Source organism: Pedobacter sp., assembly GCF_031119335.1.
In the GTDB taxonomy this organism is placed as follows: Bacteria; Bacteroidota; Bacteroidia; order Sphingobacteriales; family Sphingobacteriaceae; genus Pedobacter.
Genome location: NZ_JAVHXT010000005.1, coordinates 115344 through 230686 on the forward strand (window position 1 = coordinate 115344; position 115343 = coordinate 230686).

Here is a 115343-nt window from a genome sequence, read left to right on the forward strand (position 1 = left end):
TTTTACTTGCTTGCTGTCTGACATCCACTCTGTGGGCGCAAGACAATGTAGATGAAGCTTTGGCCTATCAATATTACCAGCAGGCAGATTATGAAAAAGCAGCTGTTTTATTAGAAAAACTCTTTAACCGTAATCGTAACGATGGCTATTTCGATTTGTATTATACCTCACTGCTTAAAATAAAAAAATACGACGAGGCGGAAACTTTGGTCAAAAGGCTTATGAAGCAATCGCCACAAAAAGTAAATTATCAAATTGCTTTAGGAAGGATTTACCAAGAAAGTGGGAAGACTGCCGAAGCGAACAAAATCTACTACGGCGCTATTCAAAACGTTTCTAAAAATGAATTTCAATTTAGGGATTTGGCCAATGCTTTTTACAGATTTGAAGCTTATGATATGGCTGTAAATACTTTTTTACAAGGCAGAAAAGTACTGGAAGACGAGCAGTTGTTCACTTTTGAACTTTTGAGTATCTATCGCTTTAAAAAAGACAAGCAAGCTCTGGTTAACGAATATTTGAACGCTTTACCTACAAATCCGCAGTTGATGCCACAAGCGCAAAGTATATTAGCCAATCTTTTCGAGAGCAATAACGATTATCAATTATTACAATCAGCTTTGCTAAAAAAAATACAGAAAGATCCACAAAATGAGGTTTTTACAGAGCTACTAATTTGGCAGTTTATTCAGCAGCAAGAGTACGAGATGGCACTTAGACAACTGATTGCGCAAGATAGGCGCACTAAGAATTCGTCTAGCTTATTGTTTAATACAGCAAATACATTTGTGGCTAATAAGGCCTTTACCACCGCCATTAAAGCTTATGAATATCTTTTAACAAAAGGAACTGAAAACGAACTGTATTTGCCTGCAAAAATACAGCTGATTAATACCAAATACGAACTAGCGGTACAAGGCAAGATTGATCAAGTAGCCATTAAAGCCTTGGCAGATGAGTTTTCGCAGGTAATTATGCAATACGGCATCAGTAACCAAACCATATTTGCGCTCAAAAAACTGTCGTATTTACAAGCTTACTACCTCAACAATTTATCGGAAGCAGAAAAAACATTAGAACAGGCATTAAAAGTTCCTGGCTTACCAGCAACAGAAATTGGTCAGTTGAAGATTGATTTAGGCGATATATATGTATTGAACAAGCAGCCTTGGGAAGCAGTGCTAGTTTACGAACAAGTAGCCAAACAGTATGATAATTTGTCTGTAGCTAGTGATGCCCGCTTTCGTTCGGCGAGGGTTTCGTTTTATCAGGGCAACTTCAAGTTTGCCAAATCACAAGCCGATGTATTAAAAGCTTCTACCTCTCAATTAATTGCCAATGATGCTTTAAACCTGAGTTTGCTGATCTCAGACAACCTACAAAGTAAAAATGATAGCTTGGCGCTGATTATGTATGCAGATGCAGAAATGCTTCAATTTACCAACAACACCGCAGCTGCTTTAAAAAAACTAGACAGTATCGATGTCGCTTTTCCGAAAAATAGTTTGGCAGATGATATTTTAATGGCCAAAGCCCGCATCTTTATCAAGAGCAACGAATTTGTGCAAGCAGAAAGTCATCTTAAACTATTAATCGCTTCACATTTCACGAGCATTTGGATTGATGATGCAATATTTACGCTTGCCGATCTTTACGAGCATCAATTGAACAATGTTGAAGAAGCTAAAAAACTTTACCAGCAGCTAATTACAGATTTTCCTGGCAGTATTCTCAATACCGAAGCACGAAAGAGATATCGTAACTTACGTGGAGAAACCGTTTAGCAATTTAGGATCGGCACTCTGGCCCTTAATGCTTTCAATCCTTTCAGCTTTAGTCTTTAGTCTTTAGTCTTCGTCCCCTTCCACCTTCCACCTTAATCCCGTATCTTTGCGCCATGTTGTTATTTAACGTCACCGTAATTATAGAAGAGGCCTCAGCTACAGAATGGTTAGCCTGGATGAAAGAAACCCACATTCCGCAGTTGATGGAAAAAGATTGTTTTGTATCTCACCGCTTTTTGAAGATCGTAGATTCTCCAAATGAAGGTATAAGCTACTGTGTTCAGTTTATTGCTGAAGACGAAACCAAGTATCAAATCTTTTTAGACTTACACGAACAAGAATTTACAGCAGAAATGTATATCAAGTATCCAAATAAGTTGGTTACTTTTAGCACCTTAATGGAATTTGTAGGATAAACACATTACCTTATAAAAAAAACATGAATATTATAGCAACCCCAATACAAGACCTTTTTGTATTTGAACCTAAAATTTGGAAAGACACCAGAGGTTACTTTTATGAAAGTTTTAGCCAGAGAGTATTTGAACAAGCAGGCATTAATGTAAATTTTGTGCAAGACAATCAGTCATTCTCGCAAAGAGGCACACTTAGAGGAATGCATGCACAAGCAAATCCGTTTGCCCAAGGTAAATTAGTTAGAGTAATACAAGGTAAGGTGGTAGATGTTGCAGTTGATATCAGGAAAAACTCGCCCACTTACGGACAGCATTTTGCAGTTGAACTAAGTAGCGAAAACCATAAGCAATTGTGGGTTCCTCCTGGCTTTTTGCACGGATTCTTAACTTTAGAGAACGATACTATTTTCGCTTATAAAGTAACTAATTATTATGATAAAGATTCGGAAATTGGTGTAATGTGGAACGATCCAACTTTAAACATTGATTGGGCCGCCTATTTAGATCCTAGCGAGTTTTTATTATCTGATAAAGATTTAGTCTTAAGCGATTTTGCATCCTTAAAATCACCATTTTAAATAAGAAAGCCACAGATACACAAATTTAATCTGTGCATCTGTGGCTTTTATAATCCCCTTCAGAGAATTAGGGCTTACTGTTTGATCAAATTGTAAAGTTCATCCAATTTCGGAGAAAGCACAATTTCAATTCTACGGTTTTTACTTCTGCCTTCAGCTGTAGTATTCTCTGCCAAAGGCTGGAACTGACCTTTTCCAGTAGCCGTCATTCTTACGCTTTCTACCTTTTGCTCATCTGTTAAAAACCTAACTACAGAAGTAGAACGTAGTACGCTTAAATCCCAGTTATCTTTTATCTGACCTAGATTACTGATACGCTGCGAATCGGTATGACCTTCTACAGCAATGTTGATATCTGGTTGTTGTTTTAATACCTCAGCCAACTGGGTTAAAGCCTTTTTACCGTTTTCATCTATCACAATACTTGCAGAAGGGAACAACAATTTATCTGTTAAGGATACATATACTTTGCCATCTTTTACTTCAACAGTTAAACCACTCTTGGTAAAGCCCAGCAAAGCCGATTGTAATTTTGCCCTCAACTGATTGGTAGCTTCATCGCGTTTACGCAAAACCTCTTCTACTTCCTTCAACCTTGCTTCACGCTTAGCTAAATCTCCAGTCAGTTTATTAATTTCCGACGAACTATTCGACCTCAACTTTGCATAATTCGCATCTAAATCGGTATATCTTTCGTTAAGTGTTGCTAATTGGCTATTTAAAGCTGCGGTGTCTGCTTGTAAACGTTTGATGCGCTGCTCTAAACTTTCGTTATTTAATTGAGCGTCGTTCCATCCGGTATTTAATGAATCTTGTTTAGCTAAAAGCGATTTGTATTTCTTGGTGGATAGTACCACACAAGAGCTCAAAGTAGCGGCAACTAAAAAGAGAGCAATAAAGGGAGCGAAGAAGAGTTTCAGTTGTTTCATCTGTATATGTTGTTTATTGATGTATTGTTAATGGTTGTGATGGTTAATAGTTATAGCTATGAACTATTAATCATTGACTATTCGCCTACAGCTTTGCGCAAAAATAAGACAAATGGCTGAATCGTTTTAAAAGCATTTATCAACTTATTAACGATATCCTTTTGGTAAAAATCCTCTTCTTTTAAAGGATAAATAGAAATGAAGCTTTTTAATCTCAAGTATTCAATCATTGGATGATCTATCTCGTATCCCTTTGGTGCCTTTTTAAGACTGTCTTCCTTACTTATTGAAAATATCGACTGATATGCCTTATCGTTAATTATCTCCAAAAATTCATCGCTGCTGTAGTCAATCTCCTCTCTAATCTTTTTTACGATGGAACTTTCGGGCATCCAAAAGCCCACACCAAAAAAGCAACTTCCAGGTTCTAAATGTAAATAGTATGCCGGAGTATTAGGTCCATAACCTTTTACATCAAAAGCAATTCCGTAGTTCTTTTTGTAGGGAGCCTTATTTGCACTGAAGCGAACATCACGATAAATCCTCAATAAGCATTTTTTTGGCTCTGTATCTGCAGAAAATTGTGGATCTACTACCGCAAATTCTTTAATTAGGGGTGTAATCAGGGCAAATAGGTCTAACTTAGCCTCTTCATAAAGATGCTTGTTTTTAGCAAACCATTCGCGATTGTTGTTATCTGCTAATTCACGAAGAAAATTGAAAGTTGATTTTTTTAACATATGATTATCTCATTAGCAATTGCCACCAATGTAGTAAATTAATATGTGTTTAAGGAAATTTTAAAGGTATTTAAATAGAATTTAGGCTAGGTTTCCCGTATCTTTTTTACGATAACTAGTGTACCAAAGTACGCCAACCCCGCCAGCTAGCAAAAATGGGATAGCCAATAAATACAACACCCCAGAATTTAAGCCTTTACTCTGTGTATTTCCATTCTTCACACCTTGCTCAGCATTAACAGTGCACATTGCACATTGCGCATTAGCGTTAGGCTGTGCAACAATAAGCATTAAAAAGAAAAGTAAAATGGCCAGTACTTTTTTCATGACGTAAAGGTAAGGGAAAATTGGAAAATATTAGTTCATCATTAAGTAATTAAAATAAAAAAGGAGCCGAAGCTCCTTTTTCATAACTAACTCTAAATTATTATAGTTTAACAAATTTAGCTTGTCCAATTTTTTGAGCACATCTGATTTCTATCACATAGTTTCCAGATATCAAATCAGTTGCATCAATGTTTTTACCACTTAAAAGTTCTTTCCCAGCAACACTAAGTTCTTTTGCTTTCTTACCCAAAACATCGGATATGGTAATAGTATATAATTCATCTCTTCTCACATCACTTGCTTTAACCGTAAAATTAGTCTTCACCGGGTTTGCATAAAGTTGTATGCTAACAGTAGCGACATCAAAGTTTACAACTTTTGGCCCAAATGTTTCTGTTTTCCCATCTCTATCTACTTGAACTATCCTATAATAGTTGATACCCCAATTTGGAAATTTATCTACAAAAGAATATTGCTTAGAGGTATTCGGTTCTACGGTACCGATTTCATTAAAAGCATTTCCCTCAACAGAGCGTTCTACCACAAAATGCTTATGATTAATTTCGCTTAAAGTTGTCCATTTTAAATGTACGCCATTAGCTTGTTTACTTGCCGTAAAACTGTTTATTGTAACCGGCAAGGTGTTGACTACAAAAGCTTGCGAAGTAATGGTTACTCCTCCAGAAAGCGTTACTTTAACAGTATAACTTCCCGTTGCATTTACTTGATGAGTTGCCGACGTCGCTCCATTAATTAAGCTTCCATTTAAGTACCATTGGTTACCGTTTGCTATGGGCGATGTTAGCAAATCTCCCTGCCTAGTAACCGTCAAATTAGTTAAAGGTACAGCGACCTTTGTTTCAACCTTTTCTCCAATTGGCTTTGCTTTGATATTGTAGAAAAAATAATAGTAATAGTTCATATCAGTACCGCTTTGTCCAGTATGAGAAACCAAGGACAATAGGCCCGTACTCTCGGTGAGCGGATACACAAAAGATGTACTGCTCAGTGCATTTCTAAATAAAGTAGCTCCATTATTATATTCGGCAGTAACATAAAAAGAACCTGCATAAGGAAAATTGATATTTAGCGTATGCAAACGCCCTCCATCACTAATTACATCTGCTGAACCTACAGTAGCACTAGCCGGACTGCGAGTGTTGGCAACACTAATAGTAGAACTTGACACCTTCATTCCCGTGTTCGCGTCAAAAACATTAAATGTTACCGCACCACGATAACCAATATATAATCGGGCGGTTTCTATCACCATAGGAGCGGTAGTGTTAAAGTACAGTCTAAAGCCTGCCTGTCCATAGCTACCTCCGTTGCCAAACGTATTTTTTGCCACAGGACCAAGATTGCCCGCATAAGCATTTAAATTTGCATAATAAGTATTGGCCGATGTTGGCATAGTTGTAGTAACTACCCCATTTCCATTAGTAAAAGGGTTGGTAGCGGCGGCAGACTGGTACCAAAATGAAACTCCGTCATTTTGAGGTGCATATAAATAATGAGTACCTGCAATGTCTGTATAATAGGCTTTGGCACTTGTTAATACTGGTGGTGCAACAAAACCAACCGACTTGACAACTAAATTATCTCCAGGAATTAAGTCTGTACTTAAATTAGTTCTTGCCTCAATGGTATACGTTTTACCTTGTACAGCAGTAAAGCCCGTTTGCACTATATAGGTTACTTCTCCCGATGCCGGAATGCTTCCATTATAGGTTTCACTGATGTTAGCGATGGTAGTAGCGCCATCTTTAACCAATACATTTACCGGAATTCCTGATACTGTAGCTGCGCCATAATTTTTTAGTTTAAGCACTATCGTTCTTGTGTCGCCCGCTGCATCTCCATTAATAGGGTTCACGATTTCCGCAACCCCTACGTTAATGGCCGCCTCCGTAAATTTAACTCTGTAATCTTGAGTTTCGCCTTTGGCATAGCTACCGCAAGCAGATACATTGCTTGCTGTTGATGTTTCTGTTAATACCACCCGCAAACGCGAATAAGTATCGGCCAGCACCGTAGAAGGAACGGTTATAGCTTGTGTAAATGTTCCATTTGTCGCAATTACAGCCGAAGTGGCTACCAATTCTCCTATGTCATCAAAATCTCCATCGCTATTCCAATCTATAAAAACTTTAGCTATTTTATTCTGATTGATACCACAAGTACCAGCGGTTAAACTTAACGTATAAGTTTTACTTTTTTCCAGTTCTGCAGTTTGTGAAGTATAATCTCCGTAGATTGTGCAATCTGTAGCCGGACTGTGGTTTATGTTAGACAGCTGAAAATTTGTAATTTTTGAATCTACATTTGAAGTTGGTGTAGATGCACAGTAGGCCGTACCACCTATACCAGTAACAATCAAGGAAAAAAATTGACTACCGTCCGTAAGTGTGCTTTTATGATTTATGGTGATGGTATAGCTTTTTCCTGGTACTGCATTGGCAATGTAAACTTGTTCCACATTATCTCTAAAATTATCTCCCGTGGTTGCTGCAAATGATGGATTTTCGGGGTCTAATATCCATGGTGAAAAAGTGCTTGTCCCATCGCTTATCCTCATATCCAAATCATTTACTAATCTTAATGTGCTATTATTTAGCGCTGCCGATGAAGAAGACGAAGTTACAGACCCGGCTCTATCTGTCCAACTTATGGTTGCCATTAAAGGGCCATTGCCAGAGGCTACCACATTGATAGTCTGCGTTTGTCCCTGAGTTAAGTTAAGTTCGGAAATTAAACTTTTAGTATTGTTATCCAAAATGGCCTTGGCTGCTTTTTCGGCATTCAAGAGCCCCCATCCATATTGATAATCAGGCCCCGGGCTTGCACCCGCCTCGCTAGTGGTAGCTATGGCCAGACCTTTCAATGTAGCTGACCTCATGAATGCAGCATTTTGCTGATAGTAAAGCTCTTGTAACAAAGTCAAGGTACCAGTGGCATTTGGTGCCGCCATAGAAGTACCTGAAGAAGTGTAATAATGATCATTACCTGTATGATTGGTAGATGTTACGCCTACACCATCTGCAACCAGATCTGGTTTAATACGACCATCGTCTGTTGGGCCCCAAGCTGTAAAGGCCGAATACACAATATCACTAGGTGATGAAGCCCCAAACTTTAAGCCGTTAATAGCACCAACAGTTAAAATATTTTTTGCTGTGCCGTAATTAGCCACAATTCCATAGCCATCGTTACTGCTAATGCCTGCAGGTCTGGCTCCAGCATTAATCATTGAATTACTAGCATTATACCTGTAATAAGTTTCTCCTACCGCCGGGCCATTTTCGTTTCTATAATTCCCAGCAGATTTTACCGGCAAATAATAGGGAGCATTGAAGCATATATTGTCCCAATCTCTTGCTTTGGTATCATAATATCCAAATCTATAATCTTCATTTTCTCCCCATCTACCTCTAAATTCCCATCTATTACCTTGATCGCTATTTCTTACCCAACCCGCAACTACGCCATAAGAGTGGTTAGACAATAATAAACCTGTTGCCGCCCTAGCCGACATTTCCGCATTATCGCTATTCGTATCAAAAGACAACAAATTCGGCAGGCCATACGCCATACCCCTTGCCTGCCCATAAACTCCCGAAGCAGCTATGGTACCACCAACATGTGTGGCATGCGAAGTAGTTGTGGTTGAAGCATCTCCCAACTGTATCCGCCCACCCGCAAACTCTTGGTGGCTGGCTAAAATAATTCCTCCAGCCTCCCAAACAGCTACCGAATTGTTGGGCATGGTACTTCCATTTAGGTTAAGACCCAAGCCGCCGCCTGCATATAGCTTATTAGCTCTTGTTGTACCAGCTGCGGTTTCGTTATCTGTTGCCTCATACAATGGCAAACCCGATTCATCAACTCCTACTAACTGAATAATTTTACCTTGTCTGGTAATTTGAAAAGTTGACCACCCCTTCTTCTTTGCCATATCAAAAGCACGTTGCTTATCTCTTTTCATAGATTTAGCCAAATCAGATGCGTTTTTCTCTAGAAACGCAACATCTGTTTTTGCCTCTTTACTTTCTTGTGCAAAAAGCAAGGTACTTGAGGTTAAAAGAAACAAGCACAGCAATAGAATAGATTTTAGTCTGTTCATTTTAAAAGATAGTTTAGGGATGTAAAAAGCCGCCAACCCTAAAGGCTATACCTTTATTGATATGGCGGCTTTTATCTTATTTATTCAATTATTGCTTGATAAGCTTAGATTGGATGGTTTCTGAACCATTAATTATATGTAGCACATAAATACCTTTGGTTAAGGTATTTGCAACAGTAATCACACTACTTTCCGAACCATTGTTTTCAAAACTACCTTGCTGAATTAATCTACCTGATGCATCAACCAATTTGTAAGTGTAAGTACCTTTGGTATAGTTAGACAAGGTTACATTAATGGTATTACCTACTAAAGGATTTGGATAAACCGATACCACTTTAGCTTCTAAACTATTTACTTTTATACTTCTTACCTCATTAAATGGACTTAAAGTGCCATCGTTATCTACACCTTTTAAACGATAGTAGTTAATACCCAATTCAGGCTTAGCATCTACCGTAGCATAGCTAGATGAGCCATTTGCTACAACTTCGGCCACTTTTATAAAATCTACTCCATTTGTTGAGCGCTCTACCTCGTAACGGTTTACGTTTGTTTCTGTGCCAACTGTCCAGTTTAAAGCTACTTTGTTGTTGTTTAGTTTAGCAGTGAAGGTGCTGATGGTTACTGGGAGTACCTCATCTTCGGTAACAGCAGAAGCCATATAACGACCTGCACCTGCACCTAATGTAAAACCAGCATCAGCAGTAGTTCTTGTAAAGTAAAGTCCTGCTCTTAGTGGTGTTTCAATCTGGGTAGCTGCTGGGAAAAATCCAGTATTACTTAAATCCATAGCTATACCCACCATAAAGTCTGCGTTTGTAATTGTTGTAGGAGTTTGCAGTAAAAAATCTTTTACTTGCCCTCTATCACCATCTAAAATGGTATAGTTATTTGAACGGGCGAGTATATTACCTGCTGCATCTGTTAAAACGGCAAAGATGATTTTACCTGTGTTGCCAGAACTATTACCGACAGTTTGTCTAACCGCTTTTATTTTTCTTGACCCTGTCATATGGTACTTGGCCAAAAATATTAAGTTACCTGTATTAGATCCGTAATTTGTGCTAATCGTGTTGCCTACTACATGTGAAAAAACGCCATCTGTAATTTCTTGTGATACACTCAGTGCTTTAGTTACATTTCCATTAGGTGTTACTGTGATGGTGTTTGTACCTTTAGCAGTTGCAGTAAAACCATCAAAAGTTACAGTAGCCGATGCACCTGCTGGCAGTTTGGCTATTACCTTATTGTTAGCAAAAGTATTACCTCCTGTAACGTTAAGGGCTACTGGTACATTTACCATTGGGGTTTCGCCATTGTTGGTAACAATTGCCTGAATGGTTTCCGGAGCGCCATAGGTAAGCGGGTTTTTGTTAAGGGCATAAATAGTTGAAGTTGATGCATCATCTTCGTTAAGCACTGCATTAGTGGTAAATGCTTCGATAGAGTATTTTGAAGTACTATAACCACCAAATGCTACGGTAGGGCCACCATCATACTCGTTTAGAAAATAATATGTAGCCGGTCTTGTTGTGCCTTCCAATTGTGTGGTCATAGGATAGTATGCCGCCCCGTCCGTATTGCCCAACAGTGCAACGCCCACAAAAAAGTAATCATCGGTAATGCCCTGGTCTGTAGCGGTAAAAGTAAGTGTAAGCCAGGTGCCATAGTCAATAGCCTCTATATTATAAGGGGCAGACTCGGCTATTACATTCCCATTTCTATTAATTAAAACCGCCTTTACCGGTCTTTCTTTATCTGCACTGGTAGTATTTTGCGACACCTTAAACCTGATACCTTTTGGATATACCGTACTATTGGCATAATACCTTGCCGCCAAAACTGCTTTTCCCACGTTTGAGCCAGACGAAGTTGAAGTATTATCCGTACCGTCTATATTGTGCGAAAACCTACCATCACCTACTATTTGCGTAACGGCAAGGCTGTTGTTGTTGGCATTGCCATCGGTTACATTTAGGGTTACTGTAATGGTATTAGTACCCTTATTTGCAGGTATAAAATCATCAAATTGTACTATTGCTTCCCCTTCTGAATTTATTGTGGCAATGGTTTTGGTATCGGTAAAAGTATTTGCACCGGTAACAGTTAACGTAGCTTCTACGTTATTTTGTACAGCAGCACCATTATTTAATACACGAGCAGTTATTTTTTGCAAACCTTCGTTTACTGGTGCAGTACTCATAGCGTATACATTGGATACACCTAAATCACTAGCTGGCACCTCGTAGCTAAAATGGGTGTTAGGTCTAAAAGCGCTAGAAGCTATGGTATTATTTGCCCCCGTAGCACTAGAAGTTGAAGAAGACTGGTACAAACCGTTAGCATTACCTGTGGCTGCAGTCGAGCCGTTACATACTGCTATATTGGCACCACCAACAGTACCAGTATTGCTCCACTCGAAAGCTACATACAGCCCCCCACCCGTGTAGGTAAACGGATCTCCGTTTTTAAACTCTATATCATTAGGTATAGATTCCGAATCGGCGGTGGCATCTATAGTTTCGGTACCATCACTTACCTTTGTCATACCGGTTAAGGCAGCACTAAAGCTGGTTCCCTTACCATAGGCAGTGTGGGTAGTATTTTGCAGATATACCTTTAAGGTTCCGCTAGCAACGGCAGTAGTTCGAACTGCTGCCAGAACAGGGGGAGTCGCCGTTGGATTCGCACGTTGCTTGGTGTAGTAAAAACCGATAGATTTTAAATCTACTCCATTACCCATACCAACAGCTGCCATTTCTGCTGCTGTAATCAGATAAACCACTTTGGTATTTCTGTGTGACGTTTGCGGGGCACGAGCATTACCATCTGAAGTGCTGTTTGCATTGATTGGTTTTTTATAAACCAAGGTTTGCGCATTTATTGTGGCTATGCCCAACAAGAGGGACCACATAAGTAGTAAAACTTTTTTCATAATTTTTAGATTTAGTGGTTAAAGATTAATTAATTACGTATTGAGAGCTGCATACTGCAAATTGTCTTATTGTCTTTAAAAACAACTTGGTATAAAACCAAGCTGTTTTTATGTTATCTGATAAAAAAATTATTCTCCCAATCTGCCGTACAGCATGTTATTGAGATTAGTTGCCAATTTAATGGCTCCAATTGGAAATTTAACCGAAGCATTAGAGCTTGTAGCCCAAGCTAATACAAACTCTCTTTCTGACCCAGTACCAAAAAAGTTATTTACCGGAGCAACCTGCGTGGCACGTGTATTAAAGTTAGCATCAATAGCTGTGCGTTTTAACCATATCCTGTCGCCAGTACGCTTGGTTATTTCATAAGTAGCAGAGGCGGTAAAGCTAGAGTGGTCTGGAGGAGTTCCAGAGTAATATGCAATGTAGAAAACCGCAGTAGTATTATTTCTTATCTGAAAATATTGGCTGGTAATAGTACGCCCAGAAGTAGTAAATAGACTTTTAACCTGATCAAATATGTGCACTGTAGCTGTTACGCCAGGTATTGCATCGCCATCAACTATTCTCGAAAATGGTTTATTATAATCAAACGCCAAATCAAATTTATACACAGGCGTAGTTTGCGAGGCTAATTTTCCTGTTGTACCGTCTGTAAACATCAACAAGATGCCATTGTCTTCATATTTAAGTGCCTTTATTGCTTTGCCTTTATAAGAAGCATAGTATTTCCTTACCAAACTCAACTCACTAGCAGTATAATAAAACGGTGATGCAAAAATAGCCGTGGCTTCGCCGGTACTATTCACAGTTATAAATCTTACCCTTTTGCCAGTCCAATCTATTTCTACAGCCAAATTCTCATTTGAGCCATCATTATAATAAGCATAAGAGTAATTATTATTGAAAACGTTAGCAAAATTAGTTTGGTACAAGTTAATTCCCCCCGATAGATAAGCATCTTTCTCTATCTGACTTGTCTTTACTAGCGTAAACGGATGTTCATACTTTTTTCCTTTGAAGAACAACGAATCTCCGCGATGCCCCGTGTAGATAAATTCTACATCACTCCTATAGCCCTGTCCTGAAGTACCACCTGCTACACCCGGAACTGGGTCTTGCAGCAAAGAGATATAATTATAAGTATCAAAAAGTAATGCGGCAGTGTTAGTTGCCGAAACCCTATATGTGGATTTCTTAACATCGTTACCAGAAGCGGTAGAATAGTCACTTAGCATATCCACATTTTGATCGGCATCAAAATTAAAATAAAACCCAAAGCCACCCTTTAATCCCGTAGTGAGCCCCCCCTTCCATCCATGTGGAGCGCTAGTGAGTTGCTTTCTAATAAATTCTAGAGTATCCTGCATCCTTTTTTCTGACGAAGCATAAAAGGCTTCCTCTACTTCTGTTTTACGGCAAGCTGTAAAACCCAACAACAGTATTACAGCATATATTAAATTCTTCTTCATGTTATTTTAATACTATTGGTCCATAGAAATAATTAGCTGCTGTTCCTTTTTCATAAAACCCGGCATAGGTACGATATAGCGGATTAGTATTTGTTATACCAGCAGGTAACCAACTGGCTACAAACACACGATTAGTAAAATAAGGCAATAGATATTGCTCAAAATAAGGTTGAAACTGGACACCTTTACCCGTTGTATGTGCCGCAGTGGTTCCTTCTGGAAGTACTTTAGTAAACACTACCTCTGCGGTAACCGGGTCTATTTTCATTCTAAAATCATAATCTGTAGCCACTACGTCTGCAAATTGGGTACTATTTATCCTTAATGTCATAGTGGTGTCTGACGTGAAAGTAAGTAACATGTTCTGCGGATTTCTTCTGTTACCAGAAGGATTTTGTGTATTTACGGCATTTTTAAAGTTGGTCCACATGGTATTAAAAGTTGTAGAAATGCCATAAGTTGTGTAGTGCGCAGCAGTTGGTACGTAAGCCAAAGTATTTACTTTATTTCCCATTAGCCATGCCTGGAAAGTCTGGGTCAAATCTGCAGGGTCTTGCGCACCGTAAATATTTTTTAATTGACTTTGTATTTCGGCCTGTAGAGTTCTAAAATTAATACCGAATGCATCCTGAAAATATTGTACCACCAACTCTTCTTTTCTACGTAACTTCTTTTGTGCACTTAGAGGAGCAGAAATCACATAATTATCAAACCATACTTGCCCAGGCACAAGTAAATGTGCTACCATCTCCGCAAAATCTTCGGTATATACACTACGAGAATAACGGCTTATAAAACCCAATGATTTTGCAATTTCAGCAGTATTATCAGTATTGTTAGTCCAGTCTGAGTAATAATCGGCTTGTGTAACTGCTGCAAACTCTGGAGGAATAATCACATTTTGATTTAAAATATGAGTAAACTCGTGATGTATAGTTCTCACTTTACGCCTTACTCCGGCTTCGCCCTCTACATCAGCAACGTTAAAGTTGTTTACATCGTAAAGCACTACGGTTCTACCTCCTTCTGCAGTTGCCAGAGTTACCGATCCGTTGCTATTGTAAGATACGGAGCCATATAGTACATATTGTTTAGGACAAAACTTTTTAATGAATGCCTTACCGGCTACTTTTTCGTAGGGCTTTAAATATAAATTCAAAACTGCTTCCATTACTGGCTGCACCTTATTAATATCGGCAGGAGATATATCTTTAGATACATCGGTAAGATTTCTGTTGAACCGATAGATTACGTCCATATTATATGGCACTGTAAGATTATTTGAAAGCCACCTATCTAAATCGTTTTGTACATTTTGGTCTGTATTATACTTGTTCATGTCTACTTCAAGGTTTTCTTCTTTTGTACACGAAGAAAAAATAAGCAGAGCAATAGAGATGTATAGTAAAATCTTTTTCATATCCATTTTTTTAGATTTAGTTTATCTCGGATTTGGGGTTACACCTGCATCAATTGCATCTTGTGGAATTTGAAAAACCCTTCTTTTATCGCCGGGTTCCAATGTTTGGAAAGTTTGTGTTCCGTCTGCAGCTATGAAGTTATGCCTTACCGGTAGTTTAAACCTCAAAATATCCATCCATCTTATGCCTTCTTGCATAAATGCAATTCGTTTGGTCTGTAGCAAAGCTTGTATCATAGCCTGATAATCTTCAGTCACTCCAAAGTAACTTCTAGCCTTGGCTATAGTTAAGCCGTGTGTAGTTGGATTATAGCTAACTATTCTAGTACTTGCAAAATCATTAAGATCGTTTATTGCTAGGGCATATTGTCCCTTATGTATATAAGCCTCTGCCCTGTTCAGCAAAACTTCATCAGCAGTTAAAATAGGTGCCATAATGTATGGATAACCCGTTCCGGCCTGTACATTGGTATAATAGAAATATTCATTAAATTTATTAGTAGTGTAATTTGGGGCAGTATATATACCGTATCGGTTTCTAAATGCGGCACCATACACTGTACTTGCCACAAAATAATTCTTTACTGACTCCCCGAAACTATATCTGGCATTACCTGCACCAGAGCTACGTTGAAATACAGAATAAGTATTCGCCAATAATAAATTCCATGTTTTTTCTGCCTTGGTATATTCAACTCTATGTTCAGCATAAGAAAGTGCATACAGATCTCCTACGTATTGACGGATTTTATTTTTGAAATTACCATCGGTATATATTTCGCCTGCGTTTTGGATTACCTTATCCCATTCGCCAGTAAATAAATAGAATCTAGCAGCAAATGCTTTTGCAGCCTGTTCTGTAAAATGATAGCGTGGTACTTTATAAATAGCACCCCTTAACAGTGGAAGACCTTCTTCCAAATCCTTTTTAATTTGAGCATAGGTTGAAGCTACTGTACCCCTTTCATAGGTTGGTCTAGCGGTAGTTTCTGGTTCTAAAGGATAAGGAACACCCAAACCACTATTTGCCCCATTAATTTCATATGCTTCGGAGAAAAAAGTAACTAGCATAAATTGCGCATAAGCTCTAGCTACAAGCGCTTCTCCTTTATACTGGTTTGCAGCTATACCAAAGTTGTTGTCTTCAATTGATTGTAAAGCTTGGTTGGCAACAGCTATAGCTCTGTAACACGCGTTCCAATATTCAGTGGGTGTGCCATTACCAGTACCCTCGGCAACATTCCAATGATAGATACTCACAAAAGGTTCATTGTTATGTCCGGCAAGTGCCGCACTCTTATCTTCCGCATTATCTGATGCCGTCTCGGCAAATGTGAAATAATTCCTATCCGGATAAGCACTTACCAGTAATTGTGCTAATTTATCAACGGTATTAATTTCAGTCCTCCTATCTGGATTTTCATCTAGAAATTTTTTACAGCCATTACTTAAAAACAATGCTGTTAAGCCCAAGCTTAATACTCCAACTTTTATTATTCTATTTTTCATATTCTCGGGTTAATTCATTAAAAACTTGCTTTAATTGATAAAGTATACTGCCTAGGTATTGGCATAGCTACACCTCCATTGTTAAAGAATTCTGGATCGGCGCCATTTAATTTACTATCCGCATACAGCAATGCTACGTTATTACCCACCAATGAAATTTGCGCATTAGACATTTTAAGCTTAGAAGCTATCTTCTGTGGTATTTGATAAGATAACGAGACATTTTTGAGCCTTACAAAATCTCCCTTTGCTACTCGTTGGTCGGAATAGTTATAAGCATTATAGGCATAACGGGCATCAGTAGTATTTCCATTAACCCTATATATACGATTTGTAAGTGTAAAGGCATCAAGTACGGCCGGGATATTTGTATATTTTTCATCGCCGGGGAATACCCATCTATTAACTAATTCTTTAGACATAGAGTTTAAATCAGTATAAGAAACAGAATAAGTGGGTTGTAAACGCACATAGTTACCAGTAGCAAAAGTGAATAGCGTAGAAAGCGTAAAACCCTTGTATGAAAATTGATTATAAAATCCACCTGTAAACGTTGGATCTACTGGTCCATGATATTTTAGATATTGTATATCTGTTGTATTCTGAAAATAGATATAAGGCTCATTTCTTGAGCCATCTGTCCCTATAAATGTTGGATAACCATTTTGAGGGTCTAGCCCGTCGAAAATTACAGAAAACAGACCACGTTGAGCATAACCTTTCATAGGCGCTCCTTCTGCACGTACCAACGACCAAATGTTGGGATTTACTTCCAATTCAGTTACTTCATTAGTATTACGGGCAAAATTTAATTGGGTCCTCCATTTAAAACCTTTTGGAACATTAACTGGGTTGCCTGCAATGGTAAACTCAAAACCTTGGGCTCTCATTTTACCATAGTTAGCGTATTTGGTGTTTTGTCCTCCAACACCAGAGGTTTTCATGTTGCCTAACAAATCGAAAATATCACGCTTATAGTAATCCATAGTAATATTTATCTTGTCGTTAAACATACCCAAGTCTGTACCTATGTTCAGTTCATAAAGTTTCTCCCATGTTAGTTCTCTGTTGGCCAAACTTGAGATGTAGGTTGCTGTTTCTTTCTCGTTCTCATACGGACGATAGGTAATACGGTTATAGTATAGTGTGGTTGAGTTAGAGGCATTCCCCATGTTAGCCACAAGCCCATAAGTCCCCCTAAAACGTGCAGAGCTTAGGTATTTATTTTTTGGATAAAATTTCTCTTGATCCAAATTCCATGCTCCTGATACGTTCCAGGTAGGCAACCATCTTACGTTACTTGTTGCCCCCATTCTGTTAGAGCCGTCATACCTAAAAGTAGTATTTAAAGAGTATCTACCATCATAACTATAGGCAAGTCTGCTCATAAAAGCCACATTTCTTTCTTTAGTATAGAACATGCTAAAATATGGGTCACCAGCTTCGATCATTTTTTTGAAATACCTGTAATTAGGGTTCACCAAACCACCATTATCAAACTGATAGCCTATACCATCATACTCCGCATTTTGCCTGTCTGTATAGCGTACTTCCATAGAGCCAAAGGCATTAAATCGATGCTTATCAGTAAATGCCTTGTCATACTCCAAGTTTTGTCTGAAATAATAGTTTTTGATATTATTTATGGTAGTATTATAAAAGCCACCTTCAGGAAGAATCACAAAATTAGGTTCATTTGGAAAATCGGGATCGTTATATAAGTAATTATTATTGTCATTAATTACACTGGTTCCATTTGCACGAAACGCAGAAACCATGTTAGAGTTTTCCAAAGCATAATGATTTCTTTCTGAGGCAGCATAGCGATATGCTCCATCTACCGAATATGTTAGTCTTGGCAAAAGCTCATACTTTATACCTCCTTGAACTTTAATATCCAATAATCCAAGCTGCATATAATTACTATTTAGCTCATTAAGAATATTAAAAGGAGCGTAATTACGCATAAAATACTCCAAGTTTCCGTTCTCATCATAAGGAGTAATCAACCTACTGGTATTTAAGGCATAAGAGTATGGATTGATATCAAAATCTCTAGAATAACTTCCAAAAACTGGGTCTGATTGACGAGTTAAAGTACCCGGAGCACGTTGATCACGGATAGAACCGTTCATTAACAATTCCATGCTCAATCTGTCGCTAAACTTTACAGTATGTCTTACGTTTCCCGTAAAACGTTTAACATTGTCACCAAGGGTTTGACCATTATCTGATGTATAACTAGTTGAAAAGTAGGATTGTGATTTTGCAGTACCAGAGGTAGCACTTATAGAATGTTCCTGCAACAGCGAATTTTTAAAGAGTACATCAAACCAATTGGTATTAGCTTTAGCATATCTTTCTAAAAAATTGAGTCTATCTTGAGTCGTATTTTTTAATGCGAAAGAATCGCTCGCCTCATCATAATCGTACATCAAGTTGTACATTTTCGAAAATATCCCACCAGTAGAAGCATTTGCCATCGCTGCATGGTTTAAATAACCTTTATTTTCCATTTCTAACAAAACAGACATTTGCTCTGCTGAGTTCATAATATCGAAGTTGCTGTAAGATGGTCTTAAATAGGTTGTAAAAGTTCCAGAATAATTTACACTAGCCCTACCTTCCGTATTTTTACCTTTTTTAGTAGTCACAACAATAACACCATTCATTGCACGTGCACCATACATGGCAGTAGCCGCGGCATCTTTCAAAATATTAAAAGATTCTATATCATCTGGATTTAAACCTGCAACAGAAGAACCCAATAGCGTATTCGCATCACCAGTAGAAAGTGCTTCGTTAGAAATATTCACGACATCTTCTAAAATAATACCGTCAACTACCCAAAGGGGTTTATTATCTCCCGATAGTGATGTTGCCCCCCTTACCCTAATTTTGGGTGCAGCACCAAATGTACCAGATACGTTTTGTACAGATACTCCAGCCGCCTGACCTTCAAGCATTCTTGAAATATCTGGGACACCACTTCGCTCAGCATCTTTAGCACTAATTTTTGTGGTGGCTCCAGTAAATAGCTTTCTATCTAAATTTTGGTAACCAGTAGAAACGATATTTACTTCTTTCAATTGAGATGCGTCTTCCTCGATTGACACATCAATTCTAGTTCTGCCATTAACAGCAATCTCTACTGTCTTATGTCCAATATATCTAAACAGCAAAACAGCATCCTCAGGTGCTGTAATTTGGTATTCTCCTTTTTCATTGGTTACGACAGTAGTAGTAGTTCCCTTTATAGTAATGCTAACACCCGGCATCGGTTGTCCATCGCCCTTACTCTTTACTACACCGGTTACTTTAACTGCAACGAAATAATCAACAATTCTTTCGATAAAAGATTTCTCCTTTGGCTTAATCAAGATGGTTTTGTCTTCGATCGCATAGGTAAGATCCTTTCCAGAAAGAATTTTCTCCATTACCTGCTCTACTTGAGCGTTGGTAAAACCTGCATTTACAATGGTATTGCTCTGCATCTTGTTTGTAGATAGCAATACATCATAACCTGCCTGTCTTTTTATTTCCTTAATGACTTTTTCGAGGGTTACCTTCTTTTCCTTGATAGTTACGAGCTGAGCAAAAGACGCAGCACTTACTTGAACGAGGGAAACAAGCAATATTACTGTAACTAATTTCATGATGAGTAATAATTTTGGTAGGTAGCCAAAATGCCTACATAGAATTTTGGTATAATTTCTATACATTTGATAGTCTGTTTTTTATGCGCAAACTTTTAACTGAGTATAAACAGTTAAATTTTGCTGTTAAAATCCAATAAATTGATTCCTAGAGATATGCCAATATTTTAGGAATTTGATGAAACAGATACATAAAAAAGGGGGTGTTGCGAGCACCTCTTTTTTTGTATTCAAATAAAGCGAGGGAATTAAGTTTGTTGATTTCTTTTCATAATAAATAAGTTTGTTGGTTTTTGTTGTTTTTATTTTTTTGAGAGTTTGGTCAGAACCCTAATTGTTATCTTCTTTATAAACAGTGATTTTATTTTTATCCACTTCAAATCTTACTTCTCCAGTTTGTTCAAATTTTCTTAAAACTCTCGAAACGTTTTCAAAACGACTGATACTTCCGTAGTAAGTAACTTCTCTAGCATCGGCATTAGCATAGACTATTTGTACATTGTACCATCTGGCTATTTTTCTCATGATACTTTCTTGTTTTTCATTATTGAACATAAAGTATCCATTCTTCCAAGCAATAGCTTCGTCTACATCAACCTCTTTGACATTAAAGGCATCGGCCAATAATATCGATTGTTGTCCTGGTTTTAGGAATTCGCTAGTACCAGGATCTTTTCGCCATGTACTCACTTTAACACTTCCCTCTAACAACGTAGTCTTAACAGTACTTTCATCTGAGTAGGCATTAATATTAAATTGTGTGCCTAGAACTTCTACCTCTTGTTTTACTGTTTTAACAACAAAAGGATGAAGTTCATCTTTTGCTACTTCAAAATAAGCCTCTCCTTTCAGCTCAACTATTCGCTTTTGTCCTTCGCTAAAAGCAAGCGGATAGGTTAGAGAAGATGCGGCATTTAACCACACCAAAGAACCATCTGGCAATTTTACCTGCCACATACCCCCTTTGGGGGTTTCTATAGTATTAAAAGCATTATTTAAACTCTTGCCAGCTTTGCCAATAGCAACCTCAGACACTGTATAGATTAACTGGCCATCTGATGTTTTAGTAATCGACAAACCTGCCTCTTTTGCTATAGCCCCATTATTTACATCCGTTAAGGAAATTTTACGGCCATCTGCCAGTACCAATACAGCTTTATTACCGCCGGGATTAGCATCAGAAGCGTAAGGTTTATTTAAACTACCAACTTGTCCTTTACTAGCAAAAAAATAGGTAATACTTGCAACACCAAGCAATACAATTGATGCAGCTGCCCAGCGAATTATAGTTCTTCTAAATTGAAGCATTTTAATAGGTGAAGATTTTGCTAATAAACGGCTTTCGAAATGTGCAATTGTAGATTTTTCATCAATGCGTTCTAGCACGGCAGACTTGGCAGAAAGAACCCACAACCTCTCCATCTCCATAAAGAAGTTATTATTTTCTTTCGACTGATTTCGGTATTTTTCAATCTGTGCTTTACAATCCAAATCTTCAGGATTGTTCAAATACCTTGAAATTAGCGACAATATTTCTGGGTTGTCGGCCATTGTGTTTGTTTAGTTGTAATGCTAAGACAAACATCCCCTAAAAAACCCCTAATATTTTTTGCACTTTTTTTAAAAAAGAAATAAAATACTCAAAATACGAGAATTAGTCAATCCCGAAACATTAGCTTTTTTGGCGAGCATAGCCTCTTTTAAGATTTTAAGAGCATTTGCAATATGATTTTCTACCGTTTTTTCAGAAATATCTAGTGCGACAGCTATTTCCCTATATTTTAATCGTTCAAATCTATTCAATTTAAATACTTCTCTACATTTTGTAGGTAGTTTTTCTATTTCACTAAACAATAATACGATTAATTCATTTTCCTCATCTAACTGTTCTAGATCTTGTTCTGAAAATGCTGTAGCCATTTTCTGATGGTGATGTTCCAAATTCTTCTGCCTATTTACGTAATTAATAGACGAATTTATTACCGAACGATACAGGTATGATTTTAGCGACTGAATTTGATCTAGGTCAACTGAACGCTCCCAAATTTTCACGAAAACATCCTGTACAATCTCTTCGGCTACCTGAATATCCTTTACATATTTGTCACTTTCTAAAAGCAGCTTCTTAAAATATAGGGTATAGAAATTGGTAAAGGCCTCAGTATGGCCCTTATCAATCATATTTTTAATGTTTTCTACTGTCCCTTTTCCCTTCACTGCTAAATGTTTCTTGTGTTGTTAATTCTAAGATAAGAATTAGTAGGAATTACAGCACAGTTTTTTATACGAAAGCAGCAGAGATAGGAAAAATGTAGTGAAACCTAATGTACGTAATATGGCGAAATCATTACATAAACAATCACTCCAGTAACAGCCACGTACAACCACATTGGAAATGCAATTTTAGCAATTTTCTTATGCTTATCGAAACGCTTTGAAAGTGCTTTCACGTAGGTAATTAATACAAAAGGTATAATTATAATAGAAAGTAAGATATGAGTAACTAGAATAAAATAGTATACATACTTAATTGTTCCTTCACCGCCGAACTTAGTAGAATCAGAAGTCATGTGGTAGGCTACATACATTCCTAAAAACAGTACAGATAATGTGATAGCAAACTTCATCAAGTTCTCGTGCAAAGTACGTTTGCCGTTTTTGATAGCCCAAACTGCAACCACCAAAACAACAGCTGTTAAACCGTTTATAGTAGCATATATCGGGGGCAAGAAACTCAAGGGCTGTACATCATAACCCAATTTTCTTAAATTAACGCCAAAAAGCGCAGCTACAGCCAATGGAATTGCGATAGACAATATCCAAATCCATTTATTGTATTTTTGCTCTGTAGTATTTGTTAATTGTTGCATTGTTTTATTGTTAAATTGTTGGATAATGTAAGTCAACTGTATACTGCCAACTATCTACCGTCTCTAATGTTTCTCAATTCTTCGGCAATTAATACCTTAATCTCATCGTCGAGCTTAGATAATGCCTCTTTACTTGCGGCGTCGTAAAAACCTCTGATCCGATGCTTACTATCTAACAATACAATCTTATTACTGTAAATAAATTTGCGCTCGCTAGCTGTGCTTTGGTCAACAGCGTCTAACAACAACGATTGCTTAACCAATTGATTGATTGTACTGGTATCTCCGCCTAAGATATTCCACTTTGGGCATACCGCTTTCCAATTTTCGGCAAATGCTTTTAACGCCATTACATCATCTTTTGCATCTATACTGATACTAACTAAATGCAACATTTGGTTCTTATGGTATTGCTTATCGAAACCTTGCATTGCTTTGAACGTTGCTGTAGCGCTACCAGAATTTACATTGCTGTAGAACAGATTAGCAACAATAACTTTTCCTTTCCAACTATCTATAGTTAAACTGTCACCATGTTGATTAACAAGCTTAAAATCTTGCACTACATGATAAATGGTATCTGGCACCTGCTTGCCTCTTACCGAATGAAAGGTAGATGCTACTTGCTTGGGACCAAAAATAGCCAAAGGCTTATATCTATTCTTGCCTTGATCCTGAAGTAAATAATATAAAAATCCTGGCATCACTAATATGGCTGCCAGGATTAATATGGTTGAAATCTTCTTTTTATTAGAACTTGCGTTCATTATTATTTATTTGGATATACCGGATGTTGCTGAAAGTGATCTAGTAAATAACCGCCTTCAATAAGCATTAATACGATGAAATAAATAATGAATATAAAAACTACTGAGCAACTAATAATAAAGCTCTTCTTTTCAAATTTTAAGTGCATGAAAAACGCAACGATGTAATAAGCTTTAATAAGCGTTAGTACAATGTAAAACGCGTATAAAGCAGCGCCTTTTTCAACGATATTCCAGTGGTGTACAAAACCCAGAGCTACCAAAAACTCTACGGCTGTAATAGCTAAAAGGATACCAAATACTTGCCAAATGCGCTTTACTCCCATGCCTTCGCCGTGAGCGTGTGCATCGTGAGAATCTAATGTATGATCGTGATGTGCCATTATCTTAATAAATTTTATCTGTCTGAAATTATATTAGGTAGAAGAAGGTAAATACGAATACCCATACTAAATCTACAAAGTGCCAATAAAGACCAACTTTTTCAATCATTAAATATGATCCTCTCTTTTCGAAAGTATTATTTAATACCATACATAAAATGATGATATTTAAAATGATACCAACCGTTACGTGGAAACCGTGGAAACCCGTAATAGTAAAGAACAAGTTAGAAAACTGCAATGCCGCCGTGTAAGAAATATCATTAGTAAAATATGGTTGCAAAGCAGCAGAAATGGCAGCTGGGTCTGTTAAACCTGTAGCAGGGTTTTGACCAAACCAAAAACCTAAATGGTGTAAGTGGGTCCATTCTAAAGCCTGACAGCCAACGAAAGCGATACCGCCTAAGATTGTCCAAACCATCCATTTAACAACTTCTTTCTTAGCATTACGATGACCGGCTTCTACGGCTAATACCATGGTAACAGAAGACATAATTAAAATGAAGGTCATGATACCTACGAACACTAAAGGTTGTCCGTGATCTGCAATACCAGGAATTGATTGGAATATTTTATCTGCGTCGATCCATGTAGGCTGTGCAAATTTCTGAGCTCCGTAATAGATCAAAAATGATGAAAACGTAAATGCGTCTGACACCAAGAAAAACCACATCATTATTTTGCCATACTCTATTGACCATGGTTCGCGACCACCAGCCCAACGTGTGGTTTTAACTTCGTCTAATTTCGATAATGAATCCATTTAATAATTAGTATAATAGTTTGTTAAAAAATTAACTGTTCAAAAGTAAAAAAACATATAGATAAATCCATAAGATATCTATAAAATGCCAAAAAATAGAGGCAATATCTTGTTTAAACTCCGCTACTTCTTGCGAAACTTGTTTATAGCTACCAGCTATACTGTTGATTATGAAACCTAAACCTCCAACAATGTGCAATAAGTGAAATCCAGAAACTACATAGATCATAGAAATAGCGGCATTATTATTTACCAAATTGGCACGTGTTTGCACCAAACTATCCCAACCTAAATACTGTAAAACACCAAAAGCAACACCTAAAATAAAGGTTATCCATAAAAACTGTCGTTGTCTACTTCTATTACCTTGCTTTAGCGACCTAGCTGCTAGAAATAAAAAAACACTACTAGCTATTAAAACTATGGTACTGTAGGTAAAATACTGAGGCAATACTAAACCGTGCCCTTTACCTTTAGATGCCATAAAAACCAGGTAATAACTGGTCCAACCACCAAACATGATTGTCGATGAAACCACAAAAAGCCAAACTAAAAACTTTTTGGATTTAAAGCCTATTGTAATTTCCTCTTGTTGTTGTATTGTACTCACCATCTTTAAACTACTAAATCAAACAATAAAATTAACTGCACCAAAGGGATGTAGAAAAATGAACAGAACATCACCTTTCTGGCACTTGGCAAATCCATCTTTACCATTAACTGATAGGCATACCAAGCGAATATCAAACCTAATACTACAGATACAGCCCCTATATAATATCCACCAAAACCATAAAAGTTAGGTAGTAAACTTACTGGAATTAAAACTAGCGTACTTACGAAAGTAATTACTGCACTTGTTTTATCTCTTTTCTTTGTAGGTAACAACCTGAAACCCGCTTTGCTGTAATCATCGTCCAAAACCCAAGCAATTGACCAAAAATGTGGGAATTGCCATACAAATTGGATTAAGAACAAGATCAATGCAATCTGCAAATCTATCTGCGGACTATCCTTCGGTAACACGAATTGGATACCTTCGTTTCCTAAACCAGCAAAATAACCAATTAGTGGTGGTAAAGCCCCCGGAATTGCACCCACAAAAACTGCAATCGGCGATTTTCTCTTCAGCGGTGTATAAGCAAATGCATACAATAAGATAGAGAAAACTGAAAGCAAACCCGTTTCCAAGTTTAACTTGCCTAATAACCAAGTACCAATAATCCCCATCACTAAACCAGAAACTAAACCTTGTCCTGTAGTCATTCTACCAGCTGGCATAGGTCTATCCTTGGTTCTAGTCATCAACTTATCTAAATCGACTTCAATAATTTCGTTGAAGCAATTTGCAGCACCAGTAACTAAGAAACCTCCAACAATCAAAATCAACCAGTTCTGCCAGTTAATTCCATCAATCATATCTCTGGAAATTTGGATTTTCTGAGCCATCAAAAATGTAACAGATGCAGAAAATACAACCAAAAATGTTAGTCGGAATTTAATAAGTTTAGAAAAATCTGAAAAAAACTGTTTCAATTTTTAATATTTAAGCGGTTTTATAGGTTTTGGTTCTATAAACCAACAAGTACAAATAATATTGCAGGCTAAACATAATTGTAGAGAACAAAATATGTATGGCTTGCGCATAAGGTGGTAAACCTAGGTATGATAACAAAAAGCCCGATGCTATCTGAACAATTAGTACAACCATTAAATAATTGGCAGTAACTAAAGGCATCGCCTTTCCGCTAAACCTGTCTATCACCATTTTGTAAACGATAAAATTGCTAATGCCTACCAAAATAGCCAGATCTCTATGGTAAGAAAACACGTCTCCTACTTTTCCAACCCACGTATTACGTCCGTTATATGATAGCGATTTCGCAATGCTATCTATTGCTTCCCTAACTTCAGTGCCTAAAACAATCTGAAAAATGGATATCGCTATTGTAAAAAACAAAAATCCCTTTAACCAAGCTATGCGATACATAATTACTGTAGGCTCTTTGTGCAGCTGCTTCGCATAATTATAGGTGTAAATAGCTATGCCTAAAATTACCAGCGCCAAAAGCATGTGTATGGTAATTACCCATTGCGTTAAGTTGGTAGAAACTACTATTGAACCTAACCAAGCTTGGTAACCTACTACAATAATATTAAGCCAACTCAGTACTATAATTCGTTTCGCACTTTTTTTGTATGCAAAAGAAAAAATAGCTGTTAATAGTAAGAAAACACCAAGAATAGCTCCTGTAAGTCTATTTACATATTCGGTCCAAGTTTTTGCAGCGTTAAACTCTTCATGCACTAAAATAGACTTATCCTTTCTCAGGCTATCAGCCAATTTTTGCCTGCCCATACTTTCCAAGTACTTAGCAAACTTCTCATTTTTCTTCTTTCTACCTTCTATGTATTTCGTTTCATAATCGGCAGGAAGTTGACTAGCGGAAGTTGGTGGAATGTACTGATCGAAACACTTAGGCCAATCTGGGCATCCCATACCTGAACCTGTACTACGAACAATACCTCCGGCCAAAATAACCACCAAAGTGGCAATAATGGTTATTAAATTAATTCTAATAAATCTATTTGCAGATTTAGCAATCATTGATATGTGATAGATTTATAAAAATAAGGTACCTGTAAGTGTTTAAACAATTGCAGGTACCTTATTACATATTTTAGACAAAGTCTGTTACAGTACCTTATTCTTGTACTGGCTTGTTAGCTGCCTCCCACTCCTTCTGTATACGCTCAGCTTCTTCGTTACCTTCAAAATCGTGAGGTAAGTTAGAGCTCATTGTTTCAGAGAAAGGCACAGTTTGCGGAATAAAATCTTCTGCCGCACCTGGCTTACTATAATCGTAAGGCCAACGATACACAGTTGGAATTTCACCTGGCCAGTTACCATGTAAACGCTCAACTGGTGTAGTCCATTCTAAAGTGTTAGCTCCCCAAGGGTTTTGAGTTGCTTTTTTACCTCTAAAAATAGAATAGAAGAAGTTGAACAAGAATGCAATTTGAGCCAAACCAGCAACAATTGCTGCCCAAGTTACAAATACGTTAACGGTTAACCATTTGTTCATAAACTCGAACTCCGTAAATGCATAGTAACGACGAGGTACGCCATCTAAACCTAAGAAGTGTAGCGGGAAGAATACCAAGTACGCACAAATGAAAGTTAACCAGAAGTGCAAATAAGCTAACTTAGGGTTCATCATTCTACCGAACATTTTCGGGAACCAGTGATAAACACCTGCCAACATACCAAAGATAGCAGCAGAACCCATTACCAAGTGGAAGTGAGCAACTACGAAATAAGTATCGTGCAAGTTAATATCTAATGATGCATTACCTAAGAAGATACCAGTTAAACCACCAGAGATAAAGAAAGATACTAAACCAATTGCAAATAACATTGCTGGTGTAAAACGGATATTACCTCTCCAAAGCGTAGCTAAATAGTTAAATGTTTTTACAGCTGATGGTACCGCAATAATCAACGTGGTAATCATAAATACACCACCTAATAACGGGTTCATACCTGTTACGAACATATGGTGACCCCATACGATAAATGATAATACTGTGATACCGATTAGAGAGTAAACCATTGCATGGTAACCGAAAATTGGTTTTCTTGAGTTTACAGAAATAATCTCTGAAGAGATACCCAATGCCGGCATAATTACGATATATACCTCTGGGTGACCTAAGAACCAGAATAAGTGTTGCCACAAAATTGGAGAACCACCTTCGTTTGGTAAAATTTCGGTACCAAACACTAAATCTGATAAGTAAAAACTTGTACCAAAACTACGATCGAATATTAACAGAACCACACCAGCAACTAAAACTGGAAAAGATAGAATACCTAAAACAGCAGTTAAGAATATTGCCCAGATAGTTAAAGGCATTTTCCAAAGATCCATACCTTTTGTACGCATATTCAAAATAGTAGCTACATAGTTCAAACTACCCATTAATGAAGAGGCTACGAAAATTACCATACTGATTAACCACAAAGTCATACCGATTTGAGAACCAGGCATTGCTTTTGGCACAGCCGATAACGGAGGATAGATGGTCCAACCACCACTTGCTGGGCCTGTTTGCGTAAAGAAAGAAGCCATCATGATGATACAAGCTACTAGGAAGAACCAGTAAGAAAGCATGTTCATGAAAGGTGAAGCCATATCTCTGGCACCAAGTTGCAATGGTATTAATAAGTTACTGAAAGTACCACTTAAACCAGCTGTTAGTACAAAGAATACCATAATGGTACCGTGAATTGTTACCAATGCTAAGAAAAAGTCTGGTTTAATTCTTCCTCCCTCTGCCCATTTACCTAAAAATGTTTCTAATAAAGGAAAAGTTTTATCTGGCCATGCAAGCTGTAACCTAAATAAAATAGATAGGATCATTGCTATAACTGCCATAATGATACCAGTTATTAAAAACTGCTTGGCAATCATTTTATGATCTTGACTAAACACGTATTTAGTTAAGAACGTTTCATGGTGATGGCCATGTCCATGATCGTCGTGGTGTGTATCGTGTAATGATATTGTTGACATAATAAGGTTTTTCCAGTATTATTATTTTTTTAAAGCTAATTGGTTTTTCACATCTAATTCTACCTTCGCAGCAGTAGCTGTAGTATCAGCTGGTGCCTCGGTTGCTGCCGGAGCCGCTTCCTCTGCCACCACTGGCAAATTAAATGCTTTTCTTAAATCGTTGGTTAAATAAGGAGCTTGTTGGCTCAACCACTCTTTATATTCTGCTTCACTAACAACTCTTACATTTTTCTGCATGTTAAAGTGGTTAGCACCGCAAATTTTAGCACATAATAAAATGTAGTTAAATTTCGGATCGTTCAATTTTGTTCTCATCTCTTCGGTAGTAACCGTTGGAGTGAACTCAAAATAAGTTTGCATACCTGGTACAGTATTTAATTGCACTCTAAAATGAGGCATATAAAAACTGTGGATTACGTCTTTACTCGCCAAAGTGAAACGCACTGGTTTGTTAACCGGAAGTACAATTTCATCAGCTAATAAATCATCTAAACTGTTTTTATCGTTAAAATCGATACCTAAACCGTTGATAGCTGTTGTTAATTTATAGTTTCTTTTACCTACAATAGCATCAGCTCCCGGATAACGGATATCCCATAAGAACTGAGAAGAAACCACTTCAATATTTAAAGGTCTGTTGTTTGGATCTTCTGCTTTATAGAAAATAGATCTCCAAGTTAAAAAGCCTTTCAATACCAATAAAGTCAATACTAAAGCTGGAACGATAGTCCAAATTTTCTCGATAGTATTGTTATGTGGGTAGTAATATGCTTTTCTCTTCGCAGAATATCTGTAGATGTAAGCAAATACAAATAATACAATGTGAGTAAGGATAAATACAATAGTCGTAATGATTAATGTTAGCTTAAACATTTCATCAATACGTTTACCATGCTCAGATGCAGCTTCTTGCATATGAGAGATCATGCTACCATGTACCGAGTATTCCCAATAAACACCATATAATCCCACTACCAAGAATAGTGCAAAAATTATTGCGTTTACGGTATCCCAGTTTATTCCTTCTGGCTTGCCTTGTGTTTCGCGAGTAAGTTCATATACTTTTAAAGCCTTACCTACAATTGCAATGAATAAACATAGCAGCAAGAACAACAACACATAAAATAATGCAGATTTATGTATTGGTCCCATATCTACAGGTTTAGCCGTAGCGGCTGCTGCTGCTTCTTGAGCAAAGGCATTAGCGCTAGAGAATACGGTAAATATTACCGCTAGGGCTGCCATTGTTTTATTAACTATTAATTTTCTTAAACTCATTTTCTTTAAAAGTAGTACGATGTACTGTTTTATATTATTTGTTTAATTGGTACTGATTATAAGTGGTGGTTTAAACTCTCTTGTAAGAAAGGGTGATTTTTCGCCACCATTGGTTTTTTGCTTAATGCACTTAACACGGTAAAGGTAAATAAACCTATAAAACCTGCTGCTATGCCTAGCTCCAAAATTCCGAAACCACTACCATCTTTAGCGCCAAATTCGAATATACCTGGCATAATCATTTGGTAGTAATCTACCCAGTGACCACATACTACGATGATAGAAACTGTTAACAAGAGATTCTCACTTCTTTTGTTATCACGATCCATTAATAATAATAATGGAGTTAAGAAGTTTAACACAATGTTAAGATAGAACCAGAACTCGTAGCTGTTAAAACGTTTGTGGAAATACACAGTCTCTTCAGACATGTTGGCATAGTAGATCAATAAGAATTGAGCAAACCATACGTAAGTCCAGAAGATAGAGAAACCAAAAATAAACTGTCCTAAATTGTGTAGGTGACTATTGTTAACCCAGCTCATGTAACCTGCTTTTCTCAATAAGATAATGATGATAGCAATGATAGCTAACGTACTTACCCACATTGAAGCAAAGTTATACCAACCAAACATAGTTGAAAACCAGTGTGCCTCTAATGACATGATGTTATCAAAAGCGAAGATTGGTGTAGTAAAACCGTAGATTACTAAGAAGATACAAGAGTACTTGAAGCTTTTATTGTATGATGTCAATCCGCCAGTTAAGTCTTCGTTATACGACCATTTAGTTACGAAATGAGCGAATAAAGCATATGAACCCATAAACACTACCTGTCTGATCATGAAGAAAGGTACGTTCAAAAATACAGCTTTACCAGCAATAATTTTATCGTAGTTGGGCGAGCTAGGGTCTGTTAAACCTTCTGCGTGCCAGTGGTGATACAAGTTATGAGTGTATAAACCTAATCCAGTAATAACGATTAAGATTAAAGCTGCTATTGGCAAATTTTTAGCCATAGCTTGCGGTACACGTAAAATAGACGCCGACCATCCAGCTTGTGCTACAAACTGAATTGCTAAAAAGAAAGTAGCCGACATACATACGCAAGCGAAATAATAGCCCATCAACAATAGATTGGCATAAGTACGCTCGTGCATTTGATGTGCATGTTCGTGATTAAAAAACAAGCCATAAGCTATTGTTAAAATACCAACTGCGATACCAACAATACTCAGGATTTTTGCTTTTCCAGTAAACTCAAACTGTTCACTTAAATTATAATGATGAGTTCCCATTTATATCTGCTTTTCTTATTTTTTTTGTAATTGTTGAACATACATCACCACTTTCCATCTTTCATCTGGGCTAAGTTGCGAAGCATGAGATCCCATTGCATTTAAACCATACATAATTGTGTGGTAAATTTTTCCTGCAGGCATATCTTGCATTAACCCACCACGAGATGAGTTTGCATCAGCACCGTGATATGAAGGCACACCTGAGATACCTTTATCCAACTTAACGATATGACCTTGACCGTCACCAGCATCACCGTGGCAAGGCGCACAGAAAACTGTGTAAAAGTGCTTACCTTCTGTTAAATTTTGTTCTGTTAATGCCAATGGATTTACCAAAGCTACAGATGCTTCATAACCTTCTTTAGTGTTAGGATATTCGTATCTGATATAATCAACAGGAGTTGTATTTGGTGGCGGTGTTTGTGAAGTTGCACCGTTAGCAAAATTCTTGTTTGGCTGATCCTGATTGTAAGCAATAGGATCGTACATATTTCTTGCGAACTCTAAGCCTGTGCTTTTGTTATCTCTACAAGCCGAAAGCATTGCTACAGAAGCCAATAAGCCGAATGCTCCTAAAACAATTTTATTCTTATTCATAGCTAATATACTTCCTTTCATTATGCTTCACTTCTAGAGCTCCTGCACTTTTTAAAAGTTCATCAATTTTATCATGTTCTGCATTTTGTTTTGCATCAATTGCAATTACAAAACGGTCGTCAGTAGCACGTAAATCCATTACTCTTGGCGCTCTACCCGGGAATAAGTGAGTAGATGCATAGTAAGATCCAACTAGACCAAACGCACAGAACAAAATAGTTAATTCGAAAGTAATAGGCACAAAGTCTGGAAATGCAAAGTGCGTTTTACCCCCAATATTTACTGGCCAATCTACCACCGTAGCTAAATAAACTCCAGTAAGCATGGTAATTGTACCTGTAATTCCGAAAAAGAAAGCGGCAATATCTAATCTAGATCTTTTAACGCCTAATTTCGCTTCGATACCGTGAATAGGCATTGGTGTATAAACATCATAAATGGAGATGTTATTTTCCTGCAATTTCTTGATGCCTGTTAGCATCTCATCAGGATCGCCAAAGCTGCCTAAAATATATTTGATATTACTCATTGTTATATTTTTGCGTATTCTTCTTGTTTAACACTATCAAATTTCTCTAAAGATTCGATGTACTCTTGTACATGCTCTTTATCTAGGTTTCCTTCTTTAATCAATTTCATCTTAGATTGCTCACTTGAGCTCTTCAAGATCATTTTAACCTCTGCAATTGCAATAGAAGGTAATACTCTTAGGAATAATAGGAACAAGGTGAAGAATACACCAATTGAACCTACGAACACGCCCACATCTACCCAAGTTGGAGAGAACATTGTCCAGCTTGATGGTAAGTAATCGCGGTGTAATGAAGTTACAATAATTACAAAACGCTCAAACCACATACCGATGTTTACCACAATAGATAGTACCCAAGTAGCTGCGATATTAGTACGAATTTTCTTGAACCATAACAACTGTGGAGAGATTACGTTACAAGTCATCATTAACCAATATGACCAAGCGAATGGACCAGAGATACGGTTTTGAAACGCGTACATCTCATATTGTGAACCTGAATACCAAGCGATAAATAACTCAGTTAAGTAAGCCACACCTACAATTGAACCTGTTAAGATGATGATTTTGTTCATCGATTCGATGTGGAACATAGTGATGTAGTTCTCTAAACCTAATACTTTACGTACTACCAATAATAAAGTCAATACCATTGCGAAACCTGAGAAAATCGCACCTGCCACGAAGTATGGAGGGAAGATGGTAGTGTGCCATCCTGGGATTACCGAAGTTGCAAAGTCCATTGATACAATGGTGTGTACCGAAAGTACTAGTGGTGTAGAAATACCTGCTAAGATTAATGATACTGCCTCAAAACGTTGCCAAGTTTTTACGCTACCTGTCCAACCGAATGAGAAGATAGTATATACTTTTTTACGAACGCCTGTTGCTCTATCTCTAATAGTTGCGATATCTGGCAATAAACCTGTGTACCAGAATAATAATGATACAGAGAAATAAGTTGAGATCGCAAACATATCCCACACCAATGGTGAGTTAAAGTTTACCCAAAGTGAACCGAATTGATTTGGCAAAGGTAATACCCAATATGCTAACCAAGGACGACCCATGTGTGATACAACGTATGTAGCGGCACAAATAACGGCGAAAATTGTCATCGCCTCTGCCGAACGGTTGATAGAGTTACGCCAGTTCTGACGGAAAAGTAATAATACTGCTGAGATTAGTGTTCCAGCGTGACCAATACCTACCCACCATACGAAACCGGTGATATCCCAAGCCCAACCAACTGTTTTATTTAATCCCCAAGCACCAATACCAAACCAGAACGTATAGCCTACAGAAACTACCCAAAGTGTAGCTCCGCAAAGTGCAAGGATAAATCCAATCCACCAAGCCTTGTTAGGTTTGTTTTCTACCGGAGATAAGATCTCTTCCGTAATTCGGGCATACGTGATGTCCTTTCCGGTAATTAATGGTTCTCTTAAAATTGATTCGTTATGTCCTGCCATAATCTATATTACTGTAAGTAGTAGCTTACGCGTGTACTTCTTTTGTTTCTGAATCTATGTTTCTAATTTTTGTCATGTAACCAATACCTGGCTCAACGTTGATTTCCTCTAGTACGTAGTAAGTACGCTCGCTACGTAATGCTTTAGAAACTTCCGAATTCGGATCGTTTTTATCACCGAAGATGATTGCGTTGGCAGAACAAGCCTCTTGACAAGCCATTTTGATATCGCCATCTTTCAATGCACGTTTTTCTAATTTGGCAGTTAATTTACCAGCTTGGATACGTTGGATACACATTGAGCATTTCTCCATTACACCACGAGAACGGGTAGTAACATCTGGATTTAATACTAATTGAGTAAACTCGTTGTTCAAGTAGTTATCGAAACGTGAATCGTTCCAGTAGTTAAACCAGTTGAAACGACGTACTTTGTATGGACAGTTGTTTGCACAGTAACGAGTACCTACACAACGGTTATAAGCCATGTGGTTTAAGCCGTCTGAAGAGTGTACCGTTGCCAATACCGGACATACAGTTTCGCAAGGTGCGTGATCACAATGTTGACATAACATTGGTTGGTGCACTACAGAAACGTTCTCTAGATTATCTAAGTGAGCAATTTCTTTCTCTTCTGTTACAGAACCGTGTTGCTCATCATTAAAGCTATAGTAACGATCGATACGTAACCAGTGCATTTCACGACGACGTCGAACCTCATCCTTACCTACTACTGGAATATTGTTTTCTACGTTACAAGCAACGATACATGAACCACAACCTGTACAAGCATTCAAATCGATTGCCATTACCCAGTTGTTGCCCAACATTTCGTGCTTATCTGTAGTCCACAAATCGTACACTTTATGTTTATGGTGGTTACCAGAACCAGCCATTGGATCTTTCAAGAAATCTTTGAAAGTAGCTTCGCGAACAATATTTCTACCTTCGAAAGAGTAGTGAGTTTGAGTTTGTGCTAACTCAGACCATACACCAGTACCAGTTAAAGTTGCAGTAGTTGCATACTTCATTGTACCGTTAGCATAAGTTACGAATGGGAAAGCATTTTTACCTACGTTGTTACCTGCTTTACCAGCTTTAGTACGTCCGTAACCTAAAGCTACAGATGCTGTACCCATTGCTTGTCCTGGTTGGAACAATACTGGTAAATCGATAGCATATCCGTTTTCAGCTTTAATGCTTACTACATCAAATTCTTTGTAACCTAATTTCTCTGCTTGTTTAGGATTTAGAGCAACATAGTTATCCCAAGTTACTTTAGTTACCGGACAAGGAAACTCTTGCAAGAATGCGTTGTTTGCTTGTTTACCATCACGCATCGGCACACTTTCAAAAATTTGAAGCTCGATATCTTTTTTCAATGCTTTGCTGCTCGCTACAATAGCTGCTGCAACTGCATCTAATGATAAAGTGAAGCCATAGCTACCAGCTGCTCTTGGAGCTGAAGTTACTACCCCAGTTTGCAATACATCTTTCCAAGTTTTACCTGCTGCTGGTAAAATATTTTTCTCCCAGTAGTTACGTACGTATTGGTAGTAATCTTGTACCGGAGCATCTGCCCAAGTTAACAAGCTTTGCTCTGCCTGACGAGAGTTGAAAACTGGATTGATAGTAGGTTGAACGATTGAATAGAAACCTTCGTAAGTGTTTGCATCACCCCATGACTCTAAATAGTTAGGTGTAATTGCAACAACATCAGAAAGATCTGCTGTCTCGTCTTCTCTATCAGAGAAAGAAACTTTCAAAGCAACTTTAGCTAAACCATCAGTGAAAGCCTTAGCGTTAATTGCATCGTAAGCAGGGTTTGAATTCAAGAAGAAAACAGCACCTACATCACCTTTGTTCATTTCGTCAACTAACAATGCAAATTCTGCATCATTACCTTCGTAACGTTTACAAGGGTTATCTAAATCGATAGTAGTACCGTAGCTACCGATAGCCACGTTAATTGCATTTACCAAAGTTTGTACAGAAACATCATTAGAACCAGCTACTAATAACGCTTTTCCTTTGTTCTGTAATAATTCTTTCGCTACTAATTTAATTGCTTTATCAGCGTTAGCATTATCTGGCAAGCCAGCGCCTGGTAAACTAGCACCAGTAATTGCATTGTATAAAGCGATTAATGCAGGTCCTTCTTCAGATAATTTTAAAGCAATACGAGTATCGGCGTTTGTACCTGTTAAACTCATACCAGCTTCAAACTGGAAGTGACGAGACATTTTCTTTTTCTCTAACGATTTGTAATCTCTGTTAGAAGTATATTGAGCAGTAAATTCTTCGCCGCTAATCCAAGTTCCTAAGAAATCGGCTGCAAAGCTTACAATTAAATCTGCTTTTTCGAAGTTGTATTTAGGTAACACTGCTTTACCGAAGCTGTTCTCATTAGCTTTGATGATACCTGTGTAAGAAATTGGATCATACTGAACCAATTTAGCTGTAGGGTATTTAGCCGTAAATTCTGTTACTACCGCTTTAGCCGATGGGCTATTTAAAGAGCTAGCAACAATACGGATTTGCTTACCTGAAGCTTGTACTTTGTTTAATTCGCCTTTTACGAATTTATCCAAATCAGCCCAAGTAGTTTCATCCTTCTTTAACAAAGGATTTTTTAGTTTAGAAACATCATACAAATCTAATACCGAAGCTTGTGCCTGTGCATCTGTACCACAGTTAAACGTTCCTGCATTAGGGTTAGCCTCAATTTTAATTGGACGACCTACTACAGTTTTAACCATTACGCTGTTTCCTTTAAAACTAGAAACGTAAAAGTTAGGAATACCTGGAGTTACCTCTTCTGGTCTAACTAAGTAAGGAATTGATTTGTGTACCGGTGCTTTTTGACACGCAGCTAAAGTTACAGCTCCTAAACCAAAACCTAATGCCTTTAAAAAGTCACGGCGTGGGGTAACTGTACTTAGTCCTGCTTCACTTAAAACATCTTCTATTGGAAGCGGCTCGGCAAATTCGCTTTTGTTGTTTTCAACAAACTCGGGAGTTTTATTTAACTCCTCCAAACCTTTCCAGTATTTTTTGTTGCTTTCCATTTAAGCTATATTACTGTTTATCGAACGTTCTTAAAAAACTCTATTTATTAATAATGGCACTTACCACACTCTAAACCACCCAGCAACGCTGGTGTAATTTTCTCACCTTTTTTGATTTTCTCGTGAGCTGCAATTACGTTAGCATAAAAAGCATCGTTTTTCTTGCCAGAGATATCAGCATCTTTGTGACAGTTCACACACCATTTCATGGTTAGCGGAGAATATTGATAAACTTCCTCCATTGTGTTAACCGGACCGTGACAAGCGAAACAAACTGGATCTTTAGGGTTCAAACCTGCTTCTTTACGAATAGCTTCTTCACCTACTACTACGTGCTGAGAGTGGTTAAAGTAAGCGAAATCTGGCAAGTTATGTACACGTACCCACTCAATTGGCTGCTCTTTAGTCTTATCGTAAGTTTGAGTATCTGGGTTATAGCCTAAAGCGTTATAGATTTTTTGAATTTCTGGAGAAATCAAACCATCATCTGTTCTTGCTTGTACGTTTTTATGACAGTTCATACAAACGTTTAACGAAGGAATAGTTGAGTTTTTAGATTTGAAAGCACCGGTGTGACAGTACTGACAATCGATTTGATTGATACCAGCGTGTAATTCGTGAGAGAATTTAATTGGCTGCGTTGGTTGATATCCAGTGTGAACACCAGTTTCCCACATACCCATCCAACCGAAAGAACCTAACACCATTACTAAACACAATACGGTAAAGAATACAAATTTCTTGTTTTTGAACAAGCCTTTTACGCCAGTAACTAAAGAAACATTTTCTTCTTCTGCTATAACAATACCTTGTTTTTCAAGGATTAGGCGCTCAAGCATTTTAACCGCTCTACCTAAAACTACCAATACAATGATAGAAAGAACGATGATGGCAATTACACCCGCGATTGAAAGGCTAGAAACACCTTCATCTACAGCTACCGGACCATCTACCTTTGCTTTTTTCGGCTCGCCTTCTTTACCATAAGCAATGATACTTTTGATTTGATCATCAGTTAAAGTAGGGAAAGCCGTCATCTCTGATGGAGAGAATTTAGCTGCTTCGATAGCTTGTTTGTTACCCGAAGCAATTAAAGCTTGGTTGTTTTTAATCCATGGAATTAAATACGATTCTTCCAAAGTCTGCATTTTTGGAGTTAATGCAGGCCCAGTACCATCGTGATCCAACGCGTGACAAGAAGCACACTTAGACTTAAATAAAGTCCTTCCTTCTACAACATCTTGCGCTTTCGATACATTTACAATTAAAAAAGATAGACCAGCTAAAACAAATGCAGCTTTTCTAAGTTTTTTAAGTCCGAATGAGATATTCCTCATAATGAGTATTTTATGCTTTATATTGAAATAAAATTGTTAATCTAAGTGATGAATGATGATTTACCTCTCAGAAATAATTGGACAAAAGTAAGCTTTATTAGCATACCAATGACATATTAATGACAGTGAAATACAATTTATAATCATTCTAAACTATTGCGTTTTTATAGGCTAGCGTTAAATAAATCGGCGATTTTTATCAAATCGCCGACATTGATCAGGTTATTTTCTGACCTAGATATTTTGATTTTTAATTATTGCTTTAAAATCCAAGCAAACATTAATGGCGCTACGATTGTTGCGTCACTTTCTACGATGAATTTTGGCGTATGAATATCTAACTTACCCCAGGTAATCTTCTCATTTGGAACAGCTCCAGAGTAAGAACCATACGAAGTAGTAGAGTCTGAAATTTGGCAAAAATAACTCCAGAAAGGAATGTTTTCCATCTCCATATCTTGATAAAGCATTGGCACTACACAAATAGGGAAATCGCCCGCAATACCACCGCCAATTTGGAAGAAACCTATCCCCTTTCCTTCAGAGTTTTTCACATACCAATCTGCTAACCAGCCCATGTACTCGATACCGCTTTTCATGGTTGTAGCTTTAAATTCGTTTTTAATTACATAAGAAGCGAAGATGTTGCCCATGGTGCTATCTTCCCATCCTGGCACTACAATAGGCAAGTTTTTCTCAGCCGCTGCTAACATCCACGAGTTTTTAGAGTCAATTTCATAGTATTGCTCCAATACGCCGCTTAATAACATTTTGTACATGAACTCGTGTGGGAAATAACGCTCACCTTTGTCATCAGCATCTTTCCAAATGGCGTGGATATGTTTTTGCAAACGACGGAAAGCCTCCTCTTCCGGAATACAAGTATCTGTAACACGGTTATAGTGATTTTCCAACAAATCCCACTCGTCTTGCGGACTTAAATCGCGGTAATTAGGTACCCTTTTATAGTGCGAATGAGCAACCAGGTTCATGATATCCTCTTCTAAGTTAGCTCCGGTACAAGAAATTATAGACACTTTGTCTTGTCTAATCATCTCTGCCAACGATATGCCCAATTCGGCGGTACTCATCGCTCCAGCTAGGGTAATCATCATTTTACCACCTTCGTCTAAATGCGTTTCGTAACCTTTAGCCGCATCCATCATAGCTGCAGCATTAAAATGGAGGTAGTTAGTCTCCATGAATTTCGATATTGGTCCTCTGTTAGTACTCATTTTATATTCATTTTGTTTTCGCCGCAAAAATACAAATGATTTACGATTTTAGGTTACGATTTACGATTTGATATGAAAGGCGCTTATATGAACCATATAGACACATAGCTTTTAGAAAAAAACATTTCAACTAGCACTACATAAACAAATGCCCCAGCTTTCTACAAATTCATCTTCCATTATTGGTAAATCCAGCGAGCCTATGTTTCTATGTGTTGTCTTTTTCATCAAACGCTTCTTTTCGAACTGCAACAATAATAAAATACCTAGCTTTGTATAAATCCCTTTCGTTAACATGAATACAAATTCTTCAGATACTAGCAAAACCAACGCAACTGTGTTTCCAATTTTGTTTGCTTTGAGTTTTTCGCACCTCCTTAATGATACGATACAATCTTTAATACCTGCAATTTATCCGCTAGTAAAAAATTCTTATCAACTTACATTTTCGCAAATTGGTTTAATTACGCTTACTTTTCAATTAGCAGCCTCATTATTCCAACCGTTTGTTGGTTTATATACTGATAAAAAACCTCAACCCTATTCTTTAGCTATAGGAATGGGATTTACCTTAATAGGTTTGATTACGCTATCACTTTCAAATAGCTTTTACCTGATCTTATTTTCAGTAGCTTTAGTAGGAACAGGCTCATCGATCTTTCATCCGGAGGCATCGAGAATGGCACATGCCGCATCTGGCGGAAAAAAGGGCTTGGCGCAGTCGGTATTTCAATTGGGTGGAAATTTCGGCAGTTCTATAGGCCCGCTATTGGCGGCTTGGATCATTGTTCCAAAAGGACAATTTAGTGTGATTTGGTTTTCGGTAATTGCGCTATTGGCGATAATGGTACTAAGTTATGTTGGCAAGTGGTATAAAGGATATATTACTAATCGCGAAGCAAAGAAAGGAAGTTTGGTTTCAGATGGGCATCAGCTATCTAAAAGAACAGTAGCCTCTGCAATAGTCATATTACTTGTTTTAATTTTCTCGAAATACTTTTACATGGCGAGCTTAACCAGCTATTTCACGTTTTATCTGATCGACAAATTTCACGTTTCGGTGCAAACTTCACAGATTTATTTGTTCGTGTTTTTGTTCTCGGTTGCCGCAGGAACTTTATTAGGCGGCCCAATTGGCGATAAGATTGGTCGTAAATATGTGATTTGGGTATCTATTTTAGGCGCCGCTCCTTTTGCCTTGTTGTTACCTCATGCTAATCTATTTTGGACTGGTATTTTAATTGTTCCTATCGGGATGATTTTGGCTTCTGCTTTTTCTGCAATTTTGGTTTACGCACAAGAATTAATCCCAGGAAAGGTTGGTTTAGTTGCAGGACTATTCTTTGGTTTCGCCTTTGGCATGGGTGGTTTAGGCTCTGCCTTAATTGGAAATTTGGCCGATAAAACAAGCATCAACTATGTTTTTCATGTTTGTGCTTACTTGCCATTAATTGGATTGATAACGATGTTTTTACCAAATATTAGCACCACGAGGAAAAAGAAATAATTTAACCGTAAAGTGATGGTAAAGTTGGAAATGTAAATTCTTGTAGCATCTTTAGCCTTGCCTAATCCGAATTTTGTTTTCATGCGTTCTTAGCAATTTTGTTTCATTCAGCCCTACGGCTTTCAGTGCCAAATTGCATAGACTAGCTTCTTATTTTAACGTGAGTTTTGGGTCTTGATTCGTCATTGCGAGGTACGAAGCAATCCTACTACTATCGCTAGGCAACAAAACTACCGCTTTAAGATTGCTTCGTACCTCGCAATGACGATACTTTTTTAGGCTACAAAAAAGATAACACATTGACATCCAGCTAAAAATATCCAAAACTCACGTTATTTTAACACCATATAATCGGATGATGTACGTGAATTCTAAAAGCGTTACTAATTAAGTTACCGTATGTAACTGCTTCAGGGCTGCGTTCCTCGTAATTATGATGGATTATTTTTCGACACTTTTATTAAACAATCTAATTATCTCCTTATTAAACCTTTGTGGCTCTTCAAAAACAGGACTATGACCAGACCTTTCAAACTTAATAAACTCCTTATTGGGCGCCTTTAAAATATTCACATATTTTTCAACCAATTCCCAAGGGGTGTTATAGTCATATGCTCCTGAGATAAAAAAACAAGGAACTATCTGTTTAAAAAAATCAAAATTGTTAAAATCAGGGTCGTAAATAATATTTCCAGCAGAAAAACCTGATGCTTTACCATATTTCAGCAAATCAAAGAAAGAGTATTCCCTCGATATCCAAATGGCCAAGATCCAGTCCAAATAATTCCTTTTTTTGTACCTCTCCCCACCAAGTTTCAAAAGCCACTCTTTTTGTTTAACTATTCCCCAAAAGCCCATCTTATACATCTTAGAGTAATCTCCAGATTGGGGTTCCCCAATCCCTTGCAATTCTTTTATAGCCTTTATATTATTCGTCTCTAATGCCCTACCCAAAGTATAACGATAAGAAGCTAGCTCACCTTCATAAGCGGCTAGTTCCTGTCCAATCCCAACGTAAGCAATAAAGTTTTCAGGATTCTTCTGAACTGCGTATAAACCTAGCCTTGAGCCCCAAGAATGGCCAACAAGAAATATTTTTTCAACCTTAAACCGAACCTTCAAATAACTAACCAAAGTATCTACATCTTGTTGATATTTAGCAACCTTTATTTCTTCTCTCGATGTCCGCTTGTCATAGGATTTTCCCGCATTCCTCTGGTCCCAATACACCACCGTGAAATAATCCTCCAGCTCACTATTAAACTTCCTTAACAAAGCCGTAGCAGATGCACCTGGTCCACCATGCAAAAACAGCAAAATAGGATTATTTATATTCTTTCCTCTGATCAAAACATATTGCTTGGTCTTATTAATATTTAGATACTTTATTTCTGAAATACCACTCGGAGTTTTGATACTCCTTGTCGAAGTACATGATGTCAGCGAACACATTAAAGCAGCAGTCAAAAAACAAAGAAAAAAACCAAGATAGCTCCAACAGCCTAATTTCAAGACATTCATTTTAGCAATTATCATTAAGCATTTAAAAAAGGGCTGAGATTAACCACTCTATTTTTCATTCCCCTTAAAAATTCAAACCTAATACAGTTGATTAATATAAAGTATGCTAACGACACTTATTTCGAACATTCTTTTATTCTAACGAAACTCACATCTTGCTAAACTGTCAAAAAATCTGAAGGGGAACCAATCTAATATTTGTTGCGAGAAGGGGAATAAAGAATATAGGCAGTAATGACCTTAGTAAGATTCTCAGTAAAAATAAAAGCCTCGCTAGTAGAACTAACAAGGCTCCTATGTAAATGAGGGATTCGAACCCCCGACCCCCTCGGTGTAAACGAGGTGCTCTGAACCAGCTGAGCTAATCAACTTTTCTATTGCAATTCTACTCTTCCAAGATTTGATTTGCCTTTCCCGTTTTAATGCAAGCTCCCTTGATTGAAAATGTTCAGAATACACAATCATCCAGTCGCCAGTTTTACCGGTAAAGCCTTTGTGGTTAGTATTATGTTTAGCTAAACGTTTTTCAAGATTTGACGTAGAGCCGATATAATATTTTTTCCGAGAAGGAGAATAAAGAATATAGGTAGTAAACATAAGATATTCTCAAAAAACAAAAAAGCCTCGCTAGTAGAACTAACAAGGCTTTATGTGGAAAATGAGGGATTCGAACCCCCGACCCCCTCGGTGTAAACGAGGTGCTCTGAACCAGCTGAGCTAATTTTCCAGTGTTTTATTTATTATCATTTACAATCCAGTAAACTTATTATGTGGAAAATGAGGGATTCGAACCCCCGACCCCCTCGGTGTAAACGAGGTGCTCTGAACCAGCTGAGCTAATTTTCCAGTATTTCAATTTCCCTAAGTATTTCGGATAACCACCGATTTCGTTTGGGAATGCAAATATAGTGTTATAATATTTCTTTACAATTCTTTTTTTATTTTTTTTAAGAAAGCACCTCTTCTAATATCTGATGTGATTTCACCTGCCCAAAAGACGCTGTATGCAACTGATAGTAAATCAATATTTTATCGAGCAACAATCGTCTATAAGCATTCGTAAATCGTACCTCATTAATTTTCTTAATCGATGTATTTAACAATAACAATAATGAATTTCCCTGCTCATCATCGGTAAAATATGGATGCATTGGCGATAATGAAGTGAAATTACCTTCCTGCAAATCGAAATACTTTTGGTCTGGCCTAGTCTGTGGTTGTGGAGCAAAACCTAAAAACCGCGTTAGCTTCATCAAAAACGACAAATGAAAGTTAACGCTGAGTTCTTCGCTTTCATCGAACCAACTAATCGCATTATAAAGATACTCAAACAATTGCTCATCCACATGTTGCTGCCTAATGCTTTTATACAATACTTCATTTAAAAACTGAACAATTGTGTTTTTGATTACATTGTAAGGAATACTTTTGAACATAGGCATCGGCCTAGCTTCCGACACCCTTTGTATCTGTGTGTTCTGCTTATGATATACCACCATATCTAACAAATGTAACGGCTGCAAAAAATTGATCGGAATTTTCGCCTTTGCCTTTTTAACACCATTAACAAGATACGATTGAATGCCAAACTTTTCAGTAAAAACCTGCACAACTACACTGCTTTCATTGTAGTTTATAGTTTTTAAAACAATTCCTCTGGTTTTATACAGCATCTAAAAATCTTTGGCACAAAAATAATCAAAGCAACAACTAAACTGATTACAACTTACAACAATTACCTTAAAACCTTGTTTATAATGGCAAGATTAACGCATATTTAAACTGTCACATTTGGCAATCCGTCAATTTTATGCGTTCTTTACACTTTCTTAAAGATTTATATGTGGGTTAAACTATCTAATGCTATATTAAAAAATCGCGTTCTCCTTATCGTCCTATTTGTTACCATTACCATATTCATGGGATGGCAGGCCAAAAATATCAAGCTTTCTTATTCAGGCGCAAAGATTTTACCTTTAACAGATTCTGTTTTTGTAAAGTATAATGCCTTTAAAAAGCAATTTGGTGAAGATGGAAGTATTGTTGTGATTGGCGTGAAGAGTGACAAAATCTTCCAAAAAGACACCTATAACAAATGGGCTCAGCTATCTAACGAATTACAACAGCTTAACGGCATCAAAGGCGTTTTATCGATCGGAAAGTTTTTTGAGCTGCAGAAAGATACCACCAATCAGAAATTTACGGTAAAACCATTACCAGAAAAAGTTTTAGCAAGCGATGCAGAGATGGACTCGCTTAAAAGTAAGCTTAATCAGTTACCATTTTATAAAGGTTTACTCTACAATACCGAAAGTAACGCCACTTTAATGGCTGTAACCTTCGACCAGAAGATTTTAAATTCGGCAGCTAGAAACCCAATCCTTAAAGAAATTGAAGAAAAGGCTTTAGCATTTGGAAAAAGCGAGGGCGTTGACATTCATTTATCAGGCTTACCTTATATAAGAACCGCTACCAGCAAGTTAGTTTCTAACGAATTTATCCTATTTTTAGGTCTATCTATTTTGGTTTCCGCTTTAATTCTAGTGATATTCTTCCGTAGTTTTTCGGCGGTATTCTACCCAGTTTTAGTGGTAATTATGGGGGTTGTTTGGAGTATTGGAACTTTGGTATTGTTTGGCTACGAAATCACCATCTTAACAGGATTAATTCCACCGTTAATTGTAATTATTGGTATTCCAAACAGCATTTTACTACTCAATAAATACCACAACGAGCTTAAAAAGCATGGCGATAAAGATAAAGCTTGGCAAATTACAGTAGAACGTATTTCTGTAACTACTTTAATTGCCAACATTACCGCAGCTATTGGTTTTGGTGTCCTGTACTTTACTGGCAGCGAATTGTTAATGCAGTTTGGTAGCGTAGCTGCGCTAAATGTGATGTTTACGTGGCTAATGAGCTTATGTTTAATCCCTGCAATTTTCAGTTACCTACCTGCGCCAAAAAATAAAATCAACGGTGTACATGAACCGAATTTCTTAGACAGGTTGTTGGCGAAAACAGATCATCTGGTTCAACACAAAAGCGCTACCATCTACACTGTAACCATAATTCTGACAGTAATTTCCTTAATTGGCGTTTACCGTATTAATGTAAATGGCTACGTGGTAGATGATTTACCCAAAAGTTCTAAAATATTAACCGATTTAAAGTTTTTCGAAAAGAATTTCGAAGGAATTTTACCATTAGAGATTAGCGTTGATACCAAGCGAAAGAATGGTGTCCTGAGTATATCTACCTTAAATAAGATTGATAAAATGGAGGAAATGGTTTCGGCCTACCCCGAGTTTTCTCGCTCCATTTCTTTAAACACTGGCTTAAAATATGCTACTCAAGTTTTCTACAATAGCGATACCAATTTTTACCGTTTACCAACAGATTTTGAGAAGAATTTCATCTTGATCTATGCTGCTAATTCTGGCAAGGGCAATGGCAATATGCTCACAAATTTTGTAGACAAAGACAAGCAAACTGCCCGTGTTAGTTTTCAAATGGCTGATATTGGTTCGAAGCGTTTAGACCAAGTTTTGGAAGAGCTGAAACCGAAAATCGACTCTATTCTTTCTCCGAAACGCTTTGATGTAAGTTTAACAGGTTCTAGCATCATTTTCGCTAAAGGAACGGATTATCTTTTAGAGCATTTGTTTGAAAGCATAGGTTTAGCTATCGTATTGATTTCTTTGCTTCGTTTAGCGCAATTCAGGAGTTTGGGTATCATGTTCATTTCTCTATTGCCAAACATTGTTCCTTTGGTAATTACCGCAGGACTGATGGGTTTCTTCGGTATTCCGTTAAAGCCTTCAACAATTTTGATATTCACTATCGCTTTTGGATTAGCATCTGACCAAACGATTTATTTTTTAACGAGATATCAACAAGAACTAACGCTAACCAATTATAGCGTAAGCAAAGTAATTACCGACACCATTACCGAAACAGGCGTAAGCATGACGCACATTGCCCTGATCTTATTCTTTGGCTTCGGGATATTTACAGCTTCTACTTTTGGTGGAACGGTAATTTTAGGCTTCTTACTTTCTATTACATTAATTGTGGCCTTAGTGTTTAACCTTACCTTATTGCCTGCTTTAATGTTATGGTTAGATAAGAACAAAAAACGCAAGAAATTATCGGAAGCGGAGGTAGCGAAGAACTTGGAAAATTTGGACGATCATTAATCAATGGACTTCCTAACTATCGAATATTTAAAAAACGGCAACGAACGGCAAAAGTCAGCTTATCAAACGCTAGTTACACATCAGCTATTTGAAAAACTAAAACCGTACAATCCTATTCTTACGGGCACGATTCCAATTCATATTGATATTGAAACGAGTGATCTTGATATTATTTGCTACTGGGAAGATAAGCAGGAATTTGTGGGCACTTTAAAAAGGTTGTTTAAGCTAGAAAAGGATTTTCAAATCCGAGACATGAAAATTAGCGACCAAGATAGCGTGGTTTGTAGTTTTAAAGTCGATGATATAGAAGTGGAGGTCTTTGGACAAAATATCCCTACACAACAACAAAATGCCTATCGGCACATGCTCATCGAACATCAAATCCTCCAAGAAAAAGGAGAAGATTTTCGTCTTAAAATAATTGAGCTTAAACAGAAGGGCTTTAAAACCGAGCCCGCGTTTGCTGAGTTACTCGAACTAAAAGGCAACCCCTATAAAGCCTTACTCAAACTACCTGCAATTGGCAACTAACAGCTTTTCAGCATCAGGATAATTACCTGCTTGCTTAAAATACTTACATGCATTTTCTTTATCCCCAACATTTAAATAACATAGGCCCAAAAAGAACTCTGTTTTACCATTGTTCAATCCTGGCAAATCTAAAGCTTTTTTAAAGTACGGGATAGCCAAATTCGGTTTACTCAGATTAAAGTAATAAAACCCGATATTCTGATTTACATAAATATTAGTTGGATCTAACTTTAACCCTTGTTGATAGCTATCTAAAGCTTCTATATGCTTACCAGTCGCAAAAAGACTTTGTCCTTTTACAATGTAATCGGTAATAGCAATTTGATTGATAGACTTTTGAACAATAGTATCTGCCGGAAAACTTTTCAGAGCCAAATCCTTAAATTTATCCAAACCATTTTTACTATAACCTGCCGCATTTAGCGATAAATATGCTTTTGACCAGCTTGCTGGCTTTGTAAGAATTGCAGGAAAAGTCTCGTACATTTTCAAGATCTCTGCGGTATCTCTTCGAGCCGCTGCAAGCGTTGTAGCAGTTTCGAAAAAATTATCGTTAACTGGCCTCTTGTAAAAAGCAGATTTTGCGTAGAAATATGCACTATCTGGTAAGCCCCGCTCGTTAGCAATTAAATATTTGTAGAAATCTGGGCGACCTAAATACGGATTGATTTTATTTGCACTGTCCAGTAATTTTATCGCCTCAGTGTATTTCTTTTCCCTGAAATAATATATGCCAGCGTATTCCACAAACGATTCGGATGATTGAAAAACATTTGGAAATTTAGGATTTCTACCTACTACATCATCTCCTTTTAAAACACCCGAACTTGCAAAGTTGATATTATCTGTTTGAATTAGATACTCCAGGTTAGAAGTTTTGGAGGCGTGATAAGTAAAATATAATGGTAAAGCGCATAACGCAATTAAGCCGACTAGAATTTTCTTATTGACCAATGTAGCGTGTTTTCCAATATCACCAATATTTACAAAAGTAAACGCCATCAAAAAAGAAAAGCACACTTGCATGGTTGGCCGGTAAAATGGGAAGTTAAATAGGGCATCAATCCCATAAATTACCAGCAGAAGCAGTGCTAACAAAGAAGTTTTGCTGATTAAAACGTCTCGACTTTTAAATAATCTTTTGACGTTTACTACCAGCAGCACTACAAATATTGAAAAATACAGCAATCCGTTCAAAAAACCTGTTTCAGCTGTTAACTCCAAAAAATCGTTGTGCGCATGCAAAGGCACGCTCGAATTTGTGCTTAAGTCGAGAGGGATAGATTCGATCCTATAGTTACCCAAACCAATTCCCACAATAGGTTTTTCCTTTGCAAGACCAAGAGCCGCTCGATAAAAGACAAGACGGCGGTTAATAGACCCGTCTTCTGCGTTAAGCTGAGCGAGTCTTTCCGCAGTAGAAACAAACCTTGGATCTAATTTTGATTGTTCAAAAGTGAGATTAGCCCATGCAAATGAAACAACTACCGGGAATACAATGTACAGAAGTTGTAAAGCTGCCTTGCCTTTAAACTCACTGGTTTTGACGTAGTAAACCGCGAAAATCGCAGTCACTATAATTAACGAAAGCAAGGCAGCTCTTGCGCTAATTAAGAAGATGACAGTAGTAGCAAAAACGAGTGCTACTGCAAGAAACCACTTTTTCCAATTGCTAAAGTTGGTTATTCCAACGTAGATAAACGGCACTTTAAACAATAGGCTAGCGGCAAGAATATTAATGTTGCCAGCATTACCTTTCATCACGTTAGAATTTAAAACCTCATAAATGGGCTTTAGATTCGTCTCCAAATTAAAATTATATAACACCTTACCCGCTTGCAAAAAAGCACTGAAACCCACTAAAAACGCAACTTTAACAATTAAATGTAATCTATTGTAAAATAGCGTAGTGAAGTTAATCACCATCGTAAAAGCAACTATTATTTCAGCTAAACTTACAATGCCCAACGAAATGTTTTTGGCAAAAAAAATGGAAACACTACATAACAGGATAAAAACAATATAAGATACAAAAACATAACTGCTCTTAAATATATTTACCAGTGCGGTTTGGTGCAACGCAGGGTTTGAATAAATATAAAGACTAACAAATATGTTCAGAATCGTTAGGTAAAGAAATTGAGGCGCTATAATTTCAAATGTTTTGAAATAGGGCAAAAAATCTATCACTAGAAATGCGCCAACAAAAAACAGCACCATGAAATCCTCATACGAAGATTTGGAACCTGCCTTCTCATTCACCTGAACATCAGATAATTTAGTTTTATTATTTTTACTCATTTTGCATTAGGTAGGTGCATATTACACTGTAACATACAATGTGATAGCGTCTTGCAAGCAAAAGTAAAAATTTTTTAATCTCTTTGGATATTCAGTAGATAAGTTTTAATTGACAGAATTAATTAAAACTTAACTTGCTAGAGTTTCAGGTTCTACGGGCTCTTTTGCTGCTGGTTTCAGTTCTACGCTTTTACCATCCTTATCTGCCTTTTTTGCAAATAATATGGGATACAAAAAGATAAGTGCACTAGCGATAAACAAAAACCCAGCAATACCTAGCACAACCTGATTGCCATCCATCCTATTCGACTCCATGATTTTTGCAGCTATAAGTGCTACAATACCTAAAGCCATTGCTACAATAGCTTTAGTTAGCTTCAGATGCTTTATCATAATTATTGGTTTCCTTTCTTCGCTTTAATATACTTATAATAACAAAGACAAGTCCAATAAGTTCTAAGATCATACACAAAATAAGCACAGCCAACGTCAAATTTTCGCTTACTCCTCTAAGCAACAATGCAGCGGGCATCAACAAAACCGCTGCCGCCATACAAAAAACCCCTCTTTTTAGAAATTTACCCATAAAACTATTTCAGCCTCAAAACTACCATTATTCATTCTAAAACCTTAACTTTGCAACCTTTAATTTTTGAGATACTTGATTGATGTATAGGGAATTTAAACAATTAGAACTAGCTAAAATAGGAGAAGAAATACTGGCATTTTGGAAAGCACAAAATATCTTTGATAAAAGTATTGACAGCCGTCCAAAATCGAAACCTTTTACTTTTTACGAGGGACCGCCATCGGCAAACGGAATGCCTGGTATTCACCACGTAATGGCTCGTGCTATTAAAGATATTTTCTGTCGTTATAAAACCCTAAAAGGATATCAAGTTAAGCGTAAGGGCGGATGGGACACCCACGGTTTACCTATCGAACTTGCTGTGGAGAAAAAATTAGGTATCGTTAAGGAAGATATCGGCAAGAAAATCTCGGTAGATGAATACAATGCAGCCTGTAAAGAAGAGGTAATGCGTTACACCGATGTTTGGAACGACCTTACCGAAAAAATGGGCTACTGGGTTGATTTGAAAAACCCTTACGTAACCTACGAAAATGAATACATCGAAACCCTTTGGTGGATTTTACAGCAACTGTACAACAAAGGACTTTTATACAAAGGCTATACTATCCAACCTTACTCGCCAGCTGCTGGTACGGGTTTAAGTTCGCACGAATTGAACCAACCAGGCACTTACCGCGATGTAAGTGATACAACTATTGTAGCGCAATTTAAAGCAATTGCCGAAACTCTACCTTTGTTTTTACAAGGTTTTGGAGAAGTGAATTTCCTAGCTTGGACAACCACACCTTGGACTTTACCAAGTAACACCGCTTTAACTGTCGGCCCTAAAATCGACTATGTATTGGTAAAAACTTTTAACCAGTACACTTTTGAACCAGCTAACGTAATTTTAGCAAAAGCCTTGGTTGGCAAACAATTTGGCGGTAAGTTTTTCTTAGCGGAAGATGAGGAAGCTTTTGCTAATTATAAAGCCGAAGACAAGAAAATTCCTTACCAGATATTAGCAGAATGTAAAGGCGAAAATTTAGTTGGTATCAAATACGAGCAACTTTTACCGTTAGCATTACCTTACCAAAATGCGGAGAATGCTTTCCGTGTAATTAGTGGCGATTTCGTAACTACTGAAGATGGTACCGGTATAGTTCACACTGCCCCTACTTTTGGTGCAGATGATGCTCGTGTAGCTAAATTGGCAACACCAGAAGTGCCACCTTTGTTGATTTTAGATGATAAAGGCAATACTGTTCCTCTGGTTGATTTGCAAGGTAAATTTGTAGCATCGTTAGGAGAATTTGGTGGCAAATACGTTAAAAACGAATACTACGCCGAAGGGCAAGCACCAGAAAAATCGGTAGATGTAGAAATTGCTATCCGTTTAAAAGAAGAGAACAAAGCCTTTAAAGTAGAAAAATATGTACACAGCTATCCACACTGTTGGAGAACTGACAAACCTGTTTTATATTACCCGTTAGATAGTTGGTTCATTAAAACTACAGCTGTTAAAGAAAAAATGGCTGATTTAAATAAAACTATCAACTGGAAACCTGAAGCAACCGGAACTGGCCGCTTTGGTAACTGGTTAGAAAACTTGGTAGATTGGAACCTTTCGCGTTCTCGCTATTGGGGCACACCATTGCCTATTTGGCGTACTGCCGATGGCTTGGAAGAAAAATGTATAGGTTCTATTGCAGAATTGAATGCAGAAATTGCAAAAGCTATTGAAGCTGGTTTCATGCCCGCAGGTTTCGAACTAAAAGATATGCACCGTCCTTATGTGGATGATGTATTTTTAGTATCAGCCAAAGGCGAGAAAATGACCCGCGAGACTGACCTAATTGACGTTTGGTTTGATAGCGGTGCCATGCCTTATGCACAATGGCACTTCCCTTTTGAGAACAAGGAAGAATTTGAAAATGCCTACCCTGCAGATTTCATTGCAGAAGGTGTTGACCAAACTCGTGGTTGGTTCTTTACTTTACATGCCATTGCGGTAATGTTGAGCGAAAGCAGTGATGAAATCAAAGCGATTAATGAGCGTGTAAATAATCCTGGTGTTGCTTTTAAAAATGTGGTATCAAATGGATTGGTATTGGATAAAAACGGCAACAAAATGTCTAAACGTTTAGGCAATGCTGTTGATCCATTTAGCACTATCGATACTTACAGTGCCGATGCTACGCGTTGGTACATGATTTCAAACGCATCTCCTTGGGATAACCTGAAATTTAGTTTAGATGGATTAGATGAAGTACGCCGTAAATTTTTCGGAACTTTGTACAACACCTACTCTTTCTTCGCATTATATGCTAACATCGATAAGTTTGAGATTGACTTGAATAACCAAACGCCTGTTGCGCAACGCAGCGAATTAGACCGTTGGATTTTATCGCTATTGCAAAACTTAATTGCAGAGGTTGATGAGGCGTACAATACTTACGAGCCAACAAAAGCGGCAAGAGCTATCCAAAACTTTGTTGACGAGCATTTAAGTAACTGGTATATCCGTTTATCTCGTCGTCGTTTCTGGAAAGGCGAAATGACTGAAGATAAAAAAGCGGCTTACGAAACTTTGTATACTTGTTTGGTAAATATCGCACAGCTGATGTCGCCAATTGCACCGTTCTTTTCAGATTGGTTGTATCAAAACCTAACCGAGATATTGCCAGCTGAGGCGAAATCAGAATCGGTACACTTAACAATATTGCCAGATGCAGATCAGTCGTTAGTTGATAATGAACTGAACGAGCGCATGGAGTTGGCGCAAAACATTTCTTCGATGGTACTGTCACTTCGTAAGAAAATGGGCATCAATGTTCGTCAACCATTGGCAAAAGTATTGATCCCTATTTTAGATGATAACTTTAAAGATAAGGTAGAATTAGTGAAGGATTTGATCCTTTCTGAAACCAATATTAAAGAAATTTCTTACATTACAGACACTGCTGGTTTCATCAAGAAAAAGGTAAAACCTAACTTTAAAGCTTTGGGTGCCAAAGTTGGAAAAGATATGAAGTTGGTAACGGAAGTGATCAATAAAATGAGCCAAGAAGAATTAGCTCAGTTTGAAAAAGAAGGCAACTTCTCAATAGCTGATACTCCATACTCTATACTTTTGAGCGATGTAGAAATTATTGCAGAAGACATCCCTGGATGGCAAGTAACCAACATGGGCAACTTAACGGTAGCCTTGGATATCAACATCACTACCGAGCTTAAACAAGAAGGTTTATCTCGTGAGTTGATTAATCGTATCCAAAACCTAAGAAAAGAGTTGAATTTTGAAGTTACCGATAGGATAACGGTAAGTTTACAGCAACATAATTTAATTGCAGATGCAGTAGCACAAAACAAAGCTTACATTTGCAACGAAATTTTAGCTAATGATATTTTGTTAACAGAAAGCGCATTGAGCGGAAACAAAATCATCATAGAAGATGTTGAATTGGAAATTTTGATTGCCAAATTATAAACTGTGTGGAAAAATCGTGGTTTTAACATCAGATTAAACCATGCATGGCTTCATCACCACTAAATTAATATAGAAGATGGAAAAGACTGAAAAAACACGTTACTCAGACAGCGAATTACAAGAGTTCAAAGAACTTATTCAAGAGAAGTTAAAAAGCTCAAGAGAAGAATTACAATCGTTAACATCTTCATTGAGCAATCCGAATTCTAACGGTACAGAAGATACTTCTGGTGCTTATAAAACCTTGGAAGATGGTTCTGCTACTTTAGAAAAAGAGCAAATCAATCAGCTAGCAGCCCGTCAGAAGAAATTTATAGATAACCTTGAAGCTGCCTTAGTGCGTATCGAGAATAAAACTTACGGTATTTGCAGAGAAACTGGCAAATTGATCCAAAAGGAGCGTTTACGTGCGGTACCTCACGCTACTTTAAGTATGGAAGCTAAATTGAAACAAGGTTAATGAAGGGCTATACAAAACCTTTACTTTTAATATTCTTTGTACTGCTGGCAGATCAGGTTTCTAAAACCTGGGTAAAAACCAATATGTACCTAGGTCAAGAATTTAAAATTCTGGGCGATTGGTTCATTATCCATTTTACCGAGAATAATGGAATGGCTTTCGGTCTAGAGTTTGGTGGCGAATTTGGTAAGCTAGCCTTATCTTTATTTAGGATATTGGCAGTTGGAGGAATTGGCTACGCCTTGCACTACATGATCCAACGTAAATATCACCGAGGTCTAATTTTAAATGTAGCCTTGATATTTGCAGGAGCTTTGGGGAACATTATCGACTCTGTTTTTTACGGATTAATCTACAAATATGAGACTTTATTTCACGGTCGTGTAGTAGATATGCTGTACTTCCCAATTGTAAAAGGCACCTTCCCTACCTGGTTTCCTTTTTGGGGAGGAGAACCTTTTGAATTCTTTAGGCCTGTATTTAACTTAGCTGATGCTGCAATTTCTGTTGGTGTAATTACCATTCTAATCTTCCAAAAAACTTATTTTAAGGAAGAGGTAAAAGATGAAATTGGCATTAACAACGAAAGTGTAGAAGACTAGGAATTTTAAATGTACGAATTACGATTTTAGATTTAACCTACAATATTATTAAACACCTCGCAGCAATAGTTGTGAGGTGTTTTTGTTTTTAGCTATATCGCTAGGCGTTACGTCATTGCGAACTGAAGCGTGGGCAGAGCCAAGAGTGAAGCCATCTTTATGACACGAAGAACACCATGATAGATTGCTTCGTCATTCTTCCTCGCAATGACGGAAAAGCTGCATCTTTGCGAAGCAAGCTTAATGCAAAATAATAAAAGCAATTACTTACATTTGATAAAAGACCAAATGTTATGCTCAGCAAAAAATTCCTTTCCGTATCTATAGTTTTAATTGTTTTAAACCTAACAGCACTTGCTCAAAAAAGCATCAGCTTATTTAATGGCAAAGATTTAACAGGGTGGCATGCTGATGTTCCCGGAAAAGATAAAAACCCCGATACTGCCGCTTCTTTTATAGTGAGAGATGGAAAACTGGTAAGCATGGGCGACCCACGTGGGCATTTAATTACAGATGCAAGCTATGCAGATTACCGCCTTGATGTAGAATATCGCTTTGCCGGAAAACCTGGTAATTGTGGCGTATTGGTTCATGCTTCCACACCTAGAGTGCTTTACAAAATGTTCCCAAAATCTTTAGAAGTACAAATGCAGCATCAAGATGCTGGTGATTTCTGGTGCATTGAAGAAGATATCACCGTGCCCAATATGGAAGAAAGACGCGGACCAAAGGAAGAATGGAGCATTAACAAAAAAAATGGCAGACGTATTAAAAACCTAACTGATGGCTCTGAAAAACCATTAGGTGAATGGAATACTATGCGTATAGAATGCCTGAAAGACAAGGTAAGAGTTTGGGTGAACGGCACTTTGGTAAACGATGGCTACAACTGTAGTGCAACCAAAGGTCAGATTGCTTTACAAGCAGAAGGTAGCGAAGTAGAATTTAGGAAACTGGAGCTAAAACCTATTAAGAAACTGAGTAAATAAACATAACAAGCATTTACAGGCAATTATTTTAGGGATTGATATTTAGCTCCAATTTTTGTATCTTTGCATATCTTAAAAATAACCACCCATAATATTTCGCTCGGTTACTGTATCCAGATTAATTTCCCGATACTTTTATTGGTATGCTGGCAATATTGCCATTCACAACCTGCATTAACGTGCAGACAAAAAACATTTTATTAAAATATGGCTAAATCTCAAGCAACTTTTAGCAAAAAAGAAAACGAGAAAAAAAGATTAAAAAAGAGAAACGACAAGCAAGAAAAACGCGAAGAGCGTCAGGCTAACAAGAAAAGCATGTCATTAGAGGACATGATGGCTTATGTAGATGAAAATGGAAATATTACCACTACGCCACCAGATCCAAAAAAGAAAAAAGTAATTAATACTGACGATATTCAAATTTCTACAACCAGACAAGAAGATATGGTTGACGAAGATCCGATCAAAAAAGGTGTTGTTACATTCTTTAACGATAGCAAAGGCTATGGCTTCATTAGAAATACAGAGACACAAGAAAGTGTTTTTGTACACGTTAATGGCTTAAAAACTCAAATTAAAGAAGGTGATAAAGTTACTTTCGAAGTTGAGAAAGGCCAGAAAGGTCCAACTGCCGTTAGAGTTTCTGCAGTTAAATAAACTCCCTATCCTGAAATAAATCCGATAGCTATCGGAGCGATGCCCAAATTGGATTTATTTCAGATCTTTATTTTAGAGAAGTTCTTTCTCTTTTGTAATAGCAGCATTTACTTTGTTGATAAACCCGATTGAAGTGGCTATACTTTTTGTTTTACTTGTTGTCATCCTGAACGCTAGTGAAGGATCTGTTCGTTTAAGCATGTCAGAAATAGGTTCCTCGTTCCTCGGAATGACAAGATGCCTAAACAAAAACATAATAACGGAAAGCGGGACTACATTTACATTCTAGTACTACCATTGCTTTTCAAAAAATAAAAAATAATCTGCTCATTATTTGATGTTTGGCTCAGTTTTCGCATAACGGATGAAAATTGTTTATGGATTTAGTATGATATTTACATCTGATTTATAAACACACAAAAATTGAAACATATGAAACGTTTATTTGCAACCACATTCTTAGCTCTAGTAGCTTTATTTAGTTTAAATGCTTCGGCACAACAAGTGGATTTAAGAAAGAAAATTAGTGTAACAGGTACCGCCGAAACGGAAGTTACACCAGACATTATTTACATTAGTATCTCGTTGAAAGAGTACTTAAAAGACGGCAACAGCAAGAAAAAGGTAGACATTACTACATTGGAAACCCAGTTGTACAACGCGATACAAAAAGCGGGCTTACCAAAAGAGAACCTGACAATTGACAACTTGAGCAGCTGGAACTATCAAACCACTAAAAAGAAAGACCCAGACTTTTTAGCTAGCAAGCAATACCGCTTAAAAGTTACCGATTTAAATAAATTTAACTTGGTTTTAGAGGGAATTGACGCCAAGGGAATTGCTAGTACCAATATTGCAAGCTATGATTACAGCAAAATTGAAAGCTTGAAAAAGGAATTAAAAATTAAAGCTTTGTTAGCTGCGAAAGAAAAAGCTACTTACATGGTTGAGGCTTTAGGAGATAAATTGGGAAGCGTTTTGGATATCCAAGACCATGGCGATAACATAATGCAACCACAACCTGTTTTTTACAGAAACACGATGATGAAAACCGAAATGGCAATGGATGCAGCCCAAGCACCAGAAATTGACTTTAAAAAGATTAAATTGAGCTTTACAGTTAACACTGTTTTCGAGATTAAATAATTTATTTTGATAATTTTGTGAACCTATCAGCGTATATGTTGATAGGTTTTTTTATTTAATAAATATTCACATGAAGAGATTACTTTACACACTGATTTTAATTTTTACGCTATCTACCGCTGCAAACGCTAATACAGTTTCATCTGAAACCCCAAAAACAGAAATTACTGCAGAACAGAGGGCAGAATTGGAAAGCATTACCAAACGTGTTGAAGAAATTAAATCGATGGATAAATCTTCGCTTAGCAAAGCAGAAAGAAAAGCTTTGCGTAAAGAAGTGAAGGAGCTAAAAAAACGTACTGATTTCTTAAATCAAAACGTAACGCTTTCTTTGGGCGCTATTATCATTATATTATTGTTGTTGATTATTATTCTTTAATTTTTAGTTTCTGGTTTTACGGCAGAACAATTATTATGCGCCGTTGTTATAGATGGGAACTAACATTTTATGTTGGTTTCTTAAGCATTAAACAACAAATCTTATACGCATGAAAAAATTTATTTTTCCTTTATTGTTATTGGTAACATTAACCTTTAACATGAACTTTGCTGTTGCAGCAAACGACAAACCTAAAACTGAGCTTACCGCAGAACAACGTGCCGAGTTAACCAGAATTATGTCTAGGGTTGATGAAATTAAAGCCATGGACAAATCTAAACTGAGCAAAGAAGAGCGTAAGGAATTAAGAAAAGAACTTAAAGAGATGAAGAAAAAGGCCAACGCTGTAGGCGGCGGTGTTTATTTATCTGTTGGTGCAATTATCATTATTATATTGTTATTGATACTTATTTTATAAGATACATCTCTTACCAAAGTTTATTAGGAGCCAGACATATATGTCTGGCTTTTTTTATGCGTTTAATCATGCTCATTTATAAGCTACGTCAATTTATGAAATGAGCGCAATCACGCTCATGCTGTTCAATTAGGCAGACCTTTATAGTATAAAAATTAAATGCTATGAAGACTTTAAAATCATTTTGGATTGTCTTAGCCGTCCTTCCATTTTTTGCCCTAACTGGCAACGCACAAACTGCTAAATTAAGCTTAAAAGAAAGCTCTATTATTGTTAAAGGTACATCTTCGCTACATGACTGGCGGTGCAAGACTGAACAATTTAGTGGAGACATTTCTTACTCGGCCAATGCCCTTACTTTAAAAGATATTACCACTGTTAATTTAGAATTAGTAGTAAAATCGCTGAGAAGTATTAAAGAAAATGGCAATTACTACGAAACTGGCATGGACAAGAATACTTACAAAGCCTTAAATGCAGATAAGTTTCCAAAAATCACTTTTGTACTTACAGATATTAGCAATTTAAAAGCCAGTGCAGGCAAAGCCGATTTTGTTGCCAAAGGAAACTTAACTATTGCTGGCAGCCAAAAAGCAATTAGCTTTCCTGTAAATGCTACGCTAACTGCTAATGGCATTATAGTTAAAGGAAGTACTACTTTCAAAATGACAACTTTCGGAATAACACCTCCAAAAGCTCTTTTAGGCACCATTAAAACTGGCGACGAAATCACCATTGTGTTTAATGCATCTTTTAAAAATGATTAATCTGTTCACCATCTAAACAAAATAATAATGAAAACACATTTACTAGCCGCAGTTTTTGTTACAGTAGCCGGGACTGCGTTTGCCCAACAGCCAAAAATCCAAAACCTAAGACCTTACGATAAATCTGGAATTAACGTTTTTGAAACTCCTAAAACAGACACCGTACCTTTTGACGATGTGAAAGTGAGAATTGGCGCCGGCTTTACCCAACAGTTTCAAGCTTTGAAACACCGCAACAATTCTACCGGAGCTGCCCAACTTTACAATTTACGTAGTGGTTTTAACTTGGCTACCGCTAACTTAAATATCGATGCACAATTAGCTAAAGGCATTAGACTGAATTTGATTTCTTACCTATCTGCTCGTCACCACCAAGAAACTTGGGTAAAAGGAGGCTTTGCGCAAATTGACGCTTCGCCAATTAATTCAGCTTTGCTTGATGAAGTATTTAAATACGTAACTGTGAAAATTGGGCACTATGAAGTGAACTATGGTGATGCCCACTTCCGCAGAACGGATAATGGTCACTCGTTGTACAATCCATTTATAGGAAACTACATTTTAGATGGCTTCACTACAGAAATTGGTGCTGAAATTGATTTCCAAAAAGATGGTTTCTTAGCTGTTGCCGCTATCCATAATGGAGAAATTCAAGGAAACATCAATAGAACACCTACCCGTAATCCATCATTTATAGGAAAATTAGGTTACGATAAACAGCTAAATACTGATTTAAGATTCCGCTTAACAGGTTCTGTTTACCACAGTAATGGCAATGCTTCTAATACCTTATACACTGGCGACAGAGGTGGTTCTAGATACTATTTAGTGATGGAACCAGTAGGCTCTACCGCAATTGCACAGGCTTGGTCTGGTAATATACGTCCAGGTTTTAGTCGTCAAGTAACTGCATTTATGATTAACCCATTCGTTAAATATCAAGGTTTGGAATTATTTGGAACTTATGAAGTTTCAAAAGGTAAAGCAATTACCGAAGCGAACAAAAGAGACGTTAGTCAAATGGCGGTAGAAGGTGTTTATCGTTTCTGTAAAAATGAAGACCTTTTTGTAGGCTTACGTTACAATACGGTAAAAGCAGAACTTGCAGGTATCCCTCAAGATGTAAAAGTTAACCGTATACAAGCAAGTGCTGGTTGGTTTGTAACTAAAAATATGGTACTAAAAGCAGAGTACGTAAATCAAAAATACAACGACTACCCAGCTGCAAACTTATTGTCTGAAGGTAAATTCAAAGGCATGATGTTCGAAGCGAGCGTAGGTTTCTAAAGAGAAAGTTAGTAATAGTTGAATAGTTTAGTTTGTTAGCCGCTCTTTAATCTCTTAAGGAGCGGCTTTTTTGATAAAAACCATTAAGAAGTTAAGATGAATTAAGTCTTCATTTTTCTTAATCCCTTAATGTTTCACTTTTTAAAAAAATGAACACATTTCCCCATCAGTTACTAGGTATTTTTTTCTTGCTATTCATTAAAATAGTTGATGCACAAGAATATCAATTGAATATTCTTCCAGAAAGCAGCATTTTGCTTAAAGGAAATTCTAACGTGAATAAGTTTACTTTTACTTATGAAAAATCACTTAAGCTAGGAAACAGTTTGGTAAAAACTACTTCCAATAAAAATACACTTTATGTTAAAAATGCGAAGCTTGATGCAGAGGTAACTGCTTTTAGTTCTGGCAGTAATTTAATGGACAGAGATTATCGCAATATGATGAATTATCGGGTCCATCCAAACATCAGCATTGCGTTAAATCAAATCAATTTTATTAAAAACTATAGTGATGATAACGGAACGGCTTTGGCTACGGTAGAAATTACTATTGCTGGCGAGAAACGCACTGATACGCTACAGTTCAACTACACCAAATCAAAAGGAATTTACCGTTGCAGCAGTTCACATCAAATTTCGCTGAGGGATTACAAAATAAAGCCCCTCAAAAAAATGATGGGGCTTATATCATTGAAAGACCAATTAACCGTAGATATGATTATCTACATCAAAGTCGATTAATCCTCTTCTAAATCATCATGCTGAATTTATTTTAGTCGATGATATCGAAACCTGTGTATTTCACTAAAGCTTCTGGAATTTTAATTCCTTTATCTGTTTGGTAATTTTCTAAGATTGAAGCCACAATACGAGGCAATGCCAAAGCACTTCCATTTAAGGTATGTGCCAATTGTGTCTTTCCTTCTTTACCTTTAAATCTCAATTTTAAGCGGTTACTTTGGTAAGTTTCGAAGTTAGATACAGAAGAAACTTCTAACCAGCGTTGTTGTGCCCCACTCCAAACTTCCATATCGTAAGTCATGGCAGAGGTAAAGCCCATATCGCCACCGCAAAGACGCAACACACGATAATGCAAGCCTAATTCCTTTAACAAAGATTGAACGTACTCGCTCATGTCTTCCAAAGTTTCGTAAGATTGATCAGGATGTGTAATTTGCACTACCTCTACTTTATCAAATTGATGCAGGCGGTTTAAACCACGTACGTGAGCACCATAAGAACCTGCTTCTCTACGGAAACAAGGTGTGTAGCCTGTATTTTTAATCGGAAGGTCTTCTTCCTTCAAAATCACATCACGATATAAGTTGGTTACCGGCACTTCGGCAGTAGGAATTAAGTATAAATCGTCTACGCCAACATGGTACATCTGTCCTTCTTTATCTGGCAACTGTCCGGTACCAAAACCCGAAGCTGCATTTACCAAATGTGGCACCTGCATTTCTTTATAACCCGCCGCAGTAGCATGGTCTAAAAAGAAATTGATTAAAGCACGTTGTAACCTCGCTCCTTTTCCTTTGTAAACAGGAAAACCAGCACCAGTAATTTTCACACCTAGTTCAAAATCGATGATGTCATATTTTGCAGCTAATTCCCAATGTGGCAAAGCACCTTCTGGCAAAGCCGATGGCTCACCGTGGGTGTAAACCACTTCATTTTCATCAGCTGTGCTACCTGTTTTTACCAAATGATAGGGCAAGTTTGGCAACTGTACAATTAAGGCTTGTTGCTTTTCTTCCAAAGCGGTTAATTGCTCATTTTGCTCCTTAATTTTCTCTTTGTGAGATGCTGTATTCGCTTTAATGGCTTCGGCCTCTTCCTTTTTACCATTGCGCATCAACTCGCCAATTTGTTTGGCCGCTGCATTGGCTTCCGCTTGCAAATTATCCAAAGAGGACTGCGTAGAGCGGCGTTCTTCATCTACAGCGATGATCTCATCTACCAATTCTACCTGTTTAAAGTTACGAACACTCAGTCGCTCTAAAACTTTCTCTCTATTTTCACGGATATAGTTAACTTGCAGCATTATTTATAATTTTTGACAAAGATAATAAGAGTTTTCAGTTTTCAGTTGGCAGTTTTCAATAGTGATTTTCCAATCTCAATACTCAATACTCAATACTAGATACTATGATTGGTAAACTTTACATCGTACCTACACCTATCGGTAACTTGGAAGACATGACTTTTAGGGCTATTCGTATTTTAAAAGAGGTGGATTTGATTTTGGCAGAAGATACACGTACCAGTGCACCTTTGTTGAAGCATTTCGGTATTGATAAAAGGGTTTTTGCTCATCATCAGCATAACGAACATAAGGCAACAGCCGAGATTATCAAGTTTTTAAAGGAAGGCCAAAATATCGCTCTAATTTCTGATGCAGGCACGCCAGCCATTTCCGACCCAGGTTTTTTCTTGGTACGTGAAGCGATTAAGCATGAAATTGAAATCACTTGCTTGCCCGGAGCTACTGCCTTTGTACCTGCTTTGGTTAACTCGGGCCTACCTAACGACCAATTTGTTTTTGAAGGATTTCTGCCAGTGAAGAAAGGTCGCCAAACGAGATTAAAGCAACTTGTGGAAGAAGAAAGAACAATGATTTTTTACGAAAGTCCGCACCGTTTATTGAAAACATTAACCGAGTTTGCTGAGTTTTTTGGCGAGGATAGACAGGTTTGCGTGAGTAGGGAATTAAGTAAAATGTACGAAGAAAATGTTCGTGGCACAGTTATAGAAGTAAAATCACATTTTGAAAACAATATTTTAAAAGGAGAATTCGTAATTTGTGTTGGTGGTTTAGTTGAAGATAAAACCGCGAAGAAAAAAGATAAGTATGGAAAGCTTGATAGTTAATCATTTAACAGAAATCAAAAAACTATTTAAAAGATATGGCGTAAAAAAGGCATATCTTTTTGGCAGTGCCGCTAAAAAGCAGCTATCAGCAAATAGCGATATTGATTTCTTAGTAGATTTTTCCGATAAGTCGGATTTTGAAGGTTACTCAAACAACTATTTCAATTTACTTTATGCATTACAAGATTTATTGAAAAAAGATGTTGATTTAATTGCTGAAGAGACGTTGAGCAATCCATATTTGATTGAAAGTATTAATCAAAGCAAAATTCAATTGTTATGATTTCTTTAGAAGAGAAAAAATTGCTTAAAGATATTGAAATAGCAATTCTGTCTATACACGACCATCTTAATCATACACTCGATTTTAACTTATATCAGCAAAATAAAACCATTCGAAGAGCAGTAGAAAGAGAGTTAGAAATTATTGGAGAAGCTATAAATAAGCTTTTAAAAATTAACACAGAAGTAAAAATTTCTTATGCAAGACAAATTGTTGATTTACGAAATAAAGTAATTCATGCTTACGATAATGTTAACAACATTATTATTTGGAAAATAGTCACAAAAGACCTTCCAATTTTATTATCAGAAGTAAATACATATTTAAACCCAGACCATGATTAACATAGATAGATTTTTGGCCGACGAGCAAGACCCGAAAGCCGTAGAAAAAGTAGCAGGTAAATTAAATGATTTACTAACCAGCGGTGAAGAAATTTTATACCTAGCTGTACAGAAAAAACCTGCGGTAAACTTGTTGCCAGATTGCATAGCGATTAGCAACAAAAGAATTTTTTACTGCTCGCCTAGCAATTTAGGCTTAACTATGAATTTCAAGGATATTTCTTGGAAGAACATTAAAGAAGTTTCTTTTAAGGAAGGTTTGTTAGGTTCTAAGTTTATTTGCGTGCCACAATCTGGCGAAAACATCGTAACTGATTTCATTCCAAAAGTGCAGGTTCGTAAACTGCACCAAGCGGCCAACCAACAATTGGAAGAGTACAAAGAGTTGCTGAGACAACAAAAGTTGGAAGAGAACCGAGCAACAGCATCTACATTTAATGTTCCAGCAACACCCCAAGTCATTGATTTACCCATTGAGGAAGCTGTGGTTATCCCAGAAATTGCACCTGTTGTTGAAGTAAATAAGGAAGACGAGATTGAGCAAAAACTGATTAAGCTAAAAACTTTATACGATAAGCAGTTGATTACCCGTGAGGAGTATGAGCATAAAAAAGCCGCGATTTTAGATAGTATGTAGGCATTTTAGCCGTCATTTCGACGAAGAATGAGGAGAAATCTGTTTGTATAACGAGACTAACTTGGAGATTTCTCACTACGTTCGAAATGACGGAGTTATTAATGCGCTGTGATAAACACGAATGAAACTCAAACAAAATTACCTCCTAGCGCTACTTAGTGCTTTTACCATGTGGTTGGCTTGGCCACCGCACAATTGGCTGGCACCTCTGCTTTTTGTAGGTTTAGTGCCTTTACTAATCGCATTAAAGCAAATCACAAGCAGTTCCGATAAAAAAACGGGCAAAAAGGTTTTCCTTATCGCTGGTTTAACTTTCTTGGTTTGGAATACTGCTTCGATTTACTGGGTTTTTAACTCTATCAATGCCGTTAATACAGGTGTTGTGGGTACAATTATTTCTTTATTGGTTTCGCTTATTCCTTACGGATTAGGAGCGCTGTTAATGACTTTTGCTTTTTGGCTATATTACAGGCTAAGCACATACACCAATAAAAAATGGGCTGGCTATGCTTCGCTAATCGCCTTTTACATCAGCATGGAATATTTACACCAAGACTGGGATTTAGCCTTTCCTTGGATGACTTTAGGCAATGGCTTTGCAGGTATGCACCAAATTGTACAGTGGTATGAGTTTACTGGAGTTTACGGTGGTTCACTTTGGATTTTACTAAGCAACATTTTAGCCTTCGAAGCTTATCAGCAAATCAAATCTCAAAAGCAATACAAATTGACAGGCATTTGGGCTTTGCTTGTTCTTTTACCTATCGGGATTTCTATTTACCAATACAAAAACTACGAAGAGAAAAGCGTTCCTGTAAATGTGGTTACGGTACAACCCAATATAGATCCTTATGAGAAATATGGCAATACGTCTGCAAACGAACAGTTAAACATCTTAATCAAACTTTCTGATTCTGTAGGCCAACCAAACACCGAATATTTCATTTGGCCAGAAACTGCCATCCCGAACTATGCAGATGAAGATAGGATTAGAAGCAATGCTGATTTTTTACAGGCACAACAGTTTTTATCAAAATATAAAAATGGCACACTTATTACAGGAATTGAAAGTGTAAGGTTTTATAACGATAAAAAAACATTGTCTGCTAAAGAAAATCCGAACGGTGGATATTATGATAATTACAATGCGGCCATGCAGGTAGAAAATTCTGCCAGTGTAGCATTTTATCATAAATCGAAACTAGTACCTGGCGTAGAGAAAATGCCTTTCCCTAAAGTGTTTTCTTTTTTAGCACCCGTATTTGCACAATTAGGTGGTAGCGTATCTGGCTGGGGCTGGCAAGAAGAACCGGGTGTTTTTTACGCCCGCAGCGGTATTGGCGTTGCCCCCATAATTTGCTACGAATCTATTTGGGGCGATTGGGTTGCAGGCTCAGTAAAACAAGGTGCACAATTTATAGCAGTTATCACTAACGATGGTTGGTGGGGCAATACCTCTGGAAAGGACCAACATTTACTGTATGCTAAGTTACGGTCTATCGAAACACGGAGGTATGTAGTTCGCTCTGCAAACACTGGCATTTCGGGTTTTATTAACCAACGTGGTGATGTAGTGCAGCAGTCTAAATGGTGGACACGAACTGCTCTCAAAGCAGACATTAACCTGAATGATGAAATTACTTTTTACGTAGATTACGGAGATATCATTGCAAAAATAAGTATTGTACTAGGATTGATAGCCGCAGCGTTTATCCTGGTAAAGAAATGGATACTTAAATAGTTGCTCGCCCACTCCTACTATGCGATACACAAATCAGTTAACCGTTTCAACGATTAAACAATTAACCAATGCCTAATAAAACCTCTATAAAATTTGCTTTCCTGCTAATTATCGTTGCCCTAAATCTAGGTTGCGACCAATTTTCGAAGGTAATTGCACGTAAAAACATTGAGACTTATGAGCAAATCACCATCATTAAGGATCGGTTTATTTTAACCAAAGTTGAAAATACTGGTGCATTTCTGAGCGCTGGAAGCAACCTACCCGAGTTTGTACGTATCGCAGTTTTAACAGTGCTTCCAATTTTAGTTCTGAGCTACGGATTGTGGTTTCTTTACTCCAACAAACATTTGCCTCGTCTAATGCAAATTGGCATCTGTTTCTTAATTGGTGGAGGTATTGGAAACATCTATGATCGGATTGTTTACGGCTCCGTAACCGATTTCCTATTTATGGATTTTGTGCTGTTTAGAACAGGTATTTTTAACTTGGCAGATGTTTCTATTATGATTGGAATTGGGTTATTGCTGTTGCAGAACTTAATGGCTAGCAGAATAAAAAAACAAGAAGCCGAACAAGAAGAGGCTTCGATTTAAGATGCGAGTATAGCCCTGATTGAAATGGAAATACTTTTTGTTTTTACAACTAGGAAGTTTTTAATCTTGGCTTACGTAATAGATCCCTCGGAACTCGGGATGACAGGTCGCCCAAACAAAAAGATTGCAATGAAAAGCAGGACTTTCAGAAGATAGTAGCACTGCATTTGCGCTTCTAAAAGCCTAAAATTAAACTCAATTTGTATATTCGTCAATCTAAACTCGTAACTCGTTTAATCCATATACTTGCCTACAATTGGCATACGGCGACCCATTCCAAATGCTTTGGGTGATACCCTTAGAATTGGCGGAGTTTGGTAACGTTTAAATTCTGCCAGGTTAACCATTCGTAGAATTCGTTTCACCAAAGCTTCGTCAAAACCTTGTGCAATAATTTCTTTTGAGCCTTTTTTAAGTTCGATATGCTGATAAAGAATAGCATCTAAAACATCATATTCTGGCAACGAATCTGAGTCTTTTTGGTCTGGTCGCAGCTCTGCTGATGGCGGTTTAACGATGGTATTTATTGGGATAATTTCTTTGTCTTTGTTGATGTACTCGGCCAATTTGAAAACTTGTGTTTTGTAGACATCGCCAATAACGCTGATAGCACCACACATATCTCCATAAAGAGTGCCGTAACCTACGGCGCACTCACTTTTGTTGGATGTGTTAAGCAAAATGTAGCCAAATTTATTGGACATGGCCATTACCACAATACCGCGAGAGCGAGCTTGGATATTTTCTTCAGTTAGATTAAAAGCTAAGCCTTCGAATGGTTTTGCCAACATACTGTCGAAAGCGTCGGCAGCTTCCTTAATTGGTATAATTTCGTGCTTGCAGCCAATGCTTTCGACCAAATCAAGCGCATCTTGCACAGAGTGGTCTGACGAATATTTTGACGGCATTAGCACCGCCATTACGTTTTCTGCACCTAAAGCTCGACAAGCCAAAGCGCAAACTACTGCAGAGTCAATACCACCAGACAAGCCTAAAACTGCTTTTTTGAACCCCGATTTTGCGAAGTAATCTTTAATGCCCAAAACCAAAGCGTCGTGGATTTGCTCTATATCTGATGTTCTTTCTGCCGCCGGATATTTGTTCTTCACGTTCTGCACTTCATCTAGATCAAAAACCTGTAGATCTTCTTCAAAGTACTTCATTTCGGCTTTCAACGAACCTTCTTCATCAAACACCAAAGAGCCTCCATCAAAAATAATTTCGGTTTGTGCACCAACTTGGTTCACATAGAACAGCGGCAACTGATATTTCTTCGCATTATCTGACAATACTTTAATCCTATCTTCATCATGTCCGTAATCAAACGGCGAAGCCGCAATATTGATCATCAAATCTGGCTGCTGTTTTACCAGTTCATCCATCGGACAAGAAACATACAAAGGGTTATCATTGATGTTCCAAAGATCTTCGCAGATGGTTAGCGCTATCTTTTTGCCCTTGTAATCTACACAGTCAAAAACAGTATTGGGCTCAAAATAGCGGTATTCATCAAACACATCGTAAGTTGGCAGCAAAGCTTTTTTAACTATCTGTTTAACTTCGCCATTGGCGATAAAATACGCAGCGTTAAACAAATCCTTACCTTCTAAAACTGGATTTTTGATGGGCAAACCAACAATGCAGGCAATGTCTGTACAGTGCAGAGCAATTTCTTGAGCTGCCTTATCGCAAAGCGAAATAAAATCTTCGAACTCCAGAAAATCACGTGGCGGATAACCACAGATAGCCAACTCGGCAAATACTACAATATCTGCACCTTTAGCCTTTGCCAAAGCCACGTTTGAAATAATTTTTTGCGTATTACTTTCGAAATTACCAATGTGGTAGTTGAGTTGTGCTAATGCTATCTTCATGATTTTTTCTGAGCTATAAATATAAAAAAACAAGCCTTGATGAAGGCTTGTTTAGTTAAAATTGAAATATTTTTTGGCTGTTAGAAGAACACGCCAATGTTTAATGCCACAAAGTGATTTTTAACCGAATGTGGCTTTTTAGCAATGTTTGTTAAACCGTTGTTATAGGTAATACCACCCAATAAGCTAGTTTTTCCGCTTAAGCGATATTCTACACCACCGCCGATAATCATTCCAGCACGTAGAAACTTAGTGTTATCCGTAGCTTTAATATCATCAGCTAAAGGTGTGTTGCCTTGCTCTACATCTTGGCGTGCTCCAATTCTAAAATCGGTAGTTAAGCCAAACTGGCCGTACCATTTCATATCATCCTTTTCATCAGTTTTCAACTTAATAGAAAGTGGAATTTGCAAGTATTGCATCTTATATTTCACGTTATATGCAGTATTTGCTCCAGCAGCAGCAGTATGGTAAGGTGAAAAATTAATGATTTCTCCTTCGCCGTTAATGGTAGTAACAGTTAAACCTGTTGCAAAGCAATAGTTTTCAGCAAATTCAAAATCGCTCATTAAGCCGTACGTAAAGCCAGTGCTTAAACCGTTGCCTTTTCCATTTTCTACTTTTAGGAAACCAAAGTTTGGATGAGCCGTTAATCCGAGTCTAATTTGAGATGCATCTTGAGCAAATAAACTTGCCGATGCAAAAGTGAATAGCAATGCAAATAGTGTTTTTTTCATAGTCATAAATTATTAATACTGTTTTTAAATTCTAGAGCTGTCATATTAACGACAGTTCACATTCGTTTTATATATTTGTTAGCAATGATACATAAATCGAAATTTCGCCAAAGTTATCTATTTTTTTTATGTGCTGTTGCTTTTTTTTCGTGCAACAAAAGTACTAAACCCGATGTAGGCAATATCAAAGTCGATATTAAAATTGAAAGATTTGACAAGGACTTGTATAATGGAAGAGAAAAGAGCATTGCTTTAACAGACAGCTTGTTGCATAAAAAGTATGGCGCTTTTTACGAAGACTTTATTTTCAAAATGGTTGGCAACGAAAGTTATAGCCGTCAAGAAGTACTGCAAGGCTTGTATGAAGACAGAAACAACGCTTTTGCTGATTTAAATAAAGAAGTAGATAGTGTTTTCCCGAGCCTTACGCAAGTTGAAAACGAACTAACCCAAAGCTTCAAGTACATTAAATACTACTACCCTAAGGCTCAAATTCCACGTTTTATTGGTTTCCTTTCGGGTTTTTCTTACCAAACGCCAATAGGCGATGATTATGTGGGTATCGGATTGGATATGTTTTTGGGAAAAGACAGTAAATTTTATGGTGCATTAGTTCATAGCATACCACTTTATCTTTCTAGGAGATTTACACCAGATTATATTGTGCCTCGGGTAAGTGAGTATTACGCTAGAGAAAATCTCTTTAGAGAACGTGATGAAGATCGTTCGCTCTTATCTAAAATGATATACAATGGTAAGATTTTGTATTTTATGGATCAGATTATGCCAGATAATTTACCTGACAGTATAAAGATTGGCTACACTGGCCAACAATTAGATTGGTGCAAAACATACGAAGCAGAAATTTGGGCATATTACTTAGAAAACAATTTTCTCTACGAAACAGACTATCCAAAAATACAGGTTTTCTTAAGTGAAGGACCATTTACGCCAGGTTTGGGAGAAAATAGGTTATCGGCACCAAAATTGGGAGTTTGGTCTGGCTGGCAAATTGTGAGGAAGTACATGCAGGAAAATCCGAAGGTTACTTTACAAAAACTCATGGCAGAAACCGATGCACAAAAAATATTAACCAATTCGAAGTATAAACCTAAACTTTCGAATTAAGTGAAAGTAAAAAACTAGTCGCATCTACAAGCTTACCAAGCTGTAACAATTTTCATATTGGTAAGTCCGATGATAGTTTTAAAAATTGTAATTCGTAAATCTACAATCTAAATTATGAAGGTTGGTCTTGTTTTAAGCGGCGGCGGCATTAGGGGCATTGCACATTTGGGTGTTCTAAAGGCGCTAAAGAAAACTGGAATACAAATTAGCCAGATTACCGGCACAAGCGCTGGCTCTATCGCAGGTTCATTTTATGCTGCGGGTGTAGATCCAGAAGATGCTTTCGATATTTTCATGAAAACAAAGTTGATGAAGTTTGTTAGACCAGCTTTGGGCTCACTCGGCTTAATTAACATTGAGCGCACTGGAGATATTTTCAGAGATTATCTACCTGCCCACATTGAGGATTTGAAAACTCCGATGACAATTTGTACCACCAATTTTAGCGAGGGCACGGTTGCTTATTTTACAAAAGGTCCGTTAATTAGGGCTATTCATGCTTCGTCTTGCATTCCTGGTGTTTTTAAACCAATTATGATCCACGACCAAATGTATGTAGATGGTGGCGTTCTGAACAACTTCCCTGTTGAACCGCTTTTAAATAATTGTGATTACATCATTGGTTCTACCTGCAATCATTTAAAACCAGTAGATAAAATTATTGGTATTACTAGATTAATGCAAAGAGCGGCAATTATGTCCATTAATCATGATATGGAAAGGAAATCGAAGTTCTGCAACTTGATCATTGAACCTAAAGGCATGGGCGAAATCAATACATTTGATACTAAAAAGGCTGAAATTATCTATTGGCTGGCCTATGAAGAAGCCTTGAAAACGATTAAAAGTAGCGAGAGTTTTAAGGAGATATTGAAAGCGCAAGCAGCTACATAAATTTTATTTTGAATTTGGTATTTTAGGAAACATCTTAATGGAAAACCTATGCCTAATAAATTTGATAGACGAAGTATCAGACTGAAAGGTTATGATTATTCGAAGGAAGGATTATATTTTGTAACTGTCTGTTGTCAAAATATAGCTCATAGGTTTGGCAAAGTGGTTAATGGGCAAATGGTGCTAAATGCAGCAGGGCTGATGGTTGACAGATGGATTAAAGAACTCGAAAATAAATTTCCTGATATTCAAATTGATGAATATGTGATTATGCCAAATCATATACATCTTATTATTGAAAATATTGGATTGAATAATGCCTCCGCGGTACGGGTCGACCTATGTGTCGACCCTCATGATAATATTATGCGCCCAGCAGAGGGCGAACACAAAGGTTCGCCCCTACACAACGTCGTTCGATGGCTCAAAACCATGACCACAAATTACTATATACAGGGCGTGAAAACTTTGGGATGGGAACCTTTCGACAAAAAAATCTGGCACCGCAATTACTACGAACACATTATCCGTGATGAAAGAGCGTATAACAACATTGCCCAATACATCAAAAACAATCCGCTAAAGTGGAATGAGGATAAATTTTATGGATAACCAGATAATTAGATGGACAGTTTCAGCAGCAGCTCCCCTTCCAAAACAGGAATAGTTGTGCAAATGTCCAGCTTCAAGCAAAACTGCACATCTTCTTCGATATTCAACTTGATTAAACGGTGACTGTGTGACGACTTTTTCAGATACTCACGTAAATCGCCTTTGGCCAATTGATACATATCTAAAGCTGCTACACTGGCATCATCGCCTATGGTAAAATCGTTTTGAAGCTGCTCTACCACAGCACCAGCAAACAAAGTATCTTCTAAGTTGAAGTTATCTTTCCAACCTGCACAAAGCAAGAGCACATCTTTATTTTGCTGCTTCAAATAATCGCTAACTGAAGTTAGGTTGAGAAACGAGCCCACAATTACCTGATGCGCCCTTTCTTGCGCCAAGTGCATTGCTTTTGTACCGTTGGTGGTGGTTAACACGATGGTTTTTCCAGCAACTTTTTCGGCAGTGTAAGAGAATGGCGAATTACCAAAATCGTAACCTTCTACCACTTCGCCGTTACGTTCTGCCGCTAACAAATAACCTTTATCAGCGTAGTTAAGGCAATCTTCTACGTTCATTACCGGTATAATTGCTTCGGCGCCATTTTCAATACCGTAAGTGATAGAAGAAGTTGCTCTCAAAATATCAATTACGACAACAATGCTACTTTCGATGGCGTATAAATCTAATAAGGCAGGCGTTAAACAAACTTCTATTTTAGGCATCTTCTGGAGGTATTGCGTATTGCGTATTGCGTATTGAGATATACTTATCGTCTCATTACGCAATACGCAAATCTCATATCTATTTCTTAAGAAAAGGAAACTTAACTATTTTAGCTTTTACTTTATTATTTCTAATGTCGATGAAGATTTCTGTGCCTTCTTTGGCAAATTCTTTAGCTACATAAGCGATACCGATAGCTTTTTGTAACGATGGAGACTGCGTTCCAGAGGTTACTTTACCGATTTGATTTCCGTCAGCATCAACTACCACATAATCATGACGTGGAATACCTCTGTCAATCATTTCAAAACCTACTAATTTGCGAGCAACACCTGCTTCTTTCTGCGCTAACAAAGCAGCAGAATTGGTAAAATCTTTGGTGAATTTAGTCACCCAACCTAAACCAGCTTCAATTGGGGAAGTGGTATCATCAATATCATTTCCGTATAAACAGAAACCCATTTCCAAACGTAAGGTATCACGGGCACCTAAACCAATTGGCTTAATTCCGAATTCAGCGCCTGCTTTAAAAATGGCATCCCAAATTTGGTCGGCGTATTGATTTTCGAAATAAACCTCGAAACCGCCTGCGCCAGTATAACCTGTAGCGGAAACCAACACGTTATCTACGCCAGCAAACTTGCCTTTCTTGAATGTATAATATTCCATCGAAGCCAAATCCATATCCGTTAAAGATTGTAATGCATCTGCAGCTTTCGGTCCTTGAACTGCCAATAAAGAAGTTTTATCAGAAATGTTGTGCATTTCCACATCTCTGTCGTTGAACTTTTGTATCCAATTCCAATCTTTTTCAATGTTAGATGCATTTACTACCAACATATAAGTTTTCTCGTCGATACGATAAACCAATAAATCGTCTACAATACCGCCAGTTTCGTTTGGCAAGCACGAATATTGGATTTTACCATCGTAAAGTTTCGAAGCATCATTACTGGTTACTCGTTGAATTAAATCTAAAGCATTTTCACCTTTAAGGATAAACTCGCCCATGTGGCTTACATCAAAAACACCCACCGCATTACGTACAGTTGCATGTTCTGCATTAATTCCTTCGTATTGTACCGGCATGTTATAACCAGCAAAAGGAACCATTTTAGCTCCAAGTGATATATGTTTTTCTGTTAACGCTGTGTTTTTCATCTTCTTTATTATTTGTTTTTCAATTGTGATGAAGCTATTATGATATAGTTTTTTTGTAAATCATAATGGTTTCTTTTTCAAATATTATTTATCAGGGTTATTTTGGTTTTATGTGCCGCAAAAGTACTAAGAAAAAGCCAATTTATCGCTAACCAAACCCTTTTAAACCTATCTTTGAATTATAAATTTTGAATATGACTTTTTCCCTCAAAAGAACCAACTCTACTGATGCAGATTTTGTTGAATTAGTAAGCCATTTAGATACTGAACTTGCCAAATTAAACGGCAATGAAGATGCATTCTATTCGCAATTCAATAAAATTGATAAAATTAACCATGTAGTTTTGGTTTACGAAAACGATATGCCAATAGCTTGTGGTGCCATTAAGCAATTTTCTACAGAGGCTATGGAAGTAAAACGAATGTTTACTTTACCAAATTACAGAGGAAAAGGAGCAGCCAGTATTCTTCTAGCAGAATTAGAAAAATGGGCTAAAGAAATGAATTATGAACAATGCGTATTAGAAACTAGCAAACGCCAACCAGATGCGTTGGCACTTTACAGCAAAAATGGTTACGAGATTATTCCAAACTACGGGCAATACGTAGGGATTGAAAATAGTGTTTGTTTTGAAAAAACACTATGCGCATAGTTTTGCTTTTATGCGTATATTTGAAATTATGAAAGCGAGAGTAAACTTAACAATTGAGCAGGATTTGCTAGCTAAAATTAAAGAATACGCAAATAAGGAAGGCAAAAGCATATCAGAACTTGTCGAAAGATTTTTTGAGCAAATGATCAAGAAAAAAAAAGAGAATGAGCCTGATCTTTTCGAACTTATGAAAAACCTGCCCCCTATTGAGCTGCCAGAAAATTTTGATTACAAAGAAGAATACTATAAAGCCAAAATGAAGAAATATGGTTTTTAATGTTTTTATTGATGTAAATGTATTTTTAGACTATTTCTTAAATAGAAACGATTTTACAAATGCTACGGCAATTTTAAAAGCTGCAAAGGAAAAAAGGATATGTGCTTTTACAAGTATTTCAGCCTTTCAGTCTGTCAGTTATTTCCTTCAAAAGTACAGAGGCACGCAAATTTCAAAACAATTACTCAACGCACTATTATCACCGATAACACTTATCGAAAGTGATACGAAAATCGTAGTTCAATCTTTAAACTCGCCAATTAATGATATAGAGGATGCTATCCATTATTTTACCGCTTTGAAGCATAAAATGGATTATTTAATCACCAACGACATGGATTTTCTAAAACTCAATGGAACTGCACTAAACATTAAAACGCCAGCCGATTTTTTACAATTATTACAACCTTAAGCTTATTTTAAAACCAACTTGGCAAACATTTCCTTAAATAATTGAAAAATTTTAACACAAACGTTTGCATTTATAAAAAATAATATCCTTCTTTGCAGTGTACAAAATACACCAACAATTATTAAACATGATTTTTAACTCTTCAATTATTACCACAATTATTATTACCGGCGGCGAAGCTATCGGGAGCAACCTTGTGTAAATTGAAAAACATAAAAAAACACAGAAAGCGTCCCGATGTAAGTCGGGACGCTTTTTTTTTAAACCGTAAAACAGAAAATAAACAATAAACGATGAAACCGTCTTGATTGACAAAATCAAAAAAATAGCAAAATCAAGACGGCTTCATCACCATTAAAAACAAATAAATTCAAACGATGAAAGTCCTAAAATTTGGTGGTACATCCGTAGGTACGACCGAAAACATTAAAACACTTCTAAAGCTAGTACAAGAAGAAAGAAAAAACGCCAATCCGGTAGTTGTATTATCGGCGATGAGCGGAGTAACCAACCTTCTTCTAGAAATGGCGGAACTAGCTGAAAGAGGTGAAAGCTACACTGAGCAATTAAAAAGCATCGAGCAAAAACATTTCGATGTGGTAAAAGCACTATTACCAGCCGCAGCACAAAATCCAATTTTAACCAAATTGAAAATTCATTTCAATGAATTGGAAGATGCTTTACAAGCAGTTTCGAGTTTAAAAGAATTGAGCTTACGTACCAAAGATTTCATTGTAAGCTTTGGCGAAAGATGCTCTAACAGCATGGTGGCGCATATTGCAACTCAGTATTTCGATAATTCATTGTACGTTGATGGTTCTAAATTAATTAAGACCGATAGCGAATTTGGCAATGCCCGTGTAGATTTTGAATTGACTGATGCTTTAATCAAAGAATTTCACGAAGAAAATAGCGACAAAGTTCTATTTGTAACTGGTTTCATCGCTAGCAACAAAGACAACCAAATCACTACGCTTGGTCGTGGTGGTTCTGATTATACCGCAGCTATTTGGGGTGCAGCTTTAGATGTAGAAGAAATTGAAATTTGGACAGACGTGAACGGTATGATGACTGCCGACCCACGCATCGTTAAAAAAGCTTTCTCATTAGATGAATTAAGTTACATCGAAGCCATGGAATTGAGTTATTTCGGCGCCAAAGTAATTTATCCACCAACCATGGTTCCTGCTTTTGCGAAAAAAATTCCATTGGTAATTAAAAATACTTTCGAACCAGAATTTCCTGGAACTTTCATCCGCAGCAATATCAAACCTTCTGAATTGCCGATTAAAGGTATTTCATCTATCAACCAAATCAGTATTATTAATTTGAGCGGCAGTGGCATGGTTGGTAAAGCAGGTTTTAGTGGTCGTTTGTTCTCGCTACTCTCACGAGAGCAAATCAATGTGATTTTGATTACCCAATCATCATCTGAGCACAGCATTACGTTTGCTGTTAATCCAGCAGATGCGGCTAGGGCAGTAACCATCATCAATAAAGAATTTGAACTAGAATTAGCGGCAGGAAAATTAGCTTACCCAGAAGTAGAGGGCGATTTGGCGGTACTTGCTGTGGTGGGAGAAAACATGAAACGCACTCCAGGCATGAGCGGTCGTTTGTTCAATGCGTTGGGCAGAAACGGTATCAACGTTAGGGCTATCGCACAAGGTTCATCGGAATATAACATCTCGGTAATTATTAGTAAAGATGATTTAGGGAAGTCTTTGAATGCCGTTCACGATGCTTTCTACACCGACCTAAAACGCACCCTAAATGTGTATTGTTTAGGCACTGGAAACATTGGCAAAACGATGTTCAAGCAGATTAAAGAACAAACTCAGTTCTTGGCAGAGAAAAACGATTTACAAGTGAAAGTTGTCGGCATTGCCAATACACGAAAAATGCATTTTGATGCTAACGGAATTGATTTAGACACTTGGGAAAATACGCTAGAAGCAAGTGGAGAACAAGCTAACTTGTCAGAGTTTGTAGCTAAAATGCAGTCGTTAAATTTAGCAAACAGTGTTTTTGTAGACAACACCGCTAGCGAAGCGCCAATTCCTTTTTACAAGCAGGTTTTTGAAAGCAGCGTTTCTATTGTTGCTTGTAACAAAAAAAGTAATTCTGCCGAGTTTTCACAATATAAATTATTTAAGGATACCGCTAAAAAGCACGGTGTAGATTTCTATTACGAAACCAACGTAGGTGCAGGTTTGCCTATCATCGGTACTTTAAAAAACCTGATGATGAGTGGTGATAGAATTGACAGAATTGAAGCTATCCTTTCGGGAACAATTTCATTCATCTTCAATAGTTTTAAGGGCGATAAGGAGTTCTATGACATTGTAAAAGAAGCACAAGATTTAGGTTACACCGAACCAGACCCTCGTGATGATTTGAACGGAAAAGATTTCATGCGTAAAATGTTGATTTTAGCTAGGGATGCAGGTTATCCTTTAGAGGCATCGGATGTGAAAATTGATAACATTTTACCAGATGCATGCTTAAAAGCGGCTAGTGTAGAAGAGTTTTATACAGAATTGAAGAATAATTCAGCTTATTTTGAGAACTTGAAAAACACAGCAGCAAGCGAGAAAAAAGTGTTACGTTATATCGGAAAACTAGAAGCCGGCAAGGTAGAAATTACTTTAGAAATGGTTGGCGAAGACCATCCGTTCTATGCACTTTCTGGCGCTGATAATATTATTTCTTTCGTGACTGATAGATATAAATTCCGTCCGATGGTTGTGAAAGGTCCAGGTGCTGGAGCTGAAGTTACTGCAGCAGGTGTGTTTGCAGATATTATTAATGTAGCTACAAAAACCCCCTAGCCCCCTAAAGGGGGAACTCAAAACATGATGGAAATACAAAATTTAAAACAAGAGAGTTTACAATATATGAGCGATAGAAAGTCAAAGTCCCCTTTAGGGGATTTAGGGGTTGAAATTCGTGTGTTTGCACCAGCAACCGTTGCCAACGTAGTATGCGGTTTCGATGTACTAGGTTTTGCAGTAAACGCTCCCGGCGACGAAGTAGTGATGCGCTTGGTTGAAGAACCAGGTGTTCGCTTGCTAAAAATCACTGGTGACGATGGCAAGCTTCCGTTGAATAGCGATAAAAATACCGTGAGTGCTTCGGTAAAGCATTACCTAAGCCATATCAAACGTGAGGATGTTGGAGTAGAAATTGAGCTGCACAAAAAAATGCCAATTGGCAGTGGTTTGGGTTCTAGTTCGGCAAGTACCGTAGCGGGCTTGTACGCTATCAACCAACTGATGGGAAACCTGCTAACCGCTAAAGAACTCGTTCCTTTTGCCATGAAAGGCGAAGAAATTGCTTGTGGTTACGGTCATGCAGATAACGTTGCTCCGGCAATTATGGGTGGGTTTGTGTTAGTTCGTAGTTACGAGCCTTTGGACGTGATTTCACTTCCAGTTCCTGATGGTATGTTTGCGGCAATTGTTTATCCAGAGGTTGATGTACCTACCAAAGATGCCCGCCAAATGATACGTGCTAAAGTAGCTTTAAAAGATGCAGTTACCCAATGGGGAAACGTGGCTGGCTTGGTAAGCGGATTGTTTTTGAACGATATGGATTTAGTTGGTCGTAGCATGAAAGATGTGCTGGTAGAACCAACTCGTTCTATCCTCATTCCAGATTTTGAAGTGCTGCGTAAGCTAGCGATGGACAATGGCGCAGTGGGCTTCGGTATTTCTGGTTCTGGCCCATCGGTTTTTGCCTTAACTAAGGATGAAGAAAGCGCCAAGAAAATCACCAAAGCACAGCAAATGCACTTGCATCAAATTAATATTAAAAGTCAAGCTTACGTTTCTGAAGTAAATACTGAAGGACCTAGAACGTTATAAAAGGTTGATGGTAGAAGGCAACAAGGTAGAGGCTATGAAACCCAACCTTCCAACCTTCCAACCTTCCAACCTTCCAACCCTAACAAAATGAAATTCTACTCAACCAACAATAAAGATTTACGCGTTTCCTTTAAAGAAGCCGTTTTTAACAGCATGCCTTTAGATAAAGGTTTGTATATGCCCGAGGTAATCCCTCAATTACCTGCTGATTTTATCAATAATATTGAGAAATACTCTTTAACAGAAATTGCTTATGAAGTAGCATCAGCATTGCTGAAAGATGAAATACCTGCCGAAGATTTAAAGGCTTTGGTAGAAGAAGCCGCTAATTTCGATGCGCCTGCCGTTCCACTAGATAACAACACTTTCGTTTTAGAGCTTTTTCACGGCCCATCACTCGCATTTAAAGATTTTGGTGCTCGTTTCATGAGCCGTGTAATGGGTTATTATCTAAAAGATGGCGAACAATTATTAGATGTTTTAGTAGCTACTTCGGGCGATACTGGAGGTGCTGTAGCACTTGGCTTTTTAGGTGTGGCGAATACCCGAGTAACTATTCTTTATCCAAAAGGAAAAGTAAGCCCAATACAAGAACAACAGTTAACCACTTTGGGGCAAAACATCAGAGCTATAGAAATTGATGGTACTTTTGATGATTGCCAAGCGCTAGTAAAACAAGCCTTCGCTGATGAAGAACTGAACAAAAAATTCCGTCTAACTTCGGCTAACTCTATTAATATTTCACGCTTAATTCCACAGACTTTTTACTATTTTAATGCTTATGCGCAACTGAAAAGAAAAGGATTTAAAAAAGTGGTTTTTTCTGTACCTAGCGGAAACTTTGGCAATATTGGCGCTGGTTTGCTAGCCTATAAAATGGGCTTACCAGTAAAGCAGTTTATTGCGGCAACGAATGTGAATGATACTGTTCCTCGTTTCTTGGAAACAGGTGTTTACGAAACCAAACCTTCAGTGCAAACTTATGCCAATGCGATGGATGTTGGTGCGCCGAGTAATTGGGTGCGTATCATGGACTTATTTAATCAAGATACGAATGCACTGAAAGAAAAAGTAAGCGCCACCCGTTTCACAGATGAAGAAACCTTAGCAGCAATAAAAGAAATCGATGCTAAATACAACTATATTGCTTGTCCACATACAGCAATTGCGTATTTAGCCGTAGAAAAGTACAGAAGTGAAACAGGTTATGATGGTGCTGCAGCATTCTTATCTACTGCTCATGCTTGTAAGTTTCCAGATATTTTCCCTGCGGAATTAGCTGCTAAAATTGAAATTCCAGCTTCTGTGAAAGAACTAGAAGGTAGAGCTAAACAAGCTGATGAATTAGGTGTAGATTTTGAAGATTTTAAAAGTTGGTTAGAGAAAAAGAACTAATTTAAAAATATTACCGTCATTTCGACCGAAGCAGAAAATTGAAAATCAGTGGGCTGAATTTTCAATTTAAAAGTCCCAATATTGTTCCCCCGAAAAATTAGGGACTTCACTCCTGTCGAAATGACGGTATATTTTTAAAGAGAAATTACCTCTCCTTCACTCTCGTTACCCGTTCTATCAACCGCAGTAACTTTAATAGCTTTTAGGTTCGCTGCTGCTCTAGTTTTCGGATTTACTTCAGCTACTTTTGAAACTTGAAAAAAGGTACTCTTTGCATTTAAAGTTCTATAAGTCCATTTTTCCCCATATTGTGTATACACGATATACTTAAAAATATCCTTTTCATCTTTTGCAGTCCATTTTATATAAAGGTCTGCCTCTCTATCTTCCTTAGTAACTGATAATGCCGATGGCGCTTTTTTATCCAACCAAGGTGAAACAGGCACCAAGGCTTCTTCTTTGTAAGGGCCAGCCAATAAATCGTTTCGCAAGCTTTCGTGCTTAGTTAAAGCACCAATACTCCAGTGCGCCACACCTGGCGATTTAGGAACAACTCCCCTAGCAATCATAATCTGATTGATAATTTCATCACTATTCTTTTCACCGCCACCAATGCCGCTATTTAAACCTGGCCACAAGTGTCTTCCTTTGGTATTTTCGCTTTCCCACCATCCCAGTAAAACTGGAAAACTTAATGGGATATTATTGATTTGCCAATATAATTGCGGCATAAAATAGTCTATCCAACCTTTATTTAACCAAAGTTTAGCATCTGCATATAACTTTTCATATTGGTCCATCCCTCTAATAGATTCAGGATAACCCGGCCTCCAAATTCCAAACGGACTGATACCGAACTTCACATGCTTCTTCTCTTTTTTAATCTCTTTGTAAATTCGTTCTACAAACTTATTTACATGGTCTCTACGCCAATCGCCTCTTGATAATTTACCCCCTTTTGATTGATAAGCTGCATAACTTTCATCATCTGGAAAGTCAGCACCGCCATTATATTCTGCATAAGGATAGAAATAATCATCGAAGTGTACACCATCAATATCATAGCGTTTTACAATATCTTTAATTACAGAAGAAGTTAAATCTTGCGTTCCTTTTTTCGATGGGTCGAACCACCAATAACCTTGTTTTAATTTAACTACTAAATCAGGATGCTTTTTCACTACAGAAAAATCACTCACCTCGCCACCAGCAGTATGATGTGCACGATAAGGATTTAACCAAACGTGTAGCTCCATACCCCTTTCGTGTGCAGCGTTCACCCAAAATTCTAAAGGATCATAATAAGGATTTGGAGCTTCACCTTGAACCCCTGTTAAATAATACGACCAAGGCTCAATGTCACTTTTATAAAAAGCATCTGCCTGTGGCCTAATCTGAAAAATTACTGCATTGAAATTATTCTTTTGCAACATATCCAACAAAGCTATCGCTTCTTCCTGTTGCTGTAGTGTGGTTAAGCCTCGTTTACTTGGCCAATTAATGTTAGCCACACTGGCAACCCAAGCTGCCCTAAATTCGCGTTGTATTTTCGGGCCATTGTTAATTTGTGCTCGTAGTTGTAAGGAGAAACAAATAAATAGTGCAAGAAGTAATCTTTTAAGCATAACTGTACGATGAGTTTACCCCAATATTAAAAAAATATTCATTAATACGCAAATTTCCGCAAAAAACATCATTTTAACGCAACCAGACTAAATGGCATAAAAAATCCCGATTAAATCGGGATTTCCTCACATTATTTAGATTTTCTCAACGTGTTGATTTCTTTTTTCAGTGCCTCAATCTGTAATTGTTGCTCCTTAATACTACCTACTAAAAGCGGTATTAATGTTTCGTAATCTACCATTGGTACTGTTGCAGTCTTAGTACTGTTTTTACCAGCAGTATATGTTTTTTGTTGATTAACCACCAACTCAGGAGCTACTTTAGCTACTTCTTCTACAGCAAATCCACTTTGCTTTTGAGTGTTTAATTTCAATTTGCCTGCCCAATCTTTATCGTAACTAAAATTAACAGGTGTTAATTTTAACACCGTATTTAAAGAGTTATTGATAGACGTAATTTCTGTTTGCTTAACAGTTTGAGCATTTGTGTTAAGGGCAAAGCCAACTATGGCGATAGCACCTATTAAAAGTGATTTTTTCATTTTGTAAGATTTGTTCATTAATGGAATGAAACAATTATGAATTTGGGTCATAACAGTTCATCTTGTACATTTATTAAATAGAAATTTTGTGATAATTCGAGAAAAATCAAATTAATCAAAATCTGGAGGAGGCGTGTTTAATTGTAGATAAGCTTCTGGTAGTATTTTAGAGATGTAAGCAGTTAAATTAACTGTTACAAGTGCTGTAGGTTTTAAACGATAGAGCGACCTTTCTTGTAAGAAAAGATGATGAGAAGTCTCATTTACTTTCTCTTCACTATTCTCTGTGCCGTCATCACTAGTATCAGTCAGTACGGTTTGCGCAACTACCTTACTGTGACTTACAAAAACTTGCGCACCATAAACTATACCCAATGCAAAAAGCAGGCTAAGTATAAAGAGGTTACCGAGTTTTTGTTTGTTCATACAGTACAAATATAAAAGTTATGATTTATTATGCTAACATATCTTTGTAAGATAACTGTCTAATTTTAAAAAGGTTTGTATTTTTCGTATTACCTAAAAAGCAAGAAAGCCATCTTTCGATGGCTTTTAATTCTCTTATTGTTGGTTTTGTCACAAACTACAAAAATGTAAGATGATATTAATTAATGAGATCTGACAGATTGCTTCACTCCCTTACTTAACCTAACGCTTCAGTTCGCAATGACGCTCCTTTTTTCATTGCGAGGAGGAGCGACAGTCAGTCCCGACAATTCGGGAAAGCAATCTATCATGCTAAACCTGCAATTCCTTAAAATTAAAACACTGCTTTCGCAATTTCTTTAGTTTGGTCTGGTTTGCCCATTGTATAAAAATGCAATACAGGTGCTCCAAATTCAATTAACTCTTTACATTGCTTAATCATGGCTTCGGTGCCAATAGCTTTAGCTTCTGCATTATTTTTTGCAGTCGATAAAGCTTCTGTTAATTCATCTGGTAAATCGATGTGGAATATCTTTGGTAGCACATTCAACTGCGACAAAGTACTGATGGGTTTTAAACCTGGGATAATTGGTACATTGATGTCGTTATCTCTGCATTTTTTAACAAAGTCGAAGTATTTCTGATTATCGAAAAACATCTGCGTAACGATAAAACCAGCACCCATATCTACTTTCTTTTTCAAGTATTTGAAATCAGTATTTAAGTTCGGAGCCTCAAAATGTTTCTCGGGATATCCGGCAACGCCAATACAGAAATCACTTTTAAAGGTCTCTACATCTTCATGCAAAAACTTACCAGCATTATGGTTTTTGATGTGTTGAATTAAATCGGTAGCATAGCAATGTCCACCTGGAGTTGGTACAAAAGAACTATCCGCTTTGCGGGCATCGCCTCTTAAAGCCAGCACATTATCAATTCCTAAAAACTGTAAATCAATTAGTGCATTTTCCGTTTCTTCCTTTGTAAAACCACCACAAATTAGATGTGGTACAGCATCAATTTTATATTTATGGATGATAGCGGCGCAAATGGCAATAGTACCAGGTCTTTTACGATAAGAAACCTTTTGCAATAAACCATTCTCCTGCTCTTTGTAGATATAGTCTTCTCTAAGCGAAGTAACATCGATAAAAGGTGGTTCAAATTCCAATAAAGGCTCAATGCCCTTGTAAATCCAATCGATACTTTGACCTTTTACAGGTGGCAATAATTCGAATGAGAATAAGGTTTTACCCTTTGCGTTTTTAATGTGTTCTGTAATTTTCATACCCCAAACCCCTAAAGGGGCTTTTTAATTTTATAATGTTCATGCCCTCCCCCTTTAGCGGGGCGGGGGGTTAATATGCTAAGTTAGGTGCCAACCACCTTTCTACTTCTTCTACCTCTAAACTCTTTCTTACTGCATAATCTTCTATTTGCTCTTTGGTAATTTTCCCTAAACCAAAATATCTTGATTCTGGATGTGAGAAATAAAAGCCACTTACCGCAGCAGTTGGATACATGGCATAACTTTCGGTAATGCGTAATCCAATTTTTTCTTCCGCTTCTAGCAAGGCAAATAAAGTTCCTTTTTCGGTATGCTCCGGACAAGCTGGGTAACCTGGCGCTGGACGAATACCAACATATTGTTCCTTAATCAAATCTTCGTTAGAGAAATGCTCGTCTTTGGCGTAGCCCCAGTAATCCTTACGTACCAATTCATGCAGTTTTTCAGCAAAGGCTTCTGCTAAACGATCGGCCAAGGCTTTCACCATGATACTGTTGTAATCGTCGAAGTTCTTTTCGTATTCAGCAACTAAATCATCGCAGCCAATACCAGCTGTTAAAGCAAAACCACCAAAGTAATCTTGTTTACCACTGCCTTCGGGTGAAATAAAATCAGACAAAGCATAGTAAGGTTGTCCGTCCACTTTCTCTGCCTGTTGGCGCAAAGTATGGATGGTTACCCACTCAGAATTCCCATTTTTCAGTTCTGCGGTTTTTGTTAACTGAGCACTTGGAACTGCCAACTGGATGTCATCGCCTATGGCTTGTGCTGGCCAAAAACCGAACACTGCTTTTGCTTTTAGCAACTTTTCATCCACAATTCGTTTTAACAAGGTCTGCGCATCATCATAAAGCTTTTTCGCTTCATCACCTACATTCTTATCTTCAAAAATACGAGGGTAACTGCCACGCAACTCCCAAGTATGGAAAAAAGGTGTCCAATCGATATAAGGAACCAGTTCTTCCAAAGGAAAATCTTCTAACACTTTGGTTCCTGTAAAGGTTGGAGCAGGTGCTACTTGTGCTAAATCTATGTGGAATTTATTTTCTCTAGCCTCTTCCAAAGTTTTGAAGCGTTTATCCGAACGTTTGTTCAAATGTGCTTCACGTGCTTTATCGTATTCTGTTTTGATTTGCGAGATGTATCCCTCACGTAATTCGCCATTCATTAAGGTGCTACAAACGGTTACACTTCTTGAGGCATCTAACACGTGAATTGCCGGACCAGAGTAATTTGGTGCAATTTTCACTGCCGCATGTATCCTCGAAGTAGTTGCCCCACCCACAATTAACGGAATGGTAAAACCTTCACGTTCCATTTCTTTGGCAAAATGCACCATTTCATCTAGTGAAGGTGTAATCAACCCACTTAAACCGATAATATCGGCATTAATTTCTTTAGCTTTTTTGATGATTTCTTGTGCAGGAACCATCACGCCCATATCTACAATTTCGAAGTTATTACAAGCTAAAACTACCCCGACAATATTCTTTCCAATATCATGAACATCGCCTTTTACAGTGGCAAGTAATATTCTACCAGCAGCCCCTCCCGGCCTCCCCTGAGGGGAGGAGTTTTGGCTAGTGCTAGCTAATTCTTTTTGTGCTTTTATTGATGGCCTGCTTTGTAATGCGAAGACTAACTTGTTTAATGTATTATCAGTATCAAATAGAACTTCTTCATTAGTAAACCTGATTACTTCGTAACCTTCTTCCTGTAGCCAAGTTGTTCTTTCTTCATCAGATATCTTATTTTCTGGTAATTGGTGAATTAGACCGTCTATTTCTACTACTAACTTCCGATCTAAACAGACCAAATCAGCTATATATTGCCCAATGATGTGTTGTCTTCTAAACTTGTATCCTTCTAGTTGTTTACTTCTTACCAACTGCCACATCACATTTTCAGCTTCTGTTGGGGTAGACCTATGTTTCAAAGAAAATTCCTTTAAAATTGGATAAAGCATAGGATCGGCAGTGTGGTAGTTCGGCGATTTGCTCTCCTCTCCCTCAGGGAGAGGTTGGGAGAGGGCTTTTTTCTCTTCCTCAATGAACGGTAACAAATAAGCCACCGCTTTTTTCATCACCCTAGCAGATTTTACCACCTGAGGTAAGAACATTTTTCCAGCACCAAACAAATCGCCTACGATGTTCATTCCGTCCATCAAAGGGCCTTCTATCACTTGAATTGGTCTTGGATATTTCTGACGGGCTTCCTCTACATCATCATCCAAAAACTCAACAATTCCTTTTACTAAGGAATGTGATAATCTTTCTTCTACAGTACCTTGTCGCCAAGCTTCGTCTTTAACGATAACTTTACCTTTATTTTTTACCGTTTCGGCAAATTCTACTAGCCTTTCAGTGGCATCATCTCTACGGTTTAACAGTACGTCCTCTACTCGTTCTAAAAGCTCGGGCTCAATTTCTTGATAAACCTCCAACATCCCGGCATTCACAATTCCCATATCCAAACCGGCGTGAATGGCATGGTACAAAAATGCCGAGTGCATGGCTTCACGCACTACATTGTTTCCCCTAAAAGAGAAAGAAATATTAGACACCCCACCGCTAACTTTGGCATGGGGTAAATTTTGTTTAATCCAACGGGTAGCTTCGATAAAATCTACCGCATAATTGTTATGTTCTTCTAAACCTGTCGCTACTGTTAAAATATTCGGGTCGAAGATGATATCCTGTGGAGGGAAACCAATTTCATCGACCAAAATGCGATAACTGCGGCTACAGATTTCTACCCTACGTTCGTAATTATCTGCCTGACCTTGTTCATCAAACGCCATTACCACTACCGCGGCACCGTAACGCATAATTTTACGGGCATTGGCTCTGAAAATTTCCTCTCCTTCTTTTAAGGATATGGAGTTAACAATACCTTTTCCTTGCAAACATTTCAATCCCGCTTCGATTACCGTCCATTTTGAAGAATCGACCATGATGGGCAGTTTGGCAATATCAGGTTCCGAAGCAATTAAATTCAGGAACTTGGTCATCGCCGCTTCACTGTCAATCATCCCTTCATCCATATTTACATCGATGATTTGTGCACCACCTTCTACTTGTTGTAAAGCAACCGCTAAGGCAGCTTCGTAATCGCCTCCTAAAATCAGTTTAGAAAACTTTGGCGAACCTGTGATGTTGGTACGCTCACCTACGTTTACGAAAATACTTTCTGGTGTGATGGTTACTGGTTCTAATCCGCTTAAGCGCAAATAAGGTGCAACCGTTGGTATTTTTCTTGGGCTCGATTTAGCAGCTTTTTTAGCGATACAGCCAATATGGTCTGGTGTAGTGCCACAACATCCGCCAACAATATTTACAAAACCCGAAATGATAAAATCATCTACCAAATGCGCAGTTTCATGAGGCTGTTCGTCGTAAGCACCAAATTCGTTAGGCAAACCTGCATTTGGATAAGCAGAAACATAACAATTAGCTTTAGCCGCCAATTCCTCAATATGTGGACGCATTTCTTTCGCTCCCAAAGCACAGTTAAAACCAATACTTAAGGGGTTTGCATGTGCAATAGAATTCAAAAATGCTTCTGCTGTTTGACCAGATAAAGTTCTACCGGAAGCATCGGTAATGGTACCCGAAATCATGATTTCAAGCTTTTTGCCCACCACTTCTTCATATTCTTTGATGGCAGCAATGGCCACTTTTGCATTTAAGGTGTCAAAGATGGTTTCTATCAACAGAACATCCGAACCGCCATCTACTAAACCTCTAATTTGTTCGTAGTAGGCATCGTAAAGTTCTTCGTAAGAAATAGCTCTAAAACCTGGGTCGTTTACATCTGGAGAAAGTGAAAGCGTACGGTTTGTTGGACCAATTGCACCAGCTACAAAACATTTCCTATCAGGATTTTTAGTCATGAACTCCAAAGCAGCTTCTTTGGCAATTTTAGCACCTTCGTAACTCAATTCGTAGCTCAATTCTTCCATTCCATAATCTGCCATGGATATGCGTTGCGTACTAAAGGTATTGGTTTCAATAATATCAGCCCCTGCTGCCAAATATTCGGTATGGATGGCCTTGATAATATCTGGGCGTGTGAGGTTCAACAAATCGTTATTACCTTTTACATCAGAAGTATGATTTGCAAAGCGTTCGCCTCTAAAATCTTCTTCGGTTAGGGTATAACGTTGTATCATGGTACCCATGGCACCATCTATAATTAAAATACGTTTTTCTAGTTCTTCTCTAATGCTACTCATTCAGTATTGCGTATTGCGATTTGCGTATAGAGACATATCGCAATACGCAATACGCTTTACTCAAATCTATTAGCTTACTCTAAAAGTATTGGAATTGGTTGTTCCCTTAAACTTATCTTCTCCCGATAAAATCGGGATAGAAATTAGCACCTTGTTGGCACAGGTTGCTAAGACTTCGTTGGGTCTAATCCCTCCGTCTTTCTTAATAAGCAATGCAAAGGTGCAACATCCGCTTATCATTTCCAAAAATATCAGTAACACAACCAAATAAAATTACAAAGGCCACGCAAAATTGCACGGCCTTCGATATAAAATTTTGTTTTGGAGCTTATCTTCTGTCTCCGAAAATCCTTAACAACGATAAGAATAAGTTAATAAATGTGATGTAAAGCGATAAAGCGCCCATCAAAGCTAGCTTTTTACTATCAGCTAATGCGATTTCATTTCCATTCTCATCCAATCCTTCTCCAATCCTTTTAATTTCTTGCACTTTGTAAGCGGTTAAAGCAGTAAACACAGCCACACCAATAAAGCCTAAGATATAGCCTAAAGTATCGCTACCAATAAAGAAGTTGATTACGCTTACTACAACTAATCCAATTACAGCAGCCATTAAAATAGGTCCAAATCTACTTAAGTCAACATCTGTAGTGTAGCCCATAACCGCCATTACTGCAAAAATGATGGCCGCAGCCACAAAACAAATCGCAATAGATGCAGCGGTGTAGATCAACAACACGAAGCCTAGCATCACCCCTGTTAAAATAGAATATAACAGAAAAATACCTATCAAAGCTGGATAAGACAATCTTTGCATTGCAGCTCCCATGATCATTACTAAGCCTAGCGGAGCAAATATTGCGATATAACCTAAAGCAGTAAACCCTCTGTCGCCTACTAACATTGATAGAATACCTGGAGAATTAACTAATACAAATGCAGAAACACTAGATACAGCTAGTGCTACAAACATCCACATGAAAACGTTAGCAAAGAATTTTTTAGAAACAGAACGCTGTTGTACAAAAACCGAGTCGTTCTGATATTGATAATTTTGTTGTTCCATAGTTAATTTAAATTGGTTAACGGATAAAAATACAATTTTAGTTTAATCTTTTTGTCAGCAATTCCTCAACTTTTTTGTAAAACTGTAGTGGCTTAAGCTTTCTCCACTGCAATTCGTCGAGCTCGCCGCCAAAATTAATATAATAATCTATATTGTTTTCTCGAAATTCTCGAATAACATGCTCATTAAAATTAATGCCTGCTATCCAACCATCTTCTACATCTTGGAACCACTCTTCGTAATAGCTATCATCAGAAGCATGAAAGTTCAAAACATTTTCTCCTATAAGGATAAATTTATTGATGCCTTCGTCAACCATCAATTCTAAAATTTCCCTTTTCAAAATCATGATATCATTGGTAATGGCATCATTCCATTCGCCAATAAATTCGATAATGGCATATTGCCTATCATAATCTACATACAGTACTTTAATGTAAAGCGTATTAGAACCGAAGGTATCCCATTGTGGATGAATAAGAAAATTATAGAGTTGTTTATCGTAGTAAAACTCCGAGTATTCGGTTTCGTAAAAAGGAGAACGCTCATCTTCAGCAGCAATATAATCGTCTCTCCACTGATAAAATGGTTCTATCTCGTGCATGAAACAAAATTACGATTTTAGAATTACGAAATTAGCTTAAAAAAACAAGCCACAGATACACAGATATTTCAATTAAAATCCATGTATCTGTGGCTAGATATTTGAAATTAGGCTTAAGCCGAACTCGTAAATCTATTTGCTTGCTTCTACGGCTTTACGAACGCTTCCGTATTTAATTAAAAGTTCAGCGGCCTGTGCTTCGTCGATGTTTAATTCTTCCATCACCATGTGGGTGCCTCTATCTACCAACTTGTGGTTAGTTAATTGCATATCCACCATCTTATTTCCCTTAACACGACCTAATTGGATCATTACAGTTGTACTTAGCATATTTAATACTAATTTTTGTGCAGTGCCAGATTTCATACGGGTAGAACCTGTCAAAAACTCTGGACCTACCACTACTTCAACCGGAAAATCAGACTCGGCAACAACCGGACCGCCTTCGTTACAAATGATACAACCGGTAAGCACGCCCTGCTGACGAGCAGTATTTAAACCACCCACCACATAAGGCGTAGTACCCGATGCAGCCAAACCCACCAAACAGTCTTTCTCGTTAATATCGTACTCTTGTAAATCTTTCCAAGCTTGTACGGCATCATCTTCTGCAAACTCTACTGCTTTGCGAATGGCTGTATCTCCACCAGCAATAATACCTACTACCCAGTCAAATGGTACACCAAAAGTTGGTGGACACTCAGAAGCATCTACTACACCTAAACGGCCACTAGTGCCAGCACCAATGTAAAATAACCTACCACCCTTTTTCATCCGTTCAGCTACCGCTGTAGCTAATTTCTCGATTTGGGGTAAAGCTTTTTCAACAGCTAGAGGAACTAATTTATCCTCGTTGTTAATGCCTTCTAAAACTTCCATTACAGACATTTTATCGATGTCTTTATATTTCGATTCCTGCTCGGTTACTCTTTTCATTTAAATGATTTGATTCGTTATACTCCTACAAATTTGCAAAAAACCGCAATTTATTGCAAGAGTTTTCAAATATCGGCATAAATTATTAAAAAACTAAATTGTAATTTATTCGTTCTTTTATATATAGAAGCTAATTTTTAGTAACTTTGCCTTAACAAAACTAATGAAAAAAAGTACCCGTCTTAACTTATTGATTGCGTTAGCCTATTGCATAACGTTAATTGGGGGTATGTTTTTGGGCTACAAATTCTTAAAAGACCAAGGTTTTCAGGTTCAAAAAGATGTTAAATACGCTAATACCGAAGAAGAAAAGGTAGAAGATATTATCCATCTAATTAAAAAAAAATATGTTGATGATATTAATGCGGACAACTTAAAACACTTGCCCATTGATAGTCTTTTGCATCAACTAGATCCACATAGTGCATACCTGCCACCTACCGAAGCCTTCGAACTTTCTGAAGCTTTAGAAGGCAATTTTGAGGGGGTGGGTGTTGAATATTATATCCTTAACGATACTTTACTGGTTACCAATGTAGTAAAAGATGGCCCCGCATTTTTAAGCGGCCTTAAGCAAGGCGATAAAATTCTTAAAGTAGATACCACCGTAGTAAGCGGACGTATGTTGCCTCGATCGCAGATGATGGGCAGGATAAAAGGCAAAAAAGGCACCTCGGTTCAGTTAACCGTTTTGCATCCGGGCACTACCACACCTATAACCTTAAACGTGAAACGTGGCAAGGTAGAAGTAAGCAGTATTGATGCCGCCTACATGATGAACCAAGAAACTGCTTATATCAGAATTGGCAAATTTGGCGCTACTACAGATACAGACTTCGGCAATGCTGTAAAAAATCTTAAGGTAAAAGGGATGAAGAAAATGGTGTTGGATTTAAGGGATAATGGCGGTGGCTATCTTACCGCAGCTACCTCTTTGGCTAACCAGTTCTTCCCAGAGAATAAATTAATTGTTTATACGCAAGGCAAGCACGACCCTCGTACCGACTATTTCACCACTGGCGGAGGAGAATTTGAGCAAGGTAAATTGGCTGTGCTAATTAACGAAAATTCGGCTTCGGCCAGTGAAATTTTTGCTGGTGCCATACAAGATTTAAATAGAGGCGTAATTATTGGCCGCCGCTCATTTGGTAAAGGTTTAGTGCAAGAGCAATTTGCGTTTGAAGATGGCTCGGCAGTAAATTTAACCATTGCCCGTTACTATACACCATCGGGAAGGAGTATTCAAAAACCTTACAAAAAAGGATATAAAGCTTATCAGCAAGAGATAGAAGAAAGACTGAATAACGGAGAACTTACGGCAGAATCTGAAAAAGCTGACAGCCTATTGAGCAATATGCCCTATATCACCAAAGATGGTAAAAAAGTTTTTGCAGGGGGTGGCATTCAACCAGATATTTACGTTAAGTTAGATACTGTAGGTTACAATAAGTTTTACGCCACTTTATTGCAGAAGAAAATATTTATCGACTTTGTTTTTGAAACTTTAGCAGACAGATACACCTCTGATTACCTAAATAGAGCGGTTAATGTTTTCAATATCTCGGATAGAGATTATGTTGATTTCTTAAAATTTGTAGAAAGCAGGAAAATCCCTATTGACACCAAACAGTTAATTCCGGCTAAGCCATTAATCTATAAAAACTTAAAATTAATGCTTTACAAGTATTATTTAGGTGATAGTGGCTATTTCAAAGCGCATAACCAAAGCGACCCAATGATTAAACAGGCGCTAGGTTACTTGGCATCCAATTAATTTATTTTGTTAGCCTGTAACCAGTTTTTCAGGCGTTCAAACCAATCGTCTTTTGTGCTTTTATTATTTAGGCCAAAACCATGACCACCCTCTTGGTAAACATGTAGTTCTGCTGGCACAGCATTTTTAACCAAAGCCTCATTATATCTTAAACTGTTTTGAACAGGTACAGTTTTATCGTTATTGGCATGCACCAAAAAAGTTAGCGGAGTTTGCGCAGTAACCTGTCTTTCTGAAGAAAAATATTTCTTTTGCTGCTCCGTAGGATTTTCACCCAATAGATTTTTTACAGAACCTGCGTGGGTGTAAATACCAAAGGTGATTACCGGATAAATTAAGATCGAGAAACTAGGTCTTAGGCTGATATTTTCTTGGTTTTCAATCTTCATATCTGCAAAATGAGTACTTGCGGTAGAAGCCAGATGGCCGCCCGCAGAAAAGCCCATGATACCAACTTTGTTAGGATCTACACCAAAAGAAGCAGCATTTTTACGAACCAAATATATAGCCTGCAACGCATCTTGCAACGGGCCAGTACTTTTGTCCTTCATGATCAAATCACTTGGCAAGCGATATTTCAGTACAAAAGCAGTAACTCCAATCTGTTGAAATTTCTTGGCCACATCATGTCCTTCTTTATCAATTGCCAAAATACCATAACCACCACCCGGACAAATAATTACTGCTGCACCGCTTGGCTTTGCCGCCTGATAAACATACAATTCTGGCTTAGTAACCTTACTTACTCGTACCACTTTATCTTCACGTGCAGTTGTTTCTTCTATATAATCTACGGGTGTAGGTTTTGCTCCGGGAATAGCGCCACCATATAATGATATCGCTTGTTGTGCGTTAACATTCATCACGGTAAATAAAAGGAAAGTAAACAGTCCGAAGGCTTTAAATTGTTTCATTGTTAATTATTATATCGTTGGCACTAAATCTTAAAAATCAACATTTATTTATAATTATCAAACTATTACTGATAACTGACAACTAAAAACTGATAACTGAATTAGAACTCCATCAAATAAGCTTTTAAAAACTCGTTGATTTCGCCATTTAAAACCGCATCAGGGTTTGATGTTTGATAATTGGTTCTGTGGTCTTTCACACGTCTATCATCTAACACATAACTTCTAATTTGCGAACCCCATTCAATCTTCATTTTACTACCTTCTATCGCCGCAGTAGCCTCCATACGTTTACGCATTTCAATTTCATACAACTGAGATTTCAATAAACGGATGGCATTTTCCTTATTCTGCAATTGCGAACGCGACTCTTGGTTCTTAATAATAATACCCGATGGCTTGTGATACAAACGCACTGCAGTTTCTACCTTATTTACGTTCTGTCCGCCAGCACCGCCAGCTCTAAATGTCTCAAATTCTATGTCCGCAGGGTTAACATCAATCGTTATGGTATCATCTACTAAAGGATAAACATATACCGACGCAAAAGAAGTATGTCTACGAGCGTTCGAATCGAATGGAGAAATACGCACTAAACGATGCACGCCATTTTCACCTTTCAAATATCCATAAGCAAACTCACCAGTAATTTCCAAAGTCACGGTTTTTACGCCAGCAACCTCACCTTCTTGATAATCTTGCTCGCTCACTTTGTAGCCGTTTTTCTCAGCCCACATCAAATACATCCGCATCAACATACTTGCCCAATCGCAGCTTTCGGTACCACCAGCACCGGCCGTAATTTGAAGTACCGCATTCAGCTGATCTTCCTTGCTGTTCAGCATATTTTTCAACTCCAGCTCTTCAACTGCCTTTAAAGCCAACTGAAATTGCTCTTCTACTTCCTGTTCGCTAGCATCGCCACTTTGCTGAAAATCATAAAGCACAGCCGTGTCTTCGTAAGCTGCATTAGCTTGCGCAAAACCTTCTGTCCATTTCTTTTTACTGCTTATTTGAGCTAAAATTTGCTCTGCTTTTTTAGGGTTGTCCCAAAAATTAGGGTCGAGGGTAATTTTTTCTTCCTCGCTTATTTGGTATAAAAGCTCATCGAGGTCAAAGATACCCCCTCAGAGACACTAATCTATCTCTTAAATCCTGCAACTGTTCTTTAGTCATAACCACAAATATAGCAAAGTTGCGGTTAAATCATCGGCAAGCCTACTAACATAGGAGTTGGTTTCATAATTAATTTTAGAACAGCAAGAACATTGCTACTATTAACATCAGCCCCGCTGTACATTCCAACTCCTCCCCTCGTTACACTCGGGTTGCGGGGTTTCCATTGCCATCGGGTGTAGTTAACAAAATTTTGAGGCTTTTCTGACCGTCAGCTAAAGCAAACGGCAATGAATAGCTAGGTGCCGATATAGCGATAGCCAAATAATCATTTTGCCGAAAATTCATTGAAGCCTGGCGTTAGATAATATAAGCTCAAAACCATTTCCGAAAAATAGAAATCCAGCTACCGCAAACTATAACGTCCAGTAAGAATATCACCATCCAAATTTATTGCCGTCAGGCTTTAGCCGACGGAAATAGCAATTCAGTTGTGGACTTTAGCCGCATTTAAAAGAGGTAACCAAAACCAACATCAGCTAGCCCGCTAATGTAAAATTTTGTTAAACTTTAGCTACAATTCCCCGTCCTTAAGCAATAAACCATATATTTAGCTTTTTGCCGTCATTGCGAGGCACGAAGCAATCCTAAAGTGTATATATGCCTTTATTAAGTTTGAAAGATTGCTTCGTACCTCGCAATCACGTTGTAAGTTTGTACCAGCAAATTGTGATTAAATGAAATTTACGAAGATACTATTACTCCTATTTTTTTGCTTTGGCTTTACATCGGCCTATGCCCAACAAGATACTGTTACGTTAAATAATATCATTACTAAAACCAAGCGTCTTTCCGAAGAGCAGCCGTTAGAAAAAGTTTACCTCCATTTCGACAAGCCCTATTACGCTGTTGCCGATACTGCATGGTTTAAAGCTTATGTAACTACACAAAACAATATCCCATCGCCATTAAGTAAAATTGTTTACGTAGAGATGTACAATTCGGTAGACTCGCTGGTGCAAACGGTGAAACTTCCTGTAAAAAACAGTGTAGCGTATGGACATATCCCATTGCCCATGAATACCTACAAACAAGGCAATTATTACGTTAGAGCCTATACTTTATGGATGTTAAACTTCGATCCAGATTACTTCTTTTCAAAAAACGTGCTCATTGGAGAAGCTATAGACAAGCAACTCATTACAAATGCCAATCTAACAAACGCAAGCGCAGACAAGTCCATCAAAACCACAGCACGAATTCAATTTAAAGACATCAACAAAAAGCCATTAGCTAATAAAACCGTAAATTGGAGGGTATTTCACAACTACGATGTTTTTGCTAGAGGTCGCGGAACTACCGATGCCAATGGCTACCTCACCGTGGTGGTAACCAGCAAAGCAGGAGATCCAATCAAAAAAGGAACTTTAGTTGCCGATGTAAGCATAGCCGATAAGGAATTGGCCAGTGCAAGTTTCAACATTAGGCAAAACGACAACGGCATAGACTTTCAGTTATTTCCAGAAGGAGGAGAATTAATTCTAGGTATCCCTAACCAAATTGGTTTTAAAGCCGTAAAACCAAACGGACTTGGGGCCGATATTAAGGGAAGCATTGTAGATGATCAAAATGCTGAGATTGCGACATTCAGTTCTTCTTTTTCGGGCATTGGCAGCGTCTTTCTTTCTCCAGAAGTAGGAAAAAACTACAAAGCAAAATATACCGCTGGCGGCATCACTACTACTATAGATTTGCCGAAAGCTAAAGACGGCATTACGCTGCAGGCAAGTAATCCCACAGCTACAGATTTTATCAACCTACGTATCTTAGCCAGCACTTCTTTTTTCGAAGCAAACAAAGAAAAACCTTTCTATTTAGTAGGACAAAGTGGTAATTCTATCGCTTACGGCGCACAGCTAAATCTTAAAAACCAGGTAATTACCGCTAAAATCCCGAAAGAGAATTTCCCATCTGGTGTAGCGCAGCTTACCTTATTTAATGAAAACAGCGAACCAATTAGCGAACGTTTAGTGTTCGTACTGCACAAAGATGCCATGAATTTAGCTTTAAAGGCAGATTTACCTACTTACAAACCTCGCCAAAAAGTAAAACTCACCTTAGATGCGAAAAGTAAAGGTGCACCAATAGTAGGAGATTTCTCGGTAACGGTTACCGACGAAACTAAAGTTCCTGTTGATGAAAACAGCGAAACCACCATTTTGAGTTCCTTATTACTTACTTCAGATCTAAAAGGCTACATCGAAAAACCAAACTATTATTTCAACAAAACCGATGAGAAAAAATTGTTGGATTTAGATCGTTTGATGTTAACCCAAGGTTATAGAAGATTTGCGTACAAAGAAATTCTAGCTGGCCGCTATCCAAAAATATTCTTACTCCCAGAGCAAGGTATCAGCATTTCTGGAACGTTAAGAGATTTAACCGGAATGCCAATTAGAAAAGGCGTAATGAGAATGATGGTAACAGGCAAACCTATCTCAAAAGAAATTACGACAAGCAATGTGGGTGTATTTAGTTTTAAAGATTTGGTATTTCCTGATTCTGCACAGGTAGTTATCACAGCCCGCTCTAACCCTAACTATAATAACCTAATGATTATGTTAGACGGTACGCCAAGCGCAGGAAGAGGAACTAATTTACATGCCGCAGATGAAGTAGAAAATATCGACACAGCGATGTCTTCTTACTTAAGCAACAGTCAAAGGCAATACCGTTTTATGCGAACCTTAAAAACAGTTGAAATTAAAGGTGCTGCGCCGAAAAGGCCGAGCCATTCAGATCATCCAGCACTATCAGGTTTAAGCCAAATTCCAGATAGGTTTATAGATGGCGCACAACTGAGCGGATGTAACCTACTGTTAGAATGTTTAAGAGTACAAATGCCAAGCTTAACCTTCGATTTTAATGAGCAGAAATTTTACATCACCAGAGATTATAACCAAGGCGGACGAACTCCCGCAGCTATATTCTTAAACGGTATGTTTGTAGATGCCAATGCTATTAACACCATTGCAACGACGGATGTAGAATCTATCGAGATTTTCTTGAATGACCCGCTTGGAACGGTTGACAGGATGCACAACACCCGTGGGGTAATTGTCATCAACTCTAAAAAAATCCCGAAAGGTGAGAAGATTTCTAAGCAAGATTTCTTGGATATGATTCCTAAAAAATATGAAGTAAAATACTCGCCAATGGGCTATAGCAAGGAAAGGGAATTTTATTCGCCTAAATATGCGCCAAACGCTCCGGTTACTAGCAACGATTTAAGAACTACCATTTACTGGAACCCTAAATTAGTTACTGACGAAAAAGGAAATATCAGTTTTGAGTTTAATAATGCTGACGGCAAAGGAAACTACAAAGCTGTGGTAGAAGGTATAGATAAAGATGGTAATGTGGGAAGAACGGTGTTGAGGTATACGGTGAAGTAACACAAATGGAATTAAATAAAAAAAGGAAATGCTATTGTATTTCCTTTTTTTATGGTTTGACGTCAAGGGCGGATTCGAACCGCCGTAAAGGGTTTTGCAGACCCACACCTAACCACTCGGCCACATGACTGTAATGCTTAAAATAAACCGAGATGCAAATTGCACCCCGGTTTTAGGTTTAGTTAGTTAATAAGCGTAGTGGCCTAGCAATGGATTCGAACCATCATCAGAAGTTTATGAGACTTCCACCTCCCTGTCGGTCAACTGGCCATATATTTTAAACTGTTCTCAACTTCAAAAAATCTTGAAGCGCTTCTTGCTCTTCCTTTGCCTTCCTTAACTGGTCTTCCTCTGGGAAAAACTTTTCTTCATCATTCATAAATGGATTGCTATATATCGGATATTCTGCAATTGCTGGAAACTCTAGATAAATCGACATAACCAAATAAATAAGGGCAAAGCCAGTAAACGTTAAAACTTAAATCAAATGTAGACAAAAAATAAAAGACTACCAAATTAGTAGTCTTTTATTTTCATTTATTTTTAAAAACTTTACCGGAGTGCCTCTTTCACACTAGCGGCCATCCCATCAAAATACTTAAGCCCATTCATATTGTTTTTCTCCAACAGCATTTCTATTTCTAATTTGCCAGGATTGTACCGCAGATAGAAAACTGTACCGTTTGCCAAGGTAATTTCTTTGCCATCACTTACCGATTTTGTCAGCAACAAGCTATCCTCACGCTGAAAGGCATTCTTTAACATTTGCATTACCTTATCGTCTTTCCTTTTTGGATATGCTGCTATCAATTCGTAGCGTTCTTTAGTTTTGTTCACCTTTATTGAGGTTCCACTTTTATTGCAAGCCATTATTAGAACAGCTAGTGCAATGAATAACAATATCTTTTTCATCTGAATATGATTTACTTTTCTTTCATTTATGCATTATTGAGTTGATAACTAATTCCCTCCAGTTCTTCCCTTAATATCGTCAATTGCTGTTTTTCGGTTTCTGGCAGATTTCACTTGCTGGTTACCAAAAGCGTAATTTACACTTAGCGAAGCCCGTCTGTTTACGTAGTAATTCTTAATGTACATATCTACATTTTGATACTTCATTTGTCCTTCCCAATAATTGGTAGAAAGCACATCGTCTACTGCCAAACGTAGTTTAAGCTTATTCTGCATCAACGTTTTTTGCACTCCAAAATTCAGGGCATATTGGGCAATGGTAGTTTCTTCTACCCCACGTATTCTTGGAGAATCGTACCAAAAACTAACTTCGGCTCTGAAGGTTTTAGAGAAAGCAATAGACTGGGAAGTATTAAAGTTGAAAGAAACCTTCGATCTTTCATAAGCTGCACCAACCAATGTACCGTCTTGATATTCTTGGTAAACTGCAGAGAAATTATTTTGCATGCTCCAAATCTTGTTGATCTTTAGAGGCACATATAAATTGGCGTTGTACAAATTGGCTTTACCAAAGTTCTGGCGCTGCACTTCTATCTGCTTGGTAGCATCGTTTTGGCGACTAACTTGCGTAATCATCCCTCTAACGTTGGAATAATTTAAGGATAAAGAGATTTCTTTGAAACTATAGCCTACTTCGAAATTATCTGTAAACTGTGCATTTAAATATGGGTTACCGCTATCAATTGTATAAGGATCTAAATACTGTACAAAAGGATTGAGTTGTTGGTAGCTAGGCCTATCTATTCTACGGCTATAAGAATAATTTAGGCTATTGCTTTTGTTTAGCTCCTGTTTGATAAAAACCGATGGAAACAAGGAAACATAATCTCTGTTTACCACTTTATTGCTTGTTACCGAATTGCCTTTGCTATTCGTATGTTCTGCCCTTAAACCCAACTGCACTTGCCATTTCTTCCAATTTTGGGAAAGGTTGGCATAGGCCGCGTTGATGTTTTCTTTGTAGATGAATAGGTTAGATCTACCCAGAACATCAGTCCACTGCCCGTTACTCAACTGCTCTGAGATAAAATCGTTATTGGTATTCACAATACTGCTTTTCAATCCCGATTCGAATTTCAAAGTTTTAGAAAATGGCCAAGAAAAATCGGTCTTCGCGGCAAACACATTTATTCTCGCATCCACAATGTTTCTTAAGTTAGAGCTATTGGTCTGTACTTGCGATGCATTCAAATAAAGTGCGTCGAAACTATCATTTCTATCCATACCATAACCTGCATAATCCAGATCGAAGGTAATATTGGCATCTTGCTTTGCTAAATCGTGCTTAATGTTAAAGTTAGAAGTTAGGCTATTGAACTTAGCTTTGTTTCCATTAATTTGGTTGATGAAACTCAAAGTCTGCGCACTTTGCTGATATTCGTTGATATTGGCATTACTTATTCCAGTCTGCTGATTATCAATAGTTGCAATATCTAAAATGATACCAACTACTGTCTTTTTAGAAGCATAATAATCGGCACCAATTTTTCCTGAATAGCCAGTGCCTTTTTGGTTGCGGTTAAAAGCTTGATCGAATTTTGTAATTGAATTTCCAATGTTGGCAGTTCTATCTAACAAGGTTTGATTGTAGCCCGTACGTGCGTTAAAACCAGCATTTCCGAAAATATTCCATTTATCCACTCTGTGGTTTAGATTTAAATTTCCGCTATGGCGATACAAATCTGAAGGGCCATTTTTAGCACTTCCTAAACCTGTATTTACAGATAAAGTACCATTGGTGCCAAAAGTTTTATTTCTCTTTAGCTTGATGTTGATGATACCCGCATTTCCGGCCGCATCATATTTAGAAGATGGGTTGGTAATCAGCTCGATGGTGGCCACTTGGTCGCTCGTCATATTGCTCAATACCGTGGTGATATCAGCTCCAGAAAGAAAATTCTGCTTTCCATCTACCATAATGGTGATACCAGCTTTGTTGTTCAGTTTAATCTGTTCGGTTTGTCTATCGATAGTTACACCGGGCGCTTTTTCCAATAACTCTAAAACACTGTTACCAGTAGCGGTTACGTTATTTTCTACGTTAAGTACGGTTTTATCCGCCTTGCGCTCTACAAATGGCTTTTGGCCAACAACACTCACTTCTTTCAGTTGCTTACTAGTGCTTTGTAGCTTAACCGCTGGCAACTGCAAGTCGTTACCTGTATAGCTAATTTTAGGCGAACTGTAGTTTTGGTAACCCACCATCTTCACCCTAATTTGATACTGCCCTTCGTCTACTTGCTGAAATTGGTAAACACCATCCATATTGGCGGCAGTCTCTTTCACTTTCATAGTATCCACCAGGTTAATCAATCTTACCAAGCTGTAAGGCACTGCCTCATTATTTTCTGCGACAACTTTACCGCTTATGTTTCCTTTTTTTTGGGCAAAGGATGTCCCCCACGCCAAAAGGCATGTCATTATAAGTAATAATTTTTTCATCTGTTTATTTTCTTAATGAAATGAAGCGGTAATGATTAGCATAGAATTTTTATCAGATCACTATCGTTCATTGTAGTTTGTTTTTTTACTGTGACTTAGAATTTGGCAATCAGGTTACACGCTAAACTAAATTGTTTATTATTGAGGTTTAATTTTTAGGCAAGGGCATAGCCATCCCCCTTTGGGGCTTAAAAATTTTAATAGGAATTATGGATTATTTAGTGGAAGTATCAGCAATTCATCATCTAGCAATCGCTGATACTTCATACTTAAGTTTTACTCTGTCTTTTTAGGATTTTCGATATCGTATCTACATTTCAAACCTTCTTCGGTCATGATTGATTCGCGGTAAGGTCCATCTTCAAATCTTCTATCTTCACGGCAGTTGTAATACTGATAAAAGCTCCAATACCTATGGCAGTTTTCATTAATCAAAACACGGGATCCCACAGGTATCCTTAAAGCTAAATGCACCCTTTGACCACGCCAAGCACCATTTTCTTTAAATTTAATACTCGGACTAAATACTAACGAAGAATCCTTCTGAACAAAATTGTATTCTATATTTTGTGCATTTTTCAAAGCGGTTTGGAAATTTTTGCCTTGCGATTCGTAAGTAGCACTAATTGACGCTTTACCATCGTGGCTTTTCTCAATTTCAAAGCTTACATTTCTAGGATTTCCAAAAGGACCTTCATTATAATTATCCACAATTACCCTATTTCCAATATTCATTTCCTGTAGATGATATTTAATGCTGTCTTGCCTGTTAAAAACCATACTTTTATCTACATCAATCACATAAGTTTGATATTGCTTTAACTCAGTTTGTTGCACTAATTCGGCCTCTTCCTTAAACTCGCCCATAATTTTTGCTGTATAATAGCCCGATGTTCCTGCACCAACCAACCAAACAATCAATAAGCCAAACCAAACGTATTTACTAATTTCAATTCTATTGTTAACCACCTTTAAGGCAAATAGAACTAATGCCAAAATGGGGATGAAAAAGGTAAGGAAAGCATGAAAAATCAAACCATCTCTAAACGAGGTATTAATTACGTTCAGCGGAAAGTTCTGATAAGTGCTATCGTCCCAGAAACCCACCAACATTCCAAGACATACAATTAGCGCAATCATCATTCCGAAGCCAAAAACAATAAAACAAATGGCCATTGTCTTTCCAAAAAATCTAAATATTGACCTTATTAAACGACCAAACATTTTCAATGCTTCGGCTATAAAGTTTCCAGATTTCTTAACCGCTGGACCTAAGGTATCATTTGCCGATTTCATATTTGCCTTAAAAGCTGCCAACTCTTCTTCAAAACTCTTGTTGTAGCCATAAAGATTAGTCGCTTCGCCTTTCATTTCCATACGTTCCGATCTGCTCGATGCCCTTGGAATAGCTACCCATAAAATCAGATAAACTAAAATGCTGGTTCCCGCCAAGAAAGTAAGTAGGAAAAAAGCTAGGCGCAACCAACGTGCTTCCACATTTAAATAGTGCCCCAAACCAGCGCAAACACCTGCAATTACACCTTCGTCTGTATCGCGGTATAATTTCTTAACACCGTTGTAATTAGCGTAGAAGTTTTCCGTTCTTATTTCTTCTTCCTCATCGTTTAAAAAATCTTGTACACTACCCATTTGGGCAATTACGCTTCGCACATCGGCAACATCAATCACCTGTTTTTGTCCCTTTTGTAAAATCTCCGCAAACATCTCGGCAATACGGTTTTCAATGTCCTTTACAATCTCAAAATCATCTGCAGTTTTTGCAAAATGTTGTTTAATCTCGTTTAAATAAACCATCAGTATTTCGTAAGCTTCTTCCTCAATGTGGATGATAGAGTTGCCTATGTTAATGATAATCGTCTTATTCATGTCAGTATTTTTATCAGCAGCCACAGCTGCCACGTTAATTATTTTTCTTCAGTTGTTTGGTTAGCTCCTTGTTGCGATGTAGTGATGGCGTAAACCAACTCACTCCATGTGGTATCTAGTTGCGCTAAAATCTGGCGACCTTCGGGTGTTAGCACATAATATTTACGTGGCGGTCCCGATGTAGATTCTACCCAGTTGTAGGCCAACAGTCCGTTATTTTTTAAGCGGGTAAGCAAAGGGTACAAAGTCCCTTCCACTACCAATAATTTTGCTCGCTTCAGTTCAGCGATTATATCAGACGCATAAATCTCTCCTCGGGAGATGATTAAAAGCACACAATATTCTAGTATGCCCTTGCGCATTTGGGTTTGCGTATTCTCTGCTATCATAATACAAAGATATATGTTAAATAATGTACTATGCAATACATAGTACTATAAAAACAATAAAATATTTTACAATTAACTGATTATCAACTACATTAATTTCGATATAATTTTTAGATAAATTTTAAAATATTGATTTTTTAGGTTTTTTGAAAAGGAAAGACAGTATTTCTTGGGCGCAGAAAGTCCCGCTGTTTGCTCAATCTTTTTGATGCCCTCGCTAAAAACCTCATAGGTTTCCTCTGCTCTATTCTCATCAAACCTATGAGGTTTACCATCTGCAAAAAGGATTTTCACGACCATCGGGTTTAGGAAACAGAAAATTCTGCATCTATCGAAAAACAACCTCACCCCAAACCCTTCCGAAAATCGGAACAAGTACTCCTTTAAAAGTAGAGAGCTCTAGATGCAGAAATTTGCATAATTCCATTTCTCTCCCTTTTAGGGGGAACCGATGCGTAGCGAGCTCATTGATGCTAAAATAAATAACAACTACCAATAGATGCCGACAGGCAGAAAGGGTTTACGGTTAAATTTAATACTCGTTGGCGGGGACGCCAACAAGAGAAACCAGAAGCTAACCGATAAATTGCTGCAGGCGTTGGCGTCCTCGCCAACGCGTAAAAAACACAATCTAAAGCACGATTGCAAGTCGAACTGGCAATGACGCACCTATTAAAGCATTTAACTCCAAAACCCCAAACAAAAAACAACCAAACAACCAATTCCTATGAAAAACACTACTTATTTGGTAGATTAGCAATTCTAAACAAAGCAATGGCATTACAGTACAAAAAAATAGTTGTTAAAATAGGTTCTAATGTAATTACACAAGCCAACGGTTTACCAGACAATCAGCGAATTGCCCATTTAGTAGACCAACTAGCGGCAATTAAGAAAAAAGGTATCGAAGTTATTTTAGTTTCATCGGGAGCGGTAGCTTCTGGACGTAGTTTAATCAAAGTTTCCGAAAAGCAAGACGCCGTAGCCACCCGTCAATTATTAGCTGCTATTGGTCAGGTAAAACTGATTAACACCTATGCAGGTTATTTCGATAAACATCAAATTCAGTGCGCACAAGTGTTGGTTACTAAAGAAGATTTTAGAGACCGAGTGCATTACCTGAACATGAAAAACTGCATGCAAATTTTGCTGCAAAATGATGTAATTCCGGTGGTAAACGAGAACGATGTGGTTTCTGTAACCGAGCTGATGTTTACCGATAATGACGAACTTGCTGGGTTAATCGCCGCCATGATGAATGCCGATGCTTTGTTTATCCTCTCTAATGTAAACGGTATTTACGATGGCGACCCGAAACTAGAAACGTCCAAAGTGATTGAGAAAGTAACTGGAACACTAACCGATTTGAGCAATTTTGTAAGTACTGGCAAATCTCAATTTGGCAGAGGCGGCATGATTACCAAATCTACCATCGCACAAAAGACGGCTAAATTAGGTATCAACGTACATATCACCAATGGTAAAAACGATAATGTATTAACCGATTTATTAGCGAAAAAAGTTGTTCATACCCACTTCGTTGCAGATAAAATTAAATCGGGGCAAAAGAAATGGATTGCCCATGCCGAAACCGCAGCAACGGGTATAGTACAACTTAATAACGGTGCTAAACAGGTATTGACTTCAGGCAAAGCCACCAGTTTATTACCCGTTGGTATCATCGCCATCAAAGCTGATTTTCTAAAAGGAGATATCATTAAAATATTAGATGAAGATGAAAAACTGATTGGTTTAGGCATTGCAAAATATGGTTCTGACAAAGCGAGAGAACGCATAGGGCAGAAAAACCAAAAACCCCTAGTACATTACGATTATTTTTATTCTACGATATAAATCGTTATGCAATATTTTATGACAAAATCACACTCTTTAACAGCAGACAACAAACCAACACTCTTTTCATTTGACATCGAAACAGTATACAAGAGTATTGAGCGTTGGGTATATGATAATAAAAGGTATTCTAAACGAGACTTAGAAACTGATGCCAATTTACTAAGACAAGTTGCAAAAGACTTTATTGATGTAATAGAAACAGGGATTTTAACAGACAAACAACTTGACAATTTTATTAATGCTATTGAGATTGGTGCAAGCGGAATATGGGAACCCACAACAACTAAATTACAATTACTTTCATATCATTTTGATAACGCTAAATTTAGACTTATAGAACTTATAAAAACTGCAAATTCCCAAACGATTGAAAGACTATTGAATTGTATATCTGACAATCTCACTATAGCTGAATTGACAGAGTTATTCATTTTTACATTCAAAAGCAAGAGTAAAAAGATAAGAATTAAGACTGCAAATATTGCGCTAGACACAAGAGACGAAAGATTAGTTCCTCTACTACAAAAAGAACTAAATGAACAATCCGATAGTAAGATAAAAGAGGCTATACAATTTGCTATTAATAATATGCATCAGCCAAAAGGAGAACTCACATTTTAAACTTGACAAAAAGGCATCTACCCCCATACCTTTAATAATGCAAGTGCCGCTTGCACAAGTTACGATCCTTCAACTTTACAACATCCCAACTAAAACATGAACCATTTCGAACAAGCAAAGCAAGCCACTAGAAACATCGTTACGCTAAACAATGAAACCATTAATTTGGTGCTTAGCAGTTTAGCAGATACCCTAGTAAAAAACACTGATTTTATCCTTACCGAAAACCAAAAGGATTTAGACAGAATGGACAAGGCTGACCCAAAATACGACCGTTTGCAATTAACTGCAGAGCGTATCAAAGCCATTGCCGAAGATGTGAGAAATGTGGTTACTTTGACCAGTCCATTAGGAAATATCATTAACGACCGTACTTTACCAAACAACCTCAACATTAAAAAAGTGCGGGTGCCTTTGGGTGTAGTTGGCGTAATTTACGAAGCCAGACCAAACGTTACTGTAGATGTGTTTGCTTTATGCTTCAAAACCGGAAATGTTGCTATCTTAAAAGGTGGTAGCGATGCAGAATTTTCGAACTTGGCAATTTCAAAAGTCATCCACGATGTGTTAGCAAATCATCAAATCAATAAAGACGTACTAACATTATTGCCAGCAGATAGAAATGCTACTGAAGAATTACTCAACGCAGTTGGTTATGTAGATGTATTGATACCAAGGGGAAGCCAATCGCTGATTAACTACGTACGTCAAAACAGCAAAATTCCAGTGATAGAAACTGGAGCTGGCATTGTCCATACATTTTTTGATGCTTCGGCAAACTTAGAAAAAGGGCAGCAAATCATAGCCAATGCGAAAACCAGACGAGTGAGTGTTTGCAATGCTTTAGATTGTGCTTTAATACACGAAGACCGCAAAACAGATATTCCTACTTTATTATCGCCTTTGGCAGAAAAAGAAGTGGAACTTTATGCGGACGAAATCAGCTATGCTTTGCTGAAAGATACTTACCCAAGTACGCTTTTGCACGAAGCCACACCAGAACATTTCGGCACCGAATTTCTATCTCTAAAACTGGCAGTCAAAGTAGTAAAAAACATCGACGAAGCTTTAGATCATATTGCAACCTATAGCTCTAAGCACAGTGAAGCCATCATTTCTGAAAATGCGGAGAATATCGCTTTATTTTTAAACCAAGTAGACGCTGCAGCGGTATATGCCAATGTTTCTACTGCTTTTACCGATGGGGCACAATTTGGTTTAGGTGCAGAAATAGGTATCAGCACACAAAAATTACATGCCCGTGGGCCAATGGCTTTAGAAGAACTAACGAGTTATAAATGGTTGGTAACAGGCGACGGACAAGTAAGGAATTAATCGTTATAAAAGGTGTTTCAAAAAAACTACAGGCTGTAGCTAATATGGACAATCTGCAACATAAAAACACCTTGACTATCAAGCTAAAACAAGTATAAATGCTTAATTCATTCTGGGATTTATACGTAGTTATAATTTAATTTGTAACGAAATACTATTTATTCACATTTCCACATCTTTTTGGCTTTGTCTTTGTTCATATATCAAATATAAAGGAGGAAAAGCCATGATAGCAAACATACAACAATCTACATCAGCTGCATTCTACAACGCTCGTGAGAAAAAAGTAGTTAAACCCTCTAGTTTTAAAGAAAGAGTAATAGCCGATCGAATTGTAATGTTAATCATGTTGATAGGCACCATTGCCTTTGCTGCAATTACTGCCTAAATTCTATAATAATAGCGCATCAATTCGTTGTGCTTGTACCATATCTAATGATTTAGACCAACTAAAGACAGTGAAATGCCCGTCTTGTGATGCAACCAAAGCTAAGGCATTACGTTGGTCGAAAATAAACTGCGCTGCCGATAAATGTCTGGTGCCACCAATTTTTGCGGGATGTACCACTACCGGTTCTGCATTATTAATCGGTTCGGTATAAGAAATCTGATGAATATGCTCGCTGCTATTTGCTCGCCCGGTTTTAGCTCCAAACGCCAACAACTCATATTCATCTGTAATTATGGTGGTTCCATCTACCGCGGTTAGTCCCGCCAAATGATCAATTTCTCTCTTTAATGCTGTTTGCCAAAAAATCTCACTGGCATCGTCCCTATCTTTTCTTACCAAATCGGCCAAACCCTTAAATGGTGGTGTTAAAGCATAGCTAATAGGATGAATTACCGACCGCTTCCAATCTTCTGTATCTTGCGGAACCATTAATACCGCACCACCCCTTCCATGCGCACGCATAGAAACCGACAATTGTATAAGGATATTTGCCGTATCGCTCCAATAACTTTCTGCCGTTAAATCGAGTAAAGACATCAAAATACTTGGGCACTCGCCAGTTTTTGGTGCATTTTCATTAACAATTTTAATTTGATCGCCCTTTAGAACTGCAACGTTGGTAAATTTGCCAAAACCAGCCATTCGGCGGTGCTTAACCACCAACAATGCCGGCTCCGAAACATCAACCACAAAACAATAATTCGGGATATTTAAAGTAGTTCCCCAAACGTGCAGATCATAACCATCGTGCCATACGCCAATATGAATACCTCCTCGCTCTACACCTGGTGCCAACTTGGTTAATACATTTGGATTTAATGGTAAATTTTGTTTAAAAAGCAATGGTTTAGTTGCCTGCTCCGGCGGTAAAAAAGCGATGGAAATTTTGGGCGAATGGCCTTCTTCTTTTCTCAAGCTGCTCCAAAAGGCAGCATCTAAAATAGCTTCAATTACTCGGGCTGGCGGCTGTGGTGCTAAATCAAGTTCGCCTTTTGCGCTAGCTTCTGCCAAGTGCTCGGCAAAGTGTGTTTCTATAGTAGCTGCAACTAGCTGCGCCGCTTGGTAAGTAGCCCGATTAATCATGTTCCTAAGTTATCTATTTGGTTCTGCAAATTACAATTTTAGTCTTGTAAACAAGCTCAAGCCTACAAATCTGCAAAAAAGATGAATTTACTATGATGAATGTGCTGAAACCTTCAACCTTCACTCCTTTCTTATCCTACATCAATTTATTACTCAACCAACCACCGTAAATTTGTATCAACAAAGGAGAAAAAATTATGGCACAGACCGTATTACACACAGCCAACACCCGCGGAGCCGCAGACCATGGCTGGTTAAAAAGCTTTCACTCTTTCAGCTTTGCTGGATATTACAACCCAGAACGCATCAATTTTGGTGCATTAAGAGTATTGAATGATGATTTCGTAACTGGCGGAATGGGATTTGGTGAACACCCTCATGATAATATGGAAATTATCTCTATCCCATTGGAAGGAGCATTACAGCATAAAGATAGTTTAGGAACTACTGCAACCATCAAATCTGGAGAAATACAGGTGATGAGCGCTGGAACTGGTGTTTACCACTCAGAGTACAATCCTGATGCGGCAAATCCTGCTAAGTTTTTACAAATCTGGGTTTTCCCTAACAAAAGAAATGTAACACCTCGTTACGACCAAATCACGATTGATGCAACGACCAGAAACGAATTTGTGCAAATACTTTCGCCTAATGCAGATGATGCTGGTGTATGGATTTACCAAGATGCTTGGTTTAACATGGGCAGGTTTGATGCAGCAACAGCTAAAACCTACAATTTGCACAAAGAGGGAAATGGCGCTTACATTTTTGTACTCAAAGGAAGTATTAAAGTAGATGGCCAGAACGTTGATACTAGAGATGGTTTTGGAATTTGGGATACCGATAAATTTGAAATTACTTCAAGTACCGATGCAGAGTTTTTAATTATGGAAGTTCCGATGAAGTTTTAAAATAAACCACATAGATACATAGGCTAAAAAAATCTATGTGTCTATGTGGTTAAAAATTTAGCAAATGACAAATATCTTAATAGTTTGCACCAACCAACCTATTGCAGCAACAATAGCACGCTTAATCGACAAAATGGAAGATTGGCAAGCTTCTGTTGCCTTATCACTTAATGATGCATTAGAACATTGCTACGCCAAAACTTACGACGTTATATTGATAGGTTCGGGAATTGGCCAAGAACATGAAGATGTGCTGAAACTCCACATCGAAAAACTAAAAACTGAAACCCCTATAGTAAAACACTATGGCGGCGGAAGCGGCTTGCTTTACGCCGAAATTTATCAAGCATTGGCAAAGAAGTGATTAAAATCATTTTATGGGTTGACTGCCAAAACGTTTCCCCTTAATTTGCGTATCTACTTTTGGATGATTGATTAATGCGCAAATTCTATGGCTAAAATTGCTAAAGATTACTACCTCACAGAAGTTGACATACTACCCGACAGCATCTATTGCATGCACGATTTGATGGGGGAAGACGGGATCAGACCTCACCAACACGTTAAAGATCAACTGCTTTACACAGAAGGCGGTTTGGTTCACGTAAAAATTCAAGATGTTACTTACTTCCTCCCAGCTAGGCATTACATGTGGATACCCGCCGGACTGGAACACAGCATTCATCCAGGTTCTAATGCTGTAACCATGCGCAACCTTTACTTCCCTAAAACGCAAAGCGATGAAGGTTTTTCTGCCCAAGCAGGTATTTATCCAGTAAATGAACTGCTGTTACAAATGCTGGTTTTTACTCGCCAATGGGATGGAGATATTTTGCCAGAACGAGAGCGAGAAGCCGCATTCGGTTTTGTTTCTGCTTTGAGGTTGATTTTACCGCAACTAAGCCAAAATCAGCTATTGTTGATGTTGCCTATCCCAACCGACAAACGTTTAGCACAGGTTATTCATTACATGGAAGAATTTATGCAAGAAGGTGTTCTATTACCCCAACTTGCACAACGTTTTGGTTTTAGCGAACGTAGTTTATCAAGACTTTTCAAAAGCAACATCAGAATGTCGTTTGTGCAATACCATACCATCCAGCGTATGCTAAAAGCCTTAAGATTGTTGTTAGATCATAAGATGGAAATTAAAGAAGTAGCTACATTGGTGGGCTATAACAGCATCCCAACTTTTAGCGCTACCTTCCGAAAGGTAATGGGCTCCAGCCCATCAGCCTATGCGAAAAGAAGGCTTAAATTTAAAACCAGATTTGGCATAATTTAATAATATTTTGTCTTTAAATGATAAGTAGCCAAAATCAATACCCCATACATTTGTTAATTGCCAAATAGTATGTACGAAAATAGAATACGAAAAACAGAATTAGAACAGCTAATTATTACCGCAGAAGAGGCGGCAATGTTGTTTAAAGATAAAATGGTTGTGGCATCTAGCGGTTTTACCAAAGCCGGAGATAGCAAAGCCGTATTAATGGCATTGGCAGAGCGAGCTAAAGTTGACCCTTTAAAAGTAACATTAATGACCGGCGCATCTTTGGGACAAGGAACGGATGGCGCCCTTGCAGAGGCCAATGCGCTGTCCCTACGTTTACCCTTTCAAGTGGATCCTATTATGCGAAAGGCCATTAATAAAGGCGAGGTATTTTTTATTGACCAACATTTGGGAGAAACGGCGAATTTATTAAGAGCCAACAACTTCCCTAAAATTGACATCGCTGTATTAGAAGCCTGCTTAATAGAGGAAGACGGCAGTATTATTCCAACTACATCAGTAGGAAACTCTGCCTCTTTCGCCGCTTTGGCAGAAAAAGTAATCATCGAACTTAATTTATCGGTTCCACTTTCCATTAGAGGGGTGCACGATATTTTTTCTACCGGCGAATATCCAAGCAGAAGAGCAATACCCATTACGAAGGCAAATTCTGTAGTGGGAACAGATTGTATTGCCATTAATCCTGATAAGATTGTTGGTATCGTAATTACGCAGAAAACGGATAGTCCTGCAGAAATTGAAGCCCCAGATGCAGCTACCACTGCCATTGCCAACCATTTAATCCATTTCTTTAACAGAGAGGTAGCCAAAGGAAATTTAAGCAAATCGCTCTTACCACTACAAGCCGGGATTGGTAAGGTAGCCAACGCTGTTTTAACGGGTTTTACGCATAGCGATTTCGAAGATTTGACCATGTATTCTGAAGTACTGCAAGATAGCACCTTTGACTTATTGGATTCGGGCAAATTGTTATTCGCTTCGGGCTCTTCTATCACTGTTTCTCAAGAGTATTACGATAGAATTTTTGGAGATTTCGACAAATACAAAAACAGGGTAATGTTACGCCCGCAAGATATCAGCAATGCGGCAGAAATAATTAGGAGGTTGGGGATTATTGCCATTAACACTGCATTGGAATGCGATATTTACGGCAACGTAAACTCTACCCATGTAAGTGGTACACACATGATGAACGGTATTGGCGGTTCGGGAGATTTTGCCCGTAACTCTTACCTCAGCATTTTTGTAACTACTTCGGTTGCCAAAGGCGATAAAATTTCTTGTATCGTGCCAATGGTTTCTCATGTTGACCATTGTGAACACGACGTGGATATTATTGTAACCGAACGTGGCTTGGCAGATTTGCGGGGCTTGGCACCAAGACAGCGAGCCCAAGTCATCATCGACAAGTGTGTACATCCAGAATATCAGGAAGAAATGCAGAGCTACTTTGACAGAGCTTGTGCAGAACGTGGCGGACAAACACCCCATATTTTGGAGGAAGCATTCAGTTGGCATACATCCTTAAGGGAAACGGGCAGCATGAAAAAGGCAGTGATGGTATAACTTACTAATAGTAGTATTTAAGGTGAATATGGTATTAACCTCGTCATTGCGAGAAAGAATATGAGGAGAATTGAAAATCAACGAAGTTAAATCTAAAGCAATGAAACTAGTGCTAAAAAATTTTGTGTAGATAATTGATACATAAAGGAGCTAGATTTCTCTTCGTCGTACCTCCTCATCGAAATGACGGATTAGAAACATTTTTGAGCTTTTAGGTTGGAGATTGCTTCTCCGAATAATCGGAACAGGCTATGCCTCGGAATAACGACGTTAAACAACTGAAATCCAACGAAAAACGTAAACAATTCACAGTATTTAGCAACAATTTTTTGAAGGTTGAGTAACCGAATTGCTAAACCTTTACAGCAATAAAAAAACAACAGCTGGTTAAATCAATATCCAAACCTAGGCAATGCCAACTTGTAGCGCACTACTATAATTCTTAGGGTCACAATAAAAGTGATAACGATAATTTTAGCGATATCAGCTTTTAGGCTTAATTCCAATAACCCGAAATATAATATGCCACCTGCAATACAGGCTGTAGCATAAATTTCCTTTCTAAAAATTAATGGAATGGTATTGAGTAAAGTATCTCTGATGATACCACCAAAGCAGCCAGTAATGGTTCCTAAAGCAACGCAAATACCAGGTTCTAACCCAAAAACGATGCCTTTTTGCACACCAACCAAGGTAAACAAACCTAAGCCAAGCGAATCGAAAAGGAACAAGGTTACTTTAAATTTTTTAATTTGATGCTTGAAGAAGAGGGTAAGAATGGAAGTGACTAAAATGAGCAAGCAGTAGTTTACGTCACGCATCCAAGCTACGGGCGTATCCCCTAAAAGCAAATCACGGACCGTACCACCGCCAATTGAAGTAACGAAAGCGATAATCAAAACACCAAAAGGGTCTAAACGTTTCTGTACTGCAGCGAAAGTGCCAGAAATGGCAAAGGAAATAGTTCCTAGTACCTCAATAATTTCGGTGGTGTTAAAGTTCATTATGCTTCACCATTACGTTTTCTAAAAAACCATTCGATACTCAACAATACTAAGATAGCAGCAAAAATCCATTTGAGGTTAATCATTTCCTCATACCTTCTATCCTCGTACGTGATGGTTTTTACTTGTCCGCTTTTTTCCAAATCATCCGCTATGCTTAATAATGACGCTGGCATATACATTTTACCTTGCGTTTGTTGCGCTATGGTATTTAATAATTGATGATTTGCTGTAGTTTGTTGATATTCTGTAATCACGGCGTTTACGTAAAACGCACCATTGGCGGTGTATTTCTTATCGCCCAAACTGGTAGAAGCGGTGTAAGTATAATTCCCTTTCGGCAAAGCTCCAGCATCTAAAGCGTAAGCATTTCCAATTTTTGAGAAAGTATAATTGTAGGCTTTACCCTCCGAATTTTTGATTTGTATTTTTACTTCGGAGG

The 115343-nt window shown here is 37.7% G+C and carries 98 protein-coding genes, 5 tRNA genes, 1 pseudogene and 1 riboswitch (2 of these 105 cut by a window edge); of the genes and pseudogenes, 42 read left to right on the forward strand and 62 right to left on the reverse strand.

Going from position 1 to position 115343, the window contains the following annotated elements; genetic code table 11:
* The 3 genes from REI64_RS07450 to rfbC form a co-directional block, all read left to right on the forward strand.
* Positions 1-1784, forward strand: the 3' portion of a protein-coding gene (locus REI64_RS07450) for a tetratricopeptide repeat protein (protein ID WP_308849485.1). 19 nt of this gene lie to the left of the window's left edge; 1784 of the gene's 1803 nt are visible here — the last part of the coding sequence; its start codon lies off the left edge, out of view; the stop codon is at positions 1782-1784.
* A gap of 113 nt (positions 1785-1897) precedes the next feature.
* Positions 1898-2200, forward strand: a complete 303-nt coding sequence (locus tag REI64_RS07455; RefSeq protein WP_308849486.1) for a DUF4286 family protein — start codon at positions 1898-1900, stop codon at positions 2198-2200.
* Positions 2201-2223: 23 nt separating this feature from the next.
* Entirely contained in the window at positions 2224-2778 is a 555-nt protein-coding gene (rfbC, locus tag REI64_RS07460; protein WP_308849487.1) for a dTDP-4-dehydrorhamnose 3,5-epimerase, read from the forward strand.
* 74 nt (positions 2779-2852) lie between these two features.
* On the opposite strand, the gene REI64_RS07465 is transcribed toward rfbC, so the two are convergent.
* From REI64_RS07465 to REI64_RS07595, 27 genes are all read right to left on the reverse strand, one after another.
* On the reverse strand, positions 2853-3707 hold the full coding sequence (locus REI64_RS07465) for an OmpA family protein (RefSeq protein WP_308849488.1): 855 nt from the start codon (positions 3705-3707) through the stop codon (positions 2853-2855).
* Positions 3708-3784: 77 nt separating this feature from the next.
* Positions 3785-4447, reverse strand: coding sequence for a DUF2461 domain-containing protein (locus REI64_RS07470; RefSeq protein ID WP_308849489.1), 663 nt, complete (start codon positions 4445-4447; stop codon positions 3785-3787).
* Positions 4448-4528: 81 nt separating this feature from the next.
* The gene (locus REI64_RS07475; protein ID WP_308849490.1) at positions 4529-4774 is read right to left on the reverse strand and encodes a hypothetical protein; all 246 of its coding nucleotides are present in this window, start codon (positions 4772-4774) and stop codon (positions 4529-4531) included.
* Between the two features lie 100 nt (positions 4775-4874).
* Positions 4875-8897: a S8 family serine peptidase gene (locus REI64_RS07480; protein WP_308849491.1), complete on the reverse strand. Its 4023-nt coding sequence runs from the start codon at positions 8895-8897 to the stop codon at positions 4875-4877.
* Between the two features lie 88 nt (positions 8898-8985).
* Positions 8986-11835 carry a T9SS type A sorting domain-containing protein gene (locus tag REI64_RS07485; RefSeq protein ID WP_308849492.1) on the reverse strand — a complete coding sequence of 950 codons (2850 nt, stop codon included), beginning with the start codon at positions 11833-11835 and terminating at the stop codon, positions 8986-8988.
* A gap of 129 nt (positions 11836-11964) precedes the next feature.
* Positions 11965-13308: a DUF4302 domain-containing protein gene (locus REI64_RS07490; protein ID WP_308849493.1), complete on the reverse strand. Its 1344-nt coding sequence runs from the start codon at positions 13306-13308 to the stop codon at positions 11965-11967.
* Position 13309: 1 nt separating this feature from the next.
* Complete coding sequence (locus REI64_RS07495) at positions 13310-14728, reverse strand: substrate import-associated zinc metallohydrolase lipoprotein (RefSeq protein ID WP_308849494.1); 1419 nt, start codon at positions 14726-14728, stop codon at positions 13310-13312.
* A 21-nt stretch (positions 14729-14749) separates the two neighbouring features.
* Positions 14750-16237, reverse strand: a complete 1488-nt coding sequence (locus REI64_RS07500; protein WP_308849495.1) for a RagB/SusD family nutrient uptake outer membrane protein — start codon at positions 16235-16237, stop codon at positions 14750-14752.
* 17 nt (positions 16238-16254) lie between these two features.
* Entirely contained in the window at positions 16255-19893 is a 3639-nt protein-coding gene (locus tag REI64_RS07505; protein ID WP_308849496.1) for a SusC/RagA family TonB-linked outer membrane protein, read from the reverse strand.
* Between the two features lie 330 nt (positions 19894-20223).
* Positions 20224-21444 carry a FecR domain-containing protein gene (locus tag REI64_RS07510; RefSeq protein WP_308849497.1) on the reverse strand — a complete coding sequence of 407 codons (1221 nt, stop codon included), beginning with the start codon at positions 21442-21444 and terminating at the stop codon, positions 20224-20226.
* Between the two features lie 69 nt (positions 21445-21513).
* Positions 21514-22074 (reverse strand): RNA polymerase sigma-70 factor, encoded by a 561-nt coding sequence (locus REI64_RS07515; protein ID WP_308849498.1) that lies wholly within the window; start codon positions 22072-22074, stop codon positions 21514-21516.
* Positions 22075-22214: 140 nt separating this feature from the next.
* A complete protein-coding gene (locus REI64_RS07520) occupies positions 22215-22763 on the reverse strand; it encodes a DUF420 domain-containing protein (RefSeq protein ID WP_308849499.1) in 549 nt (182 codons plus the stop codon).
* 50 nt (positions 22764-22813) lie between these two features.
* On the reverse strand, positions 22814-23530 hold the full coding sequence (locus tag REI64_RS07525) for an SCO family protein (protein WP_308849500.1): 717 nt from the start codon (positions 23528-23530) through the stop codon (positions 22814-22816).
* Positions 23531-23532: 2 nt separating this feature from the next.
* Positions 23533-23913: a cytochrome C oxidase subunit IV family protein gene (locus REI64_RS07530; RefSeq protein ID WP_308849501.1), complete on the reverse strand. Its 381-nt coding sequence runs from the start codon at positions 23911-23913 to the stop codon at positions 23533-23535.
* A 28-nt stretch (positions 23914-23941) separates the two neighbouring features.
* The gene (locus REI64_RS07535) at positions 23942-24676 is read right to left on the reverse strand and encodes a cytochrome c oxidase subunit 3 (RefSeq protein ID WP_308849502.1); all 735 of its coding nucleotides are present in this window, start codon (positions 24674-24676) and stop codon (positions 23942-23944) included.
* A gap of 31 nt (positions 24677-24707) precedes the next feature.
* The gene (locus REI64_RS07540; protein WP_308849503.1) at positions 24708-25289 is read right to left on the reverse strand and encodes a cytochrome c oxidase subunit 3; all 582 of its coding nucleotides are present in this window, start codon (positions 25287-25289) and stop codon (positions 24708-24710) included.
* A gap of 2 nt (positions 25290-25291) precedes the next feature.
* Positions 25292-26212 (reverse strand): heme o synthase, encoded by a 921-nt coding sequence (cyoE, locus tag REI64_RS07545; protein WP_308849504.1) that lies wholly within the window; start codon positions 26210-26212, stop codon positions 25292-25294.
* A gap of 10 nt (positions 26213-26222) precedes the next feature.
* Positions 26223-27284, reverse strand: coding sequence for a COX15/CtaA family protein (locus REI64_RS07550; protein ID WP_308849505.1), 1062 nt, complete (start codon positions 27282-27284; stop codon positions 26223-26225).
* A 97-nt stretch (positions 27285-27381) separates the two neighbouring features.
* Complete coding sequence (locus REI64_RS07555; RefSeq protein WP_308849506.1) at positions 27382-29253, reverse strand: cbb3-type cytochrome c oxidase subunit I; 1872 nt, start codon at positions 29251-29253, stop codon at positions 27382-27384.
* 21 nt (positions 29254-29274) lie between these two features.
* Positions 29275-30531 (reverse strand): cytochrome c oxidase subunit II, encoded by a 1257-nt coding sequence (locus REI64_RS07560; protein WP_308849507.1) that lies wholly within the window; start codon positions 30529-30531, stop codon positions 29275-29277.
* Between the two features lie 56 nt (positions 30532-30587).
* Positions 30588-31829, reverse strand: a complete 1242-nt coding sequence (locus tag REI64_RS07565; protein WP_308849508.1) for a quinol:cytochrome C oxidoreductase — start codon at positions 31827-31829, stop codon at positions 30588-30590.
* A 15-nt stretch (positions 31830-31844) separates the two neighbouring features.
* On the reverse strand, positions 31845-32429 hold the full coding sequence (locus REI64_RS07570) for a cytochrome c (RefSeq protein ID WP_308849509.1): 585 nt from the start codon (positions 32427-32429) through the stop codon (positions 31845-31847).
* Positions 32422-32958 carry a DUF3341 domain-containing protein gene (locus REI64_RS07575; RefSeq protein ID WP_308849510.1) on the reverse strand — a complete coding sequence of 179 codons (537 nt, stop codon included), beginning with the start codon at positions 32956-32958 and terminating at the stop codon, positions 32422-32424. Before REI64_RS07575 ends, REI64_RS07570 begins: the two co-directional genes overlap by 8 nt.
* A 2-nt stretch (positions 32959-32960) precedes the next feature.
* Complete coding sequence (gene nrfD / locus REI64_RS07580) at positions 32961-34433, reverse strand: NrfD/PsrC family molybdoenzyme membrane anchor subunit (RefSeq protein ID WP_308849511.1); 1473 nt, start codon at positions 34431-34433, stop codon at positions 32961-32963.
* 25 nt (positions 34434-34458) lie between these two features.
* Positions 34459-37500, reverse strand: coding sequence for a TAT-variant-translocated molybdopterin oxidoreductase (locus tag REI64_RS07585; protein WP_308849512.1), 3042 nt, complete (start codon positions 37498-37500; stop codon positions 34459-34461).
* 47 nt (positions 37501-37547) lie between these two features.
* On the reverse strand, positions 37548-38837 hold the full coding sequence (locus tag REI64_RS07590) for a c-type cytochrome (protein WP_308849513.1): 1290 nt from the start codon (positions 38835-38837) through the stop codon (positions 37548-37550).
* Between the two features lie 254 nt (positions 38838-39091).
* Positions 39092-40072, reverse strand: a complete 981-nt coding sequence (locus REI64_RS07595; RefSeq protein WP_308849514.1) for a deoxyhypusine synthase family protein — start codon at positions 40070-40072, stop codon at positions 39092-39094.
* A gap of 295 nt (positions 40073-40367) precedes the next feature.
* Between REI64_RS07595 and REI64_RS07600 the strand changes: the two genes are divergently transcribed.
* Positions 40368-41579, forward strand: coding sequence for an MFS transporter (locus REI64_RS07600; protein WP_308849515.1), 1212 nt, complete (start codon positions 40368-40370; stop codon positions 41577-41579).
* Positions 41580-42020: 441 nt separating this feature from the next.
* On the opposite strand, the gene REI64_RS07605 is transcribed toward REI64_RS07600, so the two are convergent.
* From REI64_RS07605 to recO, 6 genes and pseudogenes are all read right to left on the reverse strand, one after another.
* A complete protein-coding gene (locus REI64_RS07605; protein ID WP_308849516.1) occupies positions 42021-43115 on the reverse strand; it encodes an alpha/beta hydrolase in 1095 nt (364 codons plus the stop codon).
* A 283-nt stretch (positions 43116-43398) separates the two neighbouring features.
* Positions 43399-43472, reverse strand: a tRNA-Val gene (locus tag REI64_RS07610).
* 24 nt (positions 43473-43496) lie between these two features.
* A pseudogene (locus REI64_RS07615) lies at positions 43497-43697 on the reverse strand (GIY-YIG nuclease family protein); the annotation flags it as partial.
* A 55-nt stretch (positions 43698-43752) separates the two neighbouring features.
* A tRNA-Val gene (locus REI64_RS07620) sits at positions 43753-43827 on the reverse strand.
* A gap of 44 nt (positions 43828-43871) precedes the next feature.
* A tRNA-Val gene (locus tag REI64_RS07625) sits at positions 43872-43946 on the reverse strand.
* Positions 43947-44047: 101 nt separating this feature from the next.
* Positions 44048-44773, reverse strand: a complete 726-nt coding sequence (gene recO / locus REI64_RS07630) for a DNA repair protein RecO (protein ID WP_308849517.1) — start codon at positions 44771-44773, stop codon at positions 44048-44050.
* Between the two features lie 168 nt (positions 44774-44941).
* Here recO and REI64_RS07635 point away from each other — a divergent pair, with 168 nt between their 5' ends.
* Both REI64_RS07635 and REI64_RS07640 read left to right on the forward strand, forming a co-directional pair.
* The gene (locus REI64_RS07635; protein WP_308849518.1) at positions 44942-47299 is read left to right on the forward strand and encodes an MMPL family transporter; all 2358 of its coding nucleotides are present in this window, start codon (positions 44942-44944) and stop codon (positions 47297-47299) included.
* 3 nt (positions 47300-47302) lie between these two features.
* Positions 47303-47833, forward strand: a complete 531-nt coding sequence (locus REI64_RS07640; protein WP_308849519.1) for a DUF4269 domain-containing protein — start codon at positions 47303-47305, stop codon at positions 47831-47833.
* Here REI64_RS07640 and REI64_RS07645 read toward each other — a convergent pair.
* Both REI64_RS07645 and REI64_RS07650 read right to left on the reverse strand, forming a co-directional pair.
* Positions 47813-50134 (reverse strand): O-antigen ligase family protein, encoded by a 2322-nt coding sequence (locus tag REI64_RS07645; RefSeq protein WP_308849520.1) that lies wholly within the window; start codon positions 50132-50134, stop codon positions 47813-47815. The genes REI64_RS07640 and REI64_RS07645 overlap by 21 nt on opposite strands.
* A gap of 129 nt (positions 50135-50263) precedes the next feature.
* Positions 50264-50527 (reverse strand): isoleucyl-tRNA synthetase, encoded by a 264-nt coding sequence (locus REI64_RS07650; protein WP_308849521.1) that lies wholly within the window; start codon positions 50525-50527, stop codon positions 50264-50266.
* Positions 50528-50802: 275 nt separating this feature from the next.
* Here REI64_RS07650 and ileS point away from each other — a divergent pair, with 275 nt between their 5' ends.
* The 11 genes from ileS to REI64_RS07705 all read left to right on the forward strand — a co-directional run bounded on the left by ileS (position 50803) and on the right by REI64_RS07705 (position 61646).
* Complete coding sequence (ileS, locus tag REI64_RS07655) at positions 50803-54195, forward strand: isoleucine--tRNA ligase (RefSeq protein ID WP_308849522.1); 3393 nt, start codon at positions 50803-50805, stop codon at positions 54193-54195.
* 76 nt (positions 54196-54271) lie between these two features.
* Positions 54272-54655, forward strand: coding sequence for a TraR/DksA C4-type zinc finger protein (locus tag REI64_RS07660; protein ID WP_138722896.1), 384 nt, complete (start codon positions 54272-54274; stop codon positions 54653-54655).
* Positions 54655-55257 carry a lipoprotein signal peptidase gene (locus REI64_RS07665; protein ID WP_308849523.1) on the forward strand — a complete coding sequence of 201 codons (603 nt, stop codon included), beginning with the start codon at positions 54655-54657 and terminating at the stop codon, positions 55255-55257. Before REI64_RS07660 ends, REI64_RS07665 begins: the two co-directional genes overlap by 1 nt.
* 293 nt (positions 55258-55550) lie before the next feature.
* A complete protein-coding gene (locus tag REI64_RS07670; protein ID WP_308849524.1) occupies positions 55551-56246 on the forward strand; it encodes a DUF1080 domain-containing protein in 696 nt (231 codons plus the stop codon).
* A gap of 207 nt (positions 56247-56453) precedes the next feature.
* Positions 56454-56906 (forward strand): cold shock domain-containing protein, encoded by a 453-nt coding sequence (locus REI64_RS07675; RefSeq protein ID WP_308849525.1) that lies wholly within the window; start codon positions 56454-56456, stop codon positions 56904-56906.
* Positions 56907-57338: 432 nt separating this feature from the next.
* Entirely contained in the window at positions 57339-58052 is a 714-nt protein-coding gene (locus REI64_RS07680; protein ID WP_308849526.1) for an SIMPL domain-containing protein, read from the forward strand.
* Positions 58053-58122: 70 nt separating this feature from the next.
* Entirely contained in the window at positions 58123-58431 is a 309-nt protein-coding gene (locus tag REI64_RS07685; RefSeq protein WP_308849527.1) for a hypothetical protein, read from the forward strand.
* 109 nt (positions 58432-58540) lie between these two features.
* On the forward strand, positions 58541-58849 hold the full coding sequence (locus tag REI64_RS07690) for a hypothetical protein (protein WP_308849528.1): 309 nt from the start codon (positions 58541-58543) through the stop codon (positions 58847-58849).
* 164 nt (positions 58850-59013) lie between these two features.
* Positions 59014-59616 carry a YceI family protein gene (locus REI64_RS07695; RefSeq protein WP_308849529.1) on the forward strand — a complete coding sequence of 201 codons (603 nt, stop codon included), beginning with the start codon at positions 59014-59016 and terminating at the stop codon, positions 59614-59616.
* A 27-nt stretch (positions 59617-59643) separates the two neighbouring features.
* Positions 59644-60903 carry a hypothetical protein gene (locus tag REI64_RS07700; protein ID WP_308849530.1) on the forward strand — a complete coding sequence of 420 codons (1260 nt, stop codon included), beginning with the start codon at positions 59644-59646 and terminating at the stop codon, positions 60901-60903.
* Positions 60904-61052: 149 nt separating this feature from the next.
* On the forward strand, positions 61053-61646 hold the full coding sequence (locus tag REI64_RS07705; RefSeq protein WP_308849531.1) for a hypothetical protein: 594 nt from the start codon (positions 61053-61055) through the stop codon (positions 61644-61646).
* Positions 61647-61677: 31 nt separating this feature from the next.
* Here REI64_RS07705 and serS read toward each other — a convergent pair whose 3' ends face one another.
* Positions 61678-62949, reverse strand: coding sequence for a serine--tRNA ligase (gene serS / locus REI64_RS07710; RefSeq protein ID WP_308849532.1), 1272 nt, complete (start codon positions 62947-62949; stop codon positions 61678-61680).
* A 104-nt stretch (positions 62950-63053) separates the two neighbouring features.
* On the opposite strand from serS, the gene rsmI reads away from it, so the two are divergent.
* The 6 genes from rsmI (at position 63054) to lspA (ending at position 67377) form a co-directional block, all read left to right on the forward strand.
* Positions 63054-63776, forward strand: coding sequence for a 16S rRNA (cytidine(1402)-2'-O)-methyltransferase (rsmI, locus tag REI64_RS07715; protein ID WP_308849533.1), 723 nt, complete (start codon positions 63054-63056; stop codon positions 63774-63776).
* Positions 63757-64059 carry a nucleotidyltransferase domain-containing protein gene (locus REI64_RS07720; protein ID WP_308849534.1) on the forward strand — a complete coding sequence of 101 codons (303 nt, stop codon included), beginning with the start codon at positions 63757-63759 and terminating at the stop codon, positions 64057-64059. The genes rsmI and REI64_RS07720 overlap by 20 nt, the downstream gene beginning before the upstream one ends.
* A complete protein-coding gene (locus REI64_RS07725; protein ID WP_308849535.1) occupies positions 64056-64403 on the forward strand; it encodes a HepT-like ribonuclease domain-containing protein in 348 nt (115 codons plus the stop codon). Before REI64_RS07720 ends, REI64_RS07725 begins: the two co-directional genes overlap by 4 nt.
* Entirely contained in the window at positions 64396-65040 is a 645-nt protein-coding gene (locus tag REI64_RS07730; RefSeq protein WP_308849536.1) for a PH domain-containing protein, read from the forward strand. The genes REI64_RS07725 and REI64_RS07730 overlap by 8 nt, the downstream gene beginning before the upstream one ends.
* A 121-nt stretch (positions 65041-65161) precedes the next feature.
* Entirely contained in the window at positions 65162-66781 is a 1620-nt protein-coding gene (lnt, locus tag REI64_RS07735) for an apolipoprotein N-acyltransferase (protein WP_308849537.1), read from the forward strand.
* A gap of 68 nt (positions 66782-66849) precedes the next feature.
* A complete protein-coding gene (gene lspA / locus REI64_RS07740) occupies positions 66850-67377 on the forward strand; it encodes a signal peptidase II (protein WP_308849538.1) in 528 nt (175 codons plus the stop codon).
* A 233-nt stretch (positions 67378-67610) separates the two neighbouring features.
* Here the strand turns inward: lspA and REI64_RS07745 are convergent, their stop codons facing one another.
* Both REI64_RS07745 and REI64_RS07750 read right to left on the reverse strand, forming a co-directional pair.
* A complete protein-coding gene (locus REI64_RS07745) occupies positions 67611-69251 on the reverse strand; it encodes an NAD+ synthase (RefSeq protein ID WP_308849539.1) in 1641 nt (546 codons plus the stop codon).
* A gap of 80 nt (positions 69252-69331) precedes the next feature.
* On the reverse strand, positions 69332-69988 hold the full coding sequence (locus REI64_RS07750; RefSeq protein ID WP_308849540.1) for a porin family protein: 657 nt from the start codon (positions 69986-69988) through the stop codon (positions 69332-69334).
* 84 nt (positions 69989-70072) lie between these two features.
* Between REI64_RS07750 and gldB the strand changes: the two genes are divergently transcribed.
* From gldB to REI64_RS07765, 3 genes are all read left to right on the forward strand, one after another.
* Positions 70073-71116, forward strand: a complete 1044-nt coding sequence (gene gldB, locus REI64_RS07755) for a gliding motility lipoprotein GldB (RefSeq protein ID WP_308849541.1) — start codon at positions 70073-70075, stop codon at positions 71114-71116.
* A 114-nt stretch (positions 71117-71230) separates the two neighbouring features.
* The gene (locus REI64_RS07760) at positions 71231-72010 is read left to right on the forward strand and encodes a patatin-like phospholipase family protein (protein WP_308849542.1); all 780 of its coding nucleotides are present in this window, start codon (positions 71231-71233) and stop codon (positions 72008-72010) included.
* Positions 72011-72058: 48 nt separating this feature from the next.
* Positions 72059-72622 carry a transposase gene (locus tag REI64_RS07765; RefSeq protein ID WP_308849543.1) on the forward strand — a complete coding sequence of 188 codons (564 nt, stop codon included), beginning with the start codon at positions 72059-72061 and terminating at the stop codon, positions 72620-72622.
* An 8-nt stretch (positions 72623-72630) separates the two neighbouring features.
* Here the strand turns inward: REI64_RS07765 and REI64_RS07770 are convergent, their stop codons facing one another.
* Positions 72631-73344 carry a 2-phosphosulfolactate phosphatase gene (locus tag REI64_RS07770; protein ID WP_308849544.1) on the reverse strand — a complete coding sequence of 238 codons (714 nt, stop codon included), beginning with the start codon at positions 73342-73344 and terminating at the stop codon, positions 72631-72633.
* 79 nt (positions 73345-73423) lie between these two features.
* Complete coding sequence (gene gcvT, locus REI64_RS07775) at positions 73424-74506, reverse strand: glycine cleavage system aminomethyltransferase GcvT (protein ID WP_308849545.1); 1083 nt, start codon at positions 74504-74506, stop codon at positions 73424-73426.
* Between the two features lie 194 nt (positions 74507-74700).
* On the opposite strand from gcvT, the gene REI64_RS07780 reads away from it, so the two are divergent.
* The 6 genes from REI64_RS07780 (at position 74701) to thrC (ending at position 81109) form a co-directional block, all read left to right on the forward strand.
* On the forward strand, positions 74701-75159 hold the full coding sequence (locus REI64_RS07780) for a GNAT family N-acetyltransferase (protein ID WP_308849546.1): 459 nt from the start codon (positions 74701-74703) through the stop codon (positions 75157-75159).
* Complete coding sequence (locus REI64_RS07785; RefSeq protein WP_308849547.1) at positions 75137-75436, forward strand: DUF6364 family protein; 300 nt, start codon at positions 75137-75139, stop codon at positions 75434-75436. Before REI64_RS07780 ends, REI64_RS07785 begins: the two co-directional genes overlap by 23 nt.
* Entirely contained in the window at positions 75426-75848 is a 423-nt protein-coding gene (locus tag REI64_RS07790; RefSeq protein ID WP_308849548.1) for a putative toxin-antitoxin system toxin component, PIN family, read from the forward strand. Before REI64_RS07785 ends, REI64_RS07790 begins: the two co-directional genes overlap by 11 nt.
* 377 nt (positions 75849-76225) lie before the next feature.
* Complete coding sequence (gene thrA / locus REI64_RS07795) at positions 76226-78679, forward strand: bifunctional aspartate kinase/homoserine dehydrogenase I (RefSeq protein ID WP_308849549.1); 2454 nt, start codon at positions 76226-76228, stop codon at positions 78677-78679.
* 66 nt (positions 78680-78745) lie between these two features.
* The gene (locus REI64_RS07800; RefSeq protein ID WP_308849621.1) at positions 78746-79714 is read left to right on the forward strand and encodes a homoserine kinase; all 969 of its coding nucleotides are present in this window, start codon (positions 78746-78748) and stop codon (positions 79712-79714) included.
* An 87-nt stretch (positions 79715-79801) separates the two neighbouring features.
* Positions 79802-81109: a threonine synthase gene (gene thrC, locus REI64_RS07805; protein WP_308849550.1), complete on the forward strand. Its 1308-nt coding sequence runs from the start codon at positions 79802-79804 to the stop codon at positions 81107-81109.
* A gap of 134 nt (positions 81110-81243) precedes the next feature.
* On the opposite strand, the gene REI64_RS07810 is transcribed toward thrC, so the two are convergent.
* The 8 genes from REI64_RS07810 to murQ all read right to left on the reverse strand — a co-directional run bounded on the left by REI64_RS07810 (position 81244) and on the right by murQ (position 91830).
* Positions 81244-82734, reverse strand: coding sequence for a family 10 glycosylhydrolase (locus REI64_RS07810; protein WP_308849551.1), 1491 nt, complete (start codon positions 82732-82734; stop codon positions 81244-81246).
* Between the two features lie 131 nt (positions 82735-82865).
* Positions 82866-83276, reverse strand: a complete 411-nt coding sequence (locus REI64_RS07815; RefSeq protein ID WP_308849552.1) for a tail fiber domain-containing protein — start codon at positions 83274-83276, stop codon at positions 82866-82868.
* Between the two features lie 111 nt (positions 83277-83387).
* Positions 83388-83702, reverse strand: coding sequence for a hypothetical protein (locus REI64_RS07820; RefSeq protein WP_308849553.1), 315 nt, complete (start codon positions 83700-83702; stop codon positions 83388-83390).
* A 334-nt stretch (positions 83703-84036) separates the two neighbouring features.
* Positions 84037-84990 (reverse strand): methylenetetrahydrofolate reductase, encoded by a 954-nt coding sequence (locus REI64_RS07825; protein ID WP_308849554.1) that lies wholly within the window; start codon positions 84988-84990, stop codon positions 84037-84039.
* Positions 84991-85060: 70 nt separating this feature from the next.
* Positions 85061-89224, reverse strand: coding sequence for a methionine synthase (gene metH / locus REI64_RS07830; protein ID WP_308849555.1), 4164 nt, complete (start codon positions 89222-89224; stop codon positions 85061-85063).
* 109 nt (positions 89225-89333) lie between these two features.
* A riboswitch (SAM riboswitch) is annotated at positions 89334-89436 on the reverse strand.
* Between the two features lie 116 nt (positions 89437-89552).
* Positions 89553-90290, reverse strand: coding sequence for a Bax inhibitor-1/YccA family protein (locus REI64_RS07835; protein WP_308849556.1), 738 nt, complete (start codon positions 90288-90290; stop codon positions 89553-89555).
* A 37-nt stretch (positions 90291-90327) separates the two neighbouring features.
* Positions 90328-90894 carry a hypothetical protein gene (locus REI64_RS07840; protein ID WP_308849557.1) on the reverse strand — a complete coding sequence of 189 codons (567 nt, stop codon included), beginning with the start codon at positions 90892-90894 and terminating at the stop codon, positions 90328-90330.
* A gap of 132 nt (positions 90895-91026) precedes the next feature.
* Positions 91027-91830 (reverse strand): N-acetylmuramic acid 6-phosphate etherase, encoded by an 804-nt coding sequence (gene murQ, locus REI64_RS07845; protein WP_308849558.1) that lies wholly within the window; start codon positions 91828-91830, stop codon positions 91027-91029.
* A 163-nt stretch (positions 91831-91993) separates the two neighbouring features.
* Between murQ and REI64_RS07850 the strand changes: the two genes are divergently transcribed.
* Positions 91994-93604 (forward strand): S41 family peptidase, encoded by a 1611-nt coding sequence (locus REI64_RS07850; protein WP_308849559.1) that lies wholly within the window; start codon positions 91994-91996, stop codon positions 93602-93604.
* On the opposite strand, the gene REI64_RS07855 is transcribed toward REI64_RS07850, so the two are convergent.
* The 3 genes from REI64_RS07855 to REI64_RS07865 all read right to left on the reverse strand — a co-directional run bounded on the left by REI64_RS07855 (position 93601) and on the right by REI64_RS07865 (position 95982).
* Entirely contained in the window at positions 93601-94518 is a 918-nt protein-coding gene (locus tag REI64_RS07855; RefSeq protein ID WP_308849560.1) for an alpha/beta hydrolase, read from the reverse strand. The genes REI64_RS07850 and REI64_RS07855 overlap by 4 nt on opposite strands.
* Positions 94519-94619: 101 nt before the next feature.
* Positions 94620-95694, reverse strand: a protein-coding gene (prfB, locus tag REI64_RS07860; protein WP_308849561.1) for a peptide chain release factor 2 whose coding sequence is annotated in 2 segments (ribosomal slippage) — positions 94620-95633 and positions 95635-95694 — 1074 coding nt in all. Because the reading frame shifts where the segments join, the coding sequence is not laid out codon by codon here.
* Between the two features lie 141 nt (positions 95695-95835).
* Positions 95836-95982, reverse strand: coding sequence for a hypothetical protein (locus REI64_RS07865; RefSeq protein WP_308849562.1), 147 nt, complete (start codon positions 95980-95982; stop codon positions 95836-95838).
* A gap of 389 nt (positions 95983-96371) precedes the next feature.
* Here REI64_RS07865 and REI64_RS07870 point away from each other — a divergent pair, with 389 nt between their 5' ends.
* The gene (locus REI64_RS07870) at positions 96372-99089 is read left to right on the forward strand and encodes a carboxypeptidase regulatory-like domain-containing protein (protein WP_308849563.1); all 2718 of its coding nucleotides are present in this window, start codon (positions 96372-96374) and stop codon (positions 99087-99089) included.
* A gap of 59 nt (positions 99090-99148) precedes the next feature.
* Here REI64_RS07870 and REI64_RS07875 read toward each other — a convergent pair.
* The 8 genes from REI64_RS07875 to REI64_RS07910 all read right to left on the reverse strand — a co-directional run bounded on the left by REI64_RS07875 (position 99149) and on the right by REI64_RS07910 (position 105073).
* Positions 99149-99219, reverse strand: a tRNA-Cys gene (locus tag REI64_RS07875).
* Between the two features lie 69 nt (positions 99220-99288).
* Positions 99289-99359: transfer RNA gene (locus REI64_RS07880), tRNA-Met, on the reverse strand.
* A 7-nt stretch (positions 99360-99366) separates the two neighbouring features.
* Complete coding sequence (locus REI64_RS07885) at positions 99367-99528, reverse strand: hypothetical protein (protein WP_308849564.1); 162 nt, start codon at positions 99526-99528, stop codon at positions 99367-99369.
* 113 nt (positions 99529-99641) lie between these two features.
* Positions 99642-100001: a hypothetical protein gene (locus tag REI64_RS07890; RefSeq protein WP_308849565.1), complete on the reverse strand. Its 360-nt coding sequence runs from the start codon at positions 99999-100001 to the stop codon at positions 99642-99644.
* 48 nt (positions 100002-100049) lie between these two features.
* The gene (locus REI64_RS07895) at positions 100050-102503 is read right to left on the reverse strand and encodes an outer membrane beta-barrel family protein (protein WP_308849566.1); all 2454 of its coding nucleotides are present in this window, start codon (positions 102501-102503) and stop codon (positions 100050-100052) included.
* Between the two features lie 276 nt (positions 102504-102779).
* A complete protein-coding gene (locus tag REI64_RS07900) occupies positions 102780-104390 on the reverse strand; it encodes a PspC domain-containing protein (RefSeq protein ID WP_308849567.1) in 1611 nt (536 codons plus the stop codon).
* 38 nt (positions 104391-104428) lie between these two features.
* A complete protein-coding gene (locus REI64_RS07905) occupies positions 104429-104779 on the reverse strand; it encodes a PadR family transcriptional regulator (RefSeq protein WP_308849568.1) in 351 nt (116 codons plus the stop codon).
* An 87-nt stretch (positions 104780-104866) separates the two neighbouring features.
* Positions 104867-105073, reverse strand: coding sequence for a hypothetical protein (locus tag REI64_RS07910; protein ID WP_308849569.1), 207 nt, complete (start codon positions 105071-105073; stop codon positions 104867-104869).
* 480 nt (positions 105074-105553) lie between these two features.
* Between REI64_RS07910 and proB the strand changes: the two genes are divergently transcribed.
* The 4 genes from proB to REI64_RS07930 all read left to right on the forward strand — a co-directional run bounded on the left by proB (position 105554) and on the right by REI64_RS07930 (position 108980).
* Positions 105554-106633: a glutamate 5-kinase gene (proB, locus tag REI64_RS07915; RefSeq protein ID WP_308849570.1), complete on the forward strand. Its 1080-nt coding sequence runs from the start codon at positions 105554-105556 to the stop codon at positions 106631-106633.
* A gap of 18 nt (positions 106634-106651) precedes the next feature.
* On the forward strand, positions 106652-107257 hold the full coding sequence (locus REI64_RS07920; RefSeq protein WP_308849571.1) for a hypothetical protein: 606 nt from the start codon (positions 106652-106654) through the stop codon (positions 107255-107257).
* 96 nt (positions 107258-107353) lie between these two features.
* Positions 107354-108592: a glutamate-5-semialdehyde dehydrogenase gene (locus REI64_RS07925; RefSeq protein WP_308849572.1), complete on the forward strand. Its 1239-nt coding sequence runs from the start codon at positions 107354-107356 to the stop codon at positions 108590-108592.
* Between the two features lie 226 nt (positions 108593-108818).
* Positions 108819-108980: a hypothetical protein gene (locus REI64_RS07930; RefSeq protein ID WP_308849573.1), complete on the forward strand. Its 162-nt coding sequence runs from the start codon at positions 108819-108821 to the stop codon at positions 108978-108980.
* A 3-nt stretch (positions 108981-108983) separates the two neighbouring features.
* Here REI64_RS07930 and REI64_RS07935 read toward each other — a convergent pair whose 3' ends face one another.
* A complete protein-coding gene (locus tag REI64_RS07935) occupies positions 108984-110126 on the reverse strand; it encodes a putative sensor domain DACNV-containing protein (protein WP_308849574.1) in 1143 nt (380 codons plus the stop codon).
* Positions 110127-110323: 197 nt separating this feature from the next.
* Here REI64_RS07935 and REI64_RS07940 point away from each other — a divergent pair, with 197 nt between their 5' ends.
* The 4 genes from REI64_RS07940 to REI64_RS07955 all read left to right on the forward strand — a co-directional run bounded on the left by REI64_RS07940 (position 110324) and on the right by REI64_RS07955 (position 113897).
* The gene (locus tag REI64_RS07940) at positions 110324-111037 is read left to right on the forward strand and encodes a pirin family protein (protein ID WP_308849575.1); all 714 of its coding nucleotides are present in this window, start codon (positions 110324-110326) and stop codon (positions 111035-111037) included.
* A gap of 64 nt (positions 111038-111101) precedes the next feature.
* A complete protein-coding gene (locus tag REI64_RS07945) occupies positions 111102-111401 on the forward strand; it encodes a hypothetical protein (protein ID WP_308849576.1) in 300 nt (99 codons plus the stop codon).
* Between the two features lie 87 nt (positions 111402-111488).
* Entirely contained in the window at positions 111489-112322 is an 834-nt protein-coding gene (locus tag REI64_RS07950) for an AraC family transcriptional regulator (RefSeq protein ID WP_308849577.1), read from the forward strand.
* 69 nt (positions 112323-112391) lie between these two features.
* Positions 112392-113897, forward strand: coding sequence for a succinate CoA transferase (locus REI64_RS07955; protein ID WP_308849578.1), 1506 nt, complete (start codon positions 112392-112394; stop codon positions 113895-113897).
* A 392-nt stretch (positions 113898-114289) separates the two neighbouring features.
* On the opposite strand, the gene REI64_RS07960 is transcribed toward REI64_RS07955, so the two are convergent.
* Positions 114290-114901, reverse strand: a complete 612-nt coding sequence (locus REI64_RS07960; RefSeq protein WP_308849579.1) for a trimeric intracellular cation channel family protein — start codon at positions 114899-114901, stop codon at positions 114290-114292.
* Positions 114901-115343 carry the end of a hypothetical protein gene (locus tag REI64_RS07965; protein ID WP_308849580.1) on the reverse strand. Its footprint extends 1642 nt past the window's final position, so only the last 443 of its 2085 coding nucleotides appear in the window; its start codon lies beyond the right edge, outside the window; it ends in the stop codon at positions 114901-114903. Before REI64_RS07965 ends, REI64_RS07960 begins: the two co-directional genes overlap by 1 nt.

What these genes read in the sequence shown, in the direction of transcription:
- REI64_RS07455 (WP_308849486.1), top strand. Translation starts at nt 1,898, where the DNA reads ATGTTGTTATTTAACGTCACCGTAATTATAGAAGAGGCCTCAGCTACA.
- rfbC (WP_308849487.1), top strand. Translation starts at nt 2,224, where the DNA reads ATGAATATTATAGCAACCCCAATACAAGACCTTTTTGTATTTGAACCT.
- REI64_RS07465 (WP_308849488.1), bottom strand. Translation starts at nt 3,707, where the DNA reads ATGAAACAACTGAAACTCTTCTTCGCTCCCTTTATTGCTCTCTTTTTA.
- REI64_RS07470 (WP_308849489.1), bottom strand. Translation starts at nt 4,447, where the DNA reads ATGTTAAAAAAATCAACTTTCAATTTTCTTCGTGAATTAGCAGATAAC.
- REI64_RS07475 (WP_308849490.1), bottom strand. Translation starts at nt 4,774, where the DNA reads ATGAAAAAAGTACTGGCCATTTTACTTTTCTTTTTAATGCTTATTGTT.
- REI64_RS07480 (WP_308849491.1), bottom strand. Translation starts at nt 8,897, where the DNA reads ATGAACAGACTAAAATCTATTCTATTGCTGTGCTTGTTTCTTTTAACC.
- REI64_RS07485 (WP_308849492.1), bottom strand. Translation starts at nt 11,835, where the DNA reads ATGAAAAAAGTTTTACTACTTATGTGGTCCCTCTTGTTGGGCATAGCC.
- REI64_RS07490 (WP_308849493.1), bottom strand. Translation starts at nt 13,308, where the DNA reads ATGAAGAAGAATTTAATATATGCTGTAATACTGTTGTTGGGTTTTACA.
- REI64_RS07495 (WP_308849494.1), bottom strand. Translation starts at nt 14,728, where the DNA reads ATGAAAAAGATTTTACTATACATCTCTATTGCTCTGCTTATTTTTTCT.
- REI64_RS07500 (WP_308849495.1), bottom strand. Translation starts at nt 16,237, where the DNA reads ATGAAAAATAGAATAATAAAAGTTGGAGTATTAAGCTTGGGCTTAACA.
- REI64_RS07505 (WP_308849496.1), bottom strand. Translation starts at nt 19,893, where the DNA reads ATGAAATTAGTTACAGTAATATTGCTTGTTTCCCTCGTTCAAGTAAGT.
- REI64_RS07510 (WP_308849497.1), bottom strand. Translation starts at nt 21,444, where the DNA reads ATGGCCGACAACCCAGAAATATTGTCGCTAATTTCAAGGTATTTGAAC.
- REI64_RS07515 (WP_308849498.1), bottom strand. Translation starts at nt 22,074, where the DNA reads ATGATTGATAAGGGCCATACTGAGGCCTTTACCAATTTCTATACCCTA.
- REI64_RS07520 (WP_308849499.1), bottom strand. Translation starts at nt 22,763, where the DNA reads ATGCAACAATTAACAAATACTACAGAGCAAAAATACAATAAATGGATT.
- REI64_RS07525 (WP_308849500.1), bottom strand. Translation starts at nt 23,530, where the DNA reads ATGAACGCAAGTTCTAATAAAAAGAAGATTTCAACCATATTAATCCTG.
- REI64_RS07530 (WP_308849501.1), bottom strand. Translation starts at nt 23,913, where the DNA reads ATGGCACATCACGATCATACATTAGATTCTCACGATGCACACGCTCAC.
- REI64_RS07535 (WP_308849502.1), bottom strand. Translation starts at nt 24,676, where the DNA reads ATGGATTCATTATCGAAATTAGACGAAGTTAAAACCACACGTTGGGCT.
- REI64_RS07540 (WP_308849503.1), bottom strand. Translation starts at nt 25,289, where the DNA reads ATGGTGAGTACAATACAACAACAAGAGGAAATTACAATAGGCTTTAAA.
- REI64_RS07550 (WP_308849505.1), bottom strand. Translation starts at nt 27,284, where the DNA reads ATGATTGCTAAATCTGCAAATAGATTTATTAGAATTAATTTAATAACC.
- REI64_RS07555 (WP_308849506.1), bottom strand. Translation starts at nt 29,253, where the DNA reads ATGTCAACAATATCATTACACGATACACACCACGACGATCATGGACAT.
- REI64_RS07560 (WP_308849507.1), bottom strand. Translation starts at nt 30,531, where the DNA reads ATGAGTTTAAGAAAATTAATAGTTAATAAAACAATGGCAGCCCTAGCG.
- REI64_RS07565 (WP_308849508.1), bottom strand. Translation starts at nt 31,829, where the DNA reads ATGGGAACTCATCATTATAATTTAAGTGAACAGTTTGAGTTTACTGGA.
- REI64_RS07570 (WP_308849509.1), bottom strand. Translation starts at nt 32,429, where the DNA reads ATGAATAAGAATAAAATTGTTTTAGGAGCATTCGGCTTATTGGCTTCT.
- REI64_RS07575 (WP_308849510.1), bottom strand. Translation starts at nt 32,958, where the DNA reads ATGAGTAATATCAAATATATTTTAGGCAGCTTTGGCGATCCTGATGAG.
- nrfD (WP_308849511.1), bottom strand. Translation starts at nt 34,433, where the DNA reads ATGGCAGGACATAACGAATCAATTTTAAGAGAACCATTAATTACCGGA.
- REI64_RS07585 (WP_308849512.1), bottom strand. Translation starts at nt 37,500, where the DNA reads ATGGAAAGCAACAAAAAATACTGGAAAGGTTTGGAGGAGTTAAATAAA.
- REI64_RS07590 (WP_308849513.1), bottom strand. Translation starts at nt 38,837, where the DNA reads ATGAGGAATATCTCATTCGGACTTAAAAAACTTAGAAAAGCTGCATTT.
- REI64_RS07595 (WP_308849514.1), bottom strand. Translation starts at nt 40,072, where the DNA reads ATGAGTACTAACAGAGGACCAATATCGAAATTCATGGAGACTAACTAC.
- REI64_RS07600 (WP_308849515.1), top strand. Translation starts at nt 40,368, where the DNA reads ATGAATACAAATTCTTCAGATACTAGCAAAACCAACGCAACTGTGTTT.
- REI64_RS07605 (WP_308849516.1), bottom strand. Translation starts at nt 43,115, where the DNA reads ATGATAATTGCTAAAATGAATGTCTTGAAATTAGGCTGTTGGAGCTAT.
- recO (WP_308849517.1), bottom strand. Translation starts at nt 44,773, where the DNA reads ATGCTGTATAAAACCAGAGGAATTGTTTTAAAAACTATAAACTACAAT.
- REI64_RS07635 (WP_308849518.1), top strand. Translation starts at nt 44,942, where the DNA reads ATGTGGGTTAAACTATCTAATGCTATATTAAAAAATCGCGTTCTCCTT.
- REI64_RS07640 (WP_308849519.1), top strand. Translation starts at nt 47,303, where the DNA reads ATGGACTTCCTAACTATCGAATATTTAAAAAACGGCAACGAACGGCAA.
- REI64_RS07645 (WP_308849520.1), bottom strand. Translation starts at nt 50,134, where the DNA reads ATGAGTAAAAATAATAAAACTAAATTATCTGATGTTCAGGTGAATGAG.
- REI64_RS07650 (WP_308849521.1), bottom strand. Translation starts at nt 50,527, where the DNA reads ATGATAAAGCATCTGAAGCTAACTAAAGCTATTGTAGCAATGGCTTTA.
- ileS (WP_308849522.1), top strand. Translation starts at nt 50,803, where the DNA reads ATGTATAGGGAATTTAAACAATTAGAACTAGCTAAAATAGGAGAAGAA.
- REI64_RS07660 (WP_138722896.1), top strand. Translation starts at nt 54,272, where the DNA reads ATGGAAAAGACTGAAAAAACACGTTACTCAGACAGCGAATTACAAGAG.
- REI64_RS07665 (WP_308849523.1), top strand. Translation starts at nt 54,655, where the DNA reads ATGAAGGGCTATACAAAACCTTTACTTTTAATATTCTTTGTACTGCTG.
- REI64_RS07670 (WP_308849524.1), top strand. Translation starts at nt 55,551, where the DNA reads ATGCTCAGCAAAAAATTCCTTTCCGTATCTATAGTTTTAATTGTTTTA.
- REI64_RS07675 (WP_308849525.1), top strand. Translation starts at nt 56,454, where the DNA reads ATGGCTAAATCTCAAGCAACTTTTAGCAAAAAAGAAAACGAGAAAAAA.
- REI64_RS07680 (WP_308849526.1), top strand. Translation starts at nt 57,339, where the DNA reads ATGAAACGTTTATTTGCAACCACATTCTTAGCTCTAGTAGCTTTATTT.
- REI64_RS07685 (WP_308849527.1), top strand. Translation starts at nt 58,123, where the DNA reads ATGAAGAGATTACTTTACACACTGATTTTAATTTTTACGCTATCTACC.
- REI64_RS07690 (WP_308849528.1), top strand. Translation starts at nt 58,541, where the DNA reads ATGAAAAAATTTATTTTTCCTTTATTGTTATTGGTAACATTAACCTTT.
- REI64_RS07695 (WP_308849529.1), top strand. Translation starts at nt 59,014, where the DNA reads ATGAAGACTTTAAAATCATTTTGGATTGTCTTAGCCGTCCTTCCATTT.
- REI64_RS07700 (WP_308849530.1), top strand. Translation starts at nt 59,644, where the DNA reads ATGAAAACACATTTACTAGCCGCAGTTTTTGTTACAGTAGCCGGGACT.
- REI64_RS07705 (WP_308849531.1), top strand. Translation starts at nt 61,053, where the DNA reads ATGAACACATTTCCCCATCAGTTACTAGGTATTTTTTTCTTGCTATTC.
- serS (WP_308849532.1), bottom strand. Translation starts at nt 62,949, where the DNA reads ATGCTGCAAGTTAACTATATCCGTGAAAATAGAGAGAAAGTTTTAGAG.
- rsmI (WP_308849533.1), top strand. Translation starts at nt 63,054, where the DNA reads ATGATTGGTAAACTTTACATCGTACCTACACCTATCGGTAACTTGGAA.
- REI64_RS07720 (WP_308849534.1), top strand. Translation starts at nt 63,757, where the DNA reads ATGGAAAGCTTGATAGTTAATCATTTAACAGAAATCAAAAAACTATTT.
- REI64_RS07725 (WP_308849535.1), top strand. Translation starts at nt 64,056, where the DNA reads ATGATTTCTTTAGAAGAGAAAAAATTGCTTAAAGATATTGAAATAGCA.
- REI64_RS07730 (WP_308849536.1), top strand. Translation starts at nt 64,396, where the DNA reads ATGATTAACATAGATAGATTTTTGGCCGACGAGCAAGACCCGAAAGCC.
- lnt (WP_308849537.1), top strand. Translation starts at nt 65,162, where the DNA reads ATGAAACTCAAACAAAATTACCTCCTAGCGCTACTTAGTGCTTTTACC.
- lspA (WP_308849538.1), top strand. Translation starts at nt 66,850, where the DNA reads ATGCCTAATAAAACCTCTATAAAATTTGCTTTCCTGCTAATTATCGTT.
- REI64_RS07745 (WP_308849539.1), bottom strand. Translation starts at nt 69,251, where the DNA reads ATGAAGATAGCATTAGCACAACTCAACTACCACATTGGTAATTTCGAA.
- REI64_RS07750 (WP_308849540.1), bottom strand. Translation starts at nt 69,988, where the DNA reads ATGAAAAAAACACTATTTGCATTGCTATTCACTTTTGCATCGGCAAGT.
- gldB (WP_308849541.1), top strand. Translation starts at nt 70,073, where the DNA reads ATGATACATAAATCGAAATTTCGCCAAAGTTATCTATTTTTTTTATGT.
- REI64_RS07760 (WP_308849542.1), top strand. Translation starts at nt 71,231, where the DNA reads ATGAAGGTTGGTCTTGTTTTAAGCGGCGGCGGCATTAGGGGCATTGCA.
- REI64_RS07765 (WP_308849543.1), top strand. Translation starts at nt 72,059, where the DNA reads ATGCCTAATAAATTTGATAGACGAAGTATCAGACTGAAAGGTTATGAT.
- REI64_RS07770 (WP_308849544.1), bottom strand. Translation starts at nt 73,344, where the DNA reads ATGCCTAAAATAGAAGTTTGTTTAACGCCTGCCTTATTAGATTTATAC.
- gcvT (WP_308849545.1), bottom strand. Translation starts at nt 74,506, where the DNA reads ATGAAAAACACAGCGTTAACAGAAAAACATATATCACTTGGAGCTAAA.
- REI64_RS07780 (WP_308849546.1), top strand. Translation starts at nt 74,701, where the DNA reads ATGACTTTTTCCCTCAAAAGAACCAACTCTACTGATGCAGATTTTGTT.
- REI64_RS07790 (WP_308849548.1), top strand. Translation starts at nt 75,426, where the DNA reads ATGGTTTTTAATGTTTTTATTGATGTAAATGTATTTTTAGACTATTTC.
- thrA (WP_308849549.1), top strand. Translation starts at nt 76,226, where the DNA reads ATGAAAGTCCTAAAATTTGGTGGTACATCCGTAGGTACGACCGAAAAC.
- REI64_RS07800 (WP_308849621.1), top strand. Translation starts at nt 78,746, where the DNA reads ATGAGCGATAGAAAGTCAAAGTCCCCTTTAGGGGATTTAGGGGTTGAA.
- thrC (WP_308849550.1), top strand. Translation starts at nt 79,802, where the DNA reads ATGAAATTCTACTCAACCAACAATAAAGATTTACGCGTTTCCTTTAAA.
- REI64_RS07810 (WP_308849551.1), bottom strand. Translation starts at nt 82,734, where the DNA reads ATGCTTAAAAGATTACTTCTTGCACTATTTATTTGTTTCTCCTTACAA.
- REI64_RS07815 (WP_308849552.1), bottom strand. Translation starts at nt 83,276, where the DNA reads ATGAAAAAATCACTTTTAATAGGTGCTATCGCCATAGTTGGCTTTGCC.
- REI64_RS07820 (WP_308849553.1), bottom strand. Translation starts at nt 83,702, where the DNA reads ATGAACAAACAAAAACTCGGTAACCTCTTTATACTTAGCCTGCTTTTT.
- REI64_RS07825 (WP_308849554.1), bottom strand. Translation starts at nt 84,990, where the DNA reads ATGAAAATTACAGAACACATTAAAAACGCAAAGGGTAAAACCTTATTC.
- metH (WP_308849555.1), bottom strand. Translation starts at nt 89,224, where the DNA reads ATGAGTAGCATTAGAGAAGAACTAGAAAAACGTATTTTAATTATAGAT.
- REI64_RS07835 (WP_308849556.1), bottom strand. Translation starts at nt 90,290, where the DNA reads ATGGAACAACAAAATTATCAATATCAGAACGACTCGGTTTTTGTACAA.
- REI64_RS07840 (WP_308849557.1), bottom strand. Translation starts at nt 90,894, where the DNA reads ATGCACGAGATAGAACCATTTTATCAGTGGAGAGACGATTATATTGCT.
- murQ (WP_308849558.1), bottom strand. Translation starts at nt 91,830, where the DNA reads ATGAAAAGAGTAACCGAGCAGGAATCGAAATATAAAGACATCGATAAA.
- REI64_RS07850 (WP_308849559.1), top strand. Translation starts at nt 91,994, where the DNA reads ATGAAAAAAAGTACCCGTCTTAACTTATTGATTGCGTTAGCCTATTGC.
- REI64_RS07855 (WP_308849560.1), bottom strand. Translation starts at nt 94,518, where the DNA reads ATGAAACAATTTAAAGCCTTCGGACTGTTTACTTTCCTTTTATTTACC.
- REI64_RS07865 (WP_308849562.1), bottom strand. Translation starts at nt 95,982, where the DNA reads ATGAATTTTCGGCAAAATGATTATTTGGCTATCGCTATATCGGCACCT.
- REI64_RS07870 (WP_308849563.1), top strand. Translation starts at nt 96,372, where the DNA reads ATGAAATTTACGAAGATACTATTACTCCTATTTTTTTGCTTTGGCTTT.
- REI64_RS07885 (WP_308849564.1), bottom strand. Translation starts at nt 99,528, where the DNA reads ATGTCGATTTATCTAGAGTTTCCAGCAATTGCAGAATATCCGATATAT.
- REI64_RS07890 (WP_308849565.1), bottom strand. Translation starts at nt 100,001, where the DNA reads ATGAAAAAGATATTGTTATTCATTGCACTAGCTGTTCTAATAATGGCT.
- REI64_RS07895 (WP_308849566.1), bottom strand. Translation starts at nt 102,503, where the DNA reads ATGAAAAAATTATTACTTATAATGACATGCCTTTTGGCGTGGGGGACA.
- REI64_RS07900 (WP_308849567.1), bottom strand. Translation starts at nt 104,390, where the DNA reads ATGAATAAGACGATTATCATTAACATAGGCAACTCTATCATCCACATT.
- REI64_RS07905 (WP_308849568.1), bottom strand. Translation starts at nt 104,779, where the DNA reads ATGATAGCAGAGAATACGCAAACCCAAATGCGCAAGGGCATACTAGAA.
- proB (WP_308849570.1), top strand. Translation starts at nt 105,554, where the DNA reads ATGGCATTACAGTACAAAAAAATAGTTGTTAAAATAGGTTCTAATGTA.
- REI64_RS07920 (WP_308849571.1), top strand. Translation starts at nt 106,652, where the DNA reads ATGACAAAATCACACTCTTTAACAGCAGACAACAAACCAACACTCTTT.
- REI64_RS07925 (WP_308849572.1), top strand. Translation starts at nt 107,354, where the DNA reads ATGAACCATTTCGAACAAGCAAAGCAAGCCACTAGAAACATCGTTACG.
- REI64_RS07930 (WP_308849573.1), top strand. Translation starts at nt 108,819, where the DNA reads ATGATAGCAAACATACAACAATCTACATCAGCTGCATTCTACAACGCT.
- REI64_RS07935 (WP_308849574.1), bottom strand. Translation starts at nt 110,126, where the DNA reads ATGATTAATCGGGCTACTTACCAAGCGGCGCAGCTAGTTGCAGCTACT.
- REI64_RS07940 (WP_308849575.1), top strand. Translation starts at nt 110,324, where the DNA reads ATGGCACAGACCGTATTACACACAGCCAACACCCGCGGAGCCGCAGAC.
- REI64_RS07945 (WP_308849576.1), top strand. Translation starts at nt 111,102, where the DNA reads ATGACAAATATCTTAATAGTTTGCACCAACCAACCTATTGCAGCAACA.
- REI64_RS07950 (WP_308849577.1), top strand. Translation starts at nt 111,489, where the DNA reads ATGGCTAAAATTGCTAAAGATTACTACCTCACAGAAGTTGACATACTA.
- REI64_RS07955 (WP_308849578.1), top strand. Translation starts at nt 112,392, where the DNA reads ATGTACGAAAATAGAATACGAAAAACAGAATTAGAACAGCTAATTATT.
- REI64_RS07960 (WP_308849579.1), bottom strand. Translation starts at nt 114,901, where the DNA reads ATGAACTTTAACACCACCGAAATTATTGAGGTACTAGGAACTATTTCC.